This window comes from Paraburkholderia terricola, from assembly GCF_003330825.1.
GTDB classification, from domain to species: Bacteria; Pseudomonadota; Gammaproteobacteria; order Burkholderiales; family Burkholderiaceae; genus Paraburkholderia; species Paraburkholderia terricola.
Map to the genome: position 1 here is coordinate 1,029,566 of NZ_CP024941.1, position 113,882 is coordinate 1,143,447.

At 64.8% G+C, this 113,882-nt stretch carries 104 protein-coding genes and 1 pseudogene (1 of these 105 cut by a window edge); 55 read left to right on the top strand and 50 right to left on the bottom strand.

Annotation, left to right across the window (positions count from 1 at the left end; translation table 11 throughout):
* Positions 1-458: 458 nt before the first annotated feature.
* Positions 459-650 (bottom strand): rubredoxin, encoded by a 192-nt coding sequence (locus tag CUJ90_RS04555; protein ID WP_007175738.1) that lies wholly within the window; start codon positions 648-650, stop codon positions 459-461.
* 317 nt (positions 651-967) lie between these two features.
* On the opposite strand from CUJ90_RS04555, the gene CUJ90_RS04560 reads away from it, so the two are divergent.
* From CUJ90_RS04560 to CUJ90_RS04580, 5 genes are all read left to right on the top strand, one after another.
* Complete coding sequence (locus CUJ90_RS04560) at positions 968-1,369, top strand: DUF4399 domain-containing protein (protein ID WP_073429475.1); 402 nt, start codon at positions 968-970, stop codon at positions 1,367-1,369.
* Positions 1,370-1,574: 205 nt separating this feature from the next.
* A complete protein-coding gene (locus CUJ90_RS04565; RefSeq protein ID WP_073429476.1) occupies positions 1,575-3,497 on the top strand; it encodes an ATP-binding cassette domain-containing protein in 1,923 nt (640 codons plus the stop codon).
* A 325-nt stretch (positions 3,498-3,822) separates the two neighbouring features.
* Positions 3,823-5,808, top strand: coding sequence for a DNA topoisomerase IV subunit B (parE, locus tag CUJ90_RS04570; RefSeq protein ID WP_083085292.1), 1,986 nt, complete (start codon positions 3,823-3,825; stop codon positions 5,806-5,808).
* Between the two features lie 63 nt (positions 5,809-5,871).
* The gene (gene parC / locus CUJ90_RS04575) at positions 5,872-8,196 is read left to right on the top strand and encodes a DNA topoisomerase IV subunit A (RefSeq protein ID WP_114162079.1); all 2,325 of its coding nucleotides are present in this window, start codon (positions 5,872-5,874) and stop codon (positions 8,194-8,196) included.
* A 277-nt stretch (positions 8,197-8,473) separates the two neighbouring features.
* On the top strand, positions 8,474-8,932 hold the full coding sequence (locus tag CUJ90_RS04580; protein ID WP_073429580.1) for a CopD family protein: 459 nt from the start codon (positions 8,474-8,476) through the stop codon (positions 8,930-8,932).
* A 29-nt stretch (positions 8,933-8,961) separates the two neighbouring features.
* Here CUJ90_RS04580 and CUJ90_RS04585 read toward each other — a convergent pair whose 3' ends face one another.
* Entirely contained in the window at positions 8,962-10,170 is a 1,209-nt protein-coding gene (locus tag CUJ90_RS04585; protein WP_083085281.1) for a chromate transporter, read from the bottom strand.
* 120 nt (positions 10,171-10,290) lie between these two features.
* The gene (locus CUJ90_RS04590) at positions 10,291-12,657 is read right to left on the bottom strand and encodes a bifunctional diguanylate cyclase/phosphodiesterase (RefSeq protein ID WP_073429480.1); all 2,367 of its coding nucleotides are present in this window, start codon (positions 12,655-12,657) and stop codon (positions 10,291-10,293) included.
* A gap of 75 nt (positions 12,658-12,732) precedes the next feature.
* Here CUJ90_RS04590 and CUJ90_RS32310 point away from each other — a divergent pair, with 75 nt between their 5' ends.
* Positions 12,733-13,194 (top strand): hypothetical protein, encoded by a 462-nt coding sequence (locus CUJ90_RS32310; RefSeq protein WP_152035330.1) that lies wholly within the window; start codon positions 12,733-12,735, stop codon positions 13,192-13,194.
* Here CUJ90_RS32310 and CUJ90_RS04595 read toward each other — a convergent pair.
* The 4 genes from CUJ90_RS04595 to CUJ90_RS04610 all read right to left on the bottom strand — a co-directional run bounded on the left by CUJ90_RS04595 (position 13,156) and on the right by CUJ90_RS04610 (position 16,741).
* The gene (locus CUJ90_RS04595) at positions 13,156-14,058 is read right to left on the bottom strand and encodes a PhzF family phenazine biosynthesis protein (protein WP_114162080.1); all 903 of its coding nucleotides are present in this window, start codon (positions 14,056-14,058) and stop codon (positions 13,156-13,158) included. The two genes, CUJ90_RS32310 and CUJ90_RS04595, sit on opposite strands and share 39 nt — an antisense overlap.
* 198 nt (positions 14,059-14,256) lie before the next feature.
* Positions 14,257-14,721 (bottom strand): RidA family protein, encoded by a 465-nt coding sequence (locus tag CUJ90_RS04600; RefSeq protein ID WP_114162081.1) that lies wholly within the window; start codon positions 14,719-14,721, stop codon positions 14,257-14,259.
* A 58-nt stretch (positions 14,722-14,779) separates the two neighbouring features.
* Positions 14,780-15,976 carry an aminotransferase-like domain-containing protein gene (locus tag CUJ90_RS04605; RefSeq protein WP_073429483.1) on the bottom strand — a complete coding sequence of 399 codons (1,197 nt, stop codon included), beginning with the start codon at positions 15,974-15,976 and terminating at the stop codon, positions 14,780-14,782.
* A gap of 75 nt (positions 15,977-16,051) precedes the next feature.
* Complete coding sequence (locus CUJ90_RS04610; protein ID WP_114162082.1) at positions 16,052-16,741, bottom strand: VOC family protein; 690 nt, start codon at positions 16,739-16,741, stop codon at positions 16,052-16,054.
* Positions 16,742-17,017: 276 nt separating this feature from the next.
* On the opposite strand from CUJ90_RS04610, the gene CUJ90_RS04615 reads away from it, so the two are divergent.
* Both CUJ90_RS04615 and htpG read left to right on the top strand, forming a co-directional pair.
* Positions 17,018-18,472 (top strand): aminotransferase-like domain-containing protein, encoded by a 1,455-nt coding sequence (locus CUJ90_RS04615; RefSeq protein WP_073429485.1) that lies wholly within the window; start codon positions 17,018-17,020, stop codon positions 18,470-18,472.
* 118 nt (positions 18,473-18,590) lie between these two features.
* Positions 18,591-20,489: a molecular chaperone HtpG gene (gene htpG / locus CUJ90_RS04620; RefSeq protein WP_114162083.1), complete on the top strand. Its 1,899-nt coding sequence runs from the start codon at positions 18,591-18,593 to the stop codon at positions 20,487-20,489.
* 112 nt (positions 20,490-20,601) lie between these two features.
* Here htpG and CUJ90_RS04625 read toward each other — a convergent pair whose 3' ends face one another.
* Positions 20,602-21,108, bottom strand: coding sequence for an OmpA family protein (locus CUJ90_RS04625; protein WP_114163436.1), 507 nt, complete (start codon positions 21,106-21,108; stop codon positions 20,602-20,604).
* 248 nt (positions 21,109-21,356) lie between these two features.
* Between CUJ90_RS04625 and CUJ90_RS04630 the strand changes: the two genes are divergently transcribed.
* The 6 genes from CUJ90_RS04630 to CUJ90_RS04655 all read left to right on the top strand — a co-directional run bounded on the left by CUJ90_RS04630 (position 21,357) and on the right by CUJ90_RS04655 (position 26,939).
* Positions 21,357-22,076 carry a chorismate--pyruvate lyase family protein gene (locus tag CUJ90_RS04630; protein ID WP_114162084.1) on the top strand — a complete coding sequence of 240 codons (720 nt, stop codon included), beginning with the start codon at positions 21,357-21,359 and terminating at the stop codon, positions 22,074-22,076.
* A complete protein-coding gene (locus tag CUJ90_RS04635; RefSeq protein ID WP_114162085.1) occupies positions 22,076-22,549 on the top strand; it encodes a DNA-deoxyinosine glycosylase in 474 nt (157 codons plus the stop codon). The genes CUJ90_RS04630 and CUJ90_RS04635 overlap by 1 nt, the downstream gene beginning before the upstream one ends.
* A complete protein-coding gene (locus tag CUJ90_RS04640) occupies positions 22,546-23,472 on the top strand; it encodes a class I SAM-dependent methyltransferase (protein WP_114162086.1) in 927 nt (308 codons plus the stop codon). The genes CUJ90_RS04635 and CUJ90_RS04640 overlap by 4 nt, the downstream gene beginning before the upstream one ends.
* 427 nt (positions 23,473-23,899) lie before the next feature.
* Positions 23,900-24,139: a DUF3311 domain-containing protein gene (locus CUJ90_RS04645; protein ID WP_073429490.1), complete on the top strand. Its 240-nt coding sequence runs from the start codon at positions 23,900-23,902 to the stop codon at positions 24,137-24,139.
* On the top strand, positions 24,139-25,689 hold the full coding sequence (gene mctP / locus CUJ90_RS04650) for a monocarboxylate uptake permease MctP (protein WP_114162087.1): 1,551 nt from the start codon (positions 24,139-24,141) through the stop codon (positions 25,687-25,689). The genes CUJ90_RS04645 and mctP overlap by 1 nt, the downstream gene beginning before the upstream one ends.
* 125 nt (positions 25,690-25,814) lie before the next feature.
* Positions 25,815-26,939: an FUSC family protein gene (locus CUJ90_RS04655; RefSeq protein WP_114162088.1), complete on the top strand. Its 1,125-nt coding sequence runs from the start codon at positions 25,815-25,817 to the stop codon at positions 26,937-26,939.
* Between the two features lie 25 nt (positions 26,940-26,964).
* Here the strand turns inward: CUJ90_RS04655 and CUJ90_RS04660 are convergent, their stop codons facing one another.
* The 4 genes from CUJ90_RS04660 to CUJ90_RS04675 all read right to left on the bottom strand — a co-directional run bounded on the left by CUJ90_RS04660 (position 26,965) and on the right by CUJ90_RS04675 (position 30,882).
* Complete coding sequence (locus CUJ90_RS04660; RefSeq protein WP_114162089.1) at positions 26,965-27,384, bottom strand: VOC family protein; 420 nt, start codon at positions 27,382-27,384, stop codon at positions 26,965-26,967.
* Positions 27,385-27,612: 228 nt separating this feature from the next.
* Positions 27,613-28,566 (bottom strand): transaldolase, encoded by a 954-nt coding sequence (gene tal / locus CUJ90_RS04665; RefSeq protein ID WP_114162090.1) that lies wholly within the window; start codon positions 28,564-28,566, stop codon positions 27,613-27,615.
* 204 nt (positions 28,567-28,770) lie between these two features.
* Complete coding sequence (locus tag CUJ90_RS04670) at positions 28,771-29,946, bottom strand: vWA domain-containing protein (RefSeq protein ID WP_114162091.1); 1,176 nt, start codon at positions 29,944-29,946, stop codon at positions 28,771-28,773.
* A gap of 93 nt (positions 29,947-30,039) precedes the next feature.
* A complete protein-coding gene (locus CUJ90_RS04675; protein ID WP_073429494.1) occupies positions 30,040-30,882 on the bottom strand; it encodes an AAA family ATPase in 843 nt (280 codons plus the stop codon).
* Between the two features lie 500 nt (positions 30,883-31,382).
* Here CUJ90_RS04675 and CUJ90_RS04680 point away from each other — a divergent pair, with 500 nt between their 5' ends.
* Positions 31,383-31,751: a c-type cytochrome gene (locus tag CUJ90_RS04680; RefSeq protein WP_073429495.1), complete on the top strand. Its 369-nt coding sequence runs from the start codon at positions 31,383-31,385 to the stop codon at positions 31,749-31,751.
* Between the two features lie 59 nt (positions 31,752-31,810).
* The gene (locus tag CUJ90_RS04685) at positions 31,811-32,194 is read left to right on the top strand and encodes a c-type cytochrome (RefSeq protein WP_073429496.1); all 384 of its coding nucleotides are present in this window, start codon (positions 31,811-31,813) and stop codon (positions 32,192-32,194) included.
* Between the two features lie 95 nt (positions 32,195-32,289).
* Here CUJ90_RS04685 and CUJ90_RS04690 read toward each other — a convergent pair whose 3' ends face one another.
* The 3 genes from CUJ90_RS04690 to rsxB form a co-directional block, all read right to left on the bottom strand.
* A complete protein-coding gene (locus tag CUJ90_RS04690) occupies positions 32,290-32,724 on the bottom strand; it encodes a DUF1841 family protein (protein WP_073429497.1) in 435 nt (144 codons plus the stop codon).
* A gap of 140 nt (positions 32,725-32,864) precedes the next feature.
* Positions 32,865-33,509, bottom strand: a complete 645-nt coding sequence (gene nth, locus CUJ90_RS04695; RefSeq protein ID WP_073429498.1) for an endonuclease III — start codon at positions 33,507-33,509, stop codon at positions 32,865-32,867.
* A gap of 29 nt (positions 33,510-33,538) precedes the next feature.
* Positions 33,539-34,372, bottom strand: a complete 834-nt coding sequence (rsxB, locus tag CUJ90_RS04700) for an electron transport complex subunit RsxB (protein ID WP_083085561.1) — start codon at positions 34,370-34,372, stop codon at positions 33,539-33,541.
* A 234-nt stretch (positions 34,373-34,606) separates the two neighbouring features.
* On the opposite strand from rsxB, the gene CUJ90_RS04705 reads away from it, so the two are divergent.
* A complete protein-coding gene (locus CUJ90_RS04705) occupies positions 34,607-35,239 on the top strand; it encodes a TetR/AcrR family transcriptional regulator (protein ID WP_073429585.1) in 633 nt (210 codons plus the stop codon).
* Positions 35,240-35,362: 123 nt separating this feature from the next.
* Here CUJ90_RS04705 and CUJ90_RS04710 read toward each other — a convergent pair whose 3' ends face one another.
* Positions 35,363-36,640, bottom strand: a complete 1,278-nt coding sequence (locus CUJ90_RS04710; protein ID WP_073429499.1) for a polyhydroxyalkanoate depolymerase — start codon at positions 36,638-36,640, stop codon at positions 35,363-35,365.
* 181 nt (positions 36,641-36,821) lie between these two features.
* Positions 36,822-38,702, bottom strand: coding sequence for a glycoside hydrolase family 15 protein (locus CUJ90_RS04715; protein ID WP_114163437.1), 1,881 nt, complete (start codon positions 38,700-38,702; stop codon positions 36,822-36,824).
* A gap of 239 nt (positions 38,703-38,941) precedes the next feature.
* Here CUJ90_RS04715 and CUJ90_RS04720 point away from each other — a divergent pair, with 239 nt between their 5' ends.
* Positions 38,942-39,187: a hypothetical protein gene (locus tag CUJ90_RS04720; RefSeq protein WP_073429500.1), complete on the top strand. Its 246-nt coding sequence runs from the start codon at positions 38,942-38,944 to the stop codon at positions 39,185-39,187.
* 323 nt (positions 39,188-39,510) lie between these two features.
* Here CUJ90_RS04720 and CUJ90_RS04725 read toward each other — a convergent pair whose 3' ends face one another.
* Positions 39,511-39,663 (bottom strand): DUF3096 domain-containing protein, encoded by a 153-nt coding sequence (locus CUJ90_RS04725; protein ID WP_073429502.1) that lies wholly within the window; start codon positions 39,661-39,663, stop codon positions 39,511-39,513.
* A gap of 233 nt (positions 39,664-39,896) precedes the next feature.
* Here CUJ90_RS04725 and CUJ90_RS04730 point away from each other — a divergent pair, with 233 nt between their 5' ends.
* Positions 39,897-41,168, top strand: a complete 1,272-nt coding sequence (locus CUJ90_RS04730; RefSeq protein ID WP_114162092.1) for a lactonase family protein — start codon at positions 39,897-39,899, stop codon at positions 41,166-41,168.
* A gap of 127 nt (positions 41,169-41,295) precedes the next feature.
* On the opposite strand, the gene CUJ90_RS04735 is transcribed toward CUJ90_RS04730, so the two are convergent.
* On the bottom strand, positions 41,296-45,441 hold the full coding sequence (locus tag CUJ90_RS04735; protein WP_114162093.1) for an FtsK/SpoIIIE family DNA translocase: 4,146 nt from the start codon (positions 45,439-45,441) through the stop codon (positions 41,296-41,298).
* Positions 45,442-45,729: 288 nt separating this feature from the next.
* Entirely contained in the window at positions 45,730-46,269 is a 540-nt protein-coding gene (locus CUJ90_RS04740) for an META domain-containing protein (protein WP_114163438.1), read from the bottom strand.
* A 260-nt stretch (positions 46,270-46,529) separates the two neighbouring features.
* Here CUJ90_RS04740 and purT point away from each other — a divergent pair, with 260 nt between their 5' ends.
* From purT to CUJ90_RS04775, 6 genes are all read left to right on the top strand, one after another.
* Positions 46,530-47,744, top strand: coding sequence for a formate-dependent phosphoribosylglycinamide formyltransferase (purT, locus tag CUJ90_RS04745; RefSeq protein ID WP_114162094.1), 1,215 nt, complete (start codon positions 46,530-46,532; stop codon positions 47,742-47,744).
* Positions 47,745-47,829: 85 nt separating this feature from the next.
* Positions 47,830-48,078 carry a DUF6726 family protein gene (locus CUJ90_RS04750; RefSeq protein ID WP_244219973.1) on the top strand — a complete coding sequence of 83 codons (249 nt, stop codon included), beginning with the start codon at positions 47,830-47,832 and terminating at the stop codon, positions 48,076-48,078.
* Between the two features lie 93 nt (positions 48,079-48,171).
* On the top strand, positions 48,172-48,540 hold the full coding sequence (locus tag CUJ90_RS04755) for an MliC family protein (protein ID WP_083085257.1): 369 nt from the start codon (positions 48,172-48,174) through the stop codon (positions 48,538-48,540).
* A 256-nt stretch (positions 48,541-48,796) separates the two neighbouring features.
* Positions 48,797-50,449, top strand: coding sequence for an acetolactate synthase large subunit (locus CUJ90_RS04760; protein WP_114162095.1), 1,653 nt, complete (start codon positions 48,797-48,799; stop codon positions 50,447-50,449).
* Positions 50,450-50,585: 136 nt separating this feature from the next.
* Complete coding sequence (locus CUJ90_RS04765; protein WP_114162096.1) at positions 50,586-52,022, top strand: aldehyde dehydrogenase family protein; 1,437 nt, start codon at positions 50,586-50,588, stop codon at positions 52,020-52,022.
* Between the two features lie 377 nt (positions 52,023-52,399).
* The gene (locus CUJ90_RS04775) at positions 52,400-53,863 is read left to right on the top strand and encodes a DEAD/DEAH box helicase (RefSeq protein WP_114162097.1); all 1,464 of its coding nucleotides are present in this window, start codon (positions 52,400-52,402) and stop codon (positions 53,861-53,863) included.
* Between the two features lie 30 nt (positions 53,864-53,893).
* On the opposite strand, the gene gluQRS is transcribed toward CUJ90_RS04775, so the two are convergent.
* Both gluQRS and CUJ90_RS04785 read right to left on the bottom strand, forming a co-directional pair.
* Positions 53,894-54,790, bottom strand: a complete 897-nt coding sequence (gluQRS, locus tag CUJ90_RS04780; RefSeq protein ID WP_114162098.1) for a tRNA glutamyl-Q(34) synthetase GluQRS — start codon at positions 54,788-54,790, stop codon at positions 53,894-53,896.
* A 250-nt stretch (positions 54,791-55,040) separates the two neighbouring features.
* Positions 55,041-55,904: a sulfurtransferase gene (locus tag CUJ90_RS04785; protein ID WP_114163440.1), complete on the bottom strand. Its 864-nt coding sequence runs from the start codon at positions 55,902-55,904 to the stop codon at positions 55,041-55,043.
* 395 nt (positions 55,905-56,299) lie between these two features.
* Between CUJ90_RS04785 and dnaE the strand changes: the two genes are divergently transcribed.
* Positions 56,300-59,890, top strand: a complete 3,591-nt coding sequence (dnaE, locus tag CUJ90_RS04790) for a DNA polymerase III subunit alpha (protein ID WP_114162099.1) — start codon at positions 56,300-56,302, stop codon at positions 59,888-59,890.
* Positions 59,891-59,930: 40 nt separating this feature from the next.
* Here the strand turns inward: dnaE and CUJ90_RS04795 are convergent, their stop codons facing one another.
* Positions 59,931-60,692, bottom strand: coding sequence for a glycosyltransferase family 2 protein (locus CUJ90_RS04795; RefSeq protein WP_114162100.1), 762 nt, complete (start codon positions 60,690-60,692; stop codon positions 59,931-59,933).
* A gap of 351 nt (positions 60,693-61,043) precedes the next feature.
* Here CUJ90_RS04795 and msbA point away from each other — a divergent pair, with 351 nt between their 5' ends.
* From msbA to CUJ90_RS04820, 5 genes are all read left to right on the top strand, one after another.
* A complete protein-coding gene (gene msbA, locus CUJ90_RS04800) occupies positions 61,044-62,837 on the top strand; it encodes a lipid A export permease/ATP-binding protein MsbA (RefSeq protein ID WP_114162101.1) in 1,794 nt (597 codons plus the stop codon).
* A gap of 127 nt (positions 62,838-62,964) precedes the next feature.
* A complete protein-coding gene (locus tag CUJ90_RS04805) occupies positions 62,965-64,047 on the top strand; it encodes a glycosyltransferase family 4 protein (protein WP_083085554.1) in 1,083 nt (360 codons plus the stop codon).
* A gap of 373 nt (positions 64,048-64,420) precedes the next feature.
* A complete protein-coding gene (locus tag CUJ90_RS04810) occupies positions 64,421-65,548 on the top strand; it encodes a glycosyltransferase family 9 protein (protein WP_114162103.1) in 1,128 nt (375 codons plus the stop codon).
* Entirely contained in the window at positions 65,548-66,852 is a 1,305-nt protein-coding gene (locus CUJ90_RS04815; RefSeq protein WP_114162104.1) for an O-antigen ligase family protein, read from the top strand. Before CUJ90_RS04810 ends, CUJ90_RS04815 begins: the two co-directional genes overlap by 1 nt.
* Positions 66,853-66,915: 63 nt before the next feature.
* Complete coding sequence (locus CUJ90_RS04820) at positions 66,916-68,169, top strand: glycosyltransferase (protein ID WP_114162105.1); 1,254 nt, start codon at positions 66,916-66,918, stop codon at positions 68,167-68,169.
* Between the two features lie 38 nt (positions 68,170-68,207).
* Here the strand turns inward: CUJ90_RS04820 and CUJ90_RS04825 are convergent, their stop codons facing one another.
* Both CUJ90_RS04825 and CUJ90_RS04830 read right to left on the bottom strand, forming a co-directional pair.
* Positions 68,208-68,501 (bottom strand): hypothetical protein, encoded by a 294-nt coding sequence (locus CUJ90_RS04825; protein WP_083085242.1) that lies wholly within the window; start codon positions 68,499-68,501, stop codon positions 68,208-68,210.
* Positions 68,502-68,672: 171 nt separating this feature from the next.
* The gene (locus CUJ90_RS04830) at positions 68,673-69,221 is read right to left on the bottom strand and encodes an ester cyclase (protein ID WP_114162106.1); all 549 of its coding nucleotides are present in this window, start codon (positions 69,219-69,221) and stop codon (positions 68,673-68,675) included.
* Between the two features lie 105 nt (positions 69,222-69,326).
* On the opposite strand from CUJ90_RS04830, the pseudogene CUJ90_RS33145 reads away from it, so the two are divergent.
* From CUJ90_RS33145 to CUJ90_RS04850, 4 genes and pseudogenes are all read left to right on the top strand, one after another.
* Positions 69,327-69,702, top strand: a pseudogene (locus tag CUJ90_RS33145) (MFS transporter); the annotation flags it as partial.
* 129 nt (positions 69,703-69,831) lie between these two features.
* A complete protein-coding gene (locus tag CUJ90_RS04840) occupies positions 69,832-70,755 on the top strand; it encodes a recombination-associated protein RdgC (protein ID WP_114162107.1) in 924 nt (307 codons plus the stop codon).
* A 98-nt stretch (positions 70,756-70,853) separates the two neighbouring features.
* Positions 70,854-72,275: an HdeD family acid-resistance protein gene (locus CUJ90_RS04845; RefSeq protein ID WP_114162108.1), complete on the top strand. Its 1,422-nt coding sequence runs from the start codon at positions 70,854-70,856 to the stop codon at positions 72,273-72,275.
* Positions 72,276-72,534: 259 nt separating this feature from the next.
* Positions 72,535-73,338, top strand: coding sequence for a transglutaminase-like domain-containing protein (locus tag CUJ90_RS04850; protein ID WP_114162109.1), 804 nt, complete (start codon positions 72,535-72,537; stop codon positions 73,336-73,338).
* Positions 73,339-73,397: 59 nt separating this feature from the next.
* Here the strand turns inward: CUJ90_RS04850 and CUJ90_RS04855 are convergent, their stop codons facing one another.
* The 4 genes from CUJ90_RS04855 to CUJ90_RS04870 form a co-directional block, all read right to left on the bottom strand.
* On the bottom strand, positions 73,398-74,606 hold the full coding sequence (locus CUJ90_RS04855) for an MFS transporter (RefSeq protein WP_114162110.1): 1,209 nt from the start codon (positions 74,604-74,606) through the stop codon (positions 73,398-73,400).
* A 121-nt stretch (positions 74,607-74,727) separates the two neighbouring features.
* A complete protein-coding gene (locus CUJ90_RS04860; protein WP_083085233.1) occupies positions 74,728-75,201 on the bottom strand; it encodes a VOC family protein in 474 nt (157 codons plus the stop codon).
* A 34-nt stretch (positions 75,202-75,235) separates the two neighbouring features.
* Complete coding sequence (locus tag CUJ90_RS04865; protein WP_114163441.1) at positions 75,236-75,712, bottom strand: VOC family protein; 477 nt, start codon at positions 75,710-75,712, stop codon at positions 75,236-75,238.
* Between the two features lie 207 nt (positions 75,713-75,919).
* Positions 75,920-77,509, bottom strand: a complete 1,590-nt coding sequence (locus CUJ90_RS04870) for an SH3 domain-containing C40 family peptidase (RefSeq protein WP_114162111.1) — start codon at positions 77,507-77,509, stop codon at positions 75,920-75,922.
* A 251-nt stretch (positions 77,510-77,760) separates the two neighbouring features.
* On the opposite strand from CUJ90_RS04870, the gene CUJ90_RS04875 reads away from it, so the two are divergent.
* Entirely contained in the window at positions 77,761-78,192 is a 432-nt protein-coding gene (locus tag CUJ90_RS04875) for a TOBE domain-containing protein (RefSeq protein ID WP_114162112.1), read from the top strand.
* A 90-nt stretch (positions 78,193-78,282) separates the two neighbouring features.
* Complete coding sequence (locus CUJ90_RS04880; RefSeq protein ID WP_114162113.1) at positions 78,283-78,780, top strand: GAF domain-containing protein; 498 nt, start codon at positions 78,283-78,285, stop codon at positions 78,778-78,780.
* Here CUJ90_RS04880 and CUJ90_RS04885 read toward each other — a convergent pair.
* Both CUJ90_RS04885 and CUJ90_RS04890 read right to left on the bottom strand, forming a co-directional pair.
* Positions 78,752-79,018: a hypothetical protein gene (locus CUJ90_RS04885; protein ID WP_083085227.1), complete on the bottom strand. Its 267-nt coding sequence runs from the start codon at positions 79,016-79,018 to the stop codon at positions 78,752-78,754. The two genes, CUJ90_RS04880 and CUJ90_RS04885, sit on opposite strands and share 29 nt — an antisense overlap.
* A 49-nt stretch (positions 79,019-79,067) precedes the next feature.
* Complete coding sequence (locus CUJ90_RS04890) at positions 79,068-79,283, bottom strand: hypothetical protein (protein WP_083085225.1); 216 nt, start codon at positions 79,281-79,283, stop codon at positions 79,068-79,070.
* A 940-nt stretch (positions 79,284-80,223) separates the two neighbouring features.
* Between CUJ90_RS04890 and CUJ90_RS04895 the strand changes: the two genes are divergently transcribed.
* Positions 80,224-80,499 (top strand): DUF4145 domain-containing protein, encoded by a 276-nt coding sequence (locus tag CUJ90_RS04895; RefSeq protein ID WP_114162114.1) that lies wholly within the window; start codon positions 80,224-80,226, stop codon positions 80,497-80,499.
* On the opposite strand, the gene CUJ90_RS04900 is transcribed toward CUJ90_RS04895, so the two are convergent.
* From CUJ90_RS04900 to CUJ90_RS04985, 17 genes are all read right to left on the bottom strand, one after another.
* Entirely contained in the window at positions 80,434-81,675 is a 1,242-nt protein-coding gene (locus tag CUJ90_RS04900) for a PriCT-2 domain-containing protein (protein ID WP_114162115.1), read from the bottom strand. The two genes, CUJ90_RS04895 and CUJ90_RS04900, sit on opposite strands and share 66 nt — an antisense overlap.
* Positions 81,672-82,007, bottom strand: a complete 336-nt coding sequence (locus tag CUJ90_RS04905) for a hypothetical protein (protein WP_114162116.1) — start codon at positions 82,005-82,007, stop codon at positions 81,672-81,674. Before CUJ90_RS04905 ends, CUJ90_RS04900 begins: the two co-directional genes overlap by 4 nt.
* Complete coding sequence (locus CUJ90_RS32315) at positions 82,004-82,336, bottom strand: hypothetical protein (protein ID WP_152035331.1); 333 nt, start codon at positions 82,334-82,336, stop codon at positions 82,004-82,006. Before CUJ90_RS32315 ends, CUJ90_RS04905 begins: the two co-directional genes overlap by 4 nt.
* The gene (locus CUJ90_RS04915; protein ID WP_114162118.1) at positions 82,333-82,563 is read right to left on the bottom strand and encodes a hypothetical protein; all 231 of its coding nucleotides are present in this window, start codon (positions 82,561-82,563) and stop codon (positions 82,333-82,335) included. Before CUJ90_RS04915 ends, CUJ90_RS32315 begins: the two co-directional genes overlap by 4 nt.
* 162 nt (positions 82,564-82,725) lie before the next feature.
* The gene (locus CUJ90_RS32605; protein ID WP_073427807.1) at positions 82,726-82,992 is read right to left on the bottom strand and encodes a hypothetical protein; all 267 of its coding nucleotides are present in this window, start codon (positions 82,990-82,992) and stop codon (positions 82,726-82,728) included.
* A gap of 171 nt (positions 82,993-83,163) precedes the next feature.
* Positions 83,164-83,481 carry a transcriptional coactivator p15/PC4 family protein gene (locus CUJ90_RS04925; protein WP_114162120.1) on the bottom strand — a complete coding sequence of 106 codons (318 nt, stop codon included), beginning with the start codon at positions 83,479-83,481 and terminating at the stop codon, positions 83,164-83,166.
* The gene (locus CUJ90_RS04930; protein WP_114162121.1) at positions 83,482-83,700 is read right to left on the bottom strand and encodes a helix-turn-helix transcriptional regulator; all 219 of its coding nucleotides are present in this window, start codon (positions 83,698-83,700) and stop codon (positions 83,482-83,484) included. It lies immediately after the preceding gene.
* A 212-nt stretch (positions 83,701-83,912) separates the two neighbouring features.
* Positions 83,913-84,791 carry a DUF6387 family protein gene (locus CUJ90_RS04935; protein WP_114162122.1) on the bottom strand — a complete coding sequence of 293 codons (879 nt, stop codon included), beginning with the start codon at positions 84,789-84,791 and terminating at the stop codon, positions 83,913-83,915.
* A 91-nt stretch (positions 84,792-84,882) separates the two neighbouring features.
* Positions 84,883-86,118: a tyrosine-type recombinase/integrase gene (locus CUJ90_RS04940; RefSeq protein WP_114162123.1), complete on the bottom strand. Its 1,236-nt coding sequence runs from the start codon at positions 86,116-86,118 to the stop codon at positions 84,883-84,885.
* A gap of 169 nt (positions 86,119-86,287) precedes the next feature.
* On the bottom strand, positions 86,288-87,757 hold the full coding sequence (gene rng / locus CUJ90_RS04945) for a ribonuclease G (protein ID WP_073429530.1): 1,470 nt from the start codon (positions 87,755-87,757) through the stop codon (positions 86,288-86,290).
* Between the two features lie 9 nt (positions 87,758-87,766).
* Positions 87,767-88,396: a Maf family protein gene (locus tag CUJ90_RS04950; protein WP_073429531.1), complete on the bottom strand. Its 630-nt coding sequence runs from the start codon at positions 88,394-88,396 to the stop codon at positions 87,767-87,769.
* Between the two features lie 402 nt (positions 88,397-88,798).
* Positions 88,799-89,269, bottom strand: coding sequence for a 23S rRNA (pseudouridine(1915)-N(3))-methyltransferase RlmH (gene rlmH / locus CUJ90_RS04960; protein WP_063495252.1), 471 nt, complete (start codon positions 89,267-89,269; stop codon positions 88,799-88,801).
* A gap of 57 nt (positions 89,270-89,326) precedes the next feature.
* Positions 89,327-89,779 (bottom strand): ribosome silencing factor, encoded by a 453-nt coding sequence (gene rsfS, locus CUJ90_RS04965; RefSeq protein WP_114162124.1) that lies wholly within the window; start codon positions 89,777-89,779, stop codon positions 89,327-89,329.
* 4 nt (positions 89,780-89,783) lie between these two features.
* A complete protein-coding gene (locus tag CUJ90_RS04970) occupies positions 89,784-90,569 on the bottom strand; it encodes a nicotinate-nucleotide adenylyltransferase (protein WP_235004882.1) in 786 nt (261 codons plus the stop codon).
* 28 nt (positions 90,570-90,597) lie between these two features.
* Positions 90,598-91,521 (bottom strand): oxygen-dependent coproporphyrinogen oxidase, encoded by a 924-nt coding sequence (gene hemF, locus CUJ90_RS04975; RefSeq protein WP_073429533.1) that lies wholly within the window; start codon positions 91,519-91,521, stop codon positions 90,598-90,600.
* Between the two features lie 254 nt (positions 91,522-91,775).
* Positions 91,776-93,074, bottom strand: coding sequence for a phosphoribosylamine--glycine ligase (gene purD, locus CUJ90_RS04980; protein ID WP_073429534.1), 1,299 nt, complete (start codon positions 93,072-93,074; stop codon positions 91,776-91,778).
* 256 nt (positions 93,075-93,330) lie between these two features.
* Positions 93,331-94,059, bottom strand: coding sequence for a YebC/PmpR family DNA-binding transcriptional regulator (locus CUJ90_RS04985; protein ID WP_083085213.1), 729 nt, complete (start codon positions 94,057-94,059; stop codon positions 93,331-93,333).
* Between the two features lie 517 nt (positions 94,060-94,576).
* On the opposite strand from CUJ90_RS04985, the gene CUJ90_RS04990 reads away from it, so the two are divergent.
* Together CUJ90_RS04990 and CUJ90_RS04995 are read left to right on the top strand one after the other, a co-directional pair.
* Positions 94,577-94,795, top strand: coding sequence for a type II toxin-antitoxin system HicA family toxin (locus CUJ90_RS04990; RefSeq protein ID WP_340638536.1), 219 nt, complete (start codon positions 94,577-94,579; stop codon positions 94,793-94,795).
* 68 nt (positions 94,796-94,863) lie between these two features.
* Positions 94,864-95,286 (top strand): type II toxin-antitoxin system HicB family antitoxin, encoded by a 423-nt coding sequence (locus tag CUJ90_RS04995; RefSeq protein ID WP_114162125.1) that lies wholly within the window; start codon positions 94,864-94,866, stop codon positions 95,284-95,286.
* A 63-nt stretch (positions 95,287-95,349) separates the two neighbouring features.
* Here the strand turns inward: CUJ90_RS04995 and upp are convergent, their stop codons facing one another.
* Positions 95,350-96,000: a uracil phosphoribosyltransferase gene (gene upp, locus CUJ90_RS05000; RefSeq protein WP_073429538.1), complete on the bottom strand. Its 651-nt coding sequence runs from the start codon at positions 95,998-96,000 to the stop codon at positions 95,350-95,352.
* A gap of 238 nt (positions 96,001-96,238) precedes the next feature.
* On the opposite strand from upp, the gene CUJ90_RS05005 reads away from it, so the two are divergent.
* The 15 genes from CUJ90_RS05005 (at position 96,239) to CUJ90_RS05075 (ending at position 112,308) form a co-directional block, all read left to right on the top strand.
* Positions 96,239-97,018: an SDR family oxidoreductase gene (locus tag CUJ90_RS05005; protein ID WP_114162126.1), complete on the top strand. Its 780-nt coding sequence runs from the start codon at positions 96,239-96,241 to the stop codon at positions 97,016-97,018.
* A gap of 87 nt (positions 97,019-97,105) precedes the next feature.
* Positions 97,106-97,495, top strand: a complete 390-nt coding sequence (locus CUJ90_RS05010; RefSeq protein WP_114162127.1) for a methylglyoxal synthase — start codon at positions 97,106-97,108, stop codon at positions 97,493-97,495.
* A gap of 60 nt (positions 97,496-97,555) precedes the next feature.
* Positions 97,556-98,530 carry a quinone oxidoreductase family protein gene (locus CUJ90_RS05015; RefSeq protein ID WP_114163442.1) on the top strand — a complete coding sequence of 325 codons (975 nt, stop codon included), beginning with the start codon at positions 97,556-97,558 and terminating at the stop codon, positions 98,528-98,530.
* Between the two features lie 164 nt (positions 98,531-98,694).
* Positions 98,695-98,808, top strand: coding sequence for a potassium ABC transporter ATPase (locus CUJ90_RS33150; RefSeq protein ID WP_114162128.1), 114 nt, complete (start codon positions 98,695-98,697; stop codon positions 98,806-98,808).
* On the top strand, positions 98,805-98,897 hold the full coding sequence (gene kdpF / locus CUJ90_RS05025) for a K(+)-transporting ATPase subunit F (RefSeq protein ID WP_073429542.1): 93 nt from the start codon (positions 98,805-98,807) through the stop codon (positions 98,895-98,897). Before CUJ90_RS33150 ends, kdpF begins: the two co-directional genes overlap by 4 nt.
* Complete coding sequence (kdpA, locus tag CUJ90_RS05030) at positions 98,894-100,747, top strand: potassium-transporting ATPase subunit KdpA (RefSeq protein ID WP_073429543.1); 1,854 nt, start codon at positions 98,894-98,896, stop codon at positions 100,745-100,747. The genes kdpF and kdpA overlap by 4 nt, the downstream gene beginning before the upstream one ends.
* A gap of 60 nt (positions 100,748-100,807) precedes the next feature.
* Positions 100,808-102,904 carry a potassium-transporting ATPase subunit KdpB gene (kdpB, locus tag CUJ90_RS05035; protein WP_073429593.1) on the top strand — a complete coding sequence of 699 codons (2,097 nt, stop codon included), beginning with the start codon at positions 100,808-100,810 and terminating at the stop codon, positions 102,902-102,904.
* A 15-nt stretch (positions 102,905-102,919) separates the two neighbouring features.
* Positions 102,920-103,498 carry a potassium-transporting ATPase subunit KdpC gene (gene kdpC, locus CUJ90_RS05040; protein ID WP_114162129.1) on the top strand — a complete coding sequence of 193 codons (579 nt, stop codon included), beginning with the start codon at positions 102,920-102,922 and terminating at the stop codon, positions 103,496-103,498.
* Positions 103,499-103,682: 184 nt separating this feature from the next.
* Positions 103,683-106,610 (top strand): DUF4118 domain-containing protein, encoded by a 2,928-nt coding sequence (locus tag CUJ90_RS05045; protein WP_244219974.1) that lies wholly within the window; start codon positions 103,683-103,685, stop codon positions 106,608-106,610.
* The gene (gene kdpE, locus CUJ90_RS05050; protein WP_073429546.1) at positions 106,603-107,301 is read left to right on the top strand and encodes a two-component system response regulator KdpE; all 699 of its coding nucleotides are present in this window, start codon (positions 106,603-106,605) and stop codon (positions 107,299-107,301) included. The genes CUJ90_RS05045 and kdpE overlap by 8 nt, the downstream gene beginning before the upstream one ends.
* A gap of 117 nt (positions 107,302-107,418) precedes the next feature.
* Positions 107,419-107,739, top strand: a complete 321-nt coding sequence (sugE, locus tag CUJ90_RS05055) for a quaternary ammonium compound efflux SMR transporter SugE (RefSeq protein WP_073429547.1) — start codon at positions 107,419-107,421, stop codon at positions 107,737-107,739.
* 288 nt (positions 107,740-108,027) lie between these two features.
* The gene (locus tag CUJ90_RS05060; RefSeq protein WP_073429548.1) at positions 108,028-108,639 is read left to right on the top strand and encodes a DUF4126 domain-containing protein; all 612 of its coding nucleotides are present in this window, start codon (positions 108,028-108,030) and stop codon (positions 108,637-108,639) included.
* A 107-nt stretch (positions 108,640-108,746) separates the two neighbouring features.
* Positions 108,747-111,236, top strand: coding sequence for an ABC transporter permease (locus CUJ90_RS05065; RefSeq protein ID WP_114163443.1), 2,490 nt, complete (start codon positions 108,747-108,749; stop codon positions 111,234-111,236).
* Positions 111,237-111,260: 24 nt separating this feature from the next.
* Positions 111,261-111,674: a group II truncated hemoglobin gene (locus CUJ90_RS05070; protein ID WP_083085194.1), complete on the top strand. Its 414-nt coding sequence runs from the start codon at positions 111,261-111,263 to the stop codon at positions 111,672-111,674.
* A complete protein-coding gene (locus CUJ90_RS05075; RefSeq protein WP_114162130.1) occupies positions 111,667-112,308 on the top strand; it encodes a DUF924 family protein in 642 nt (213 codons plus the stop codon). The genes CUJ90_RS05070 and CUJ90_RS05075 overlap by 8 nt, the downstream gene beginning before the upstream one ends.
* 13 nt (positions 112,309-112,321) lie before the next feature.
* Here the strand turns inward: CUJ90_RS05075 and CUJ90_RS05080 are convergent, their stop codons facing one another.
* Positions 112,322-113,882 carry the 3' portion of an ArnT family glycosyltransferase gene (locus CUJ90_RS05080; RefSeq protein ID WP_114162131.1) on the bottom strand. 287 nt of this gene lie beyond the right edge of the window, so 1,561 of the gene's 1,848 nt are visible here — the last part of the coding sequence; its start codon lies beyond the right edge, outside the window; it ends in the stop codon at positions 112,322-112,324.

Below are 113,882 nucleotides of genomic sequence, written 5' to 3' on the forward strand. Positions count from 1 at the left end.
TCATGCGACGCTCGAACGTCCGCTTCGGTCCGCCTGTCAATGGCCGTAGATGGCCGATTCTCATCAGACGAGCGCCCAAGCCATGACCGCGGAATAGTCGACCCCGGCACTCGAAAAGGAGGGAGTTTTACGTGCTACAGATTTGATTTGCTACACAGCAGTGGTAGCAATCTCTATCTGACAGGGCCTCGCACCTGTCATTCCACTCCCTGAACTACAGGGAGCAGGACCAAACCAAAACAATCATCGCAATCCGGTTGTCGGACAAGGTCCGCAGTGATCGGCGACTCAAAGTCGCCAGCGAGCGCACAGTATGTCAAACACCCGAGCGCAGGAGGCTGGCTGCGAAGAACGCCAGCTCCGCAAAACAAACGGCCCAGCGGGCATCGCCACCCGGGCCGTGCAAACCACGCCGACGCCTACACAACACAGCGTCCGGCCGCCTCAATCAAGCCGGCTCAGAATTCCACCACCGCGAACTCTGCTTTCCCGACGTCGCACAGCGGGCAGCGCCAATCCTCGGGAATCGCGGCGAAGCGCGTACCCGGCGCGATGCCTTCTTCGGGCAGACCCTCTTCCTCGTTGTAGATCCAGCCGCAAATCAGGCAGACCCAGCTTTTGTATTCCGTCACTTCTATTACTTCGCTCACGACGCACTCTTCTTTGGTTCAATGCAATGATCTGCCAAGTCTGCCCCTTTTTTGGGCATGGCGGCGACCCGCAATATTACCGGAATTCGTCAACCGGGCCGTTGTTTGCCCATGCGGCATTGCGGCAATGCGCCCAAGCCGGCTGAAAGGCCCTGGTCACACACACCGTGTATGCTCTGACTCGCAGCCGAGCTTTCGGCCGGCGCGCGCCGGGCGCCCAGCCTGCACTGCGACGATCGACCTCCGGGCGAGCGGTCCAGCAATCGTCGCCGGCATGGCCCGCGCATGATTTCGTTTGGCAAAAAAGGAGAAAAACGATGTTGAAGAACAAATGGTTGGCCGGTTTCGCGTTGGCCGGGTTGCTTGCCGTATCGGGCGTGGCGCAGGCGGAGGGCGTGTCTTTCGTCCAACCGGCGGACGGCGCGAGCGTCACGAATCCCGTACACGTGGTGTTCGGCGTCGACGGCATGAAGATCGCGCCGGCCGGCACGATGACGGAAGGCACCGGCCATCATCATCTGCTGATCGACGGCAAGGCGCTGCCCAAGGGCGAGGTCATTCCCGCCAACGACAAATCGCTGCACTTCGGCAAGGGCCAAACCGAGACCGACGTGACGCTGCCGCCGGGCGATCACACGCTGACGCTGCAATTCGGCGACGGCGCGCATCGTTCTTACGGCCCCGGCATGAGCAAGACCATCACGGTGCACGTCAAGTAAGCCGCCGCGGGACGCGGCCGGCGCGCGAGCAAGCGCCGTCCGGCCGCGCGTTCCCATCCGCGTCATCGGCATGCAGCCGGTTGCATCGGTCCGCATCCGCCCCGCAAGCCGGCCGTTCGGCCTATCTCTTCCGGCATACAGGCACCAGAGCGTGCGCCCGGTACAATGAGCAGTTCCGACTCATCGCTGTCTTCTCCAATTCTCCATGTCGCTTTACACCATTACCGGGGCCCAACTGGCGTTCGGTCACGTCGCGTTGCTCGATCACGCGGATTTCTCTCTCGAAGCGGGCGAGCGCGTCGGCTTGATCGGCCGCAACGGCGCGGGCAAATCGTCGCTGCTGAAAATCGTCGCCGATCTGATGAAACCCGATGACGGCCTCGTCACGCGCCAGCAGAATCAGACCACGGTCTACGTCCCGCAGGAGCCGGAGTTCGATACGGACGACACGGTGTTCGAAGCGGTCGCCGCCGGTCTCACCCACGCCCGCGCGCTGCTCGACGAATACGACGCGGTCGCCAATCAGCTCGCCGACGAGCCCGAAGGCCCGCAACACGACGCGCTGATGGCGCGCATGAACACGCTGCAATCGTCGCTGGATACGGCGGACGCCTGGAACTGGAGCACGCGCGTGGCCACCACGCTGCAGCAGATCGGTCTGAACGGCGAGGCGCGGGTGGGCGCGCTGTCGGGCGGCATGCAAAAACGCGTCGCGTTGGCGCGTGCGCTGGTGGTGCAGCCGGACGTGCTGCTGCTCGACGAGCCGACCAACCACCTCGACTTCGACGGCATCCGCTGGCTCGAGGATCTGCTGGTCTCGCAGCGCGCGGGCCTGCTTTTCATCACCCACGACCGCGCGTTTCTCGACCGCGTCGCCACGCGCATCGTCGAACTGGATCGCGGGCGGCTGCTGTCGTATCCCGGCAATTTCTCGGCGTACCAGACGCGCAAGGCGCAGCAACTGGAAATCGAGCGCGTCGAAAACGACAAGGCCGACAAGCTGCTCGCGCAGGAAGAAGTGTGGATTCGCAAGGGCGTCGAGGCGCGCCGCACGCGCAGCGTCGGCCGGATCGCGCGGCTCGTGCAGATGCGCAACGAACGCGCCGAGCGCCGCAACGTGCAAGGCAACGTCAAGCTCGACGTGGGCCAGGGCGAGAAATCCGGCAAGATCGTCGCCGAATTGACGGACGTCACCAAGCGCTATGGTTCGCGCACGGTGGTCGACACCTTCACGGCCACGGTGATGCGCGGCGACAAGATCGGCTTCGTCGGTCCGAACGGCGCGGGCAAGACCACGCTGCTCAAGATGATCCTCGGCGAATTGCCGCCGGACGAAGGCACGGTGCGCGTCGGCACCAATCTGCAGGTCGCGTATTTCGACCAGATGCGCGCGCAACTCGACCTGGACAAAAGCCTCGCCGACACCATCAGCCCCGGCAGCGAATGGGTCGAGGTGAACGGCCAGAAAAAGCACGTCATGAGCTATCTCGGCGACTTCCTGTTCGCGCCGGAGCGCGCGCGTTCGCCGGTCAAGTCGCTGTCGGGCGGCGAGCGCAACCGTCTGCTGCTCGCGCGTCTGTTCGCGCGACCGGCCAACGTGCTGGTGCTCGACGAACCGACCAACGACCTCGACATTCCCACGCTCGAACTGCTCGAGGAACTGCTCACCGAGTACGACGGCACGGTGCTGCTGGTCAGCCACGACCGCGCGTTTCTCGACAACGTCGCGACCTCCGTGATTGCGTCCGAAGGCGGCGGCAAGTGGCGCGAATATGTCGGCGGCTTTACGGATTGGCAGATCCAGCGCGACCGCTCGCAGCAACTGGCGGCGCAGGACACGCAGAAGGAAGCCGTCAAGGCGGCGCCGAAAGACAGCGCGGCGGGCCGCAATACGCAGCGCGCCGCCAAGCTGTCGTTCAAGGATCAGCGCGAACTCGACGCGCTGCCGGAAAAAATCGCCGCGCTCGAAGCGGAGCAGAAAACCATCGGCGCGCAGCTCGAAGACGGTTCGGTCTTCGCGAAAGACCCGCAGGAAGGCACCCGTCTGACCGAACGGTATGCCGCGATCGACGAGGAACTGCTGATCGCGCTGGAACGCTGGGACGAGCTGGAAAAGAAGCGCAAGTAACGCGCGGGGGGCGCGCCGCCCCTTGTCCAGACGGCCAATCCCACGTCTGGCGAATTGCCGCCTGTTTCGAAATCAGTAAAATACCCCGCGAACAGGCTTCCCCCGGCGTTCGCACCGGCGTTGACGTTGGCCGGCCGTGAGGCCGGCTATGCGCCGCCGTTGAGCGCGCCAGCCGGAGGCCACGCGACAAAACAGCTTGCCCGCATCGCGGGCACCCCACCTAACCCCGTTGTTTCGTTTCGCTTTTTTAGAAAACTCAACGCATTGTCCACGGACCTGTCCACAGGCGCTGTGGACAACGATGAACCGACGCACCCGAGCAATCATGTCTACGAAAAAGCCAAACGCCGCATATAGCGAAGCGTCGATCAAGGTGTTGAAGGGTCTCGAGCCGGTCAAGCAACGGCCCGGCATGTACACCCGCACCGAAAATCCGCTGCACATCATTCAGGAAGTCATCGACAACGCGTCGGACGAAGCCTTGGGCGGCTACGGCCGGCAAATCACGGTCACGCTGCACGCGGACCATTCGGTCTCGGTCGAGGACGACGGCCGCGGCATTCCGTTCGGCCTGCATCCCGAAGAAGGCGTGCCGGTCGTCGAAATCGTCTACACGCGCCTGCACGCGGGCGGCAAGTTCGATAAAGCCGCCGGCGGCGCGTACACGTTTTCGGGCGGCCTGCACGGCGTCGGCGTGTCGGTCACCAACGCGCTGTCCACGCGCCTCGACGTCACCGTGTGGCGCGACGGCAAGGTCGCCGACCTGAGTTTCGCCAATGGCGACGTCGCCAAGGAACTCACGGTGCGGCCCGCCGCGAAGGGCGAGAAGAAGTCCGGCACGCGCGTCACCGCGTGGGCCAATCCGAAGTACTTCGATTCGCCGAACCTGCCGCTCGGCGAATTGCAACGTCTGCTGCGCTCGAAAGCGGTGCTGCTGCCGGGCGTGGAAGTCACGTTGATCAACGAGAAAACCGGCGAGCAGCAGACGTGGAAATACGAAGACGGTCTGCGCGGCTATCTGCTCGAAGGCATGAACGGCAGCGATCTGCTGATTCCGCTGTTCCAGGGCGAACGCTACGCGGAAAACTCGCGCGCGAACGAAGAGACGTTCGCGGAAGGCGAGGGCGCCGCCTGGGTCGTTGCGTGGAGCGAGGAAGGCACGCTCATGCGCGAGTCCTACGTCAACCTGATTCCGACGCCCGCGGGCGGCACGCACGAAGCGGGCTTGCGCGACGGTCTTTACCAGGCGGTGAAGAGCTTCGTCGAGTTGCACAACCTGCAGCCGAAGGGCGTGAAGCTGCTTGCCGAAGACGTATTCGCGCGCGTGTCGTTCGTGCTGTCCGCGAAGGTGCTTGATCCGCAGTTCCAAGGGCAGATCAAGGAGCGGCTGAATAGCCGCGACGCGGTAAAGCTCGTGTCGTCGTTTGCGCGTCCGGCGCTCGAACTGTGGTTGAACCAGCACGTCGAGCACGGCAAGAAACTCGCGGAGCTCGTCATCAAGCAGGCGCAAGCCCGCACGCGCGCCGGGCAGAAAGTCGAGAAGCGCAAGAGTTCGGGCGTCGCCGTGTTGCCGGGCAAGCTGACCGATTGCGAGTCGACGGAAATCGGCCGCAACGAACTGTTTCTGGTCGAGGGCGACTCGGCGGGCGGCTCCGCGAAGATGGGCCGCGACAAGGAATACCAGGCTATCCTGCCGCTGCGCGGCAAGGTGCTGAACACATGGGAAACCGAGCGTGACCGGCTGTTCGCGAACAACGAGGTGCACGACATTTCGGTGGCGATCGGCGTCGATCCCCATAGCCCGGATGACAAGGTCGATCTGTCGAATCTGCGCTACGGCAAGATCTGCATTCTCTCGGACGCCGACGTCGACGGTTCGCACATTCAGGTGCTCCTGCTCACGCTGTTCTTCAAGCATTTCCCGCAGTTGATCGAGCGCGGGCATGTGTGTGTCGCGCGTCCGCCGCTGTTTCGCGTCGACGCGCCGGCGCGCGGCAAGAAGCCGGCGCAGAAGCTCTACGCGCTCGACGAGGGCGAACTCGAGGCGATCCTCGACAAGCTGCGCAAGGACGGCGTGCGCGATACCCAGTGGTCGATCAGCCGCTTCAAGGGCCTCGGCGAAATGAGCGCGGAACAGTTGTGGGACACCACGATGAACCCCGACACGCGCCGCCTCACGCCGGTGGCGCTCGGCGAGCTCGACTACGACGCCACGGTCGCGCGCATGACCATGCTGATGGGCAAGGGCGAAGCGTCGTCGCGGCGCAGTTGGCTGGAAGAAAAAGGCAACGAAGTGGAAGCGGACATCTGAGCGTTGTCGCAGCGCTCCACCTTCGCACGAAAACTTCACGCCAAACACCGATACGGAATCTAGATGGACGACGACAACACGCTTGATCTTTTCACCGAGCCGCCGCCTCCGGAAGGCGACTTCCTGACGCTCGGCAATTACGCGGAACGCGCGTACCTCGACTACGCGGTGAGCGTGGTCAAGGGCCGCGCGCTGCCGGATGTATGCGACGGCCAGAAGCCGGTGCAGCGCCGCATCCTGTACGCGATGAACGAGATGGGCCTCGGCGACAACGCGAAGCCGGTCAAGTCGGCGCGCGTGGTCGGCGACGTGCTCGGCAAGTATCACCCGCACGGCGACCAGTCGGCATACGACGCGCTGGTGCGTCTCGCCCAAGATTTTTCGATGCGCTATCCGCTGATCGACGGCCAGGGCAACTTCGGTTCGCGCGACGGCGACGGCGCGGCGGCGATGCGCTACACCGAGGCGCGTCTCACGCCGATCGCCAAACTGCTGCTCGACGAGATCGACCAGGGCACGGTCGATTTCATGCCGAACTACGACGGCTCGTCACAGGAACCGAGGCTGTTGCCCGGCCGCCTGCCGTTCGTGTTGCTGAACGGCGCCTCCGGCATTGCGGTGGGACTCGCGACGGAAATCCCCTCGCACAATCTGCGCGAAGTCGCGGCGGCGGCGGTTGCGATGATCCGCAATCCGAAGATCCAGCACGCCGAGTTGATGCAGCACATCGCCGGGCCCGACTTCCCCGGCGGCGGCCAGATCATTTCGAGCGAAGCCGAAATTTCCGCCGCCTATGAAACCGGCCGCGGCAGCCTGAAGGTGCGCGCCCGCTGGAAGATCGAGGAACTCGCGCGCGGGCAGTGGCAACTCGTGATCACCGAACTGCCGCCGAATACGGCCACGCAGAAGGTGCTCGAGGAAATCGAAGAACAGACCAACCCGAAAATCAAGCTCGGCAAGAAGGCGCTCACGCCCGAACAACTTCAGACCAGGCAGACCATGCTCGGCTTGCTCGACGCGGTGCGCGACGAGTCGGGCCGCGATGCGCCGGTGCGCCTGGTCTTCGAGCCGAAGTCGAGCCGCATCGATCAGACGGAGTTCGTCAATTCACTGCTCGCGCATACCAGCCTCGAATCGAATGCGTCGCTCAACATGGTGATGGTGGGCGGCGACGGCCGGCCGCGTCAGAAGGGCTTGAGCGAAGTCCTGCACGAGTGGATCGCGTTCCGCTTCGCGACGGTCACGCGCCGCACGCGTCATCGTTTGCAAAAGGTCGACGACCGGATTCACATCCTCGAAGGCCGGATGATCGTCTTTTTGAACATCGACAAAGTCATCCGCATCATTCGTGAATCCGACGAACCGAAGGTCGCGTTGATGGCCGCGTTCGGCTTGTCCGATCGCCAGGCCGAGGACATTCTCGAAATCCGCTTGCGTCAATTGGCGCGGCTCGAGAAGATCAAGATCGAAAAGGAACTGTCCGAGTTGCGCGACGAGAAGGCCAGGCTCGAGGAACTGCTCGGCAGTGAATCGGCAATGAAGCGCCTGCTCATCAGGGAAATCGAAGCCGACGCGAAGCAATACGGCGACGAGCGCCGCACGCTGATCCAGCAGGAAAAGCGCGCGACGTTCGAAGCGCGCGTGGTCGACGAACCGGTTACCGTGGTGGTGTCGCAGAAGGGTTGGGTGCGCGCGCTGAAGGGCCACGGCCTGGACACGGCCGGCTTCACGTTCAAGGCCGGCGACGGTCTTTATGCGGCGTTCCAATGCCGCACGCCGGATACGCTGGTCGCGTGGGGCAGCAATGGCCGCGTGTATTCGGTGGCGGTGGCGCTGCTGCCGGGCGGCCGGGGCGACGGCGTGCCGGTCACGTCGTTGATCGAACTCGAGTCCGGCAGCCATCTGATGCATTACTACGCGGCTGCCGCGGATCAGGCGCTGCTGCTCGCGTCGAGCAATGGCTTTGGCTTTATCGCCAGGGTCGGCGATATGGTGAGCCGCGTGAAGGCGGGCAAGTCGTTCATGACGATCGACGCCGGCGCCGCGCCGCTCGCACCGATGCCGATGCTGCCGGACGCCACGCACATAGCGTGTCTATCGTCGGGCGGGCGTGTGCTGGTGTTCGGTCTCGACGAAATGAAGACGCTCTCGGGCGGCGGACGCGGCGTCACGCTGATGGGGCTCGACGACAAGGAAACGCTGTCGCAGGCGCTGGCGATCAACCATGCGGGTGTCATGCTGATTGGTACGCGCCGCGGCGGCCGTCTCGACGAAGAGAAGCTGAGCGGGGCGGCGCTCACACCGCATATCGGCAAGCGGGCGCGCAAGGGGCGCACGCCCGAGAGCAAGCTGAAGCTCGAGGGAATGCGTCCGGTGCTGGCCGCGTGACATAAGCGCGTGACGTAACGTAAAACGCAGCGCGAAACGCGGCGTAAAACGCAGCAACGCGGCGCGCGCCACGACACATCGAGCGCGCGCCGTGCGCAGTGGAATTTCGAGGGCAACGCGTCGCCGTATCGCGGCGCGCTGCATTAAAACTAGAAAGAATGTCAGAACGCCATCGGCGCAGGAACTGCACACATAGCGTGCGGTCGAACGCGCTCAGTAGCCGCTGCTAATAGCATTCGGCATAAGCGGTATGGCGTCGTCGGCAGAGGAAAACAACATGAACAAGGCTATCGAACTCGCGCTCTTTCTGCATCTGCTCGCGGTTGCAGTGTGGGTCGGCGGAATGGTGTTCGCACATTTCTGTTTGCGTCCGGCCATTGCCGATCTATCGCCGCAATTGCGCCTGCCTCTGTGGGAATCGGTGTTCGGCCGCTTCTTCAACTGGGTCGCCGCGTCGGTGCTGGTGATTCTCCTCACGGGCGGTTTCCTGCTGATGCAATTCGGCGGCGGTCGCGCAACCTGGCCGCTGCATGCAATGGCCGGCATCGGCATCGTGATGATGCTGATCTTCGGCCACATCCGCTTCGCTGTGTTTCCGCGCATTCGTCGCGCGGTGCAGGCGCAAAAATGGCCGGACGGCGCGCAGGCGGTCGGCACGATCCGGCGCCTCGTGCTGATCAATATCGTGCTGGGCGTGGTGACGATCGGCGTCGCGGTGCTCTCGCGCGGATTCTGAGCGGCGCGGCCGCCGCGGCCGCCGCTGCCTCAGTGCAGCGCGCCGTGGGCAAGCCACAAGCCACACGCCGCGGCCACCGTGCCGTACACCGCGTACACCGGCAGCTTGAGCTTCGCGAAGCAGATGCCGGAGAAGAGCGCGGTCAGCAGATAAACCGGTTCGAGCGGTACACGTACCGCGATGCGCAACACGGCCACCGCGAGGAACGCCGTCGTGACCGCGCGCAAGATCCGCATGCCATGCTCGAAACGCGGATTGGCCTTCAACTGATGCAGATGCCGTTGCGCCACCACCACGAGGCATCCCGACGGCACGAATAGCGCCAGCGTTGCAATCAGGGCGCCCGCCCAGCCGTCCACCAGATAGCCGAAGAACGGCACCACGTTCAGAAGCGGGCCAGGCGAAAGCGGCGACAGCGAAAACGCCAGGGTGAAGTCGTTATCCGATATGCCGATCGCCGGCGTGACGAACAAGGTCTTGAGCACGGGCAACGCCGAAAAGCCGCCGCCGAACAAGGTCATGCCGGCGCCGGCCAGCCGCGGCCACAGCAGCGCCAGTTCATAGCGATGCGGCAGCGGCAGCGCGAACAGCACCAGGAACACGGAGAGCGACGCCAGCACTTGCCAGTCGCCGCGTGCGAGCGACACGACAATGTGGCTATCGCGAACCGGGCTCGCGATCCAGCCCGTACCGAACGCCGCGCCGAGCATCAAGACGTAAGCGGCGGGACTGCGCGCATAGAAAAGCGCCACGCAACCCAGCACCGCCGCGCTCCATTCGAGCTTGCCGCGCACCAGCGCGCGCATCTGTTTGAACCAGGTGATCGCGATCAACGTGGCCAGCACCACGCTGAAGTGATTCAGCAAGATTTGCGACGAGGCGGCGCGCACGAGCGGCGTGCGATAGAAGATCGCGAACAGCGTCATCAGCGTGAAAAAAGGCAGCACGCTCGCGATGCCCGCCACCCACGCGCCGGCGCGTCCGCGCAGCGCGTGCCCGAGCTGCACGGCGACGTTGCAGCCCACCGGCCCCGGCACCATCCAGGCGAGCGCGATCAGGTCGGAGAAGGCGACGCGCGAGAGCCTGCCTTCACGTTCGACATAGTGGTTTTCGAGTTGCGCCATGAGCGCGAGTCCGCCCCATGACAACGCCGACAGGCCGAACACGACCCGAAATAGCGTCCATAGCGGTTCCCGGTTTCCTCGTCTCGCGGCATCTTGGCTCGTTATCGTCTGCATGGTGCCGCGGGGGCCTTGGTCAAGGACCCCCGCCCTGTTGAATCGTTGTTGTATTGATGCGGCCGGCTACGCGCGGTGACGCGCTACGCCGTGCATGTAGCGGTTCTACTGCGTTACGGCTCAGTTGCTGGTGCTCGGCACGCTGCTCGCGCTGTCGGTTGCATGCGCGGGGCGGCGTACCGTCTGGCCGCATACGCCGAAGCGTTCGAGCAGCGCCGCAATGGCGTCCACCGGCACCGGGCGCGAGAACAGGAAGCCCTGCGCCTCGATATGGCCGAGCGCGGCGAGCCATGCAATCTGCTCTTCGGTCTCCGTGCCTTCGACCACCACCGTCAGCCCGAGCGAGCGCGCCAGATTGACGATCGCGGTCACCATCACGCAGACGCTGCGGTCGCCCGGAATGGCCTGGATAAACGAGCGGTCCACTTTCAGCGTGTCCACGGAGAAGCGGTTCAGGTACGAGAGCGACGAATAGCCGGTGCCGAAGTCGTCGAGCGCGATTCGCACGCCGAGGCGCTTCAACGCGAAGATTTTCTCGGAGACGAGTTCGGGGTATTCCATCATCGCCGTTTCGGTGATCTCGAGTTCGAGGCGGCGCGCGGAGATGCCGCTTTCCTCGATGGCATGCGAGATGGTCTCGTACAGATCGCCGCGCCAGAATTGCACCGCCGAAATGTTCACCGCGAGCGACAGCGTGTCGTAGCCCTGTTGCTGCCACTGCGCGAGTTGACGGCACGCGGTCTCGATCACGAAGTCGCCGATCGGCACGATCAGGCCGGTCGATTCGGCAACCGGAATGAATTCGTTCGCCGGAATCAAACCATGCTGCGGATGATTCCAGCGCACCAGCGCCTCGAAGCCGGTAATGCAGCGGCGCGTGAGATCGATCTTCGGCTGATAGGCGAGAAACAGTTGCCCTTCGGCGAGCGCGACGCGCAGTTGCTGTTCCCACTTCATCAGATGGTCCGCGCGGTGTGACAGTTGCGGCGAATAGAACTGGTAGCAGTTCTTGCCCGCGTCCTTCGCGCTGTACATCGCGAGGTCGGCCTTTTTCAGCAGGTCGATCTCGCTTTCATTGGCGACCGAATAAAGCGCGATGCCGATGCTCGCATGCAGCACGAACGAACTGCCGCGCACCTCGAACGGCTTGGCGAACGCTTCGGCGGCGGCCTCGGCGAGCGCCACCGCGCGCTTCTCGACATCGTCGCCCTTGATCACGACGACGAACTCGTCGCCGCCGATACGGCTCAACGCGCCGCCCGAAGCGCCGCCGTCGCCGACCGCGGTGGCGAGTCGCGAGGCCGTCATTTGCAGCACGATGTCGCCGGCGTTGTGGCCGAGCGTGTCGTTGACGGTCTTGAAGTTGTCGAGGTCGATGAAGAGAATCGCGAGGCGGCCGAGATTGGCGGGCTGCGCCACGTCGTGCCGCAGCGTTTGCAGCGTGGCATAGCGGTTGCGCAGGCCGGTCAGCAGATCGTATTCGACCAGATGCGTCATCTCGCGCTCGCGGCCGAGCAGCTTGCCGATCAGACCCGTGGCCACCGCGAAGAAGCTCAGCATGGCGAGCGAGATGAAGCCCGCCATCAACAGATAGACGTTGCGCGTGTGGTTGTAGTCGGCGAATTCCTCGGCTTGCGAAAGGCCGACCAGCACGCCGAGCGGATAGCCGTCGATATGCCGGTACGACACGATGCGCGTGACGTTGTCGATCGAGTCGACGTAGGTGCCCGACACATGTTCCGAGGTCGGATACGAGCCGCTCGCCGAGAACGCGCCGTTGGCGGAGACGACGCTGCCGGTGCGCCGCGCGAGCACCGCGCCGTTGTCCGAGATCACGGCGATCACGCCTTCGCGTCCAATGGCCGCGTTGTTGTAGAAGTCGCTGGTGAAATAGCTCGGGTCCTCCGACACCACCACCACGCCCGCGAACGAGCCATCCGGATGATTCAGACGCCGGGTCATCTGCAAGGTCCAATGGCCGGACACGCGGCCGAGCACCGGTTTGCTGATGAACAACTGGTCGTCGTTTTCGTGTTCGTGGACCTTGAAGTGTTCGCGGTCCGACAGGTCGATGCGCTTGGGGTTGAGCTCGGCCGTGTTTGCAATCAACGTGCCGTGTTCATCGATCAGCGACACCTGCACCAGGGTCTCGCTTTGCACCACGCCTTTTTCGACCGTGCTCGCGAGATCGAAGCTATGTGGGGTTTTCTCGAACTCGTATTTGACGAAGCGGGTGATCTGATCGACCTGGTGAATCGCCTTCACGGTGTGCTGTTCGAGCGCCGCCGAGAGAATCGCGGCGGAGGCCATCGCCTCACGATACGTGGCTTCTTTTTCGACCGACAGGCGCGCGAAGATCACGGTCCACAGCAAAATCAGCACCAGCACGCCTAGCGCGGGAATGGCGAGCAGCGCGCGGCGGCGCGACACCGCGGGGTCGCGCCGAGGTTTGGTTTCGGTGTGGTCGGAGAAGCGGGATTTGCTCATTGCGCGGCCCGTGCAAGGCTGCCGGCCGTTTGCGAACGCGCGGACATCGACTGCGCTGATTTCATGGTTGGCTGCATGGTCACCAAGGCGCCGGGACTGCTGCGCAGGAAGAAGGGGCGTGGCGTCGTGCCTGACCATCCGCAGGTCGTCGGGAACGTTTCGATATTACTTAATGCCACTGGATTAAGGAAGCTTCCTCGCATCGGGTATACGCGCGCCGGGCAGGTCGTTTTCCCCGGCTGGACGCCTGGCCGGCTTGCTCGGCTCAAGGGCAGCCGCCCAGCGGTCATGTTCGGGCATTTCATCGGATCGGGTGTTCCGGCGTTTCAGATATTCAGGGTATTGGCACGCATCTGGCAAGCCTTTCATGATGCGAAGCGCATTAGTCGTGCAAACGATGTGGCGTTTGTGGTCAGGGCGCGGCGGCGGCGCGCCGAACCTGGATGCTCGAAGCCTCGCGCCTTGCGCACAGTCCACGAGCGTCGCGGCCCGCGCCGTTCATCCCAGGCGGCACGTGCCATCGACGATCGTGGCTGAGGAGCCGCCGATCCATGTCTTGCCGTTTGCGTCGTCGTAGTGCACCGACACCTTGCCCGCGCGGCCCAGCACGGTGCCCTGGCGAGCGGTATAGCGCGTGCCAGGGCGCAACTGCTGGGCGCTCAGCAAGCCGGCGAGCGCGGCATTGGCGCTGCCTGTCACCGGATCCTCGCCGACGCCGAAGCTGCCGCCCGCCATCAGGCAGCGCACCTCGAAGGTGGCCGGATCGCCTACCTCGTGCGGGCCGTAGACGGCGACGCCGTGGGTATCGACCGAATGCACGATCTCGGCGAGCGCGGCGGCGTCGGGTTCGAGCGCGAGGCAATCGCGCGCCGATTTGAGGCGCACCACGAGCCACGGCGCACCATTGTCGACCGCGCAGGGCGGTGCGCTGAAGTCGATCGCATTGCTACGCAAGGCCGCGGACAACGCGGCGTAGCGCGCCTCGGCAAGCGGCGTGACGCGCGCGGGCGGCGCGGCAAAGGCCCAGGCGCTGTTGTCCTCGCCGGCCGATCCGGCTAGCGCCTTCAATTCGACGAGCCCCACGCCGCATTGCTGCACCAGCTTGCCGGCCTGCTTCGGCTGATAGCCGCTTTCGAGCAGCGCATGCGCGGAGCCGAGCGTCGGATGGCCGGCGAACGGCAGTTCGCCCTGCGTGGTGAAGATCCGCACGCGATAGTCGGCGGCCGGGTCTGTCGGTTTCAACAGGAAGGTCGTTTCGGAGAGATTGGTCCAGTGCGCGATGGCTTGCATCTGGTCCGCGTCGAGCGCATCGGCATCGAACACGACGGCGAGCGGATTGCCTTTGAACGGCACCGACGTGAACACGTCGACCTGTTTGAAGCGAACGGTGTTGAGGAGCATCGGGCGCGATCCGGCGAAGCCGGCAGATGGCTATGGTTCGCGGATTCTATCCGTTGATGAAGGAACGATCCACCTCGCCACAAATGCGGAACGCGCCGCGGGTGGCCACCACCTCGCGACGCGTTTTTTTACAGCTTGTCCGATGGGCCGGCTACCGGTCCGAGCCGGTTTTCTTATGCCGTCCGGCCGGTCGAGCGTTTACTCCACTTCGGCGATCATCTCGATCTCGACGCATGCGCCAAGCGGAATCTGCGCCACGCCGAATGCCGAGCGCGCATGCTTGCCGCGCTCGCCGAACACGTCGGCGATCAATTCAGACGCGCCGTTGGTGACGAGATGCTGCTCGGTGAATTCCAGCGTCGAGTTGACGAGGCTCATCAGCTTGACGATGCGCGTGACGCGATTCAGATCGCCGACGTGCGCGTGCAGGGTGGCGAGCAGGTCGACGGCGATCGAGCGTGCCGCGGCCTTGCCTTCCTCGGTGCTGAGCGTGGCGCCGAGCTTGCCGGCCCATACCTTGCCGTCTTTCTTCGCGATGTGCCCGGACAGGTACACCGTGTTGCCGCTTTGCGCGCTCATCACATAGGCCGCTGCCGGCGCGCCCGCGCTCGGCAATTCAATGCCCAGTTCCTTGAGCTTGTCGTACACATTCGTTTGAGCCATGTCGTGTCCTTGTTCGGTAGTGGAATCGGGTAACGCGGGAGGCGCGGCCTCCGGTTGTTTAGATCTTCGCGCGGATCAGCGCGGCGAGACGCGACACGCCTTCGTCGATTCGTGCCGGCGGCACCGTGACGAAGGACAGACGCAGCGTATTGTGCTGCGCCTCGTTTGCAAAGAACGGACCACCCGGCACGAACGCGACGTTCTGCGCGACGGCTTCCGCCAGCAGCTTCATGCTGTCGATTTGCGCGGGCAGATTCACCCAGATGAACATGCCGCCTTCCGGACGGTTCCAGCTCACGCCCTCGGGCATATAGCGTTCGAGCGACGCGAGCATGGCCGCGCATTGAGCGCGATACAGCTCGCGAATGGTGGGCACATGCGTGTCGAGGAAGCCGTCCTTGATCACTTCGTACACGATGCGCTGCGTGAAGCTCGGCGTGTGAAGATCGGTGGCCTGCTTGGCCTGCACGAGTTTGAAGATCAACTCTTCGGGCGCGATGATGTAGCCGACCCGCAGACCCGGCGCCAGCACCTTCGAGAACGAACCGAGGTGGACGATATGGTCCGGCGCCATCGACAGCATGGTGGGCAGCGGCTCGCCCGCGTAGTCGAGCGCGCCGTAGGGATCGTCTTCGATCACCGGGAACGGCGCGGTCTTCGCGAACTCGGCGAGCGCGCGGCGGCGTTCCACCGGCAGGCGGCGGCCCGTCGGATTCTGGAAGTTCGGCTGCGCGTACAACAGGCGCGCTCCGGCGGTCAGTTCGGGCGTGAGCGTTTCGGGGATCAGGCCTTGTTCGTCGGTCGGCACCTGCACGTAGCGCGGCTCGTACATCGAGAACGATTGCAGCGCGCCGAGGTAGGTCGGCGTTTCGACCAGCACCGGGCTGTCCGGGCACACCAGCACCTTGCCGAGCAGATCCAGCGCTTGCTGCGAGCCGGTCGTGATCAGCACCTGCGTGGGACGAATCTGCGCGCCGTTCACCGAATAGCGCCGCGCGACCCATTCACGCAACGGCAGATAGCCCTCCGTCGCGCTGTATTGCAGCGCCGCGGCGGGCGCGTCGCGCAGAATGCGGTCGGACGCTTCGCGCATGCGTTCGGCCGGGAAGGTGGCCGGCGAGGGCAGGCCGCCCGCGAACGAAATGACTTCGGGCCGTTCCGTGACCTTCAGGATCTCGCGGATCGCCGAGCTCGTGAGCTTGCGTGCGCGCTCGGACAGTTGCCACGTGGGGGCTTTCAAGTCGCTTTGGTCCATGGTTTCCTCTGCTGGTGTCTCTGGAACCGTTCAAAACTTCGATTATCGCGCGAGTCGACGACCCGCGCGCGCTGCTTATGCAAGGGTCCGCGGACCGTCGGGCGTGTCGAACTCCGCGCTCAACGCCGGCGCGCCGTCGGTCGGCCGCAGTTCGATCAGATGCGCCGCGCCCAGCCAACGCAACTGCGCCGCCACCGTGTCGGCCTGGGGATGCGCGGCTTTCAGGGCCTTCAACGCAATGCCGGTTTCCGGCAAGACCGCCGACGGATGCCGCGGCGTATCCCATTGGATCAGCGAGGGCAGCACGCCGTCGCCCGCGCTTTGCCAGCCGGGGAACGCGCCGTCGTCGGGCACGGACAGGCCCCATGTGAAATCGCCGCGCGTCATCGGCACGATCGGCGGAATGCGCTGCGGATACTGCGCTTGCCACGTCGAAAGGCGTTTCGGCCGATCGACCCGAGCGACCCAGTGCGACAGGTACGGCCCTTTTTCGAGCCGCGCGTGGGTCGCCGGGTCGTCGAGGGCGAACAGGCGGGCGCGCGGCGCGGCGCCGTCGGCGGGTTCGGCGGCCTGCGGATCGGCTGCGATCACCTCCAGGTACACGCCGCCCCACAGGTTCAACAGGCGGTTGTGCGTGCGCATCAGCGGATGCGCGCCGCCGCCGGACGGTGCGATGCCGAGCGTGTCGGCGACGTACTGCGTGCCCTCGTCGAGGGTACGGGCGGAAATCACGAGATGGTCGAGCTGGAGCGGATGAGCAGTCATGACGGATCGAGCAACGGTTTTCTGCGGTGAGCCGGAGCGGGCCGGGTGTGGCGGTGGCGCTGCCGGGGTCGTAAGCATAACCGTTTGCCGGATCGGCGGGCCATGCGGATGGGGTTCGGAGCCGCCTGGACCTGATCGGCCCGCGAGCGGTGGTGTGCCGCGAAGTGTCGTTGCAGCCGCTCCGGTCATCCTTCTTTCATCTCGAATGTAGCGGCGCTGACCTGCACAGTAACGGTACAATCGCTTCGATACTATTCGGTACAGTTGGAGCTCGTCATGTCCGTCCCGCTTGCCCAGATTCCCGCCCCGCACGACACCGCCTCGCTGACGCTGGTCGAGCAGCTCGTGCAGTGGGCCCGCCGCCGCATCGAGGAGCGCGTGTTCCGCCCCGGCATGCGCATGCCGTCGATCCGCAAGCTCGCGCTCGACAAAGGCGTGTCGCGCTTCACCGTGGTGGAGGCCTACGAGCGGCTGGTGGCGCAAGGGTTTCTGGAGTCGCGGCGCGGTTCCGGCTTCTACGTGCGCGAGCGGCTCGCCGGCGCGGCATCCGCCGAGATTCACCGGATCGCCGAAGCCGCGCCCGCGCCGGCCACGATCGACGTCGTCTGGCTGCTGCGCAATATGCTGCATACCGGCGCGCGCCCCGAGCGCAGTCCGGGGCTGGGCTATCTGCCGGCACGCTGGCTCGACGGCGACCTGATCACCAACGCGCTGCGCACGTTGGGCCGGCAGAGCGGCGCGCAGATGCTCGGCATCGGCACGCCGCAGGGGTTTTTGCCGTTGCGCCAGCAGTTGCAGACGCGGCTGGAGGAGCTGGAGATCGGCGCGTCGCCCGACCAGATCGTGATGGTGTCCGGCATCACGCAGGCGATCGACCTGATTTCGCGCATCTACGTGAAGGCGGGCGATGCGGTGATCGTCGGCGATCCGGCCTGGTTCCAGATGTTCGGGCGCTTCGCGTCGCAGGGCGCGCGGCTCGTCGGCATGCCGTATACGCCGGACGGCCCCGACCTCGACGCGCTCGAATCGCTGGTGCAAACCTGGCGGCCGAAGATGCTGGTGATCAATTCGGTGCTGCAGAACCCGACCGGCACGTCGCTCACGGCGGCGCAGGCGTTTCGCATCCTGCGCCTCGCCGAAGCCTATGACTTCATCGTCGTCGAGGACGATATTTACGGCGATCTCTGCCCGCCGAGTTATCCCGGCACGCGCCTCGCGAGCCTCGATCAGCTCAAGCGCGTGATCTATCTCGGCAGCTTTTCGAAGACGCTCGCGCCGAATCTGCGCGTCGGTTTCATCGCGTGCGCGCCGGAGGTGGCGCGGGCGGTCAGCGATCAGAAGATGCTGGTCGGCATGACGAGCCCCGAGCTGAACGAGCGCGTGCTCTACAAGATCCTCACCGAAGGCCATTACCGGCGGCATGTGGAGCGCTTGCGCGCGCGGCTCGACGGGGTGCGAGAAAAGTCGGTGCGGATGCTGGAGAAGACCGGCCTGAAGCTATTCCTCACGCCCACCGCGGGCATGTTTTTGTGGGCCGACACCGGCGTGGACGCCGGCGCGCTGGCCGCCGCCGGCCACGAAGCCGGTTTTCTGCTGACGCCGGGGAGCCTTTTTTCGCCGCAGCAGTCGCCCACGACGTGGATGCGCTTCAATATCGCCAACTGCGGCGATCCCGAACTGGCGACCTTTCTGTGCCGCTATCTCGACGGCGTCGCGCGCCGCGCCTCTTGAAACCGCGCCGGGTCGCCCCCAGCTAGACGGACGATCCGGCGGCCGGCGCCCCCAGGCGTTGCTGGTTTCGCGCCACGCCCGACCCGAACCCCATTCGCAACAGAGAGGAAGTCCGACCATGGCACAAGAAACCATGAGCTTTCAGGCAGAAGTGAAACAGCTTCTGCACCTGATGATCCATTCGCTGTACAGCAACAAGGAGATCTTTCTGCGCGAGCTGATTTCGAACGCGTCCGACGCGGCCGACAAGCTGCGCTTCGAAGCGATCGAAAACAACGCGCTGTACGAGAGCGATCCGAATCTGCGCATTCGCGTCTCGTACGACAAGGCCGCGCGCACCGTCACGATCGACGACAACGGCATCGGCATGAGCCGCGACGAAGCGATCGCGCACCTCGGCACGATCGCGCGCTCGGGCACCAAGGAATTCTTCGGCAAGCTCTCCGGCGACCAGCAGAAAGACGCGGCGCTGATCGGCCAGTTCGGCGTGGGCTTCTATTCGGGCTTCATCGTCGCGGACAAGATCACGGTGGAAACGCGCCGCGCCGGTTTGCCGGCCGCCGAGGGCGTGCGCTGGCAAAGCGCGGGCGAGGGCGATTTCGCCGTCGAGCAGATCGAACGCGCCGCGCGCGGCACGACCATCACGCTGCATCTGCGTGCCGATGAAGACGAACTGCTGTCGTCGCCTCGTCTGAAGTCGATCATTCAGCGGTATTCGGATCACGTCGCGCTGCCGATCCTGATGAAGAAGGAAGAATGGGACGCGGAAAAGAGCGAGATGGTCACGAAGGACGAGGACGAGACCGTCAATCAGGCGAGCGCGCTCTGGACCCGTTCGAAGAACGACATCACCGACGAGCAGTACAAGCTGTTCTATCAGCACCTCTCGCACGATCATCAGGATCCGCTCACGTGGACGCATAACCGCGTCGAGGGCCGCAGCGAGTACACGCAATTGCTGTACGTGCCGAGCCACGCGCCATTCGACATGTGGAACCGCGATCATCGCGGCGGTCTGAAGCTGTACGTGAAGCGCGTGTTCATCATGGACGACGCGGAGCAACTGCTGCCCGCCTATCTGCGGTTCGTGAAGGGCGTGGTCGATTCGAGCGATCTGCCGCTCAACGTGTCGCGCGAAATCCTGCAGGAAAGCCGCGACGTGAAGGCGATCCGCGAGGGCGTGACCAAGCGCGCGCTGTCGATGCTCGAGGATCTGGCCCATTCGGATAACGACGCCGATAAGGAAAAATACGCCGGCTTCTGGAAGGAATTCGGCCAGGTGCTGAAGGAAGGCGTCGGCGAGGACTTCGCCAACCGCGAGCGCGTTGCGAAGCTCCTGCGCTTCGCGTCGACGCATACCGAGTCGCCGGAGCAGACCGTGTCGCTCGCCGATTACGTCGCGCGCATGAAGCCCGAGCAAACCAAGATCTACTACGTGACCGCCGACACCTGGCAGGCCGCGACCCATAGCCCGCATCTCGAAGTGTTCCGCAAGAAGGGCGTGGAAGTCTTGCTGCTGACCGATCGCGTGGACGAGTGGATGCTGTCGTTCCTCAACGAATTCGACGGCAAGCCGCTGCAAAGCGTCGCGCGCGGCGATCTCGATCTGGGCGCGTTGAACGACGAGGAAAAGCAGGCGCAGGAGAAGGTCGGCGAGGAGTTCAAGCCGCTCGTCGAGAAGATGAAGGAAGCGCTCAAGGACAAGGCCAAGGACGTGCGCCTGACGTTCCGCCTGACCGATTCGCCCTCATGCCTCGTCGCCGACGACGGCGAAATGAGCGGCTACCTGCAACGCATGCTGAAGGCCGCGGGGCAGCAAGCGCCGTCGTTCCATCCGATTCTCGAAGTGAATCCCGAGCATGCGCTGGTGAAGGGCTTGCAGGCGGACGGCGCGAATTTCGACGACTGGTGTCATCTGCTGTTCGACCAGGCCTTGCTGGCCGAAGGCGGTGCGCTGGAAGATCCGGCGAGCTTCGTGAAGCGCACCAATGCGTTGTTGCTGGCGCGCGCGAGTTGAGGGTGCGCCGGGGGCGTCGTATTTGACGCTTCGTGGTTGAAAATGGGTTGAAGAAATGCGCTGCCGCGGCAGCGCATTTTTTTTGGCCGCGATTGTTGGCTGCGACCGCGATTTACTTCTTGCCCATCAACGTATCCATCGTCTCGCCCCGCACGACGATCTCCGTGCGACGGTTCAGCGCGCGTCCTTCGGCCGTATCGTTGCTCGCCACCGGATCGTTGTAGGCGTTGCCCTTGGTACGGATGCGGTCGATCGGCACGCCGCGGTCCACCAGTTCGTGACCCACGGCGGTCGCCCGCGCTTCGGAAAGCTGCTGGTTGTATTCGAGGGTGCCGACGTTATCGGTGTATCCCTCGACGATGATCGGCTTCTTGCTGCGCTTGAGCAGAACAGCCGAGCGATCGACGACCGCCTGGGCATCGCCGCGCACTTCCGACTTGCCGAACTCGAACAGCGCGGTTTCGGGCAGCTTGACCGCGACGCCGCTCGCGACCGGCGCCACCTCGATGCCGACCGCCTTGTTCAGCGAGGTTTCGTGATCGCGGTCCAACCGGGATGCGCAACCCGTTACGAGCAGAACCGACATCGCGCAAGCCGTTGCGCTCAGGAATGGTTTCATCTTTTTCATCTCATCTCCTCTTCATGATCCGGTCACATGGCGTGCCCTTCGATCTCGGGCGAACCGCCGAGCTTGTCAAGCACGACGGTTTTATCGCGCGTCGTTGCTGACCGAGAATCGGAACTGTCCGAAACCGACGATCTCGTCGAGGCGCGTCACCGCACGCGTAGTCGTCGATGAAACTTGCTGCAGGAAGATCGGCGAGGCCAAGCCATCCCCGTACAGTCGCGCCGCTATAATCCGACACCATGTCCATCCGTTTCGATGCCGCCGACGCCCACTGGCGCGTCGCTCCTTTAGCCGGCCTGAGTGCCGATCAGAAAGACTGGCTGACCCGTGGCGGTTCACTGACCGCGCATCTGCGCGCGCTCGGCGCGGTCGCGGTGCGCGTCACACGCGAAGGCGTCGCCTTGCCGTGGGCCGACGAGCATGCCGCGCTCGGTCTCGCGCCGCGCGCGCCGGTGTGGGTGCGGGAAGTGGTGCTGTCGGTCGACGGCGTGCCGTTCGTCGCGGCGCATAGCGTCGCGCCGCTCGCCGCGAGCGTCGGCGTGTGGCAGGCGACGCGGCGCTTGCGTACGCGGCCGCTCGCGGAGTTGCTCTACAGCGATAGCAGCGTCGCGCGTTCGTCGCTGGTGAGCCGCAGATTGACCGCGCGTCATCCGTTGTACCGGTTGGCGGTGCGTGAAGTTGCAGGCCGCCCGCCGCATGCGCTGGTCGCGCGCCGCTCGGTGTTCGAGCGTCAGGGCGCGCCGCTGATGGTGACCGAATGCATGTTGCCCGCGCTGTGGGCGCATCTGGCCGCGTTGGCCGCGTCGTCTGCGTGGTCCGATTCTGCCGAGGCGGGCGAGCGGTCCGCAGCCGTTCCGCGCGCGGCGCATCCGCGCGTGCGCGAACATGGCCGTTCGCTCGAACACACCGCTTCGCTCGCGCATCCGGCGGCGCGCGCGTCCGACGAACGGAGCCGCTGATGCTGCAAGGCTTTCCTCCCGTCGTCGCAGCGGACACGCATACGCTGATTCTCGGCAGCTTTCCCGGCGAAGCGTCGCTCGCGGCGACGCAGTATTACGCGCATCCGCGCAATCAGTTCTGGCGGCTGCTGGGCACCGTACTCGAAGAACCGCTCGCCGAACTCGCCTACGAAGAGCGGCTGCGACGCGTGCTCGCCCACGGCATCGGCGTGTGGGACGTGCTGGCCGCGTGCCATCGCGAGGGCAGTCTGGATGCGGCGATTCGCAACGCGCAACCGAACGACTTCGCTTCGCTGCGCGAGCACGCGCCGCTGTTGAAGAAGGTGTGCTTCAACGGCAAGACGGCGGGCCGCTTTGCGCCGGTGATCGGCGCGGCGGGTTACACGACGCTCGTCCTGCCTTCGTCGAGTCCGGCGAATGCTATGCTCTCGTTCGACCAAAAATTGCGTCTTTGGCGCGACATCCTTACATGACGAAATTGATCAAGCGCGCTTCCGCTGAAGCGCGTGCCTTCCGCAATCGGGACGCGGACGCCGCCGGCGATAAACACCATCAACACCACGCACTGCGCAACAACAGAAAACGCGCGTCACGCGACGACGACCTGCGCGACGCGCCGCAAATCGAAGCGCCGCGCAAGCCGCGTTTCGCGCCGGTCACGTTCTCGGAAGAAGGCGGCGTGCGCTTCCTGCATTTCGGCACGGAATGGGTGCAAGGCGCGATGCGTCTGCGCAAGCCGGATCACATCGAACTCGAATACGCGCAGCAGATGATGGCCTGGCTGCTGTTCATCGAAACGCCGAAGCGCATCGTCCAGCTCGGGCTCGGCGCCGCGGCGCTGACCAAGTTCGCGTACCGCTTTCTGAAGCGCGCGAAGGTCGAGGCAGTCGAATTGAACCCCGCTGTGGTGGTGGCCGCGCGCACGATGTTCGAGTTGCCGCACGACGATGCGCGCCTCACCGTGCACGAAGCGGACGCGTGGGACTTCGTCAACGACGGCGCCAATCACGGCACGATCGGCGCGTTGCAAATCGACGTCTACGATGCGACCGCGCGGGGTCCGGTGCTGGATAGCGTCGGCTTCTATCGTGCGGTGCGCGCGTGTCTGACCGAGGCCGGCGTGGTGACGGTGAACCTGTTCGGCGACCACCCGAGCTTCGTGCGCAACATGAAGCGCCTGAACGAAGCCTTCGACGGCCGCGTGGTCGCGCTGCCGGAAGTGCATGACGGCAATCGCATCGCGATCGCGTTTTCGGGCCCGGCGCTGGAGGTGCCGTTCGCGGCGCTGCAGGCGCGCGCGAGACTGATCGAAGCGGAACTCGGTTTGCCGGCGCGCAAGTGGATCAAGGGTCTACAGGAATCGTCCGGGCAGACAGGCGCCTCGTTCTCTATCTGATCGGCAGGCGCAGCGGCAGCGGCGAATCGCAATCCGCCCGTTGCGCCCGCGCGACGGTCGCCGCCATCCGGTGGCGCGCATCGAGCAACCGGCGTGCCGCACGGCGGGTCGTCGGCGGCGCTCGCTGTCGGGCCTATCGGGGCCATCGCGGCCCTCGCTGCACCCGCGGTCCTCGTTACGGCGGTCGCCTGAGACGGCCGCCCTGCACGCATCAACCGTCTGCGCCCTCGGCGCATCAACGCTTTTCACCCTCGCCGAAACCCCGATCCCGCCTCGGGTCGCCCCTGCTTGACCACACCTTTGCGGCTCCTATACTCTTTCGAGGCTTTCGGGGTGCCCGTGGCCATCCGCGGGGCGACCCTCCGCGGGAGAGCCGCCACCCGTCAAACACGGACCAACATTTCAATAATAGGGAAGAGGAGACGTCATGGCTCACGACGCCGACGCGAACAAGGCCAGCAAGCACTGGCTCTGGTTGCTGCTGTTGCCCTGGATCGCGATGATCTGGGTGCCGTCATACAACAAGGTCGAACCGCAACTGTTCGAGTTTCCGTTCTTCTACTGGTATCAGCTCCTGTGGGTGCTGATCAGCGCGGTCATCACGGCGCTCGTGTACTTCAAGACCAAGACCCGTTCGACGGGCGGCTCGCAAGGAGGCGCACGCTAATGAACGCGATCGCAACTTTCGTCTTCGTGCTGTTTTTCATCGGCGTCACGATCCTCGGTTTTGTCGCGGCTCACTGGCGGCGCGGCGATCTCGCCCATCTGGAAGAGTGGGGCCTCGGCGGGCGGCGCTTCGGCACCATCGTCACGTGGTTTCTGCTGGGTGGCGACCTGTACACGGCCTACACCTTCATCGCGGTGCCGGCACTGGTGTTCGGCGCGGGCGCGACCGGCTTCTTCGCGCTGCCCTACACGATCCTGATCTATCCGTTCGCGTTCGTCGTGTTCCCGAAACTGTGGAGCATCGCCAAGCGCCAGGGCTATGTGACATCGGCGGACTTCGTCTCGGCGCGCTACGGCAGCCGCATGCTCGCGCTGGCGGTCGCGGTCACGGGCATTCTCGCGACCATGCCGTACATCGCGCTGCAACTGGTCGGTATCGAAGTGGTGATCGGCGCGCTCGGCTTCGACACGCAGGGCTTCGTCGGCGATCTGCCGCTCATCATCGCGTTCGCGATCCTCGCGGCGTACACGTACACCTCGGGCTTGCGCGCGCCGGCCATGATCGCGGTGGTCAAGGACATCCTGATCTACGTCACGATCTTTGCCGCGGTCATCGTGATTCCGCCGCAACTGGGCGGCTTCGGCCATATCTTCAGCACGGTGCCGCCGGCCAAGCTGCTGCTGACGGCGCCGGACGTATCGAGCCTGAACGGCTACAGCGCCTACGCGACGCTCGCGGTGGGCTCGGCGCTCGCGCTGTTCCTGTATCCGCACTCGATCACCGCGGTGCTGTCGTCGAATTCGGGCAACACGATCCGCCGCAACATGGCGATGCTGCCGGCCTACTCGCTGGTGCTCGGCCTGCTCGCGCTGCTCGGCTTCATGGCGCTCGCCTCGGGCGTGAAGGACATGCCGGAATTCGCGCCGTACTTCAAGGCGTTCGGCCCGAACTTTGCGGTGCCGGCGTTGTTCCTGCACTTCTTTCCGTCGTGGTTCGTCGGCGTGGCGTTCGCGGCGATCGGCATCGGCGCGCTGGTGCCGGCGGCGATCATGTCGATCGCGGCAGCCAACCTGTACACGCGCAACATCCATAAGGAGTTCGTCAACCGCAACATGACGCACGACCAGGAGACCAATGTCGCGAAGCTGGTCTCGCTGATCGTCAAGGTCGGCGCGGTGGCGTTCATTCTCGGCCTGCCGCTCACCTACGCGATCCAGTTGCAACTGCTGGGCGGCATCTGGATCATCCAGACGCTGCCGGCGATCGTGCTGGGTCTGTACACGCGCGTGCTCGACTATCGCGGCCTGCTGGCCGGTTGGGCGGCCGGCATCGCAACCGGTACGTGGATGGCGATTTCGCTGAAGCTGGCGAGTTCGATCTTCACGATCCACCTGTTCGGCATGGCGATTCCGGGTTATGCGGCGGTGTGGTCGCTGGTCGTGAACCTGGTGGTGTCGGTGCTGGTGAGCCTGCTGGTGCGCGCATTGGGCATGCAGCGCGCCGAAGATCGCACGCGTCCCGAGGATTATCTGGACGTGGTGGAAAACTAAGCCGCGCGCCTGTTCGGCAAGTGGAAGGCGCAACGCCCGCAGACGAAAGTTTGCGGGCGTTTGTCTTCCGGGCGCACTCCAGGGCACGATAGCGGGACCGTCCTTCAACACACTCCGCCGGGCTCATGGCTTCTGCCGATTCCCCTACCGCGATTCGACGCCGCTCGGCTATCAGCCGCGCGCTGCGCGCGATCACGTCCCCGTACTACCGCTATCGCCATGCCAAGGTGCTGCACAGTCTGCGCGTCGGCCTCGCGATGATCGTGTCGATTCTCGCCACCACGGGGATCGATATACCGCACGGCATCTGGGCGTCGGTGACGCTGCTGGTGGTGATCGGCGGCTTGCAGCATCACGGCAACATCCGCAAGAAGGCGGCCGAGCGGGCCGCGGGGACGTTGCTCGGAGCGTCGATCGGGCTCCTGCTGATCGTGCAGCAGAATTTGCTCGGCTCGCTGCCGCTCACGTACCTGTTGATGTCGGTCTTCGCGGCGATCTGCGCGTGGTTCGCGATCGGGTCGTCCGGCTATATCGGGCTATTGACGGCGATCACGATGTGCATCGTCGCGGGCCACGGCGACAACCAGATCGACGTCGGGCTGTGGCGCACGCTGAACGTGCTGATCGGCATCGTGATCGCATTGGCGTTTTCGTTCGCGCTGCCGCTGTATGCGACGTATTCGTGGCGTTACGGGATCGCCACCAATCTGCGCGAATGCGCGCGCATCTACACGCGTTTGCTTGAAGGCGCGCCGATCGGCGAGGAGGAGCAGGTCAAGCGCTTTCTGCAAATCAATCGGCGGCTCGTGCAGTTGCGCTCGTTGATGCCTTCGGTGGCGAAGGAGGTCGACGTGCCGCAGGCGCGGCTCGAAGAAATTCAGCGGCTGCACCGCTCGGTGCTCAGTTCGCTGGAGTTGCTCGCGACCGGTCCGCTGATGCACGCCGATGCGGTGGCGCGTGCCGCGTATGCCGGGCAATCCGGCGCGGAGGTGCGCGCCGTGCGGACGATTCTGCTGGCAATGGCGCGCGGCTTGCGCTTTGGCCGCGCGACGCGCCCCGGCATTCCGGCCGCGCCGCCGCTCGCGCAGACGCGCGGCGGCGCGGCGCTCGGGTTGCCGCCCGATTTGCAGGGGCCCTACTGGCTCGGGCAGCGGCTCGCCGAGCAGGTGGACCGGTTGCGCGCGCTATTGCTGGAAACCGAGCCGAACTGGAATATCGAGCGGCAACCGCGGGCGTTGCTGAACGCTTGACTTGCCGGGGTAACCGGCACGGCGCTCAAACCTGCGGCGGCAGCGTCACCATCCACGTCAGACCGAAGCGGTCCACCGTCATCCCGAAGCCCTTGCTCCAGAACGTCGCGCCCCAGGGCATCAGCACCTGGCCGCTGTCGGCGAGCGCATTGAAATATTGCTGGGCGGATGCCGGGTCCTCCACGGTCAGCGACAGGCTGAAGCCGCTCATGCGTGGCGCATCGGGATCGCAATGACCGTCCGACGCCATCCACTGGCTCGCGCCGAGCTTGACGTTGGCGTGCATGATCTTGTCTTCGAGACCAGCGCGCGGCGGATTCTGCGGGTCGGGCGGCGCGTCCTTGAAGCGCATCATGAACGTCACTTCCGCGCCGAGATGCTTGCCGTAATAGGTGAGCGCTTCCTCGCAGCGGCCGTTGAAAAACACATAGGGCTGAACTTGCATGATCGTCTCCGTGAACGTGAAATGAGCGGCGCCGCGTTCCCCGCCGAGGAGCGGCGAGCGAGCGGGCGTGCAGACGATTGTAGTCGCCCGTTGCGGGGGCAGTTGTGACTTTAAGTCGCAGGAAGCGGGGTTCCCCGGCGTGTGCGAAAAGTCGTTCGTAAACGGCATGCGGCCCTGAACCGCGAGGCTCAGGGCCGCATGCTTCGGGCGACCTTAACGCAGTGATTTTTAACGCAGCGCTTCGATCAGTTTTTCCAGTTTCACGGCGTCCGCCGCGAATGCGCGGATGCCTTCGGCGAGCTTTTCGGTCGCCATCGCTTCGTCGTTGACGAGGAAACGGAACGACGATTCGTCGACCGGCACGCGTTCGATGTCCGTGTCCCTGGCGATGTCCGCCGACAGCTTGCGCTCCACCTTGTCGGTGCTTTCGTGCAGCTTTTGCAGCAGGTCCGGGCTGATGGTCAGCAGATCGCAGCCGGCCAGTTCCAGAATCTGGCTGGTGGTGCGGAAGCTCGCGCCCATCACCTCGGTCTTGTAGCCGAACTTCTTGTAGTACGCGTAGATGCGCTGCACCGACTTCACGCCCGGATCGTTCGCGCCGCCGTCTTTCGCTTCGTCCCACGCGCTGCCGGCGTTCTTCTTGTACCAGTCGTAAATGCGGCCGACGAACGGCGAGATCAGTTGCGCGCCGGCTTCGGCACAGGCCGCGGCCTGCGCGAGCGAGAACAGCAGCGTCATGTTGCAGCGGATGCCTTCCTTCTGCAGCACTTCGGCCGCGCGGATGCCTTCCCACGTGGAAGCCAGTTTGATCAGCACGCGTTCGCGTTCGACGCCGTGGTCCTTGTACAGCGCGATGAGTTCACGGCCCTTGGCGATCGAGCCTTCGACGTCGAACGACAGGCGCGCGTCCACTTCGGTCGAGACGCGGCCCGGAATGATCTTGAGGATTTCGGTGCCGAACGCGATCAGCAACTGGTCGATGATCGCGCCGACCGGCTTCGACGCGTGATCTTTCACGGTCTTTTCGAGCAGCGGCCGGTAGTCGTCTTTCTGCACCGCCTTCAGAATCAGCGACGGATTGGTGGTCGCATCTTGCGGCTTGTACTGGGCAAGCTGCTGGAAGTCGCCCGTATCGGCGACGACGGTGGTGTATTGCTTGAGTTGGTCGAGTGCGGTTGTCATGTTCGGGCCTTCAGGGCGCAGGCGCGCCGTGGTTCAGGAGAAATGAGGTCGCCACCGGATCAAAACGAACGGGTTCCGGTGGCCGCGAGTCACGCTGCGGCGTTCGCCCCATGTTGCCGGGAAACGCCGCCGGATGCTTCTATTTTATGGCGGATCGGCTGATGCAGTGTTGACACTTGCCACGGACGATCCGTTCAGCGTCTGCTATTTGCTCAACATCCGCATCGCGGTTTCGAGGCCGGCGAGCGTGAGCGGATACATGCGGTGACCGAGCACTTCGCGAATCGCGCTGACGGACTGCCGGTACGCCCACAAGCCTTCCGGCTCGGGGTTGAGCCACGCGTGCTGCGGGAAATGGTCCGCGAGGCGGCGCAGCCACACCGCGCCGGCTTCGGCGTTGTTGTACTCCACCGAGCCGCCTGGTTGCAGCACTTCGTACGGGCTCATGGTCGCGTCGCCGACGAAGATCAGTTTGTAGTCGGGCGTGAACTTGTGCAGCACGTCCCACGTCGGCATGCGCTCGGCGTGGCGGCGGCGGTTGTTCTTCCACAGGAAGTCGTACACGCAGTTATGGAAGTAATAGAACTCGAGGTGCTTGAACTCGGCCTTGGCGGCGGAGAAAAGCTCTTCCGTGCGCTTGATGTGATCGTCCATCGAGCCGCCCACGTCGAGCAGCATCAGCACCTTCACCTTGTTGTGCCGCTCGGGCACCATCTTCAGGTCGAGCCAGCCGGCGTTCGCGGCCGTGCTGCGGATCGTGTCGGGCAGATCGAGTTCGTCGGCGGCGCCTTCGCGGGCGAACCGGCGCAAGCGGCGCAGCGCGATCTTGATGTTGCGCGTGCCGATTTCGACCTGGTCGTCGTAATCGCGATAGGCGCGCGCTTCCCACACCTTGACGGCCGTGCGGTTGCCCGCCGCGTCGCCGCCGATGCGCACGCCTTCGGGGTTGTAGCCGCCATTGCCGAACGGCGACGTGCCGCCGGTGCCGATCCATTTGCTGCCGCCTTCATGGCGATCTTTCTGTTCGTCGAACAGTTGCTTGAGACGCTCCATCAGCTTGTCGAGGCCGCCCATTGCCTCGATCTGCGCCTTTTCCTCCGGCGACAGATCGCGTTGCAGCTTCTTCTTCAGCCAGTCGAGCGGAATGTCGAAGGCGAGTTCGGAGGCCAGCGCGACGCCGTTGAAATACGCGCCGAACGCCTGGTCGAACTTGTCGAAATACTGTTCGTCCTTGACCAGCGTGATGCGCGCGAGATAGTAGAACTCGTCGAGCGACGGCGCGATCACGTTGGCTTTGAGCGCCTCGAGCAGCGTCAGATATTCCTTCACCGACACCGGCAGTTTGGCGGCGCGCAGCGAGTAGAAAAAGTCGATCAGCATGCTGGATCCTGTGCGGCGGCGGTTGCTGCGTGTGTATGGCGCGATGCGCTCTTCGACGCGGCGCTGACGCCCGATCAACGGTTCAACGGTGGTTCAACGATTGTTGCGGTTCATGAAAATCAGCCGCTCGAACAGGCTCACGTCCTGCTCGTTCTTCAGCAGCGCGCCGTGCAGCGGCGGGATGATCTGCTTCTGGTCGGACGAGCGCAGCGCTTCGGGCGGAATGTCTTCCGCGAGCAGCAGTTTCAGCCAGTCGAGCAGTTCCGACGTGGACGGCTTTTTCTTCAGCCCCGAGACGTTGCGTAACTCGAAGAAGCTCTGCATCGCGGCGGCAAGCAGTTCCTGCTTGATGCCGGGGTAATGCACCTCGACGATCTGCTGCATCGTGGCCGGATCGGGGAACTTGATGTAGTGGAAAAAGCAGCGGCGCAAAAACGCGTCGGGCAGCTCTTTCTCGTTGTTGGACGTGATGATTACGAGCGGGCGCTGCTTCGCGCGGATCAGCTCGCGCGTCTCGTACACGTAGAACTCCATGCGGTCGAGCTCGCGCAGCAGGTCGTTCGGGAATTCGATGTCGGCCTTGTCGACTTCGTCGATCAGCAGCACGGTTTGCTGCTCCGACTCGAACGCCTGCCACAGCACGCCCTTGACGATGTAGTTGGCGATGTCCTTGACGCGCTCGTCGCCCAGTTGCGAGTCACGCAGGCGCGACACCGCATCGTATTCGTACAGACCTTGCTGGGCCTTGGTGGTGGACTTGATGTGCCATTGCAGGAGCGGCATGCCGAGCGCGGCGGCGACCTCCTCGGCGAGCATGGTTTTGCCGGTGCCGGGTTCGCCCTTGATCAGCAACGGACGCTTGAGCGTCATCGCGGCGTTGACCGCGAGCTTGAGATCGTCGGTGGCGACGTACTGCGATGAGCCTTCGAAACGCATGGCGAGATGCTCTTTTCGGGGAAAAAACCCAGTATAAGTCAGAAGGCCTGTTGGCTTGGACGCGGCTCGCGTAGGGTGGCAGCCGCGATGTCGTACGCGTTGTTGTACGCGATGCGGGCGTCCGGGCGGCGTTGCCGGGCGGACGGAGGCGTGTCCGTGGCGCCGATGGGCGGGTGTTCCGGGCTTGCGAGCACGAGCGGCGGCAGCCGATGGCGGGCGCGAAGTCATGCAAGGCCGATGCAACGCCAATACGATGCCGACGGGCGCCGCGCGCGAGCCAGGCACGAGCCCGGTGCAAGCCCGGCGTGGCGCGGCAAAACGGCGCTAGCCGTGGCTTTGCGGCAGCCGGACCCGCCGCGGCCCCGCGCGGTGGACGTTCGGCGCGGCGTCGCGGTACAATTAGTCCGATTTTTTTGGCCTGCGTGGCTACCCTACAAGAAGAACGGCGCGGGCCGTTGCCTTTTTGGGCGCCCGTTTCCCCTCAAGCCAGGTTACATGCTATGAATAAATTCGTCGGCAAACACGTCGTGATCGCAGCGCTGTCGGTGCTCGCGGGCTATGCGGCCAGTGCGCAGGCAGCGGATGTCGTCGGCAACGCGAAGGCGGGCCAAGGCAAGGTCGCGATGTGTATTGGCTGCCACGGCATCCCTGAATACCGCACGGCTTACCCTGAGGTCTACCGCGTGCCCATGCTCGGCGGCCAGAATCAGGCGTACCTCGCGAACGCGCTGCACGGCTACAAGAAGGGCGATCGCCATTTCGAAACGATGCGCGCGATCACCGCGTCGCTATCGGATCAGGACATCGCCGACATCGCCGCCTACTACGCGGCGCAAAATTCCTCTTCGAAGAACAATCCCGACAAGTGATCGGCGTCGGTCGTCCGTCCAGTCACTCGGTTATTTATATTCGCGGGATAGGAGAATTCATGAATAAGCCCCAACAGGCACTCCACACGGTGTTCAAGGCTGCATGCGCGTCGGCGGCAGTGATCGGTCTGATTGCAGCGAACGTCGCCCACGCCGCTGATGCCGGCAACGGCAAGGTGCTGTCCGACAGCCACAACTGCGCGGCTTGCCATGGCGTCAACCTGAACAAGCCGGTGAGCCCGGAGTATCCGAAGCTCGCCGGTCAGCACGCCGACTACGTCTACTGGGCGCTGCGTCAATACCAGATGGGCAACGGCAACCCGCATCTCGGCCGCAATAACGCGATCATGCAGGCCCAGGTGCAAAGCCTCTCGTTGAGCGACATGAAGGACATCGCCGCGTATGTCGAATCGCTGGACGGCGATCTGGTGCAGAAGAAGTAACGGCGTGCGCGCTGCTCGCGCGTTGTTTCCAGATTGAACGACACCCCGCTTTTGCGGGGTGTCGTGCTTTGGGGCTCGTGATTCGCGCGCCGGCCTCAGTCGCGCGTGGCGCGCTGCTCGATGCGCTGCAAATACGCGTCGGTGTCCGGCGGCGTGCCGGTGCGCTGCGCTTCCCAGATGGTTTCGCCGAGGCAATCCATGATCGCGTGCTGCGCCTCGTGCGTCGAACCGAGGCGTGCGGCGAGCCGTTCGTGCGCCGCGCGGATGCCGGGCGGCTGGTCGATCGACAACTGCTCCGTGATCGCCAGGTGCATCGACAGATGCAGGAACGGATTGGTCTGGCCGCGTTCGGGCGAGTAGTCCTGGGCCTGTGCGGCTTCGCCGTCGGTCAGATCGGCGTGGTATTCGGGATGTTCGACGATCCAGTCGGCGGCGATCGCTTCGAGCGGCGTCAGGATCTCGCCTTGACGCTGTTTGCGCCAGGTGTCGGTGAAAAAGAGGCGGACTTCGTCACGGCTGGGATTGAACATCGTGGGACCGGTGCGGTTGGTTTGACGCGTGCACGGCGCGAGAAGCTTGCGACGTGCATGAAGCGCGAGTGCAGGGCGCCATTTTACGCCGGGGCCAGGCGGCCTGCTGGCGGTGCCTGGCGCCGAGGCATTCCCGCCGCTCAGAGATCCGGCGGCGGCGTCTTCGGCCGGAATTCGCACAGCGGCTCGATCACGCAATGCCAGCACTCGGGCCGGCGCGCCTTGCAGACGTAGCGGCCATGCAGGATCAACCAGTGGTGCGCATCCTGCTTGAATTCCGCGGGCGTGAATTTCTCCAGCGCCGTTTCCACCGCGCGCACGTCCTTGCCGGGCGCGAGCCCGGTTCGATTGGCAACCCGAAAGATGTGCGTGTCGACCGCCATGGTCGGATGGCCGAACGCCGTGTTCAGGATCACGTTGGCCGTCTTCCGGCCAACCCCCGGCAGGCTTTCGAGCGCTTCGCGATTCTCCGGCACCTCGCCGCCGTACCGGTCGAGGAGAATGCGGCAGGTCGCAATGACGTTCTTGGCCTTGGTCCGATAAAGACCGATGGTCTTGATGTAGTCGGCCACGCCTTCCTCGCCGAGATCGAGAATCTTTTGCGGCGTATTCGCGACCGGGAACATCTTGCGCATTGCCTTGTTGACCGAGACATCGGTGGCCTGCGCCGACAGCAGCACCGCAATCAGCAATTCGAACGGCGTGGTGTACTCGAGTTCGGTCGTGGGATGCGGATTGAGACTCTGAAACGTCTCGTAGATGGCGCGGCGTTTGTTCGCGTTCATGCGGTGCGGGCAGGTGCGTGGAGGTGAGGTTAGCGCTTCGTGGACGGCGTGTCGCTGTCGCCCGCGGCGAGTCCTAGACGGCGGCGGCGTGCTTCGGCGGCGTCGATCTGCGCCTGCACGTCGGCGCTGACGCGTTCGGTGTTCTGCGGGCCCTGGCCCTTGGCGGCCAGTTCTTCCTTCTTCTTGCGCGCGCGTTCGAGCGCGGCCTGGATGATCGCGCGTTTTTTCGCTTCGGCGTCGTCCGCCGCGGGTGTGGCGGGCGCGGTGGATGCTTGCTCGGCGCCGGCTTGCGGCGCTTGGGCGCTGGCGCCGCTGCCGGCACGCCGCGCCGCCGCACGTGCTTCGGCCGCTTCGCGTTCGTGCGCAAGGCGGGCTTCGCGCCGGGTGTGGCGCTCGCGCGCGGCGTCGGCCTGAGCCTGGCTCCATGCGTCCCAGCCGGTTGCCTCAGCGGTGACCGGCAGCATCGAAATGCAATCGACCGGGCAGGGCGGCACACACAGGTCGCAACCGGTGCAGAGTTCCGCGATCACCGTATGCATCTGCTTCGGTGCGCCAACTATCGCGTCCACCGGACAGGCCTGCATGCACAGCGTGCAGCCGATGCAAACCTGTTCGTCGATAACCGCCAGCGGACGCGGCCGTTCGACGCCATTGGCGGAATTGAGCGGGATCACCGGTTTGCCGAGCAGTGCGGCGAGGCGCGCGACGCCCTCGGCGCCGCCGGGAGGACACTGGTTGTAATTGGCCTCGCCGCTCGCAACGGCTTCGGCATAAGGACGGCACGCGGGGTAGCCGCACTTCGTGCATTGCGTTTGGGGCAGCAGATCTTCGATGCGATCTGCGAGTGTTTTGATCTCTGTCACGGTCACGACGTTGGGGCTTGCCTTGCGGCCGCACAGCTTGAACTAAATAGCACATTATCGCCGATTTCCCCAATTGCCATCCGCAATCGATGTGCCATAATCGAAGCGCTTTTTCGAAAGACCGCACGAGGGTGACCCCCAACCATGGCGCGCCCGTTCAACGCTGTCGGTGCAAGGCCCGAGAGAGGCCGGCGGCGCGATCCGGATAACGCGGCTCACGAAGACGATGCCACCATGAATCAGCCGAAAATCAAAAGAGATCCTGAAGGCACGCGGCGCCGCATTCTGCTTGCGGCGGCCGAAGAGTTTGCAAATGGTGGGTTGTTCGGCGCACGCGTCGATCAGATCGCCCGCCGGGCGGAAACGAATGAACGCATGCTGTACTACTACTTCGGTAGCAAGGAGCAGCTATTCACCGCGGTACTGGAGCACGCGTTCAGCGCGCTCAATGAAGCCGAACGAACGCTCGAACTGAACGGCGTGGCGCCGGTCGAGGCCATCACGCGTCTCGCGCATTTCGTTTGGGATTACTACCGTGACCATCCCGAGTTGCTGCGTCTCGTGAACAACGAGAATTTGCATGAGGCGCGGTATATGCAGAAGTCCACGCGCATCCGCGAAATGATCTCGCCGATCGTCGCCACGCTCGGCGCGATTCTGGAACGGGGCCAGCGCGCGGGGCTGTTTCGCAGCAACGTCGACCCGCTGCGCTTTTACGTGACGCTCTCGGGCATGGGCTACTACATCGTGTCGAACCGCTTCACGCTCGAGGCAACGCTCGGCCGCGATTTCAGCAGCGCGAGCGAACGCAGCGAAGTCGTGCAGATGAACACCGAGTTGCTGCTCGCGTATCTGTTGCGGAAATAGGCCGCCGGTTACCCGCGGACCGCGCAAGAACGTCAGGGACCAAGCTGTCGAGCCCAGCCCCAGCGTCAGAAACAACAACGGCCCCGTGAGAGGGGCCGTTGTTCTGCATCATGCCTGCGGTGCTCAGGCTTCGACTTTTTCCTTCGCTACGTTCGGCGCCTTGTTGTGCTCGAGAATGAAGTCGCGCAACTGCGGATAGATGATGGTGCGCCAGCGGCGGCCCGAGAAAATGCCGTAGTGTCCGCACTTTTCCGCGGTGAAGTGCTGCTTGTTCTTCTCCGGAATGCCGGTGCACAGATGGTGCGCGGCATAGGTTTGACCGTCGCCGGAAATATCGTCCAGCTCGCCTTCGATCGTGAAGAGCGCGGTCCTGGTAATGTCTTGCGGGCGCACCCGTTGCCCGGCCACGTCCCACGTGCCCTCGGCAAGACGGAACTCCTGGAACACCACGCGGATCGTGTCGAGGTAATAGTTCGCGTCCATGTCGAGCACGGCGTTGTATTCGTCGTAGAAGCGGCGATGCGCTTCCGCGTCGTCCTCGTCGCCGCGCAAGAGGCTCTGATAGAAGTCCCAATGCGAGGCCGCGTGACGTTCCGGATTCATCGCGACGAAGCCGGTGTGCTGCAGGAAGCCTGGGTAGACCTTGCGCCCCACGCCCGGATAGTTCGGCGGCACCGTGAAGATCACGTTGTTCTCGAACCATTCATACGAGTGCTGGGTGGCGAGCGAGTTGACCGAGGTCGGACTCTTGCGCGCGTCGATCGGGCCACCCATCATCGTCATGGTGCGCGGCGTGTCCTCACCGCGGCTCGCGAGCAGCGAAATGGCGGCGAGCACCGGCACGGTAGGCTGACACACCGAGATGACGTGCAGGTTCTTCGCGCCGATGTGGCGGATGAACTCCTGAATATAGGCGACGTAGTCGTCCAGATGAAACTCGCCGGCTTCGAGCGGCACCATGCGGGCGTCGATCCAGTCGGTCAGGTAGACCTTGTGGTCTTGCAGCAACGTGCGCACGGTGTCGCGCAGCAACGTGGCGTGGTGCCCCGACAGTGGCGCGCAGACCAGCACGACCGGCTCGTCCTTCAACTGGGTGACGGCGTCGCTGTCGTCCGCGAAACGCTTGAAGCGCATCAGCCGGCAAAACGGCTTCTCGATGATCGTCTGTTCGATGATCGGGATGTTATGCCCGTCCTTGACGATCTGATGGAGGTTGAACTCGGGCTTCTCGTAGTCCTTGCCGAGCCGGTAGAGCAGTTCGTAACCGGCCGAGAGGCGCGTGGCGCCAGGCACATAGGCCAATGGACTGGCCGGATTCGCGAACGATTTCGACGCAGCCTGAGCCCAGGCGGTAAGGGGGCTCAACATCGCCCGCTGGAATTCGTGAAATTGGTAGAGCATGGGTGCTCCGGTTTCTAAGCGGTTCGCATGGGGGCTTCGCAAACACGCGTGTGGCGTTGCAGCGGGCCATTAGGTTGAAGGCACTTTGTTTTTTGGCCGACAGTCTGTTTGATCATATCGAACAAAGCGTGCTTGTGCAAAGCAGCAATTTACGTGCGGCGACCCGCAAATTGCCATTAAATCATGCTACTGGCGATGTTGCCGCGCCGCTATCGGGGCTTGCCGCAGCCTTAAGCTGCTCCCCACCTGTGCCGTTATGGGACGGTTGCCCGGTGGCCCGCGCCATCTCCTGTTCGTGCTTCGTCAGGTTCAGGCCGGTATGCACCAGCGCCACGTGGGAAAACGCCTGCGGGAAGTTGCCCACCAGCCGCCCAGCGATCGGATCATACTCTTCCGCCAGCAAGCCGACGTCGTTGCACAGCCCGAGCAGTCTTTCGTACATCGCGACCGCTTCAGTCATGCGGCCTTGCAACGCGAGATTGTCCACCATCCAGAACGAGCAAGCGAGAAACGTGCCTTCGCCGGGCGGCAGGCCGTCGTCGTATTCGGTGGTGCGGTAGCGCATCACGAAGCCGTCGCGCATCAGGTCCCGCTCGATCGCCGCCACCGTCCCCTTGACGCGCGGGTCGTGCGGCGGCAGGAAGCCGAGCAGCGGCAGCAGCAGCACGCTCGCATCGAGCTGATCGCTGCCGTAGTACTGGGAAAACGCGTTGAGCGCGGGATTCCACGCCTTTTCGCAAACTTGCGCGTGGATTTTGGCGCGGGTGGCGCGCCATTCGTCGAGCGGGCCGTCGAGCTTGAACATTTCAGCCGACTGGATCGCGCGGTCGAAAGCGACCCACGCCATCACCTTCGAGAAAGTGAAATGCTGACGGCCGCCGCGCGTTTCCCAGATACCCTCGTCCGGCTCTTCCCAGATGGTCTCCAGGTGGCGCAGCAACGCGCGCTGCACGTTCCACGCGGTGTCGTCCGCCTGCAGGCCGCCAACGCGCGCCAGGTGCAGCGCGTTCATCACTTCGCCGTAGACGTCGAGCTGGCGCTGGCCGACCGCGTTGTTGCCGATCCGCACCGGCTTCGCACCCTGATAGCCGGGGAGCCAGTCGATCTCGAACTCGGGCAGGCGCCGTTCGCCGGCGAGCCCGTACATGATCTGCAACTGGTCCGGCGCGCCCGCCATCACGCGGCCGAGCCAGCTGCGCCACGCGCGTGCTTCGTCGTAATAGCCGCCGCGCATCATGGCGAGCAGCGTGATGGTCGCGTCGCGCAGCCAGCAATAGCGGTAGTCCCAGTTGCGCGTGCCGCCGAGCTGTTCCGGCAGCGAGGTCGTGGGCGCCGCGACGATGCCGCCGGTCGGCTCGTATGCCAACGCCTTCAGCGTGATCAGCGAACGGCGGATCGGCTCGGCCCATCGGCCTTCGATGGTGCAGCGCGCCGACCATTCGAGCCAGTGATTCTCGGTGCGCGCGAGCGACGAATGCGGATCGCGGGCCGGCGGAATCCGCAGATGCGACGCCGCATAGGCCAGCGAAAACGGCACGCGCTCGCCTTCGCTCACCGTGAATTCGGCGAGCGTTTTCATGTTCTCGCCGCGCAGGTCCGCCGACGTGCGCAGCACGGCGGTATCGGGACCGACGATCGCCTTGATGCCGTTGTCGCATTTCAGGCGGTCGACCCACGGAATCGAAAAGCCGTAGTCGAAGCGCAGCACCAGTTCCATCTTCATACGGACCGTGCCGCGTTTGCCGACCACGATGCGCACCATTTCCGACCAGCCGTTGCCGGGCGGCATGAAGTCGATCAGCGTGACCGCGCCCTCGGGCGTTTCGAAATCCGTCTCGAGAACCAGGGTCTCGCCGCGATAGCGGCGCGTGACCGTGAACGGCGTGTCGGAAGCGGGGCAGATCTGCCAGCGGCCGTTGTCGGGCGTGCCGAGCAGGGCGGCGAAGCAGGCGCCCGAATCGAAGCGCGGCCAGCAGAGCCAGTCGACGGAACCTTCGCGGGAGACGAGCGCGGCGGTATGGCCGTCGCCGATGAGCGCATAGTCTTCGATGGGTGCGGGCATGGAGGGCGTGTCCGTAATGCGCGCGCGATGGGCGCGGCGCTTGGGTTCGTTGTCAGTCATTGTGGTGTCGGACCCGCGTCATGCGCGTTGGGTTCAGCACGCAATGCGGCAAAACGCGGCTTGGTAAACTGTCAAATCCCTGCCTACAATCTGATTTCAAACCGGTGCGCGGGAGCTTGTCAAAGCGCTCGTCGTCCTGGCTCATGGAGCGTGCAACACTGTTTCCGGGGACCAAAGCTATGCTGAATCCGTCGAAATCCGATTGCATCACAATTCTCTCGGCCGCCAGCGAACTTGCCGACGATTCCATGTTGCCGCTCGATCCCAGCCGTCTCGGTTTGAGCCGCAACGGCATGCTGACCGCCGCCGCCTTTCTGACCGAGCGGGCGTGCTTCCGGCGCTATCAGGAAGGTGACGGTCATTATGCCGTCGGCGCGCTGTCGTTGCAGGGTCGCTTGCGGCTCGAACAACTGTGCAACGGCTAAGTATCGGTTGAGATCGGGCTGAACCCGTGCTGGCTCACCCGATGAGCGGGCGGCGCTCAGCGCACGCTCGCGGCGGGCGAGACGCGCCGGACCGGCCGCACCCGCCGCCACGCCGCCTCGCCTTGTTGCCCGGTTTCCTCTTCAGCTTTGCCGTTCTCGTCCGCTTTCACCAACTCGCGCCAAGCCTCGCCGCCGCGCGTGCGCGTGCGCTTGCGTGCTCAGCCATGCCACTCGGACGCTAAACCGGCCGGCGCCGCCGCCCGGTTTAGCGCCTCTTGCCGCGTTGCCTTGAACAACTGAACGCGGTGACCGTCCGCCGCCGCTCAGAAGTGCGACGCCCCCACGCCGAAGATTCCAATGATCCCGATGATGATCAGATAAAGCGCGACGATGTAGTTCAAGAGCCGCGGCATGACGAGAATCAAAATACCGGCGATCAGCGAAACGAGCGGGCCGAGGCTGAGTGTGACGTTCATGAAGACTCCCTGGTGTGAACGCGTGAAAGGCGATTGGAAAAAACACCCCGCGAGGCGGGACAATTGCTGCACATGCAACCAAGTACCGCGCAGCCGCCTGGCGATAGCCGGATTCGCTGCATGATCCGGCGCAACGCTTTTATACTTGCCTCGATAAAAACAACGCTCGACTGTACGCGCGGCAGGCCATGGACACCATTACAACCGAATAACCCATGTTGAGGAGGTCTCATATGCTTCGTCGTCACCGGGCCGCGGCGCCCGCCGTCGCCGGTCCCCGTCCGCCTCGTGCTGCTGAATCCGCGCCTCGCCTGTCCGCCCGCTCGATCATAAAAGGTTTCGTGCTCATGGTCTCGATCGCCGCTTCGCATGCGTTTGCACAAGAGTCCGGCGCGGCTCCCGCGGACGGCGTCTACAACATGCTGATAGGCACCTATACCGGCGGCAAGAGCGAAGGCTTGTACGTCTACCGCTTCGACACGAAGACGGGCGAGGCGACCCGCGTGTCGGTCGCGCAGACGGTCAACCCCTCTTACCTGGTGGTGAGCCGCGATCGCCGCTTCGTCTACGCGGTCAACGAATTGCCCGGCGACAACGGCCCCGCCACGCAGCGCGGCGGCATCAGCGCGTTTCGCTTCGACGCCGCGAGCGGTCAGCTCACGTTCCTCAACAAGGTCTCGGCGGACGGCAACGACCCGTGTTATCTGAGCCTGTCGCCGGACGGCAAGTACCTGCTGAGCGCGAACTACTCGGTAGCGGCCGACCCCGGCGGCAGTTTCGCGGTGTTCCCTGTACAGGCCGACGGCCAGGTTGGCGCGTCGGTGCTCACGGTGCACCACGAGGGCAGCGGTCCGGTGAAGGGACGCCAGGACAACTCGCATGTGCACTCCACCGTGTTCTCGCCGGACGGCCGCTATCTGCTTGCTCAGGACCTGGGCGCGGACAAGCTCTACTCGTACCGCTACACGCCCGACGGCAGCCGCGGCCTGCTCGGCCCGACCGACTGGCGCTACACCCAGGCGAAGGCGGGCACGGGTCCGCGTCACCTCGTGTTCGGCGCGGACGGCAAGCAGGCGTATCTGACGAGCGAACTGAACGCCACGGTCAGCGTCTTCAATCATGACGACGGCAAGCTCACGCAAGTGCAGACGCTTTCGCTGACCGAGCCGGGCTTCAAGGGCGCGATGGGCGCCGCGGCGATCCACCTCTCGCCGGACGGGCGCTTTCTGTACGCCACGAATCGCGGCGATGCGAACGAGATCGTGATCTTCTCGGTCGATCCCGCCAACGGTCATCTGAAGAAGGTCGGACATCAATCGAGTCTCGGCAAGTCGCCGCGCGAGTTCGCGATCGACCCGACCGGCAAGTGGCTGATTGTCGGCAATCAGAACAGCGACACCGTGTACGTGTTCAAGCGCGATCAGCAGAGCGGTTTGCTCGAAGCGAATCCGAAGCGCTTCGACGTCGGCTCGCCGGTGGACTTCAAGCTGGTTTCGCCGTCGTGAGTGTTGATGACGCGTGTGTCTGGAACACGCGTCGAATGAACAACGGGTCGCTTTGCGAGCGGCCCGTTGTTCTAGCGGCGAAGGTGACGGCTAACCGTTGCCGGTCACGATCGCCCGCCTCGCGGGATCATTCCGCCGGCCCCGGCGCGAGCACCTCGCGGCTGCCATTGATACCCATCGCCGACACCAGCCCCGCGGTTTCCATCTGCTCGACGAGGCGCGCCGCTCGGTTATAGCCGATGCGCAACTGCCGCTGCACCGACGAGATCGACGCGCGCCGCGTGCGCACCACGAAAGCGACGGCTTCGTCGTAGAGCGGATCGGCTTCCGCATCCGGCGAATCGCCGAACAGGTCCTGCGCCGCGCCGCCTTCGGTGGCCGGGCCGTCGAGAATGCCTTCCTCGTATTGCGGCTCGCCGAACTGCTTCAGATACTCGACGATCCGATGCACTTCCTCGTCGGCGACGAACGCGCCATGCACGCGCTGCGGGTAGCCGGTGCCCGGCGGCAGGAACAGCATGTCGCCCTGGCCGAGCAGCGATTCGGCGCCCATCTGATCGAGAATCGTGCGCGAGTCGATCTTCGACGACACCTGGAACGCCACGCGCGTCGGAATGTTCGCCTTGATGAGCCCGGTGATCACATCCACCGAGGGCCGCTGCGTCGCCAGAATCAGGTGGATGCCGGCGGCGCGCGCCTTCTGCGCGAGCCGCGCGATCAGCTCTTCGATCTTCTTGCCGGCGACCATCATCAGGTCGGCCAGTTCGTCGATCACCACCACGATGAGCGGCAGCGGCGCGAGCGGCTCGGGCGCTTCCGGCGTCAGCGAGAACGGGTTGCCCAGCTTCTTGCCTTTCGCTTCCGTATCGCGGATTTTCTGATTGAAACCGGGCAGATTGCGCACGCCGACCGCCGACATCAACCGGTAGCGCTTTTCCATTTCGCCGACACACCAGTTCAGCGCGTTGGCCGCGAGCTTCATATCAGTGACGACCGGCGCGAGCAGATGCGGAATGCCTTCATACACCGAGAGTTCGAGCATCTTCGGATCGATCATGATGAGGCGCACTTCCTCGGGCGTCGCCTTGTAGAGCAGCGAGCAGATCATCGCGTTGATCGCCACCGACTTGCCCGAACCCGTGGTGCCCGCGACGAGCATGTGCGGCGCCTTCGCCAGATCGGCGACCACCGGATGGCCGGTGATGTCCTTGCCCATCGCCAGCGTCAACTGCGAATGCGAGTTCTGATAGACGCTGGCTTCGAGAATTTCCGACAGGCGGATCGTTTGACGCTTGGCGTTCGGCAGTTCGAGGCCCATGCAGGTCTTGCCGGGAATCGTCTCGACCACGCGGATCGAGGTGAGGCCGAGGCCGCGCGACAGGTCCTTCATGAGCCCGACGATCTGGCTGCCGCGCACGCCGAGCGCCGGTTCGACCTCGAAGCGCGTGATGACCGGACCGGCCGAATGGCCGACCACGGTGACCGGCACCTTGAATTCCTGTAGCCGCTGCTCGATCAGCAGGCCGGTTTCGATGAGCTTTTCCTCGGAGACGGGTTCGACGTCGGTGTCCGCGCGCGCGAGCAGATCGAGCGTCGGCAACTCGACCATCGACGCCGAGGGCGCGCGGAATTCGAAGCCGTTGGCCGGGACGTGGCCGCGCAGTGGAACGCGCGGGATGGTGACCTCGGCGGGTTCCGCGGGTTCGGCCGTTTCCGTGGAGGGCTCGGCTGCGAGGTGGGCTCGTGATGGCGGGGTCGGGGTTACTGGTGCTTCATGCTGGGCAGGCGTTTCAAGCACGCTAAATGCACTCGAAGCGGCCAATGCTGCCGGCGCCGCCGCGACAGCCGGAATTGCCGAAGCGGCCAGCGCGTCAACCGGCTCAACGGCGGGTTCGTCTTCCATTGTCGCGGACGCCGATGGCTCCGCCCGAACAGCGAAGCCGGGAAAGCGAACCACGTTCGACGGCTGCGACGCGACGCTCTCCGGCTGGCGCGCGGCGGCAAGAATCGCTCCGTTGCGGGCTGCTCCATCGGGGAGGGCAGGAGAGTCGGCTGGTTGCGTCCCGGCCGTGGCGGTTCCTGCCGAATCGTCGGCGGCGAGAGCATCTGGCGTCGAAGTCTGCGAAAGGGCTGAGGATGGACCGAACGGCCGTGTCGCGTCGACTGCGACTTGCGGTGTTGAGGCGTCCAAAGGCACAGCCGGCGCATCGAATCGCCGCGCGCCTTCCCTGTGCAATTCGCTGAGGTTCTCTTCATCCGCCGTCGCCGTGGCGGCGGCAGCAAGCTTCGGCGCTGTGACTTGCGAAGGGTTTGCCGGTTGGTCGACGGGCTGCGCCGGTTCGGCGTGCGGATTCGAATGGCTGTCGGCGGTAGCGGCAACTGGCGTCGAGTCGTTCTCGAATGTTGCGGCGTCGGTTGACGCGCCGCTCGCGTGCGACTGCGCTGCGAAGACCTGGAACGGCGTAGGCGTGCTGGTTCGCGCCGCGTGCTGCGATGTTTGCGCCGGTGCGTGCGCGGCGATGGGTTCGCTCGACAGCGGCGGTCGAATCGCCGGCGCTTCGATCGGCCATTGCACGACCGGCTCGTGGCTCGTCGCGGACGACGCCTCGGCCCCGGCTTCCGTTCGCGGCGTGGCGGCCGGCTCTGGCATCGACAGATAGTCCGCGGCGGTGTCGTCGGCCAGGTTCAGCGAAGTTGCGTGCGCGCCGGGCGCCGATGCCGGACTTGTGGCGACCTCACCGTCAAGCGGCGAGCCCACGCTCGATTGCCCGGCTTCTTCAATAGACGGCACGGCGTTCGCCGAAGCCGTCGCAGCCTTCGCGCTGTCGGCACCGCTGCTGCGCGCGAGGCTCACGCCGGCGATGTCCGTCCAGCGCGCGGCGTTTTCCGCGATGCTGCGCAGCGTTTCCTGGACGCTGGCGGGCGGCGTGACCTTCTGCGCTGTCGGCATCGGCCGCGTGTAGCTGGGCGCCGTCGAGGCCGGGCGATGCGTGGCCGGCGTCGACGCGCTGTCGTTTGCGCGCGCGCCAGGCGGGAACGGTTGCCTGGAGATAGTCGAGCGGTTTGTTGGAACGTCGGCGCTTGTGGCGCCCTGCGTCGCCGACTGATGGCCAACGCGGGTCGCGGAATGGGCGATCGAATTCCCGGCCAGGTTCGCAGCCGTGCCCGTTGCCGCCTGCGCCGTCTTAGCCTGCGCGGCGGCAGTGACTGATGAACCCGCCAAGCCCGCTGCCACACCGGCTAGTCCCGTGCCCGCACCCGGCGATCCCGCTGGCCGTTGCTCGTCGGCCAGGCGGCGGCCAGGCTGTGATGCGCTGTCGCGAGCCGCCGAGCCAGCCGAGCCAGCCGAGCCAGCCGAGCCAGCCGAGCCAGCCGAGCCAGCCGAGCTAAGCGAGCCAGCCGACCCATTGACGCCAAGTGAGCTAGTTGGGCCAACCGACCCAACTCCCCCCACCGCAGCCCCGACCGCGCGCGACGTCTGCTCGCGCAACCAGCCAGCCGGCGCGACAGGTTCCGTCGGCATCCATGCAGCCTTGTCCGCGTTCAGCGGTTGCGCCTGCGCCTGCGCCGGCACATGCCGCGGCGGCGTGGCGGTGCCCGTGCGCAAGACCGGCTCGGCTTGTCTACCTGCGCGCGTGCTCGTGCTCGCACCAGCGCGCCAATTCGCGCCGGCGCCACGCGTCGCCGCATCCTTGCCCGCCGCCGAGCCGGGCGATGCGATCGCGCCAGCCGAGCCAGGCCCCGCGCCGCGTCCGCTCGCCGGCGGCCGCCACACCGTCGGGCGCGCATAACGTCCATTGCTTTTGGGCGCCATCGTGTTGGTGGTCGGCGAGGCATGCGACGGCAAACCATCGTCGACGACGCTGCGATGCCGGCGCGCCTCCTCGTCGCGTTTGGCGAGGCCGCGCGACAGGCCGAGGCCGAATGCGCCGTCGGCCCACACCGCCACGTCGCGCCAGCGGAAATCGATCAGCCAGGGCAGGCTGATCGCGAGCAGCGCAAGCGCCGCGAGCGGCGTGCCGATCTGCCCGAGCAGACGGCCGATGCCCGCCGCCAGCGCATGGCCGAAGCCATTCATGCCGGTCGCGGCGATCAGCGAGGCCTCCAGCGTGCAGCTCGCCACCATCACGCAGACGAAGCCGAGCCACAGGCGGATCGTGCCGGGGCCGCGCAAACCCGCGCCGCCCGGCAGCATCGACTTCACGAGCCGCCACAAAAGAGGAATGAACCAGACGGCCGACCCGCCGAACCAGCCGAAAACTACCGTGTGCATGCTAGACATCAACGAATGACGGACGCGCGAAAACGCAATCCGTCGAGTTTAAACCGGCGAAGCACGATGCTTCGAAGGCAGACGCAACTATGTTTGCGTCCAGTGGAAAAGCGGGCCGCCGCGCGGCCCGCCGTCGGTGAATAACAACGGCTGCCGCGGCAGCCCGCGCGACTTTGGCGGACCGCTGCGATTGCAGTCTTGCCGGCGCGGTCCCATCCGCTTAACAGTTTGACCATCGAGCCACCCTGGCAGTCATCTGCCGGACCACCGCGCTTCGCGCGCGGCCGGTCATTTGGCGGCGCGCTCGAACGTCAGCGTGTCGCCGTTGTCGAGCACGAGTTGCATCTGCTGCGGCGCGCGCATTTGCACGCCAGTGCGCTCGATGTGCGTGAGCGCGTTCAGATACGCGCTTTCGATCTGGCCGCCCGGCGTCGCGCATGCCATGCGCGTGCCGCCCAGCGTGCCGAAGCTCAGCTTGCCGTCCTTCAGCGCATACGAGCCCATGTAGCGGTTGCAGCCGGAAAAGCCGCTGACGTGGCGCTGACCGGTGGCGGTCGAGAGCGTGAGCGTGATCGGCCCGCCCCGATCCGCGGACGGCACCGCGCGCGCCGTGCCGTCGGCCTGTTTCCAGCCGGCGAGCACCCAGCTCGTGTCGTCGAGTAGCTGCGTGGCGGCGGGGTTGAACGGATCGGGCGCCGGCGCTTCCGAGTCGGGGTGTTTCGGGATCGCACAGGCGCTCAATAGCGCGGCGACGCTCAACGCGGCGATGGCGGTGCGCGCATACGGCGCGAAGCGCGCGGCACGTCGCGCGGAGGAGCTTTGGAGCATGGCGTCGTTCCTCTTCAAACTGGCGAAGGCGTAAGGGTAACGCACTCGGCTCGCCGCGCGCGAGCGCGCCGGCGTGCGCAATGCTGATCGAGCGCATCCGATGCGTTTGCTCGACCCCTGCGCGAACGAACGCGCGGGCGAGCCGCGTGTGTTCGGGCGTTCGGGGCGGGGTCGCGCATGGGGGTGTGCATCGGGGTGCGCATGTTAACATCGTGGTCTCCCCATTCCCACCCTCATCCGACTTTTTATCTGGAGACCCCATGCAGATCGGCCAACGGATCGGCACGCCCCTTTCTGGTTCCGCCACGCGCGTGATGCTGCTCGGCGCCGGCGAGCTCGGCAAGGAAGTGATCATCGCGCTGCAACGGCTGGGCGTCGAGGTGATCGCCGTCGACCGTTATCCGAATGCGCCGGGTCACCAGGTCGCGCACCGCTCGCACGTGATCGACATGACCGACCGCGCCGCGCTGCGCGCGCTGGTCGAGCAGGAGCGCCCGCACCTGATCGTCCCCGAGATCGAGGCGATCGCCACCGACGCGCTCGCCGCGATCGAAGCCGACGGTCTCGCCGAAGTGATCCCGACCGCGCGCGCCACGCAGCTCACGATGAACCGCGAAGGCATCCGCCGTCTCGCGGCCGAGGAACTCGGCCTGCCGACCTCGCCCTACGCATTCGCCGATTCGCTCGACGAACTGCGCGCGGGCATCGCCAAGGTCGGCTATCCGTGCGTGGTAAAGCCGGTGATGTCGTCGTCGGGCAAGGGGCAGTCGGTGCTGAGAAGCGACGCCGACGTCGAACCCGCATGGCAATACGCGCTGGCGGGCGGCCGCGTGAATCATGGCCGCGTGATCGTCGAGGGCTTCATCGACTTCGACTATGAAATCACGCAACTCACTGTGCGCGCGATCGATCCGGCGAGCGGCGAAGTCAGCACGTATTTCTGCGACCCGATCGGCCACGTGCAGGTCGCGGGCGATTACGTCGAATCGTGGCAGCCGCAGCCGATGAGCGCGCTCGCGCTCGAACGTTCGCGCGAAGTGGCGCACGAGGTGACGGCCGCGTTGGGCGGGCGGGGCCTGTTCGGCGTGGAACTTTTCGTGCGCGGCGACGACGTATGGTTCTCGGAAGTGAGCCCGCGTCCGCACGACACGGGGCTCGTCACGCTGTGCTCGCAGCGCTTCTCGGAGTTCGAGCTGCACGCGCGCGCGATCCTCGGTTTGCCGGTGGATACGTCGCTGCGGGCGCCGGGTGCGTCGGCGGTGATTTACGGCGGTCTCGACGAAGCGGGCATCGCGTTCGAAGGCGTCGGCGCGGCGTTGGCCGTGCCGAACGCCGATCTGCGGCTCTTCGGCAAGCCGGAGAGCTTCGTCAAGCGCCGCATGGGCGTGGCGCTCGCCACCGGCGAGAACACGGACGAAGCGCGCTCGCGCGCGAAGCAGGCCGCGGCGGCGGTGCGGCCGGTGTCGGCGAAGTAGGCCGCGGCAGGCATGCCGTCATGGCCGGCTCGCCGCGCAACCTGAATCATTGCAGCCCAGCGCAGTTCATGGAGCAGAGGCAAGTATGACCCCGGAATCCCGCATTCCCCGCATTCCCCGCATTCCCCGCAGTCCCGGTAACGACGCGCAACGCGGCAGCGTCGGCCGGATCGGCGCATTCGGCGTGCTGGTCGCGTTGTCCTTCGGCATGACGGGGTGCGGTCTCGCGGCTGCGCCGTGCCGCGTCGCATCGGCCGGCTTGAAGATCGTGCCGCTCGTCGGGCATGTCGCCGCGGTGCCGACCGACGCGTGCGCCGAGGTGATTGATCCATAAGCGGTTCATTGGCAATCGTCAGGCCCGCGCCTCGCGCCGCGACAGACGGCATGCCGCCTGGCACGATAAGCAAAAAACCAATCGAGGTACCCAATGAAGAAATGGCTGGTTGCGGTAAGCACGGCAGCGGTTCTCGCGGCGCTGTGCGGCAATGCATGGGCGGCGCCGTTGGCTCTCGCCGAGACTCGGACCAAGAACCGTCAGACGCATAAATACACCTGCGCCACCGGCAAGATTCTGCAAGTCACATACTGGAACACGGCGAACGGCCAGAGTTTCGCGCTGGTCCCCGTGAAGGGCCAGCAACTGCTTTTCGTCAACACGTTATCGGCTTCCGGCGCGAAGTATCAGGCCGGCAGCTACACCTGGTGGACCAAGGGTCCGCGCGCGGACCTGTACGACGCGATGGACGGCGAGAACGCGCCGCCCATGATCTCCGACTGCATCACCATCAATCGCTGACCCGATGCGGCGGCCGCGCTCGAACCGCACCGCCGCCCGCCTTGCCTGCCCCTGCCTTGCGGCGCTGCCAGTCGGCGCACATCATTTCCCATCGAGTAGTAAGCTGTCCGGCATGGCGTTAGCCGTTGCGTCGTGCCATGCCGCGCGCCGCCCGCGTGAGCGTCGTCGTGTTCCCGCGCGCTCCTTGCGCCTCTGCTTCACGTCCCTTGGCGGCCGGGCTGACGGCCCGCCTCCGTTTCATCAAACGAGACCCTCCATGAAAGCATCCGACCTGTTCGTCAAATCGCTGGAAGCTGAAGGCGTCGAGTATGTGTTCGGCATTCCCGGCGAGGAAAATCTCGATCTGCTCGAATCGCTGCGCCGCTCGAAAATCCGTCTGATCCTCACGCGCCACGAGCAGGCGGCCGGCTTCATGGCCGCCACTTACGGGCGTCTCACCGGCCGCACCGGCGTGTGTCTCGCCACGCTCGGCCCCGGCGCGACCAACTTCGTGACCGCCGCCGCCTACGCGCAACTGGGCGGCATGCCGATGCTGATGGTCACCGGGCAAAAGCCGATCAAATCGAGCAAGCAGGGGCATTTCCAGATCGTCGACGTGGTGCGGATGATGGAGCCGCTCACCAAGTACACGCGGCAGATCGTGTCGATCGGCAATATTCCGGCGGCGGTGCGCGAGGCGGTTCGTCAGGCGGAAGAAGAACGGCCCGGCGCCACGCACCTCGAATTGCCCGAGGACGTCGCGCACGAAGAGGGCGACGGCAAGCCGATCCCGAAGAGCTACAGCCGCCGTCCGGTGGCCGAGGAAAAGGCGGTGGCGCACGCGGTCGAGGCGATCACGAACGCGAAGCATCCGTTGCTGATGATCGGCGCGGGCGGCAACCGCAAGACCACGACCAGGATGCTGCGCGAATTGGTCGACCAGATCGGCATTCCGTTTTTCACGACGCAGATGGGCAAGGGCGTGATCGACGAATCGCACCCGATGTGGCTCGGCAACGCCACGCTCTCGGACGGCGACTTCGTGCACCGCGCCATCGAGCACGCGGACTGCATCATCAACGTCGGCCACGACGTGATCGAGAAGCCGCCGTTCTTCATGCGCAGCGGCGAGGCGGGCGAGAAGACGGTGATTCACGTGAACTTCCTCGGCGCGGAGGTCGATACCGTGTACTTCCCGCAGATCGAGGTGGTCGGCGACATCGCCAACGCGGTGTGGCAGTTGAAGGAAAGCCTCAAGGCGCGCAAGGAGCATTGGGACTTCACGCGCTTCAAGGAGATCAAGCAGCACTTCGAGGAGCATCTCGTGAAAGGCCAGCACGACGACCGCTTCCCGATGTACCCGGTGCGGATCGTCAACGACGTCTACGAGACCACGCCCGTGGACGGCATCGTGTGTCTGGACAACGGCATGTACAAGATCTGGTTCGCGCGCTACTACCGCGCGCACGAACCGAATTCGCTGCTGCTCGACAACGCGCTGGCCTCGATGGGCGCGGGCTTGCCTTCCGCGATAGCGACCAAGATCGTGCATCCCGACCGCAAGGTGATGGCCGTGTGCGGCGACGGCGGCTTCATGATGAACTCGCAGGAACTGGAAACGGCGGTGCGTCTGAAGCTCGATCTGGTGATCCTGATCTTGCGCGACGACGCGTTCGGCATGATCCGCTGGAAGCAGGAGAACATGAATTTCCCCGACTACGGCATGACGCTGCGCAACCCGGATTTCGTCGCGTATGCCCAGAGCTATGGCGCGCAGGGGCATCGGATCGAATCGGCGGCGGAGTTCGCGCCCCTGCTGCGCGAATGTTTCGCGACGCCCGGCGTGCATGTGATCGACCTGCCGATCGACTATTCCGACAACGAGCGCGTGTTGAATCGCGAGATCAAGCGGCTCTCCGCGCAACTGTGAGCGGTTGGGCGAACCGCTGGCCGGTTTCGCATCGGGTGTGAAACGAGCGTGAATTGAGCGCGGCTGAATGGCGGCAGGGCATGAACGTTTGGCTTCGTTGCTCCTGTTAGCCGGATGCCGCAAAGGAGAACGCGTCATGTTGCAGAAAACTTACCCCTACTACCTCGCCAACGAAGCGGTTGCCGCGAACACCGATCTCGACGTCACCGATAAATTCAGCGGCGAAGTGGCGACCCGCGTGGCGATGGCCGACGCCGCCGCGATCGACAAGGCGATCGGCCACGCCGTCGACGCCATGCCCGCGCTGCGCGCCTTTGCGCCGTTCAAGCGCCAGGCGGTGCTCGAACATTGCGTGAAGCGGTTTCGCGAGCGCTACGACGAACTGGCGCTCGCGCTGTGCATCGAAGCCGGCAAGCCGATCAACGACTCGAAGGGCGAAGTCACGCGCCTGATCGACACGTTCAAGGTGGCCGCCGAGGAGGCGGTGCGCATCGACGGGGAAATCGTCAATCTGCAGATTTCGCCGCGCGCAAAGGGCTATCACGGTTACGTGAAGCGCGTGCCGATCGGTCCGTGCTCGTTCATTTCGCCGTTCAATTTTCCGTTGAATCTGACCGCGCACAAGGTCGCGCCGGCGATCGCCGCGGGCGTGCCGTTCGTGCTGAAGCCGGCGAGCCGCACGCCGGTCGGTGCGCTGATCATGGGCGAGATTCTGGCGGAAACCGACTTGCCGAAAGGCGCGTTCTCGATTTTGCCCGCGCATCGCGACGGCGCCGATCTGTTCACCACGGACGAACGTTTCAAGCTGCTGTCGTTCACCGGCTCGCCGGCGGTGGGTTGGGAACTGAAGAAAAAGGCCGGCAAGAAGAAGGTGATTCTGGAACTCGGCGGCAACGCCGCCGCGATCGTCGACGGCGATCAGGGCGGGAAACTCGACTACGTGGTCGAGCGGCTCGCGTTCGGCGCGTTCTATCAGTCGGGGCAGAGCTGCATCGGCGTGCAGCGGATTCTGGTGCACGCGAAACTTTATGAGGCGCTGCGCGAGAAGCTGATCGCCAAAACGAAATCGCTGGTAATGGGTGATCCGAAGGACGAAAAGACCTTCGTCGGGCCGATGATCTCGGAATCGGAGTCCAAACGCCTCGCCGGCTGGATGGAGAGCGCGGTGCTGGCGGGCGCGACAATCGTCGCGGGCGGCAAGGTGGAGGGTGCGATGTTCGAGGCCACGCTGCTTGAAGGCGTTGGGCGCGACACCGATCTGTATCGCAAGGAAGCTTTCGGGCCGGTGGCGATTCTGGAGCGGTTCGACGATTTCGACTCGGCGCTCGCCACCGTCAACGACAGCGACTTCGGCCTGCAAGCCGGCGTGTTCACCGATTCGCTCGCTCACGCGCATCGCGCGTGGGACCTGCTCGAAGTGGGCGGCGTGGTGATCAACGACGTGCCGTCGTTCCGCGTCGACAACATGCCCTATGGCGGCGTGAAGGATTCGGGACTCGGCCGTGAAGGCGTGCGTTACGCGATCGAGGATATGACCGAGCTGCGCCTGATGGTGATGCGTGAAACGTGGTGAACCGCGATGCCGGCACGCACGGCGAAATCGGCTGTCACGCCACTGTCGCCTGCGCGAACTACGCTCGCCAGCGAGGGGTGCCGCCATCCGGCAGGGCGCCGCGCCAGGCGCGTACGAGCAGACCGGCGGCTGGGCCGTCCGCCGGCTTTTGCCCCGTAAGCAGAAAGCCGCCCCATGCGCCATGAGTGTTTTTGCTGGAGTGCTACAATACCGGCCTTTCCGGCGGGTGTTTCCGCCGGCCGGAGCCGGCCGCTCTTTTCCCGCAATATCGACGGGTCCCGTGCGGAACGCCGTGGCTCCGCCTTCATCCTGATGCCCTCTGCGGTTCCGACCGCTGCCGCGCGCACGCGCCAAGCGCATTTTTAGCGAAAGCCACCATGTCCGACACAGCCGTCACGCCCAGCACTGCGACTTTTGATCAATTCGGCCTCGCGCCCGACATCCTGAAAGCCGTCAAGGAATCGGGCTACACCATTCCCACGCCGATTCAGGCGCAGGCGATTCCCGTCGTGCTGGCCGGCCGCGACGTAATGGGCGCCGCGCAGACCGGCACCGGCAAGACCGCGAGCTTCTCGCTGCCGATCATCCAGCGTCTGTTGCCGCAGGCCAGCACGAGCGCATCGCCCGCCCGCCATCCGGTGCGCGCGCTGATCCTCACGCCGACCCGCGAACTGGCCGACCAGGTCGCCGCGAACGTGCAGTCCTACGCGAAGCACACCGCGCTGCGCAGCGCCGTGGTGTTCGGCGGGGTCGATATGAATCCCCAGTCGGAGCAACTGCGCCGCGGCGTGGAAATTCTGATCGCCACGCCGGGCCGTCTGCTCGATCACGTGCAGCAGAAAACCGCCAACCTGGGCCAGGTGCAGATCCTCGTGCTCGACGAAGCCGACCGCATGCTCGACATGGGCTTCCTGCCGGATTTGCAGCGCATCCTGAACCTGCTGCCGAAAGAACGTCAAACGCTGCTGTTTTCGGCCACGTTCTCGGGCGAGATCAAGAAGCTCGCGGCAACCTATCTGCGCGATCCGCAGACGATCGAAGTCGCGCGCAGCAACTCGACCGCGACCAACGTCACGCAAATCGTGTTCGAGGTTCCCGAGGGCGACAAGACCGGCGCGGTCGTTCAATTGATTCGCGAGCGCAGCCTGAAGCAGGTGATCGTGTTCTGCAACAGCAAGATCGGCGCGAGCCGTCTCGCGCGCAGCCTCGAACGCGACGGCGTGATCGCGACCGCGATTCACGGCGACCGCTCGCAAAACGAGCGCATGCAGGCGCTGGACGCGTTCAAGCGCGGCGAAATTGAAGCGTTGGTCGCCACCGACGTGGCGGCGCGCGGTCTCGACATCGCGGAACTGCCCGCGGTGATCAATTTCGATTTGCCGTTCAATGCGGAAGACTATGTGCATCGGATCGGCCGTACCGGCCGGGCCGGCGCTTCCGGCGACGCGTTGTCGCTGTGCAGCCCGAACGAGCGCAAGCAGCTTGCCGATATCGAGAAGCTCATCAAGCGGCCGCTGGAAGTGCAACGCCTGACCGTGGATACGCCGGTGCGGCATCACCACGAAGAGCGCGCGCCGCGCCGTGAGCGCAGCGAGGTTCGTGACGAGCGCGGCGGCCGCCGGCGTTCGGGCGCTCCGTCGGGCTCGTTCGATCGGCCGCATCACCATCGCGTGCAGCCTGTGGACGATTTCTTCCTCAAGCCGTATGAGCCGTCGCCCGCTTCGGTTCGCAAGATCGAGGAGGCCGATGCGGCTTCCGCCGCTCCGCAGAAGACGTCTGCGAAGCAGCCGCTGGCTGCGTTGCTGGGCGGCTTCGGCATGCCCAGGAAGTCGTCGTCCTGAGCGGCTGCGGCTTCGAAACCCGCATCGCGTTTACTTGCTTACGCTCATTCGCACGCGCATGCGTGCTGCCCATGCCGCCGTTGCCGCGGTATAAAACCCCTCCAGTGTCCCAGGGGCCTGGCCGCTCAGGTCGAGTCCCAGATGGCGAGCCGCCGCGATCAGCGCTTCGAGCGGTTTGCCGGCATCCAGCGCCTGCGCCCCGTTTTGCTTGCTGAGTTTTTCGCCCTGGTCGTTCGTCACGACCGGCACGTGCAGATACTCGGGCGTCGGCGCGCCAAGACAGCGCTGTAAATAAATCTGCCGCGCGGTTGAATCCATCAGGTCCGCGCCTCGCACGATGTGGGTGATGCCCGCGTCCGCGTCGTCGACTACCACCGCCAGTTGATAGGCCCATTGGTCGTCCGCGCGTTTCAGGACGAAATCGCCGACCTCGGTAGCGAGGTTCTGCGTCTGCGTGCGCTGCCAGCGATCTTCGAACGTGATCACGGCGGCCTCGCCGTCGGGCACGCGCAGGCGCCACGCGCGCGCCGGTTTGCCATGCAGACCGTCGCGGCAGGTGCCGGGGTAGGCGAGCGTCGTGTTGCGCGCGTGCGCGTGCAACAACGAGTCGGCGATTTCCTTGCGCGTGCAGCCGCAGGGATAAACCAGGCCGCGGGCTTTGAGTTGCTTCAGCGCCTGCTCGTAGCGCGCGATGCGTGTGCTTTGCCAGATCGGCGGCTCGTCGGCGTGCATGCCGAAGCGTTCGAGGGTCGCGAGGATGTCCCTGGCGGCGCCTGGAACCGTGCGTGGGCGATCGATGTCCTCGACGCGAACGAGCCATGCGCCGCCATGCGCGCGCGCGTCCAGCCAACTCGCGAGCGCGCTGACCAGCGAGCCGAAATGCAGCGGCCCGGTGGGCGACGGTGCGAAGCGTCCGCGATAGGTCATGGCTCGGATCGGTGGTTACGGTGAAAGCGCGGAACGACGTATTGCGTTGCCAGTGTGCGCCGGAAATGGCGGCAAGTTCGCATGGCGCGGACGGGTTTGAGATCAATGGGCACGCTGAAGGCGCCGCCGCAGCCTGAGCACAATGAGCCGCGCTTTCCACGATCGTAGGGTTGGAGCCGCCGCGTGACGTGCTGTCCAAGGCCGGCATTCGTCGCGCCTCGCGACGATGGCGCGGGGCGCGACGCAGCCGTCATGCGGCGCGCGCCGCCTTGCTGTCAGGATGACATGCCGGGCAGGTCTTGCCCGCGACGTACATTGGCGACGCCTGCGCCTCGGGCGGCACCACGGCGCGGCAGCCGAAGCATTGCACGGTGGCGGTGGGTCCGAGTTGCGGATTCAGCGCGGTGCGGTAGTCGAACACGAAGCAGTCGCCGTGATAGTGAGCGCCGCCCACTTCCTCGAAATACTTCAGGATGCCGCCTTCCAGCTGATACACGTTCTCGATGCCGACTTCCTTCATGTGGATCGCCGCCTTCTCGCAGCGAATCCCGCCGGTGCAGAACGACACGACCGTTTTGCCCTCGAGATCGGCGCGGTTCTGCTCGATCACTTCAGGAAACTCGCTGAATTTCGTGATGCGGTAGTCGAGCGCGTTGTCGAACGTGCCGACGTCGACTTCGAACGCGTTGCGCGTGTCGAGCATCACGACCGGACGGCCCTGATCGTCGTGGCCGCGATCCAGCCAGCTTTTCAGCGTGGGCGCGTCGACGAACGGCGCGCGGCCGAGCTCCGGACGGATCGCCGGTTTTTTCATCGTGATGATCTCGCGCTTGAGCTTGACCAGCATGCGGCGAAACGGCTGCTTGTCCGAGAGGCTTTCCTTGAATTGCAGATTCGCGAACTTGCCTTCGAACAGCGCGTCGTGACGGATGTAGTCGATGAACGCGTCCGCGGCTTCGCGGCTGCCGGCGACGAACAGGTTGATGCCTTCCGGCGCCAGCAGAATCGTGCCGCGCAGGCCGAGCGCGTTGCAGCGCTCGGTGACGAACGGGCGCCATGCGGCGGTGTCTTCGATGGTCGCGAAGTGATACGCGGCGAGATTGACGATGCTCATGTGTGTCCAGCGGTAATCAGTGGCCGGCGCCGTGGAAAACGGGGCGCATGAAGGCGCCGGCATCTGAATGCCATGCGGCGCGGCCATGTCGAATGGGGAAACTCGTATTATCCCTCAAGCCGGGGCTGGGCTCGACTCTGCCGAATGGCCAGGCGGTTGCGATAGCGCAAGGCGCGCGCGAACTTGCAGCGGTTTGCCCGCTCCGCTGAGGGACGCATTGCGGTTTTGCCGCAGCTTGTCCGTGACGAGCGAGCGGGCCGCGCCGCTTCCGTGTAGGCGCCGAAACCGGTCAGCGGCCCGCAGAACACCCGCGCAGGCCGTTCCCGAATTCGCGCCCTAAGCCGAACGGCTAACGCGCGCTTTTGGCCTGAAAACTCCGGAATGGTGGAGTTACAATGTCGCCCATGTCAGATCCCCGCTTCGTTCATCTCCGCGTCCACTCCGAATTCTCGATTGCCGACGGCATCGTGCGTCTTGACGACATCGTCAAGGCGGCTGCCAAAGACGGTCAGGGTGCGCTCGCTCTCACCGATCTCGGCAACGCGTTCGGCCTCGTCCGTTTCTATAAGGAAGCCCGCGGCAAAGGGGTCAAACCCATTGCCGGCTGCGACGTCTGGATCACCAATCCCGACGACCGCGACAAGCCTTCCCGTTTGCTGCTGCTGGTGAAAGACCGGCGCGGCTACCTGAATCTGTGTGAGCTGCTCAGCAAGGCGTCGCTCACGAATCAGTATCGCGGCCGCGCCGAAATCGAGGCCGGCTGGCTCGAATCCGGCCTGGGCGAAGGCTTGCTCGCCTTGTCCGGCGCCCAGCAAGGGGATATCGGTCTCGCGCTCGCTGCGGGTAACGAGGAAGCGGCGAAGCGCAACGCGTTGCATTGGGCGAAGGTGTTTCCGGGCGGCTTCTATATCGAGTTGCAGCGTTGCGCCCAGCCGGGCGGCGAGCAGTATGTGCGGCAGGCCGTCACGCTCGCCGCGGCGCTGAAGTTGCCGGTGGTCGCCACGCATCCCATGCAGTTCATGACGCCGGACGACTTCACCGCGCACGAAGCGCGCGTGTGTATTTCCGAAGGCGACATCCTTGCTAATCCGCGCCGCCAGAAGCGCTTCACGCCGGAACAGTATTTCCGCACCCAGCAAGAAATGGCCGCGCTGTTCGCGGACATTCCGTCGGCGCTCGCCAATACCGTTGAAATCGCCAAGCGCTGCAACCTCACGCTGGAACTCGGCAAGCCCAAACTGCCGCTGTTTCCCACGCCCGACGGCATGTCGCTCGACGACTACCTCGTGCATCTGTCGAAAGAGGGCCTTGAAAAGCGCCTCGAGCAGTTGTACCCGGACCCCGCGGAGCGCGAAGCGCAGCGCGAAACGTATTACCAGCGCCTCGAATTCGAGTGCGGCACGATCATCAAGATGGGCTTTCCGGGCTACTTCCTGATCGTCGCGGACTTCATCAACTGGGCGAAGAACAACGGCGTGCCGGTCGGGCCGGGCCGGGGCTCCGGCGCGGGCTCGCTGGTCGCCTACGCGCTCGGCGTGACCGACCTCGATCCGCTGCGCTACAACCTGCTGTTCGAACGTTTCCTGAATCCTGAACGGGTGTCGATGCCCGACTTCGACATCGACTTCTGCCAGCACGGCCGCGACCGCGTGATCCAGTACGTGAAGGAAAAGTACGGCGCGGACGCGGTGTCGCAGATCGCCACCTTCGGCACGATGGCGGCGAAGGCGGCGGTGCGCGACATCGGCCGGGTGCTCGATCTGGGCTACATGTTCACCGACGGCATCGCCAAGCTGATCCCGTTCAAGCCGGGCAAGCACGTCACCATCGCCGACGCGATGAAGGAAGAGCCGCTGTTGCAGGAGCGCTTCGACAACGAAGACGAAGTGCATCAGCTGCTCGAACTCGCGCAGCGCGTGGAAGGCTTGACGCGTAACGTCGGCATGCACGCGGGCGGCGTGCTGATCGCGCCCGGCAAGCTCACCGATTTCTGCCCGCTCTATACGCAGGGCGACGAAAGCGGCGTGGTCAGCCAGTACGACAAGGACGACGTCGAAGCGGTCGGCCTGGTGAAGTTCGACTTTTTGGGTCTCACCACGCTGACCATTCTCGACTGGGCCGAGCGCTATATCCGCCGTCTCGATCCGTCGAAGGAAGACTGGTCGCTCGCGCAGGTGCCGCTCGACGACCCCGCGTCGTTCTCGATCCTGAAGAAAGCGAATACGGTCGCCGTGTTCCAGTTGGAAAGCCGCGGCATGCAAGGCATGCTGAAAGACGCGCAGCCCGACCGCTTCGAAGACATCATCGCGCTCGTCGCGTTGTACCGTCCGGGCCCGATGGACCTGATCCCGAGCTTCTGCGCCCGCAAGCACGGCCGCGAAGTGGTGGAGTATCCCGATCCGCGCGTGGAACCTGTTCTGAAAGAGACCTACGGCATCATGGTCTACCAGGAGCAGGTGATGCAGATGGCGCAGATCATCGGCGGCTACTCGCTGGGCGGCGCCGACCTGCTGCGTCGCGCGATGGGCAAGAAGAAGGCCGAGGAAATGGCCGAGCACCGCGCGCTGTTCCGCGAAGGCGCCGCGAAGAATGGCCTGACCGGCGAGAAAGCCGACGAAATCTTCGACTTGATGGAGAAGTTCGCGGGTTACGGCTTCAACAAGTCGCACGCGGCCGCGTATGCGCTGCTGGCGTACTACACCGCGTGGCTCAAGGCGCATCATCCGGCGGAATTCATGGCGGCCAATATGTCGCTCGCCATGGACGACACGGAGAAGGTCAAGATCCTGTTCGAGGACTGTCTCGCGAACAAGATGGCGGTGCTGCCGCCGGACGTGAATCTGTCGGCGTATCGCTTCGAGCCGGTCGCGGAACCGGACGGCAAACGCTCGAAAACCATCCGCTACGGTCTGGGCGCGATCAAGGGCAGCGGCCAGAATGCGATCGAGGAAATCCTGCGTGCGCGCGAAGATGGTCCGTTCATCGACATCTTCGATTTCTGCAACCGTGTCGACCGCCGCATCGTCAATCGCCGCACGATGGAAGCATTGATTCGCGCCGGCGCGTTCGACACCTTGCATGCGAATCGCGCGCAACTGATCGCATCCGTTTCGCTCGCAATGGAAGCGGCCGAGCAGGCGAGCGCCAATGCGATGCAGGCGGGTCTGTTCGACATGGGCGACGCGCCGTCGCAAGGTCACGAACTGGTCGATGAACCGGAATGGCCGGAAAAGAAGAAGCTGCAGGAAGAGAAGGCCGCGCTCGGCTTCTACCTGTCGGGCCATCTGTTCGACGCGTACAAGAACGAGGTGCGCCGCTTCGTGCGCCAGAAGATCGGCGAATTGAAAGAAGGTCGCGACAAGCTGGTCGCGGGTGTGATCGCGTCGCTGCGCACGCAGATGACCCAGCGCGGCAAGATGCTGATCGCCGTGCTCGACGACGGCACCGGCCAATGCGAAGTGACGGTATTCAACGAGATCTTCGAAGCGCACAAGCAGTTGTTCAGGGAAGACGAACTGCTGGTCGTGCAAGGCCAGGCGCGCAACGACGCATTCACCGGCGGCATCCGCTTCACCGTCGATACGGTGATGGATCTCGGCCGCGCGCGCTGCCGTTACGCCGAGGCCGTCAAGGTGCAGATGAACGGCAACGCGGACGCGCTGGCGCTGCGGCGCGTGCTCGAAGCGCATAGCGCGGACAAGGACGAGCCGCAAGCGGCCGCGGCCCCGGCGGCTTCATCGCGAAGCGGCGGCGGCAATGGCAACGGCGGCGGCCGTAACGGTGGCGGATATGGCGGCGGCGACAATGGCCGTCAGCGGCAGGCGGTGCAGATTCCGAACGGGCTTGCCGTGCAGGTGGTGTATCGCAGCCAGAACGCCGAAGGCGCCATGCGGTTGGGCGACGCCTGGCGCGTGAAGCCGACCGACGAATTGCTCGCTGCGTTGCGCGGCGAGTTCGCGGGAAGCTCGATCGAGATCGTTTATTGACGTGGCTTGCCCGCGCGGCTTAGCGGGCCAAGCCGGTCTTTCACAAGGGCTTGTCGTTTCCCAGGCGCGCCAGCTTCAAAAACCGGTAGTACACCGTTTCCGCATTGAACACCGCGATCATGAAGCCGGCGCGGCCGTCCAGAAAGCCGCGCCGTAGCACATAGGTCCGCACGAACGCCCAGGCGCCGCGCCCGAGCGCCTTGCCGAAACTGCCGCGCTTGCCCGCCGCATGGCGTTGTTGCGCGCCGGCTGTCGAATAGGCGTCGAGTTTGCGCAGCACGCCTTCGAAGTCCTCGTAGGAGTAGTGCATCAGCTTGCCGGTGAGGCGCTGCGCCGGCGTGTCGAATACGAGGCGCTCATGCACGAGGTCGTCGGAGAAACGCGCGGCGCCCCGTTTGAACAGACGCGGAATCCAGTCGGGATACCAGCCGCTGTGATGAATCCAATGACCGCAAAAGCTCGACAGGCGATCGACCGCATAGACGTCGGCGGTGGGCGCGGCGAGCGCCGCGCGGATTGCCGAGGCCAGCTCCGCCGAGACGATTTCGTCGGCGTCGATCGAGAGAATCCAACGGGTGGTGAGCGCGTCCACGGCGCGGTTCTTTTGCGGGCCGAAGCCCGGCCAGTCGGTTTGTTGGAGTACACGGGCGCCGTGCGCGCGGGCGATGTCGGCGGTGCCGTCGGTGCTGCCGCCGTCGATCACGACGATCTGATCGGCGAAGGCCACGGCTTGCAGGCATTCGGCCAGCCGCGCCGCCGCGTTTTTGGTGATGATGGCGACGCCGAGGGTGGTTTCTTGCATACCTGGAATGCGTGGAGAGGGGCGAACGTTGGAGCGAGTCGGACAAGCGTGGCGCAAGTATACACAGCGCGACACAGCACGATACATAGCGCGGCGCCCGCGGGCACGGGCCTGGGGGCTCGCGGCCCGACACCACGTCACGCTTCGCGCCAGCCCCCATCCAGGGCCAAAGCTCACCCGGCGCGAAGCTTCACCACTGAAGCCAAGCCTCACCCCCCGATCCGCGCAATCGGGCCGATCCCTATCGGTGGCCGTCATCCTCAAGCGTTTACAATGCTTCTTTTTTGATATTCCGCGCGGCAGGCGTTCGGCCCAGCGCGCGGTTGCCGTTCCGCATTCCCAGAGGATTCCTTGAGCGCGAAGCCTACGTTGAGCAAACCCATCGGTTCAGGTGAGGCATCGTCGCCTGCCGTCGTCTTGCGGCGTTTGTGGCCGTATATCAAGCCGCTCATCTGGGTGCTGACCGGCGCGGTGGTCGCGATGGCCGTCAGCGCGGGCACCGACGCCGCGATTCCCGCGCTCCTCAAGCCGCTGCTGGACAAGGGCTTCGGCGCGCACGCCAACGACAACGCCAAGTGGCTCGTGCCGATCGCGGTGGTCGGCCTCGCGCTGATACGCGGCCTGTCCCAATACGCATCCGGCTATCTGCTCGCCTACGTGTCGAACAAGATCCTGCTCGAACTGCGCCTGAAGATGTTCGACCGGATGATTCACACGGGCGTCTCGTTCTTCCAGCGCGAAACCGCGAGCACGGTCATCAATGCGATCGTCTTCGAGGTCAATCAGATCCTCAACGTGCTGCTGAGCGTGCTCGTCACGCTGGTGCGCGATTCGCTGACGGTGCTGTTCCTGCTCGGCTATCTGTTCTATCTGAACTGGCGTCTGACGCTGATCGTCGCGGTGCTGCTGCCGGGCATCGGCTGGCTGGTGAGCAAGATCAACCGCCGCTTGCGGCGCCTGAACCGCGAGCATCAAATGCTCACCAACGAGCTGTCGTACATCGTCGAGGAGACGGTGGGCGGCTATAAGGTCGTCAAGGTGCACAACGGCGAGCAGTACGAGATCGACCGCTTCACGTCGATGAGCAAGCGCCTGCGCGGCTACGCGATGCGCATGACGGTCTCGGGCGGCCTCGCGCAACCGTTGACGCAGTTCCTCGCGTCGATCGCGCTTGCCGTCGTGATCACGATCGCGGTGGTGCAGTCGTCGTCGGACCAGACCACGGTCGGCGGCTTTGTCGCGTTCGTCACGTCGATGCTGCTGATCATCTCGCCGCTGAAGCATCTGATGGACGTGAACCAGCCGCTGCAACGCGGCATGACGGCGTGCGAGCTGATCTTCGGTCTGATCGACGAACCCTCCGAACCGGCGGGCGGCGGCAAGACGCTCGAACGCGCGCGCGGCGAGGTCGAATTCCGCGAGGTGTCGTTCAGCTACGGCAGCAATGCCACGCACAAGCGCCACACGCTCGACAAGGTGTCGTTCAAGGTCGCGCCGGGCGAGATGGTGGCGCTCGCGGGCCCGTCCGGCAGCGGCAAGACGACGCTGGTCAATCTGCTGCCGCGCTTTTTCGATCCGACCGGCGGCGAGATTCTGGTCGACGGCGTGGCGCTGCCGGAATACGGCCTGCACGCGCTGCGCAGCCAGATCGCGATGGTGAGCCAGGACGTCGTGCTGTTCAACGACACCGTCGCCAACAACGTCGCGTATGGCCAGGCAGCCGATTCGTCAAAGGTCGAGGCGGCGTTGCGCGCGGCCAACCTGTGGGACACCGTCGAGGCGATGCCCAGCGGTATCGAGACGCTGGTCGGCGACAACGGCATGATGCTCTCGGGCGGTCAGCGGCAGCGCCTGGCGATCGCGCGCGCGATCTACAAGGACGCGCCGATCCTGATCCTCGACGAAGCCACCTCGGCGCTGGATTCCGAGTCCGAACGCCACGTGCAGGCGGCGCTGGAAACGCTGATGAAAGGGCGCACGACGCTCGTCATCGCGCACCGCTTGTCGACCATCGAGCGCGCCAACCGCATTCTGGTGATGGAGGCGGGGCGCATCGTCGAGAGCGGCAGTCATCGTGAACTGCTGGCAAAAGACGGGCTCTATGCGCATCTGCACCGCATCCAGTTCCAGCAGAACGCGGCGTGAGCGTGTCGGGCCACTATCGACCCGCGCGGCCGACATGCGGCGTGTCGCGGGATAAAGCCAGCCTCGCTTCGGGCTCGCGGCATTCAATCCACATTTCCCCGGCGCTCCTCGCGCGTTTCTTTGCATGATGAAAATCGGAGTGTCCAGTAATGCGCTGAAACACAGCGGCGGCCTCGAGCGGTATGCAATGGACCTGGTGCGGGGCTTTGCCGCTGCCGGCATCGAACTGGCGTTCTTTGCGCGCCGCTTCGACATGTCGTTGCCGGAGGCGCGCATGGTCGAGCCGCATCGTATCCGCGTGTCGTTTCTGCCGGGCAAGCTGCGCGAGCGCTGGTTTTCGTGGCGGCTGCGCCGGGCGCGCCGCGCGGCCGGCGTCGACGTGCTGATCGGCTGCAACCGCGTCGACTCGTCCGAGATTGCGATTTGCGGCGGCACGCACCTCGGCTTTCTGCGCGCCACCGGACGTGCGCCAAAGCGCTCGGACCGCTGGCAGATCGCGCTGGAGCGGCGCCAGTACGAACGGGCGAGCGTGATCGTCGCGCACTCCCAGTTGATGCACGACGAGTTGCGCGAGCTGTATGGCGTGGATGAGCAGAAAATCCGCGTGCTGTACCCGCCGGTCGACGGCGCGCGCTTCGCCCCGATCGACGCGGCCCAACGCATGGCGCTGCGCCGCAGGTTCGGATTCGCCGACCATGAGATCGTGCTGCTCTTTCCGTCCAGCAGTCATGAGCGCAAGGGCTTGCCGCTGATCGAAGCCGCCTTGCGCGACACCGCCTTGCCGGTGGTGCTCGCGGTCGCGGGACGGCCGCCCGAGCACACCTCCGCGCGGGTGCGCTACATCGGCTACGTGAAAGATATCGAGGACGGCTACCGCGCCGCCGATTTCACGATTCTCGCGTCGAAATACGAGCCGTTCGGGCTGGTCGGTGTGGAGTCGGCCATGTGCGGGACGCCGGTGATTCTGCCGGCGAGCGTCGGGTGCTGCGATGCGATCGCGCCGCACGCCAAGTTCGTGTTCGCTGCGGGCGATGTCGCCGACTTGCGCGCGACGCTCGAGCGCGCGGTGCGAGGGCGGCTCACGATTCAGCAATCCCAACCGCGATGGCAGTCGGAACTGGCTCGCGACGCCGTGCTTTACGACACGAGCGTCGCCGGCCACGCCGACGCCTTGCTTGCTCTGGCAACGCATATCCGCGGCGCAAATTGACAGCGCATGCGCGCGGCGGCGCGGGCTTGGCGCGCACCCGTCATGGTCGCGCCAAGCCGCGCCGGTTCTACGTTCCAGCCATCGTGCATGATATAGTTTCGGGTTATAAAAGCATGGGTCTCAGCCCTGACCGACTACTCAATTGTCTTCACTGCGCTTCCAATGTCGGGGTGATTCGGCGGGTGCCGCAAGGCGCGCAGCGTCTGACTGCTCCGGTGGTGCCGTGTGCGGTTCGAAGGCATGGGAGCGGAAGTCAACGACAAGAATACCGTTGGAGATTCTTCATGGGGAACACGACCTCGAGTCGGCCGGCGCATAGCCCGTTTGCGGTCGGAACAAACGGAATAAACGGAATAAACGCGCCGGTCACGCGATGAGCCGACTATCCGGGCGTATTCGCATCTTCGGGCGTGCGCTTCCGCGCTTCGCGCTGAAACCGTGGCGTCGCAAGCCGGTTTCCGTGCAGCGTATTCTCGTTGCGCACCATCTCCTGCTCGGCGATACGTTGCTGCTAACACCGCTGCTTGCCAAGCTGCGCGTCCGCTATCCGAATGCCGAACTCGTTCTCGCCTGTCCGAAGGCGATCGTGCCGCTTTATGCGGGGCGCCCTTTCGGTGTGATCGCTTTGCCGTTCGACCCGCGCGACGTCGCGACGGTCAAGGGGATGCTCGATTCAGGACCGTACGACCTCGGCTTCGTGCTGGGGGACAATCGGCACAGCTGGCTTGCCATGGGCGCCGGTTGCCGCTGGATCGTCGCTCACGCCGGCGACGTGCCCGCGTGGAAAAACTGGCCGGTCGATGAGCCGGTCGCGTATCCGGCAACGCCGGCCGCGTGGGCCGATCTCGCGGCCGAACTGGTGGACGGGCCGCCGCCGGCGCGTTATCGGCCGTCCGATTGGCCCGCGCCCCGGCACGCGGCATTGCCCGATGCCGATCTGCTTACGCGGCCTTACGTCGTCCTGCATCCGGGCGCGAGCACCGCGGTGAAGCGCTGGCCCGACGCGCGCTGGCGCGAGCTTGCTGAGCGCATCGCGGCGCTCGGCTGCGTGCCGGTCTGGAGCGGCGGTCCCGGCGAGGCTGAATTGATCCGCGACATCGACCCCGATCCCGGTCATCCCAATCTCGCGGGACGGCTCGGCCTCGGCGAACTCTGGCATCTGTTCGCCGGGGCGAAAGCGGTCGTGTGTCCCGACACCGGCGTCGCGCATCTAGGCCGCCTGGTCGGCGTGCCGACGGTTGCGTTGTTCGGTCCCGGCAACGCACGGATTCACGGCGCGGGCGATTACTGGAGCGAAGTGCCGTTCCAGCCGGTTACGATTGCGGAGATGCCATGCCGCGATCAGCCGTTTATCTTTCGGCGCGAGATTGCATGGGTTCGGCGGTGCGACCGCGATTCGACCACCTGCGTCGCATGGAACGGCGACCACGCGGACTGCATGGGCCGCATTTCGGTGGAATCGGTGTACCGCGCATTACACAATGTTTTGATGGGAGCTTAATGACTAACACGTTCGCGCGCGTCGAGCGCGTTTTGTGGATTGCGTGTCCGGTCATCCTGTTCGCGGTGATGTTCGGCCATATGACGGCTATCGTGTTCAACGCACTCGCCCTGCTGGCGCTCGGTACGCTCGCGGCGGCGTGCTCGTCCGAGCGTCCGCCCATGTGGCGTTGGCCGCTGTTCCTGCCGATCGCCGGCTGGGCGTTGTGGGGGCTTGCGTCCGTCGCGTGGTCCGCTTATCCGGCGGTCAGCATCCACGCATGGTGCGATGAAGTGCTCTATCCGCTGGTGTCGTTCTGGGGTTTCTGGCTACTCGGCACGAAGACCCCGCACGTCAACCGCTTCGTCCTGATCAACTGGATCGCATGCGTGCTGCTCGTCGGGATCAGCGCGGTCTACTGGGGGCATTTGCAGCCGCCCACGCCGAGTACGTTTCCGCTGCATTTTTATAATCGCGTCGGTCACACCAGCACGCTCGCGGTGTTCGCGATCGCCTTGTTCTGCGGTGTCCTGTTGCGTCCGCGGTGGTGGCCCGTGGGCGTGGCCGGTCTCGTGTTTTGCCTGTTCATCGGACTCGCCACGCTCAATCGCTTCTTCTGGCCGGCCGCGGCGGCCACGCTGCTGGTGGCGCTGTTTCCGCTGTATCGGCGGCATATCGTGCTTGCGCTGCTTGCGTTCGTGGTGGTCGGGGTGGCGACCGTCGGCACGCTCGAGTACAGCGCGCGGCTGCGTTTGAGCGACGCGCAGGGCGCGGCGGCCACACGCGATATCGCCATCGAGGGCCATCAGGTTCCGCTTCCCCAGGCGTTTTCGAGTATCGGCGACACGGTGTCTGCCGATACGCGCCCGAAGCTGTGGGCGTTCTACACCTCGGAAGCGAAGCGTCACAAGTGGATCGGCGTCGGCTTCGGCAAACCGTTGCCGGGCATGGTGTACCGCAACGAGATGCCGCAGAACCTGCTGGCGATCGAACCGCAGGCCCTCACGCATGCCCATAACCTGTTCATGAACACCTGGCTGCAGACGGGCGTGGTGGGCGTCGTCCTCGAGACGGTGTTGCTGTTGTGGCTCGTGGGCGCGTTCTGGCGCACGCGAGGCGGCGACCCCTGGTTGTGCGCGGCCGGCATCGCGCTGGTGGCCGGCATGATCGCCAAGAACACGACCGACGACTTCATGTGGCAAACCACCATGCTGGCGTTCTGGTCGTTCGCCGGTCTGTTGCTGGGCAGCGCGCAGCGGCGCGGCGGCCAGGGCACCGCGGCGGGGCCCGCGTCGCGCGACGTATTTCGCGGGGCGTCCCGATAGCGGCCGGGCGCGCGACCCGGTTCATCACCGTTGAATTCATCCGGTCAGGATGCGGGGCACAGCATGAAATACGAGAGTGAAGACGATGGCCCGGATCAGATCGATCCGCCGCGCCGCATCCTGTTTCACATCAACGACTTCGGCAAGGGCGGCACGGAGACATCCTTGCTCGCCTGGCTCAAGGTGCTCGACCGGCGGCTCTTTGCGCTGAGCCTTTCGGTCACTTATCCGACCGAGGAACTGGCGTTCTGGCGCGCGCAGGGCATTCCCGACGACGTGCCTGTTCACGTGCTGGCGTCGTCGCGGTGGATGTACGCGTTGCACGGCGCACAGCGCCAACGGAAACTGAATGTGCCGCTCAAGCTGTTGCACAAGGCGCTGACCTACTGTCTGATCCGGCCGCTCGCCGCGAACCGCTTTCGCCGCCTGGCGGGCGGCCATGAGATGGTCTGCGACTTCGACTTTTCGTTGCGGCATCTTGCGGGCAAGTACGGCGTGCCGTGGTTCGGCGTCAGTCATTTCAGTCTTGCCACGCGCCTTGGCGGCAAGAGCAGGCGCTATGTCGCTCGCCGTGTCAGACACTATGCGCGCTACGACGCGATTGCGGTTCTCACGCCCGACATGTTGCGCGAGGCGCGCGACCTGTTTGCCGGCCAGCCTTCGCATGTGGCGGAACTCCCCAATGTGATCGACGTGGAATCGCTGCGGCTGAAGGCGCGTCCGTCGATCGAGCGGCCGGCGGAGTCGTTCATCGTCTCGGTGGCCCGGCTCGACGAAGGGCAAAAAGACCACAAGACCCTGCTGCGCGCGTTCGCGCAGCATCGCGCCAAGCGACTGCGGCCGGTCGACCTCGTGCTGATCGGCGAGGGCCGCGACCGCGCCGCGCTGGAGGAACTCGCGCGAGAACTCGGCATACGCGAGTCGGTGCACTTTTTGGGTTTCCGCGCGAATCCGTTTCCCTATATCCGCGCGGCGGAAATGCTGATCCTGAGCAGCCGCTACGAGGGCTTCGGCATGGTGCTGGGCGAGGCGATGGCGCTCGGCACGCCGGTGATTTCGACCGATTGCCCGACCGGTCCGCGCGACCTGCTCGAAGGGGGCAAGGCCGGCTTGCTGGTGCCGCCGGGCGACGTGGACGCACTGGCTCGCGCGATCGAGCGCCTGCAAACGGATACCGAATTGCGTCAAACGCTGGTGCGTCGTGCACACAGGAAAGTGGCGACCTTCGCGCCTGAGAGCGCGAACCAGCGCATGCTGACGCTGGCGCGGCGGATTTCCCCTCGCAGCCGGCCACCCGTGCCGGCTGCCGCCGACTGAACGCCTTCCGGTTCCGCGACGGGCGGCGCGTTCGCCCGCTACACGCCGCCGGTCACCAGCGAGAGCACCGACAGGTCCGGGTGCGTGCCGTCGACGATGCTGCGCCCCGCATGCACGGCTTCGTAGCACGCGTCCTCGATGCTGGCGAACGACTCTTCGCCGTCGGCATGAAACGGCACCGCGTGACCCGGAATCGCCGGGTCCGCGCCGGGGTGGCACACATAGCCGATGTAGGTGAAGCGGCCGTCATCGGGTTGCTTCGGCCGGGGCGATACGTGGATTTCGAATCCTTCGTACTCGACCATCTGCCAGGTGGCTGTGTTATCGGACATGGCTTATCTCCGTGCGAGCCGTGCGGATGACGTGTGCGCTGCTAGCGCGTTGCCGATGGACATCATCGTCGGTCCGTCACGGTGCTGGCGATTGATTTCCGCGGCACGCCTGTCAAAAAGTCTAGGCGATTTCAGCGCGAAGCGCGCCCCAGGTCCGATACGGCGAAACCACTATGGCTTGATCGCGCCCAGTTGCTTTAGCAGCGTCAGGTTGTCCTCGAGGTGCCAGTTCTCGACGATGCGGCCGTCTTTCACGCGATAGAGGTCGAAAGCCTGGAAGTCGATGGTTTCGCCGTGGCCTTCGAGGTTCTGGAACCGGCCGGTGAAGTGTCCGCGAAAATGCAGATGAACCGACGCGCGGTCGCCGGCCACCACGAGGTCGTCGATGTCGGCGCGCAGGTCGGGCACGGCCGCACGAAATCCCTTCGACGCCTGCAACGGGCCTTCGGGACCTTGCGGCCGTCCGTCAGGCAAGGTGCGGTCGATGAACGCGGGCGACAGCGCGAGCTTCGCATAGGCCTCGTCGCCGGTGTTCCAGAACGCGGCGTAGCGGCGCGCGGCCAGCGCGACCGCGGCGCTCTTTTCCGAAGCGGCATTCATCGCGAGATGGCGTGGGGCGGGCAGTGCGTTGTCGCTCGCGGCGTGGGCGTTCATCGCGCCGGCGAGGCTTGCACCGATCAGCGCGAGATAGGCGAACCGGATGGAGAGGAGAGGGGGCATGACGTGTTCCAGAGAAGTGGGTTGGGACGACGCGCATTCTCTGGTGAACGGAAAGGTTTGATAATCGGGCTGGTGTTTGAAGGATTTTCGGATTTGGTTTGAAAATGGCTCGCGTTGCTCGGCATGTGCCTCGCCACGATCCCGCACGCGATGTTCTACGGCGCGATCGCCGGCATCCTCGCGCGTGTTTCCCGCCAACGTGCGCTATACCGGGCTGTCGCTCGCCTATCAGATGTGCTCGCTGCTGGTCGGCGGCGCAACGCCGCTGTTCGCGCAATGGCTGCTGAACACGACCGGTAGCATCGTCGGCGTGGCCGTGTCGTCCGCGCTGTATGCGGCCGTTTCGCTGGTGGCCACGCTGATGCTGCTCAACCGCACGGGATTCAGGGCCGACGAACCGTCGACGGCCGAGCGCGCGGATGCCGGCGAGAGGGGGGCAACGGCGATGCCAACGCGGGACCGCGGGACGCGGCTGCAACCACGACGCGAACGGCAACCTGAAGCGCACCCACGACGACGGCCAGCCGACTCATCGCCCACCACACCCCATCGACGCCGTCCCGCCCGCCGTCATATAAAATGGCCCGCCTTGCCCATAAACAACCCCGCCATGTGGTTCAAAAACCTTCAGTTGCACCGTCTTCCCGCTCCGTGGTCCGTCACCCCCGCACAAATGGAGAAATGGCTCGCGCCGCACGCGTTCGCGCCCGGCAACAGCGTCGAAATGCAAAGCCACGGCTGGGCCTCGCCGCGCGATAACGAATCGCTGGTGTACTCGCTCAATGGCCAGATGCTGCTGACGTTTCGCACCGAAAAGAAACTGCTGCCTGCTTCGGTCGTCACGCAGGTGACCAAGGCGCGCGCCGCCGATCTCGAAGAGCAGCAGGGCTTCAAACCCGGCCGCAAGCAGATGCGCGAACTCAAGGAGCAGGTCACGGACGAACTGCTGCCGCGCGCCTTCAGCATTCGCCGCGACACGCGCGTGTGGATCGACACGAAAAACGGCTGGCTCGTGATCGACGCGGCCTCGCAAGCCGTCGCCGACGAAGTGCGCGGCCTGCTCGTCAAATCGATCGATCAGTTGCCGCTCGGCACGGTGCGCGTCACGCAATCGCCGGTCGCGGCGATGACCGGGTGGCTCCGCGCCGGCGAAGGTCCCGCGGGCTTCACGCTCGACCAGGACACCGAGTTGCGTTCGCCCGCCGAGGGCAACGCGACCGTGCGTTACGTGGGACACGCTCTCGACGCCGAGGATATGCGCCGTCATATCGAAGCCGGCAAGCAATGCATGCGGCTCGCGATGACGTGGAACGACCGCGTGTCGTTCGTGCTGACGCCGTCGCTCACGATCAAGCGCATCGCGCCGCTCGACGTGTTGAAGGAAGCGGGCGACCCCACCGCGCAGAACGACGACGAGCGCTTCGATTCCGACCTCACGCTGATGACCGCCGAACTCGACCGCATGCTCGGTGATCTGCTCGACGCGTTGGGCGGCGAACAGGGCGAGGCGATGCCGCAAGCCGCGGCGGCCTGAGCCGCGACTGTCCTCGACGCACCCGCGTATTGAGCGACGTTATCGTGAATGTGTGAAGATTGCGGTCGGGACAACGCGTTGGCCGAGGAGGCTTTGCGATGGTTCGTCTGGTCATGATTCTGCTCGGCGTCGATTATCTGCGCACGCGCTGGCGCTCGTTGCAGCGCATCGGCTGCATGAGCCTGCTGCTCGGCATGGTGGTGTTCATCGACGCGCTCGACGGCGCGCTCTATTTCCCCATCATGCCGTTTGCATTTTTACTGCTGCTCGAAGGGCTCGCCACGCTGGCGGTCGCCTGGACGGGCATGGGCGGGCAACGCACGCTGCGCTACGTGAAGGGACTCGCGTTCTGCTTCGCGGCGGCGCTGATACTCGCCGGCCATCATCACGGCCACTTCATTCTGTCGATGATCTTCGGCACGCTGTTTCTCGCCGACGGACTGCTGCAAATCGTCTCCGCGAGAGTGGTGCGTTACCGCACGTGGAAGCTCGCGGTGATCGGCGGCGTCGTCGAAATCGCGCTGGCGATTTTCTTCTATCAGCCGTATCCGACTCACTATGTCGGCACCGTGCCGTACTGCCTCGGGCTCGGCCTGATGTTCGGCGGCTGGAATCTGATCTTGCTGAGCACGCGCGTGCGGCGTCTCGCGTCGAACCCGGCGGTGGCGTCCGGTGATGCCGAAGCCGATGCCGCGAGTTCCGCGGCAGGCGCGGCGGCTCCCGGCCGGCTGGCCGCAGTCGAATGGGACGGTCCGCCCGCCGCCGACGAAGCCGCGCTGACCGTGCACGTATGGACGCCGGTGGGTTCGGCGAAAGGCGAGGCGCGGCGGCAGCCGATCGTCGATCGCTATATCGCGGCCGTGGATCGCAACGGCGTGATTTCGACCGGACACGCGGCGCTCGAATCGCCCGAGGGTATCTATATCAGCCTGTATCCGGGCGTCGAAATCGATCGTTCGCCCGACGACTTCGCGCGGCTGTTGCGCGCCACGCGCGAGAACGACGTGCCCGGCGTATTCCAGCCCGATTACCCGACCGAAGCGAAGGCGTGGTGTCCGTCGACGGTTCAGGTGCGCATCCGCAATTACGATCCCGCGCGCCTGCGCCGCTTCTGGGACAGCTATCGGCAGGACACGACCTACAACCTCACGTATCGCAATTGTTCGAGCAGCGTGTCGCGTGCGCTCGAGGCGGCGATCGAGGGCGCGTCGGCGCGCGTGTGGGGTGGCCTCGGCGGCTGGCGGCCGTTTTTGCGCGTGATCACGACGCCGGAATTGTGGGTGGCCGCGCAACTGCGCAAACGCGCCGCGACGATGGCATGGACGCCCGGCCTCACGCTGGACTACGCCCGCGCGCTCAGCATGCTCGCGGACCCGCGGCCATCGGGCTGGACCAGAATGGCGCGCCTCGCGGTGCGCAGAATGGTTCGCTCGCGCCAGCAATGGCGCGCGGAAGCCCGCCATGCCCAGGCGGGCCAGCAAGGCGCGGACGATGCCGCGGCAGGCGCGCTGCGCGAATGACGCACGCTGGCGCCTTCCGGCGTTCCTGGCAGCACGCGTGACGTGCCCAACTTCGGCGTCACTGTAAAAACGGCAATCGCATCAACAGGTTGCGGATTTTGTCGGACAGTTATGCACAGATTTGTTCCCAGTTTCTGTTGATAACTTCCGCACGCGCGACGTCACCGCCAAATGAATGATCTGAGCCAATATGGCGGGTGTATGCTGAAAGCGGAAGCCTCTCGTTGAGAGCACGTTTCAACTGGAAGAGGACGCCGCAATGAAATTGCACGTTGGCTACGAGCTGGTCTATGGTTGCGAGCAACCCACGCCGATGATGTTGATGTTGAACACGCACTACTCGCATGCGCACGAGGTGCTGAGCCCGGACGTGCTGACGGTCCATCCTCCCGTGCCGATCACGCAGTATCGGGACGGCTTCGGCAATCTATGCAGCCGGCTGGTGGCGCCGCCGGGCACGATAGCGCTCTCCACGAGCGCGGTGCTCGAAGTCTCGTCGGTGCCCGAGACGCGGCCGCCATTTACGCATCAGCATCCGGTCGAAGCACTCCCTGACGATACGCTGGTGTTTCTGCTGGGCAGCCGCTACTGCGAGACCGACCTGTTGTCCGAATTCGCATGGCAGACGTTCGGCAAGTTGCCGCTCGGCCGTGAGCGCGTGGATGCGATCTGCGATTACACGCACAACCATATCGTGTTCGGCTACGACTTCGCGCGGCCCACCAAGACAGCATGGCAGGCCTGGCAGGAAAGAAAGGGCGTGTGTCGCGACTTCGCGCATCTGGCGGTCACGCTATGCCGGGCGATGAACATACCGGCGCGGTATTGCACCGGCTATATCAGCGATGTCAACCTGCCGCCGCCTTATGCGCCGATGGATTTCGCCGCGTGGTTCGAGGCGTATATCGGCGGATGCTGGCAGACGTTCGACCCGCGCAACAACGCACCACGCACGGGGCGGGTCTTGATGGCGCGCGGGCGCGACGCCGCCGACGTCGCCATTAGCAATGCGTTCGGGCCGACGCAACTGATGAAGTTTGCCGTCGTCTGCGAGGCGATCTAGCTGCGTTGCGAGCGAGTAGGGAAGTGAAGCGCCCGGCTTTCGAATAAACCGGATGCGCGCTATTCGCCGAGCACCAACGCGCGTTTGCGCCGAAGCAACGCCGAGCCGACCGAGACCGCCGCGCCGATGCCGCCCATCGCCACCGCGAGCGCCACGATCAGCGGACCGGTTTGCGTGCGCGCCGAGAACACGCCCACCAGCAGACCGGCAAGCGGCTGCGTCATGTTGTTCAGCAGGATGATCACGCCGGTGGTCTTGCCGTAGTCCTGCGGCGGAATGATTTTCTGCCGCGCGCTGCGAATGTAGACGTTGAACATCTTGTCGAAGCCGACGATCAGCAAGAAGCCGAGCGCATAGCCCCACGGCGCCGCGCTCGCGCCGGCGATCACGCCGCCCGCGCAGATCGAGACGAACGCGACCCGGCCCAACATCTCGGCCCGCCACGCGTTGCGCGCGATCGCCAGGAGAATCACCACGGTGGCGACGGCGCCGGCCGTTTGCAGCCCGGCATAGTAGCGGTCCGATTGCGCGTGAAAGCCGGTGACCATCGCCGCCGAGGTGGCGAGCGTGACGCCGATCACCAGATTTTCGGCGGCGGCGAGCAGCACGATTTTTTTCAGGCCGGGCAGGACCAGCACGTGGCGCAGCGCGATGCGTAGCGGCAGCGTCCAGTGGCCCGGCGCGGCGGAAGGCGGGGCGTCGGCGCGAAAGCCGCTCATGTGTTGCCACAGTAGCAGCGCGCCGTCGGCGAGCAGGAACAGCACGCCCGTTGCGGCGACCACCCATTCCCAGCGCCACAGACCGAGCAGCAGCGCGGCCAGCATTGGGCCGAGTACGAAACCCAATTGATCGGCCAACTGCGAGTAGGCGAGCACACGCTGAAACTGCTGCGTGCTGAAGATCCGCGGCAACATCACTTCGCGCGCGACGAGGCCCTGGCTCGTCAACACGCCGCATAAAGCCGATAGCGCGATCAGCCAGCCGATGCCGCCAAACAGCGCATAGGCCAGCACGCCGCCGAAACACACCAGCGCTCGTATGGTCTGACTGACCCGCATCAGCCTGAGCGGCGAGATGCGGTCGCATAAAGCGCCGAAGAAGGGAAACACCAGGTAGCGCGGCAGCGTTTCGATAAAGAACGCGAGGCCCGACCACGAGACCTGGTGCGTCGTTTGAAATACGACGAGCGGCACGAGAAACAGCAGGATCTGATCGGCGAGGCGCGCGACGAACAGCGAGTAGAAGAAAGCCTGATGGTTGACGCGCACCGTTCATATCCCGCCGTTCATGGGTCGAGACCGATCGTATCAAACATCGCGGTCTCGTGGCCGGCCGCCCTGATGGCGTTTCATGGCGGTCCGGCCTTCACGGCCGCTTAGCAACGGCGCATCAGCCTCCGCGATAAGCCTCTTCGAGCGTCGCGATGTCCAGCTTGATCATTGTCATCATGGCCTGCATCACGCGATTCGCTTTCGCCCTGTCTGGATCTTGCAGCATGCGGAGGAGGGCGTCGGGCGCGATCTGCCACGAGACGCCGAACTTGTCCCGAAGCCAGCCGCATTGCCAGGGCGCGCCGCCCTCGCCGAGTTTCGCCCAGTAGTGGTCGATCTCCTGTTGCGAGCCGCAGTGCACGAACAGCGAAATGGCCGGCGTGAACGGGTAATCCGGGCCGCCGTTCATCGCCATGAACTCCTGGCCGTCGATCTCGAACGTCACGGCCAGCACGCCGCCCTCCGGGCCGGGGCCGGCTTCCGTGTAGTGCAGGGTGGTGGCGATGCGGGAATTGGAAAACACCGAGGTATAGAAGCGCGCGACTTCTTCCGCATTGCCGTCGCACCACAGGCACGGCGCAATCTTTTGCATGACGAGTCTCCTGTTTATGGATGGCGCGTGCGGTTCACGGCTGACCGCACTGCATGTCGCGCATGCCGGCCTGAATCTCTTCCATGCTCAGATCGCGCTTGTGCGTGGCCAGCGACCAGCTATGGCCGAACGGGTCTTTCAACTGGCCGTAGCGGTCGCCCCAGAACATGTCGGTCACGGGCAGGGTCACCGTGGCGCCGGCTTCGACCGCCTGCCTGAAACTGGCGTCGACATCCTGCACATAGTGATGAATCGTGACCGGCGTGCCTTTCAGTGAATTCGGACCGAACGTTTGATGCTCCGGCCATTCGTCGGTCAGCATCAGCATGGAGTCGCCGATCTTCAGGCACGCGTGCATGACCCGGCCGTCCGGCGCGGGCAGGCGGAACTGTTCGACGGCGTTGAAGGCTTTCGCGTAGAACGCGATGGCGTCCGCGGCATTCGCGCAGACCAGATAGGGCGTGAGCGAATGCATGCCTTCGGGGATCGGTTTGACAGCGGGGCTGGACATGACGGCGACTCCTTGAAGTAACAGGTTCGTGAGGTGAAAGACCGGCTGCGCGAGCCAGGTCTTCAACGTTACGACGAGCACCGCGCCGTTGAATCGACACTCCGGGAAAAATATTTTTGAGTACGGGTGTGCGGTTCCGTGTGTTTCCGCCTGCCGCGGACGCAGCGCCTGGCTGGCCGCATGCATGGTCCAGGACCGGCGAGGCGTTCAGCCGGCAGGATTGTCGTCGTCAGGCGGCGTTGCCACGCCGCCGTCCGGCGCACCGAGGATGCTGATCTGGAAAATCGGCGTCGCCGCGAGCGATTGCAGCGCGGCGTCCTCGGGGATGTGTTCCAGCAGCGGCAGGATCACCGAGCCGCCGATCACCGCGCGCCGGCTGTTGTCGGCGGGCCGCAGCCCCCACACGTCCTGATAGACCACCGGCACCGCGACGCCGTTGCGGGTCGTGTTGCCGAGATAAAGCATCACGTGGCCGCCGATGTAGATCAGCGTGCGCATCGGTTCGCCGTGCCCGGCCAGATAATCGAGCCGCTGCGCGGGCGTGGACGCCGATAGATCGGTCATGCGCCCGGCGCTCATCTGCGTCGACGAATGGCGCGGCAGCCATACGCCGAAGGCCGCGAAGATGCTTTGCAATTCCGACGAGCAGTCGTTGTAGAGCCCGCTGTTGCCCCAGCCGTAAGGCCGGCCGATCAGCGCTTTGAGCAGCGTCGCCAGATGACGCGGGGTGGCGGCGAGCGGCATCGGAGCGATTTGCGCGCCGCTGAGTTCGGCGCTGCGAATGAGCGCGTGGCCGTCCGCATCGCGGGCAGGCACGAGGACTTTGCGGGCGATGGGGGCGTCGGGGCTGGTTGCCTTGCCCGCTCGCGGATCGGCGGGCGCGATTGGTGCGAGCGGCAGCAGCGTGCCCGCCGGCGCATCGAAGCGGAATACGCCGCGGCTGTCACGCATCGGCGCCGAGGCCACCATCACCGCGCCCAGCGACTTTGCCGCGGCGGCGCGCCAGCTGTCGACGAAGCGCTCGTCGGCCATGCCGAGCCCGTCGCTGCGCACCCAGCCTTGCACGTCGGGCGTTTGCACGTAGCGCCATGCGCCGTCGGCGCTGCCGCCCAATACGTACAGCGGCGTGCCCGGCCGCACGGCCGAGATTTGCAGATTGTCGAACGGATAGCCTTCGCCGGCCAGACGGTGGTCGTAGAACGAGGGGTCCGTCGTCGGCAGTTCGCGCACCATCAGGTTGCTCGTGGCGATCGCGCGGCGCTCCGGCTGGTAGACGGGTTCCTGCGTGAACTGCCCGACGTCCATGTTTTGCGCGATGGTGTCGATCCACGCCTTGTCGTGCGGCCGGAAATTTTCGCCGTAGCCGACGGCCGCGCCGCGCTTGCCGGTGTTGTCGAACTTGGCGATGCGGCGCTCTTGCAACGCGGCGATGTCCGCCCCTTGCTGGCGGTAGACGCGCATCGTCACGTAAGCGGAATTCCACGGCGAGGGCGCGCTCGTGCCGGTGCCGAAGTAGCGCGCGTGGAGCGCCTTGAAGTGCGCCCGCTGTTCGGCGGGGCTCAGGAACGGCTGGTCGTAGCTCGGGCTATCCGGCTCCAGCCAGTGGTCGACGTTCTGGTCGTAATTGGCGATCGGGTAGAGCGCGACGGTGTCGAGCGGCACATGCGCGTCGCGCGGCGACGAGGGGTTGCTGCAGGCGGCGATCGTCGCCAGAGCGGCGAAGGCGGTGCACAGCGCGGCGGCGCGGCAGGCGCTCGGCAACGCGGCGGCAAGGCGGGAAAAAACGGCGACAGGCATAGGGTTCGGCGTGGAAGGTCCAGGGCACGATGATACGGTGTCGCGCGGCGGGGCGGGGTGGTCGATGCGGATCGAAACGGGCCGGGGCTGACCGGAGCGGATGGAGTTACTGAGGCGATAGCGCGCCTCGCACGATCCCGCCACGCGCGGCGAGTGGTCCGCTACACTCGCCTTGCTTGTTCGACCCCTTGCCTCGAAACGCATTTTGCGAGGCTGCTTCAACCAGGTATCCACGAAACCAGGAGAACGATATGCAAACCAGCGCCCGCAATCAATTCGCCGGTGAAGTGACCGCAGTCAAACGCGGCGCGGTGAACGACGAAGTCACGCTGCGCACCGACGACGGTCTCGAGATCGTCTCGATCGTCACACACGGTAGCGCCACGTCGCTTGAGCTTGCGCCAGGAAAGAAGGCGTTCGCGCTGGTCAAGGCATCGTCGGTGATCGTGATGGTCGACGTGGAGAAGCACCAGGTGTCGGCGCGCAATTGCATCGCCGGCACGGTGTCCGCGGTGACGAAGGGCGCGGTGAATTCCGAAGTGACGATCAGCGCGGGCGGGACGAGCGGCGCAAGCATCGCGGCGATCATTACCAACGAAAGCGTGGAACGCCTGGGTCTCGCGAGCGGCCAGTCGGCAACGGCGATTTTCAAGGCATCGAGCGTGATTCTCGGTGTCGAATGAGGATCGGCACCCGTGCTGAACGAAATGGCCGCTTGATTTAAACTGCACGGCCTTGCTGTTCCTCTTTTCGCTTTCATCACGGACGTCGCCATGTTCGAAGTCTCCTCCACCACGCATCTGCCCAAGGCCGCGCAATACGAAGAACTGATCGGGCAGGCACGCGCACTGCTCGCCGGCGAAACCGACTGGATCGCCAACGCCGCGAATTTTTCCGCGTTCGTGTTCCATTCGCTGAGCGATCTGAACTGGGCCGGCTTCTACTTTCACGACGGCCGGGAACTGGTGGTCGGCCCGTTCCAGGGCAAGCCGGCCTGCGTGCGCATCGCGCTCGGCAAGGGCGTCTGCGGCACGGCCGCGCAAACCCGGCAGACGCAAGTGGTGCGCGACGTGCACGCGTTTCCGGGGCACATTGCGTGCGATTCGGCATCGCAGTCGGAAATCGTCGTGCCGCTCGTCGCGCCCGACGGCACGCTGATCGGCGTATGGGATGTGGATAGTCCGGTCGTCGCGCGTTTCGACGAAGAAGACGCGAAGGGGATGGAGGCGTTGTGCGCGGTGTTTATCGAGGCGGCGTTGCCGCGGGGGTAGCGGCTTGTTGGCCTTCGCGTCCCGGCACGGGCCGACGACGTCCATCGATACGGGCTTTCGCGTACTCGATAGCGAACTGACAGGCCGCCTTCTCGGACGCAAAGTACCCCAGAATGCCGAACGTCTCCCGCTTGCCGTTTCGATGCGTCACCACGGCCATCGCCGCATAGCCCGGTATCGAAATGGGCGCCAGCGGCATGATGGTCGATGTCTTGTATTGAACTCGATCGGCGTGCATGGCACATCCCTCCTCGTCGTTGCCTGGCAATCGGTTTGAGCGAACCGATCTAATACGGACTGTCGTCGGTGAGTTCGTCGAGTTCCAATAGGAGGCCGTCCACTGCGCGAAGCTGCGCTTGCGTGAGGTGGTCGTAATCGAGGAGCGCGTTGAGCCGCTGTCGCCAGTAATGAGTTGAGAGATGAGGATCACCCAGCTCACCATACGACGACAGCCGCATCACGCGACCGATATGCGCAATATCCTGGTCGATAAGGATATTCATATATCTCCCGTGTCATTCCTCGTGTTCGGCCGAAGGCTCTATTTATTTGCGTCTAACGAATAGACTAGGTTAATTTTCCGCGAACTGCCAACGTCAAATTGCCGATTGATCATCGCCTAAAATGTAAGCATGGTCGCAACCTGATAAGGAGGCCGCCATGTCGGATTCAATGTTGGCGATTTTGTTGGGGATTGTCGTCGTTGCATGTGGCGCTGCGATTTGGGCCGCATCCAGCAATGAGGAGCGGCTAAGCCAGTGGTTCAGGGAGCATCATCTTCGTGATTTGATGAAACATCGACACTGATCCGGTTCGCAGAACAATTAAGCCCCGCTGAGCGGGGCTTAAAAAGCGGCGCGCGGACGGTTGGCCGCGACCTTTTATGCCAAATTGTTAGGCGTTTGTTGCGCCCTGTTGTCAATCGCCAGGGCGACCCGAATGCCAATTGCATGCGCTTTCGAACGGAATAAAAGGACTGCGGCAATTACATCGCCGATCGAGAATCCGGTGGCCACCCTTGGCGCATTCCAGGCCGGTCGATCATGCATGGCGGTTCACATCAACACGATGTCGTACTGTCTTGATGAGGATGTGTCGAGCCTTTATGAATAACGATTTTGAGGATTCATAGGGCGGGAAAAACCATCTAGCTACCCATCTAGCTACCCATCTTGGCTGAGCAACGACGAAGCTTGCGATGAGGACAAGTTTACGAGACATTGCCTCCGACAAAATCAATCGGGGATTCAAATGAAGTGTCCGCATTGCGCAGTCGAAATTCACCCAGCATATGTTCAAAGTTATCTATCCAGCAGCGAGGGTAACGGTGGACGCACGGGCGGTTTTTGGTGGCGAACATCAAGCATGGAGTGTCCGTCGTGCAAGCAGGCCATCATCTACCTGTATGGAAATAATCAGAGTGGTGAATCGATCATCAAACCGATGCTGGTATTTCCGCGCGGGGCAACGCGACCCAAACCCGCCAACGAAGTCCCTGCGCATATAGCAGGGGACTTCCAAGAAGCATGTCTTGTCGTCAATGACAGCCCCAAGGCATCAGCCGCTTTGAGTCGCCGATGCCTTCAAACGGTCTTGCGCGAGAACGGGTTTCCGCAGAAAGATTTAGCGCCTGCCATTCAAGCAGCGCTAGATTCAGGCAAGTTGCCTAGCGCGATCGCGGACAACGTCGATGCGATGCCGTCGTGCGTGACGCTCTGAACAAAATGCTTTGCTTTCTTTCCGCGGCCTGCCTGCCACCCGATTGTGGTCACCTTGGCCGGCCTTCGACCCACGTTGGTGACTGTTACCACGGCGTAGGGTGGCAGTCGTTTGGCTCGAGACTTGATCGCCCGGCCCAAGTGTCCCTATCCTCAAGCATGTTGAAAAAAACCTCAGTTTACGAGACCGTACGGACCGCGCGAACGCGGGTCGATGCAGAGGCGTATCGACCGGCCGCACCTTATTAGGTCCAACGAGAACGATATGGCAAAGAAAATAGACGAAAATTTGGCGGATCTCGGGGAGTCCGATGACGAGGAGGACTTCGTTTTTCCTCCAGCCGAGCGACGAGTAATAACTCAGCCTGTTGATTTGTCCGTGCAAACCCTCGTTGAGCAGTGGAAAAGCGGTCTGCTTCATCTTCCAGATATTCAGCGTGAATAGCGTTGTCGCCACGCCCTCCGCGATGAGGTATCGGGCGGCGGTCTTACCCGGCCTCGACGCGATCCACGCGCCGCCGGCTTTCTCGCCGCCCGCCAACGCCGACTTGCGGCCCGTCTCGTCGATCATTTCAACCGTGGTAACGGCTGCGCCGATGGTTACCGGCGCGATAAGAATCCGGCCGGTCAGAGCATCGCCGCCGGACTGCGGCTTGTATCCGATCAAAGCCTGAAGGCGGTCGACGTCGATCTCGCGCAATGTGGAGATCGCGGCGAGCCCCTTGCGCATCAGATACGGATGATCATCGCGAGCCGGCTTGGTCTTTTTCAGAATGACCGCGGCTAGCGTCGCCGCCTGCTTGTGCTGTTTTACGCGCGCTTCTGCGTCGCGCTTTGCGCGAGCGGCGCGCTCGGTACGGCGGCGCTCCATCTCTGCCGGGTCGATCACCATCGCTTTATGCGAGCGAGGGTCAAAGCCGTATTCCTTCGCTATCGCGAACAGCGTGGCCCCGGTAATACCCCGGCCGGCCTGAATCGAGCGCCATGTGTCGTGCGTATCTGCCTCGATGTAGGCGGGGTCGCCCCGGCTCCAGGTATCGAATAGCTCGAAGCCGTCGGCTCCCATTTCGTGCTTGATCGCAGCGCCGACGCGAAACCACTGTTCGCGTTCGATGGTCGGAGGGATGAACGAAAGCGCATCCCTGATTCGCTGGTGGTCGTCAATGATCGCGTTCACTCAACGCCCTCCATCCGAATTCCAGCGCGCCGCAAGGCAGACATGAACGCCTCCGTATCGCCAATTGCTTCCGTCGCCTCAACGGCGAGCGTCCATACGCGCTGCGACTTCTCGCACCTCGACATCAGCGTTTCGAGGATCTCTCCTTTCATGAAGCCGCCAGCCTTTGCCGACTCGAAAATCTCGTCGAGGATGTTGCGCGCTGCGAGGCGGACATCGCTGCCGGCTTTCTTGGCCTCGTACACCAGAAATGCGGACATCAGCAGGAACTTCGCTGGGCTCGCGTATTCGCCGTCGCCCACCGGTACGCCCAAGTCATGGTGATGGGTCATGCAAACTCCCGTGCGGAGTGCTCAGCGCTGCAGATGCACGTACGTCCAACTGAGCCCGCGTTTGTAGCGTCGATGATTTTGCGGCTGTGATGGTTGTACGTTTCCTTCGCGCCTTCGAAAGATTCGCGATATTCATCCGCCGTTCGAACACCGAGGGCGGCAAGTCGATGCGCCAGTTCGTGGCCCTTGGTCGCTGCGACGATCGCTTCAAAGAGTGCGCACAGGTCAATAAGTACTTCTTCGGCAACTGCCAATTCACCGGCTGCGTTGTCAATTAAGCGGTGCAAGGCGGTTATGCTGAGAATGGAGTTTTCGCTGGACGTGTTCACCGTGCCGCTCCTTCAAAGAACTCTGCTTCGCCTGCGGCGCGTTCTGCGTACGTGCCGGCAAGGTCGGCGCCGATCTCCGCGAGGGAACTAGTGTCGACCCGGTTCAAATCGCCTGCCGATATGAGGTAACGGAGTGCGTCGAAAAGGGCGTTCGCGTGGCGAAGGGCCTGCGCCGCTGCCGACAGCTCTGTATCGGCACGCATAGCGATTTGCTTGCTATCAGCCATGCGACACCTCCGCACGAGCAATTTCGGCCAGGCGGACGAGTGCAGCGCCGAGAACGTCGATAGCGCCGTTCGGCGTCGGCTCAAGCGCAGCCGCGTGCAGAGCGCAATTGATGATCTGGGTGAGGTTTTGCGGGAGGTATGCGGGCGAGTGGCCCGCGGTGATTACTGCATCTCGATCATTGCACCGATCGACTGAGCCGCGTCGAATACCTGCTGGATGTTCGTTACCGGGCCGGCCATCAAGGCCAACTGCATGGCGCCGTACATCAGCACGTGAAATCCCATCTCGCGCTTGTCCTCGTCCGACAGGTACTTGTGAAACTGCCTTCCGGTTGATACCCCGAACAGGTCCGCCATCTGTCCGTTGGTGTACCCAAGGCGCTCCTTCAATTGGCGCAGCGTTTCTCTGCTGGGTGGCTGATATTTCATTCGAATTTGTCTCGTATGGGCGTGCGGAAACGCGAAGCTTCGGCTTCATGGAGGGCTCCTTGCGGAATGTTGGGCACAGCGGAATGCATAGCCCTGTGCTTCGAACAATATCACCCCTAGGGTGATTCATCAAGCCATCATTTCCAGCGTGGCGCAGTGCGATGGGCAACATTAGGCAGCCTCCTTCGGATCGAAGGATTGCGCCGCCAGGGCGATGCCGCGCAGTAGCTCAGGCGCGAGTGTTGGCTTGATCATTACGCCCTTGCTCGAGGGGCGATACTCGCCGTCGGCCGTCACATACCAGATCCGGACATCGATGTAGGTCTTGCCGCGGTATGTCTTCACGTCGACGCGCACGCGCTCACTGGCGTTCTTCACTGCATCCAGGAAGCGCACCAGGCGGTCGGCCTCGGTGTTAGCATTGGATCCGCAATTGAGGTTTTCTTCGTTCCGGCTGGCCTTCGGGTTGGCCTTTTTTTTGTCCGTCATTTATGCGGCCTTCGGCATCAGGGCGCCGCGGATCTCGCCGACATTCCAGCGAGTGCTCGAGCCGAATTTGCGCGGCGCCGGAATCTGCTTGGCGCGCGCGCGGCGGTAGATGGTGGGAACGGAACAACCGAAGAGGGCGGCGACAGTGCGCACGTCGATGTGCGCGTCGTCTGGCAACACGCCGAAATTGGCGAGCGCCTTGGGAAGGCTGGCAGTCATGTGTCACTCCGTGGAGCGCGGCGCGACACTGCCCGTCTAGTGTTGCGCCGCGCTGATTCAAAATGAGCGGGCAACACGGATTAAATAGATCAAAAGTCGTTGGTGCGAGCCACGATAACGGCTGTTATGTTGTGCCGTCGCACGAGCAACCCCGCTTTTATGCCGTCACGAATAGAGGGGATTTTTGTGACGGCAAAGAAAACACATGGTTTTTATGCCGAAGACCATACTTGGCGATTGAGCGTCGCGATAACCTCTAAGCTAATAAGAGCACGAGCGCGGGGCCCAGTCGTTCGCCGAACCATTGGCTCTACGTCTCGCATCTTCGAGCCACGCAGAGCCTCGTCGGGAAATAGCGCGTATCCGAGCGCAGCGAGACTGAAGGAACCACCGTGCAATCTCGCCCACAACGTTAAGTCCAGATACGGCAGTAGGCGCTTCTCATGCCAATCGGCGAAATGTGAGGCGTCGAATGCTTTCGGTATCTGTGGGATTTCTGCCTCCTTGCGGATGCGCTTGAGCCATGCCTTAAACTCACCCACCAGATCATCATCGGACGCGCCGAGTTGGACCTGAATGCAAAAACGGTCTGCCGGTTCGCACGCTTCACGATGTAGCGCCCACGCGGGAATCTCTTCAAGCTGCGAGAATGCTTCGTGGCCGTCCGCCTCATCATCGATTTCCTCGAACGGCATAACGCCGGCACGATGACACGCGCGACGTGCGAGAGCGGCGTGAGTCTCGTACCACATGCTGTTCAGTTTGAATAACCCGTCGTAGTAGTCTGCGCCAGTAACATCCCTAATCGGACAATTCATGCCGTAGGCCGGGAATGGGCGCTTCTCACCCTCTACAGCTGGTAGCGGCTTCTCAAGGAAAGCGAGGGCGTTCCCTTGAAGAATGTCGAGCATGTCGGGGTTGTCCTCGTCCTCAGCCAGCTCTTCCGGAGTAAGGTAAGAGAAACCGTGAATCGGGTATCGATGGGCGAGTGCATGCCACCATTCTGGTGCGCCCCAACCGGCGCACGTATCGTATCGGTTCAGCCGGAAGCTATCCGGCAAATCGGACGTTCCGAATTCGATCTTCTGCATTGCTTGCCCTGTAGCAAGACCCTATTTGGGAGCCGCGCCGACCGGATAGGGCATCCGGTATTCGCCCCGTCGGGCTAGGCGCGGCGCACCGTTACGCCGTCTGTTTGAACGGTACTACATTCCATTTCTCGCCCGCCTGGCATGTCGCGATGAAGCGGGCCCAAAGCTCGAGCGCATGGCGCCGCTCGTCGTAGTAGGTATGCTGGTCGTAGATGCCTTCCACCCCGGCGAGTTTGTGGTTCAGGCACATTTCGCTGATCTCGCGCGGCACGCCAAGCTTGCGCATGTGACTTTTCATCGTGCTGCGCAGATCGTGAGGGGTGAAGCGCCGGATCTTCGGCCCGTGATTGTCGATCCAAAAATCGATCGCCTCGCGCAGCGCGTCTTTCGACACGTGGGCGTCGCCGTCGAAACGTTCAAATCGCGTACGAAGCCGGGCTGGCAGAATGTACACCGACTCACCGGCGATCCCGTCTAGCTGGCGAAACCAGTCGACCACGCTTGGCGCCAGTGGGATGTCCATCTCGGGTCCGGTTTTGCTCTTGGGTATATGCCAGCGCGCCTCGTTGAGATAGACGTGCTCGCGCAGCGCCGTGAACAACTCGGATATGCGCACGCCAGTAGCTAACAACACACGAACAGACAGCAGGTTTTCGGTGTTCATCTTCGCGTTCATCAGCACGCCAATCTCGGCATCGGTCAGCATCAGACGCTTGCGGACTTCTGGCCGCTTGCCAATGATTGCCTCGAGCTGTATGCCGGCGCATGGACTAGCGACGATCACCTTCTTGCCGGCCGCGTGTTTGAATATGCCGCGCAGCACGCACCACAACGTGAACGCCTCAACCCATCCGATGTCGTGCCGCTCGATTTCCGCGACGATGTCAGCGGGGCCGACCGACTGGACCGACATTCCGCCCATGCCGTTCTCAACCCGCGTGAGGTTTCGGCCGTAGCTGCGCTGTGTGCTATCGGCGAGAGTGACCAGGACCTTCTCGCGATAGTCTTTGATGAGTTGTCGCACAGTCCAATCTTTGCGCGCCTTTACCTTGCGGACCTCATCTGCCGGGTTGACGCCATCGGCGATGGCGACGCGACGCTTAGCGGCCGCAGCGCGTGCCGCGGAAAGAGTCATGTCCGGATAGCGACCAAGCGTTACCTCCTGTCGCCGGCCACCGTGCCGAAAGCGAAGCACCCAGGTTGCCGCGCCGGCGGCTGACAGCGTGAAAGTCAGGCCGCCGCCATCCGACTTCGCGACGGGCACGGCCGCGCGCACCCACTTGCGCAGTTGCAAGTCACTCAGCAGGTTGGATTCAATCTTTGCCATCAGCGGCCGCACTCCGGAGTAATAGCGTTTCTAGCTACCCATCTAGCTACCCATCAAGGGCGCGCTTGGATGATCCGAAATGATACGGGAAAATTCATCGAAAAAGGGAAGCCTTGTCGGATATGGCTTTGATGGGTGTTTGGTGATCTGGGATGATAAAGGGTAAACCCTACATCAACACAATGTCGTACTGCTCCTGGCTCAAATTCGACTCCACCTGCAACGACACCGTCTTGCCGATGAAATCCATCAGCATCGCCAGATGCTGCGACTCTTCCTCGAGAAACAGATCGATCACCTGCTGCGACGCCACCACGCGAAACTCGCGCGGATTGAACTGCCGCGATTCGCGCAGGATCTCGCGCAGCACGTCATAGCACACGGTGCGCGGCGTCTTGACTTGCCCCTTGCCCTGGCACACGGGGCAAGGCTCGCACAGCACATGCGCGAGCGATTCGCGCGTTCGCTTGCGCGTCATCTCCACCAGCCCGAGCTGCGAAAAACCATTCACGGTCACGCGCGTGCGATCGCGCGACAACGCCTTCTTCAATTCGCCCAGCACCTGGTCGCGATGCTCGACGTTTTCCATATCGATGAAGTCGATGATGATCACGCCGCCGAGGTTACGCAGCCGCAATTGCCGCGCGATGGTGTGCGCGGCTTCGAGATTGGTCTTGAAGATCGTGTCGTCGAAGTTGCGCGCGCCGACGTAGCCGCCGGTGTTCACGTCGATGGTGGTCATCGCTTCGGTCTGGTCGATCACGAGATAGCCGCCCGACTTCAGCTCCACCCGGCGCGACAGCGCGCGCTGAATTTCCGCCTCGATGTTGTACAGATCGAAGAGCGGCCGCTCGCCGGTGTAGTGATGCAGCTTCGACGACACCGCCGGCGTGAATTCCGCGGCGAAGTCGGCGAGCATTTGATACGTCTCGCGCGAGTCGACCTGAATGCGCGACGTTTCGTCGTTGACGAAATCGCGCAGCACGCGTTGCGCGAGATTCAGATCCTGATACAGCAGGCTGGTGGGCGGCATGCGCTGGCCTTGCGAAATGATCGTCGCCCACGTCTTGCGCAGATACGCGACGTCGCCGGCGAGTTCCTCGCTGCTTGCATCTTCGGCGATCGTGCGTACGATGTAGCCGCCTTTTTCATCGGCGGGCAGCACTGCGGTCAAGCGCGCGCGCACCGCTTCGCGTTCGGCCTCGCTTTCGATCTTCTGCGAGATGCCGATGTGCGGTTCCTGCGGCAGATACACCAGCGTGCGCCCGGCAATGCTCACTTGCGTGGAGAGCCGCGCACCCTTGGTGCCGATCGGGTCCTTGACGACCTGCACCATCAGCGTTTGCCCTTCGAACACGATCTTCTCGATCGGCTGATGCGGCGCCTGATGCTGCGGTTCGCCGGCAATGCGCGGATGCCAGATATCGGCTACGTGCAAAAACGCGGCGCGTTCGAGACCGATGTCGATGAAAGCCGATTGCATGCCCGGCAACACGCGCACGACCTTGCCCAGATAGACGTTGCCGACGCGCCCGCGCGACAGCGTTCGCTCGACGTGAAGTTCCTGGACGGCGCCTTGCTGAACGAGCGCGACGCGCGTTTCCTGCGGCGTGACATTGATCAGGATTTCTTCATTCATGGTGTTGTTTTAGAAGTCGATGCGCGCTGCGCGCAGGAGCGCAGCGGTTTCAAAAAGCGGCAAACCCATGATACCTGAATAGGACCCGTCGATATGCTCGATGAACTCGGCGGCGCGTCCCTGCACGCCGTAGGCGCCCGCCTTGCCGAGCGGCTCGCCGCTCGCCGCATAGCGACGGATCGCGTCTGCGTGCATTGCAGCAAAACGCACCTTCGACACCGATAGCGCGGCGGGCAGCAGCGCGCCTTGCGCGTCCACCACGGCAACGGCCGTCAGCACTTCGTGAGCGCGTCCGGCGAGGCGCGCGAGCATCGTGACGGCGTCGTCCGCGTCGACCGGCTTGCCGAGAATCGCGTCGTCGATCGTGACGGTTGTATCCGCAACCAGGATCGGCCGTGCGGCATGTCCTCCCGCTACGAGGCGCGCCCGGGCCGCGTGCGCCTTGGCGACGCACACGCGCTGCACGTAGTCGCGCGCGTGCTCGCCGGGCAGTTCCACTTCAAGCGCCTCGGCATCTTCATCGGGACGCGGCAGCAGCAGTTCGAAGCGCACGCCGAGTTGTTGCAGCAACTCCTGGCGGCGCGGACTTTGGGAGGCGAGATAAACGAACGGATGCAGCGAGTCGGCGGGCATGGGCATGAACAGGTCTCGATGAAACGGATGGCGTCAAGCTGCGAGTGAGCGCGTTGCTCGCGGCGTCGCGCGAGCCTTGCTCGCAGTCCGACGCGCGGGCGCATGCGCGCTCAGCGAGGCGTGCGCGCTTGCCTGCTTACCCGCGTGCGTAATCGCACGGCTTGATGCAGGGATAAGCATTTGCACAGATGCGCGGCAACGCAAGTCAACGAGGCAACGAGGCAACGAGGCAACGAGGCAACGAGGCAACGAGGCAACGAGGCAACGAGGCAACGAGGCAACGAGGCAACGAGGCAACGAGGCAACGAGGCAACGAGGCAACGAGGCAACGAGGCAACGAGGCAACGAGGCAACGAGGCAACGAGGCAACGAGCCGATCGCCCTGCCGCGCGGCGCCAGCCGTTTCGCTCACGCGCGATGATAGGGGTGATTTTGCGTGATGGTCCACGCACGGTAAAGCTGCTCGGCGAGCAGCACGCGGACCATCGCGTGCGGCAAGGTGAGGCTCGACACGCGCAGCAGCATATCGGCGCGCGCCTTCAGATCGGGATCGAGCCCGTCGGCGCCGCCGATCAGAAACGCCACGTCGCGGCCGTCCTGCTGCCAGCCGGGCAGGGCGCCCGCAAGCTGCATGGTGGTCCAGTCCTTGCCGCGTTCGTCGAGCGCGACGATGCGCGCGTTCTTCGGCAACGCGGCTTCGATCTTCTGCCGCTCGGCGGCCATCACGCTTTCCGCCGGCCGTCCCGACGAACGCTGCTCGGGCTTGATCTCGCGCAGCTCGATGCGCAGCTCGGGCGGCATGCGCTTCGCGTATTCGTCGAAGCCGGTGGCGATCCAGTCCGGCATCTTGTGGCCGACGGCGAGGATATGCAGTTTCATCACGAATGCGGTCGCGAACTTGTCTTGCGGACGACGCGGCGGGCCGGCAACGCGCGCTTACTTGCGGCGCGCCGTCGCCTTGCGCGCGGGCTTCGCGGCGGGCGCTTCGTCTTCCTCGTCCTCGTCCTCGGGCTCGCTCGAGCGCGCGCCGCCGAACGGATCGGGCGTCGACAGCTTGATGCGCACCGGCTTGTCGCCCCAGATTTCCTCGAGGTTGTAGTACTGGCGCAGCGCCGGTTGCAGGATGTGCACGACCGCGTCGCCGCAATCGACCAGCACCCATTCGCCGATGTCCTCGCCCTCGGTGCTGATGATGTCGCCGCCGGCTTCCTTCACGCCTTCCCGCACGCTCGAAGCGAGCGCCTTGGTCTGTCGGTTGGAGGTGCCGCTCGCGACGATCACGCGATCGAACAGCGCGGTCAGGTGGCTGGTGTTGAACACCTTGATGTCTTGCGCCTTGACGTCTTCGAGAGCGTCGACGATCACGCGTTGCAGTTTGCGAATATCCATGAGATTACCGGTGGTACAGATGATGTTGAAGAATATAGTCCCACACCGCGGTGGGGACATGGCTCACGGCCTTGGCCTGGTCCTGGCTTGCTTGCGCGCGCTCGCGCTGTTTCTGGTCTTGCGGTTCGCCGCTCGCGTGCTGGGCGAGCCGCCGGCTCACCTGTTCGCGCAGATGCGCGCGAATGTCGGTGGCCGAGACGTTGAACGCCAGCGTCGTATCGATCAGCAAGTGGCCGCTGGGCGTGGCTTGCAGCACCTCGGCGCGGGCGCGGCGCGCGTCGATTTCCCGCGCCAGCGCCGCTGGAATCGACGCGAGGTCGAAGCCCGGCCGCGTGGCCGCGCAAATGTGCGCGTAGTCGAACAGGCGCCGCCAGTCGCGCCATGTGTCGAGGTGCACGAGTTGATCCGCGCCGATCAGCAGCGCGATCGACGCTTGCCCGCCTTCGCGTTCGCGCCAGCGTTGCAGCGTGTCGACCGTATAGGTGGGGCCGTCGTGTTCGATTTCGTCGGTCGCGACCCGCACGGCCACGCCGGGCAGCACCAGTTCGCTTGCCGCGGCGCGTGTCATCGCGAGTCGATGCACGGCCGGCGACACGTCCGACTTCTGCCACGGCTGACCGGCCGGCAGCAGCACCAGTTCGGTCAGGCGCAGCACCTCGGCGAAACGCCGCGCGAGCGCGAGGTGGCCGTCGTGAATCGGATCGAACGTGCCGCCGAGCAGTCCGATCCGGCGAGGCAGGGCGACAGGATGAGCGTTCGGCTTCAGGTGAGGATCCTTTGTCGTGTCCACGTGAAGGGGCGTGCGGGCCGGCCCGGCCTCACACCCATTCGCGCGGCACGAGAAAATCGCTGTAAAGGCGCGCTTCCGGCGTGCCCGGCTCGGGCTGCCAGTTGTAGCGCCAGTTCACCACAGGCGGCATCGACATCAGAATCGATTCGGTGCGTCCGCCGCTTTGCAGCCCAAACAGTGTGCCACGGTCGAACACCAGATTGAACTCGACGTAGCGCCCGCGCCGGTAAGCCTGGAAATCGCGCTCGGCCTGGCCATATGGAATGTTGCGGCGCTTTTCGATGATCGGCAGATACGCCTCGAGGAATCCCTCGCCGACGCTCTTCACCATCGCGAACGATTGAGCGAAGCCCGGCGCGGAGAAATCGTCGAAGAAAATCCCGCCGATGCCGCGCGGTTCGTTGCGGTGCTTGAGGAAGAAATACTCGTCGCACCAGCGCTTGAAACTCGGGTAAAGCTCCGCGCCATAAGGCTGCAGCGCGTCGCGGCAGACGCGGTGAAAATGCCGTGCGTCTTCCTCGTAGCCATAGTAGGGCGTGAGATCCATGCCGCCGCCGAACCAGAACACCGGCTCCTCGCCGGCCTTGGTGGCGACCAGCAAGCGCACGTTCATATGCACGGTCGGGCAATGCGGATTGTGCGGATGCAGCACGAGCGACACGCCCATCGCCTCGAAGCCGCGCCCGGCCAACTGCGGGCGCGCCGCGCTCGCCGAACCGGGCAACGCGTCGCCCGCGACGTCGGAGAAGCCGATGCCGGCGCGCTCGAAGAAGTTGCCGCCTTCCAGGATCCGCGTGCAGCCGCCGCCGCGCAGCTTCTCGCCGGGGGCGCGCTGCCATGCGTCGGTTGCGAACGGCGTGCCGTCGAACGCGCCCAGCGTGTCCGCGATCTGCGTTTGCAGGCCTTGCAGCCAGCTGCGCACGGCCTGTGCGTCGAAGCTCGAATCGTTCATGAATGCAGGTGCTGAGGGCGGCACGCTCGTCGTGCCGCGGGTTCTACGTGAAGGGCGACGGCCGGGCCATCGGCAGGATGAACCTGCGAAGGCGCGGCGGTACGGTGATTCGCGCCGGGCAGTCGGGCTATTGGCCCGCATGAGCCGATATCGGCATCGCCTGATGCAATGAGCACGGAAACGGCCGCGAAACCGGTCGCGAAAACCCGCAGTGTAGCGCCGTTGGCGCCGCACGCGGGCGAGTGGGGCATGGCCTACTGCTTGCCTTCGGTCCTGGCGTCGTGCTTGCGGTTCAGCGCCCGGTAGCCGATGTCGCGCCGATACTGCATGCCGTCGAACGAAATCTGGTTGATCGTTTCATACGCGACCGACTGGGCGCTGCGCACCGAGTCCGCCAGGCCCACCACGCACAGCACGCGGCCGCCCGAGGTGGTGAGCTTGCCGTCCGCGAGCGTGGTGCCGGCGTGGAACGTGACCGAATCCGAGGTTTCAGCGGGAATGTCGCTGATACGGTCGCCCTTGCGCGGCGTGTCAGGATAGTTGTACGCGGCGAGCACGACGCCCAGCGCGGTACGGCGGTCCCATTCCAGTTCGACCGTATCGAGCGTGCCGGCGATTGCCTGCTCGACCACCTTCGAATAGTCGCCCTTCAGACGCGCCATGATCGGCTGCGTTTCGGGGTCGCCCATGCGGCAGTTGAATTCGAGCGTCTTCGGATTGCCTTGCGCGTCGATCATCAAACCGGCGTACAGGAAGCCCGTATAGCGGATGCCTTCCCTCTCCATGCCGCGCACGGTCGGCAGAATGATTTCGCGCATCACGCGCGCATGCAGTTGCGGCGTGACGATCGGCGCGGGCGAATACGCGCCCATGCCGCCGGTGTTCGGGCCCTGGTCGCCGTCGAGCAGGCGCTTGTGGTCCTGGCTCGACGCGAGCGGCAGCACGTGTTTGCCGTCCACCATCACGATGAAGCTCGCTTCCTCGCCCGTGAGGAATTCCTCGATCACGACACGCGCGCCGGCGTCGCCGAGCTTGTTGTCCGACAGCATCATGTCGACCGCCGCGTGCGCTTCTTCCAGCGTTTGCGCGACCACCACGCCCTTGCCGGCGGCGAGGCCGTCGGCCTTGATGACGATCGGCGCGCCCCTGGCGTCCAGATACGCGTGCGCGGCGGCGACGTCGGCGAAGGTTTCGTATTCTGCGGTCGGGATCGCGTGACGCTTCATGAACGCCTTGGCGAAATCCTTCGAGCTTTCGAGTTGAGCGGCCTCCTTGGTCGGCCCGAAAATCTTCAGACCGCGCGAGCGGAACAGATTCACGATGCCGGCGGCGAGCGGCGCTTCCGGCCCGACCAGCGTGAAGGCGATCTGCTCTTTCTCGGCGAAATCGGCGAGCGCGGCGGGCTCGCTCATGTCGATGTTGCGCAGACGCTCGTCCTGGGCGGTGCCGCCGTTGCCTGGCGCCACGTAGACGAGCTGGACCCGCGGCGATTGCGCGAGCTTCCATGCGAGCGCATGTTCGCGACCGCCGGAACCGACGACGAGTAACTTCATGAGAATCCCCGAGACTTAAAAACCATGAACGGCCGACGCAGCGCGCGCTCAGCCGTGGATATCAGCAAGATTCGCACAGCGCTCGCAGCCGGGAAGTGGCGCAGGGCACATAAGCGAACCGGAGTAACCGTGGCGGGCAGCGGGCGCGAGGACCCGCTAGCGTCCGCCAACGCCCGTTCAGCAACGACGCGAGGGCCGGCCGGCGGCGTGGCGCGGTGTTCGGTGCGAACCCGCGCCGCGCGCCGCGGGGGCGCGCTCATTCGTCGGCGATGGCGGCGTTTGTATAGACTTCCTGCACGTCGTCCAGATTCTCCAGCGCGTCGAGCAGCTTCTGCATTTTCACTGCGTCGTCGCCAGTGAATTCGACTTCCGTTTGAGGTTTCATCGTGACCTCGGCCAGCTCGGCCTTGAAGCCCGCGCTTTCGAGCGCGGTCTTCACCTTCGGGAAATCGTTCGGCGGGCACAGCACTTCGATACTGCCGTCGTCGTTCGTGACGACGTCGTCGGCGCCGGCTTCGAGCGCGGCTTCCATCAGCTTGTCTTCAGCCGTGCCGGGCGCGAACAGGAACTGGCCGACGTGATCGAACATGAACGACACCGAGCCGTCCGTGCCCATGTTGCCGCCGTTCTTCGAGAACGCGTGACGCACTTCGGCCACCGTGCGCGTGCGGTTGTCGGTCATCGTATCGACGATCACCGCCGCGCCGCCGATGCCGTAGCCTTCGTAGCGGATTTCCTCGTAGCTTGCGCCGTCCACGCCGCCCACGCCGCGCTGGATCGCGCGGTTGACGTTGTCTTTGGGCATGTTGGCGTCGTACGCCTTTTCGACGGCGAGCCGCAGACGCGGGTTCGAGTCGATGTCGCCGCCGCCCATGCGCGCCGCGACCTGAATTTCCTTGATGAGCCGCGTCCAGACCTTGCCGCGCTTGGCATCGGCCGCTGCTTTTTTATGCTTGATGTTGGCCCACTTCGAATGACCCGCCATACCTTTCTCCGTCGCGCGCGCCAGCGGGGCGCACGCATTGTGCAATTGTCGTTGCGATGCCGGCCGCTTGCGCGTGCGAATCGCGGTCTTGCGCCTCGAGGTCGGACCCGCCCCATGCCGGACCGCCTGGCTGCCCGATGTCAGTCTGGTTTTAGACCTGTCAGCTTGATCACGCCCGGCCGGCCCCGGCTCACGGGACAGAAAGTCGGCAGCGCGGTTGGGGTTGGGACGAGGCGTGCGGCCAGCGCACGGCTGAGTGCCGCTCCAACCGCGCCGGTTACCACAGGCTCCGCGTAAAGGCGCGACGCGCGAGGCGCGGGTGCCGATGGTGCAAGCGGGCGGTGCAAGTTGAGCCGCTCCTTGAGCGGATTCGAATTTTATCACGCCGATGGGGCGTGGCAGAGGGGCGCGTGGCGGGAAAGTGCGCGGAAAGCAGGCGGCAGCGGCTCGTCGGCGCACATGGACCTGGCCAAGCGGGTTTTTCAGGCGGCCGCAGGCGCTTCGTTTGTAAACATTTATGCTTATAATTGGCGCTGTGTTCACGGACACAGGAGGGCCGGTGAAGCAAAGCGAGTTCAGACGTTGGCTCGCTGACCAGGGAGCGACTTTCCAGCAAGGCAGCAAGCATTTGAAGGTGTATCTGAACGGTCGGCAGACCACGCTGCCGAGGCATCCCGCTCATGAGATCTCGGAGCCGCTTCGTCAAGCAATTCTCAAACAACTGAAATGCAAATAGAGGCAAGCCCCGCGAGGGGCTTCGTCACCGCCCGAGCCTTTCCCTTACGCACCACCGGAGATTGACCTATGTTTCGCTATCCCGCACGCATCGAACCGGATGAAGGCGGTTTTACCGTGTCCTTTCGTGACATTCCCGAGGCGCTGACCAGCGGCGGCACACTCGAGGAAGCGCGTGAAATGGCGGCCGACGCGCTGGCGACCGCGATGGATTTCTACTTCGAAGACAAGCGCCCGGTGCCGTTGCCGTCAAAGGTGCGGCGCGGCGAAACGCTGATCGAATTGCCTGCCAGCCTGGCCGCAAAGGTGCTGCTGCTCAACGAGATGCTGGCGCAAAAAGTGTCGCCTGCCGAACTCGCCAGGCGCCTTCACACGCGTTCGCAGGACATCCAGCGTGTGATCGACCTCGGTCACGCGACCAAGATCGACACGATCGCGGCGGCGCTCGCCGCACTGGGAAAGCGACTCGAGTTGTCGATCGTTCCGGCCTGACACGCACATGCCCGGCGGCAACGGCGATTGCCGCCCGCCGCCGCCCCTTCTTTCAACCCGCCTTCAGTTCTTCGTCCCGAACAGCCGGTCCCCCGCGTCACCGAGACCCGGCACGATATACGCGTGCTCGTTCAGATGCGAATCGAGCGAAGCCACATACAGCTTCACGTCCGGGTGCGCGTTCTGGAACACCTGCACGCCTTCGGGCGCGGCCACCAGCGCGAGGAACAGAATGTTCTCGCCGGCCACGTTGCGGCGCTTGAGCACGTCCACCGCGTGCACGGCCGAGTAGCCGGTCGCGACCATCGGATCGCACAGAATGAACACGCGGTCTTCGAGATCCGGCAGGCGCACCAGATATTCGACCGGCCGGTGATCCGCGGCGCGATATACGCCGATGTGCCCCACGCGCGCCGACGGCACCAGTTCCAGCAAGCCGTCCGACATGCCGATGCCGGCCCGCAGCACCGGCACGATCGCCAGTTTCTTGCCGGCGATCACCGGCGCGTCGATCTCGACGAGCGGCGTGGTCAGGCGCCGCGTGGTCATCGGCAGGTTGCGGGTGATCTCGTAGCCCATCAACAGCGTGATCTCGCGCAGCAGCTCGCGAAACGTGCGGGTGGAGGTGTCCCGGTCGCGCATGTGTGACAGCTTGTGCTGGATCAGCGGGTGATCGAGGATGAAAAGATTGGGGAAACGGCTGTCCTGAGTCATGGCGGGGGCGCGAAGCGGCGGCTAGAGGGATCGGTTCGGCGCGCCAGCACGGCCGGAAACCGGCGAGATGCGCGCGCCACGGCGCAAGTTTACCGAAAGAGTGCCGCCCGAAGATACCGGAGATTGCAGCGGCCCGGCGCAATCGGGCACCGATTCTTCTAGAATCGGGGGAGACTTCGCCGCGCCAGGCTCGCGCAGCCCCGCCATCGCGCCAGAACATCGCCACAAGGAAACACACATGGACATGGGAATCGCAGGACGCACCGCGCTGGTTTGCGCGGCCAGCAAGGGACTCGGGCGCGGCTGCGCGGAAGCGCTCGCCGCCGAGGGCGTCAAGCTGACGATCGTCGCGCGCACCGCCGAGACGCTGGAGGCGACCGCCGCCGAGATTCGCCGGCAAAGCGGCGTGGAAGTGAAAACGGTGGCGTGCGACATCACCACGCCCGAAGGCCGCGCCGCGGCGCTCGCCGTCTGCCCGCAACCGGACATCCTCGTCAACAACGCGGGCGGGCCGCCGCCGGGCGACTTCCGCGACTTCTCGCACGACGACTGGATCCGCGCGCTGGAGAGCAACATGCTCACGCCGATCGAACTGATCCGCGCGACCATCGACTCGATGAGCGCGCGCGGTTATGGGCGCATCGTCAACATCACGAGTTCGGCGGTGAAGGCGCCGATCGACGTGCTGGGTTTGTCGAACGGCGCGCGCTCGGGGCTGACCGGCTTCGTCGCCGGACTCGCGCGCAAGGTGGCGCCCACCGGCGTCACGATCAACAACCTGCTGCCCGGTCTGTTCGACACCGACCGCATCGCCGTCACGTTCGATGCGCAAGCCAGGGCGCAAAACATCTCCGTCGAGGAAGCGCGCCGGCAGCGCATGAAAACGATCCCCGCCGGCCGTTTCGGCAATCGCGATGAATTCGGCCGCGCCTGCGCGTTCCTGTGCAGCGTGCATGCGGGCTACATCACCGGGCAAAACTGGCTGATCGACGGCGGCGCGTATCCGGGCACGTTCTAACCGGCGCGTTCCGCGGCGGCGGCCTTACGCTCACCCTCACGCTCACTACAACAACGACAACCACCACGGTTTCTGGAGTCTTACGTCATGACCACCCGCATTGCGCTGATCGCGCACGATCACAAAAAGGACGACATCGTCAAGCTGGCCGGCGAATACGTCGATACGCTCGCGCGCTGCGACATCATCGCGACCGGCACGACCGGCTCGCGCATCGCCGAGGCGCACGGCCTGACGGTCGAGCGCATGTTGTCGGGCCCGAATGGCGGCGATCTGCAGATCGGCGCGCAACTCGCGGAAGGGCGCGTGAACATGGTGATCTTTCTGCGCGATCCGATGACGCCGCAACCGCACGAGCCCGACATCAACGCGCTGGTGCGCGCGTGCGACGTGCACAACATTCCCTGCGCGACCAATATTTCGACCGCGCGCATGATTCTCGACGTGCTGACCTTGCGCCTGACGCAGCAGGTATGAGAACGCGCGCTTGCGCAATGCCGATTCAGGCCGAACCAGACCACACATCCAGGAGACATGATGAGCAAAGCAATCCGATTCGATAAAACCGGCGGCCCCGAGGTGATGAAATGGGTCGACGTGGAAGTGGGCGAGCCGGGCGCGGGCGAGATCCGCATCAGGCAGACGGCGGTCGGGCTGAACTACATCGACGTGTATTTCCGCACGGGTCTGTATCCGTTGCCGCTGCCCGGCGGTCTCGGCATGGAGGCGGCCGGTGAAGTGACCGCGGTCGGCTCGGGCGTGAGCGGTCTGAAAGCGGGCGATCGCGTCGCCTACGTCGCGCGGCCGCCCGGCGCCTACGCGCAGGAGCGCGTGCTGTCGGCGGCGCAGGTGATCAAGCTGCCCGACGCATTGAGCGACGAGCAGGCGGCCTCGGTGATGCTGCAAGGCTTGACCGCGCAATATCTGCTGCGCCGGACCTACCCGGTGAAAGCCGGCGACACGATCCTGATCCAGGCCGCGGCGGGCGGCGTCGGCCTGCTGGTTTGCCAGTGGGCGAAGGCGCTCGGCGCGACGGTGATCGGCACCGTGGGCTCCGATGAAAAAGCCGGGATCGCGAAGGCGCACGGCTGCGATCACGCGATCGTCTACACGCGCGAGAACTTCACGAAGCGGGTGCGCGAGATCACCAACGGCGCGGGCGTGCCGGTGGTGTACGACTCCATCGGCAAGGACACGTTTACGGCTTCGCTCGACTGCCTCGCGCCGCTCGGCATGTTCGTGAGCTTCGGCAATGCCTCGGGACCGTTGCCGCCGATCGATTCATCGGAATTCGCCGGACGCGGCTCGCTGTTCTTCACGCGCCCGACGCTCTTTTCCTATATCGCGAAGCGCAGCGATTACGAGGCGATGTCGGCCGAGCTGTTCGACGTGCTGGTGTCGGGCAAGGTCAAGACGAGCATCAATCAGCGTTACGCGCTGACGGACGTCGGCCGCGCGCACGCCGATCTCGAAGGGCGCCGCACCACGGGTTCGACTATTCTGCTGCCGTAACACGCGCCAAACCAACCCCAGCGTTTGAAAGGCCGTTCCATCCACGATGGAACGGCCTTTTCCGTTTACGCGATTTTTATACGCGCCACGCCATCTTTGACCGGCCCTTTACGCGCTTCGGCATAACGTTGCGTCCATCCGAAGTCCGTGAATGGGGAATAAAAATGGATGTGCTGTATGTCGGGGGCCTGGCGCTGTTCGCCACGCTGACCTTTGCATTGATCGGGGGCTGCGAGAAGTTGATGCAGTTCCGTCGTGGACAGGGAGCGCGGTCATGAACTGGATGCTCTGGTTGTCGGGCGCGGCCACCGCGCTGCTGTTTATTTACCTGGTCTATGCGCTTCTGCGCGCGGAGGACATTGAATGAACTCGAACAATGTCCTGCAGGCCGGGTTTTTCATCGTCGTGCTGCTGGCGGCCGCGGTGCCGATGTCGCGCTATCTGAGCGCCGTGATGAACGCGAACCCGAACGCGAACCCGGACGGCAATTCCAACGGCAAGCCCAACGGCATCTCGCGTGTGCTTCGCATCGGCGCGCCGATCGAGCGCCTGCTGTATCGCCTCGCGGGCGTCGATCCGTCGACGGAAATGAGCTGGAAGCACTACGCGATCGCCACGATCGCGTTCAACGTGCTCGGCGTCGCGTTCCTGTACGCGCTGCTGCGCGTGCCAGCCTGGCTGCCGGGCAACCCGCAGCAGTTCGGCCCGATGACGGTCGACGGCGCGTTCAACACCGCGATCAGCTTCGTCACCAACACGAACTGGCAGGACTACACGCCGGAACAAACCGTCGGCTATCTGACGCAGATGCTCGGCCTGACCGTGCAGAACTTTTTCTCCGCGGCCACCGGCATCGTGGTGGTGATCGCGCTGATTCGCGGCTTCGCGCGTCACAGCGCGCAAACCATCGGCAACTTCTGGGTCGACCTGACACGCGTGACGCTTTACGTGTTGCTGCCGATGTCGCTGATCCTCGCGACGCTGCTGATGAGCCAGGGCGTGATCCAGAACTTCAAGGCCTACGAGGACGTGCCGACGCTGCAAACCACGAGCTACGCCGCGCCCCGCCTCGACGCCCAGGGCAACCCGATGAAGGACGCGAAGGGCAACCCGCTCACCGTCGATACGCCGGTCAAGACGCAGACCATCGCGATGGGTCCGGTCGCCTCGCAGGAAGCGATCAAGATGATCGGCACCAACGGCGGCGGCTTCTTCAACGGCAACTCCGCGCATCCGTTCGAAAACCCCACGCCGTTCTCGAACTTCCTGCAGATCTTCTCGATCCTGATCATCCCCGCCGGCCTGGCGCTGCTGTTCGGCCGCATGATCGGCGACCGCAGACAGGGTGTGGCCGTGCTCGCGGCGATGGCGATCGGTTTCGGCGTCTGCGTGTTCGGCGAGATCGGCGCGGAGCAGAGCGGCAATCCGGCGCTCGCCGCGTTGCACGTCGATCAGTCGGCGAGCGCGTTGCAGTCGGGCGGTAACGCCGAAGGCAAGGAAACGCGTTTCGGCATCGCGCAATCGGGCATCTTCACGGTGGCGACGACCGCGGCTTCGTGCGGCGCGGTCGCCAATACACACGACTCGCTGACGCCGATCGGCGGCCTCTATCCGATGCTGCTGATGCAACTCGGCGAAGTGATCTTCGGCGGCGTGGGTTCCGGCATGTACGGGATGCTCGTGTTCGCGCTGCTGGCGGTGTTCGTGGCGGGCCTGATGATCGGCCGCACGCCCGAATACGTCGGCAAGAAGATCGAGGCCTACGAGATGAAGATGGTGTCGATCGTCGTGCTGCTCACGCCGCTGCTGGTGCTCGTCGGCACCTCGATCGCGGTGCTGAGCGACGCGGGCAAGGCGGGCATTCTGAACCCCGGCGCGCATGGTTTCTCCGAGATCCTCTACGCGTTCAGCTCGGCCGCCAACAACAACGGCAGCGCGTTCGCGGGCCTCACCGTGGGCACGCCGTTCTACAACTGGCTCACCGCCATCGCGATGTGGTTCGGCCGCTTCGGCACGATCGTGCCGGTGCTGGCGATCGCCGGCTCGCTCGCCGCGAAGAAGCGCATCGGCGTGACGGGCGGCACCTTGCCCACGCATGGTCCGCTCTTCGTCGTGCTGTTGCTCGGCACGGTGCTGCTGGTCGGCGCGCTGACCTATGTGCCCGCGCTCGCGCTCGGACCTGGCGTCGAACATCTGATGATGATGGGCGCGCATTGAGCCCGGTAATGACGACAAGTGATCGAAAAGCGACGCGCCAACGGGAAATTCGAGGATTCAATGACTGAACATAACTCAACGCGGTCCATGTTCGACCCGGCGCTGTTGCGCCCGGCGATCGTGGACTCCTTCAGGAAGCTCACGCCGCGCACGCAGTTCCGCAATCCGGTGATGTTCTGCGTGTACGTCGGCAGCATTCTGACGACCATTCTGTGGCTCGCCGCGCTCGGCGGCCAGGCCGAGGCGCCCGCGGGCTTCATTCTCGCGGTCACGTTGTGGCTGTGGTTCACGGTGCTGTTCGCCAACTTCGCGGAGGCGCTCGCCGAAGGCCGTTCGAAGGCCCAGGCCGCGTCGCTGCGCAGCGCGAAGAAAGACGTGATGGCGAAGAAGCTCAACGAGCCGCATCCGAAGTCGCCGATCCGCATCGTGACCGCCTCCGATCTGCGCAAGGGCGACGTCGTGCTGGTCGAAACCGGCGACGTGATTCCGGCCGACGGCGAAGTGGTGGACGGCGTCGCGTCGGTGGACGAATCGGCGATCACCGGCGAATCCGCGCCGGTGATCCGCGAGTCGGGCGGCGATTTTTCGTCGGTGACGGGCGGCACGCGCGTGCTGTCGGACTGGATCGTGGTGCGCGTCACCGCGAATCCGGGCGAGGCGTTCCTCGACCGCATGATCGCGATGGTCGAGGGCGCGAAGCGTCAGAAGACGCCGAACGAAATCGCGCTGACCATCCTGCTGGTCGCGCTGACGATCGTGATGCTGCTCGCCACCGCCACGCTGCTGCCGTTCTCGATGTTCTCCGTCGAGGCCGCGCATCTGGGCAATTCCTCGGGTCACGTGGTGACGATCACGGCGCTCGTCGCGCTGCTCGTGTGTCTGATTCCGACCACCATCGGCGGGCTGTTGTCGGCCATCGGCGTGGCCGGCATGAGCCGGATGATGCAGGCGAACGTGATCGCCACCTCGGGCCGCGCGGTGGAAGCGGCCGGCGACGTCGACGTGCTGCTGCTCGACAAGACCGGCACGATCACGCTCGGTAATCGCCAGGCCTCGCAGTTCGTGCCCGCGCCCGGTTTCACCGAGGAAGCGCTCGCGGACGCCGCGCAGCTTTCGTCGCTCGCGGATGAAACGCCGGAGGGCCGCAGCATCGTCGTGTTGGCGAAGCAGCGTTTCAACATCCGCCAACGCGACATGGCTTCGCTGCACGCGGTGTTTCTCGCGTTCACCGCGCAAACGCGGATGAGCGGCGTCGATCTCGTTGACCGCGAAATCCGCAAGGGCGCGGCCGATGCCGTGAAGCTCTACGTGGAGGCGAACGGCGGCCGTTTCCCGAACGAAGTCGGCAACGCGGTGGCCGACGTCGCGCGCCGCGGCAGCACGCCGCTCGTGGTCGCCGAGAAAGGCGAGCAGGGCGCGCGCGTGCTCGGCGTGATCGAACTGAAGGACGTGGTGAAGGGCGGCATCAAGGAGCGCTTCGCCGAACTGCGCAAGATGGGCATCAAGACCATCATGGTGACGGGCGACAACCGCCTGACCGCGGCGGCGATCGCCGCCGAAGCGGGCGTCGACGATTTCCTCGCCGAAGCCACGCCGGAAGCGAAGCTCGCGACGATCCGCGGGCACCAGGCCGAAGGGCGCCTCGTGGCGATGACCGGCGACGGCACCAACGACGCCCCGGCGCTCGCGCAAGCCGACGTCGCGGTGGCGATGAACACCGGCACGCAGGCCGCGAAGGAAGCCGGCAACATGGTCGACCTCGATTCGAATCCGACCAAGCTGATCGAGATCGTGGAGATCGGCAAGCAGATGCTGATGACGCGCGGGTCGCTCACCACGTTCTCGATCGCCAACGACATCGCCAAGTACTTCGCCATCATTCCGGCCGCGTTCGCCACGACCTATCCGGCGCTCAACGCGCTGAACGTGATGCATCTGGCGACGCCCGCCTCGGCGATCATGTCGGCGGTGATTTTCAACGCGCTGATCATCGTGCTGCTGATTCCGCTGGCGCTCAAGGGCGTGCGTTACCGCGCGCTCGGCGCGGCGATCCTGCTGCGCCGCAATCTGCTGATTTATGGCCTGGGCGGGATCATCGTGCCGTTCATCGGCATCAAGCTGATCGATATGGTGCTGGCCGCGTTCGGCTGGGTTTAAGAGGAATTGCCAATCATGAAAAATCTGTTCCGTCCGCTGATCGTGATCTTCGCGGTGCTCGCCGCGCTCACCGGACTCGCTTATCCCGCGTTGATCACCGCCGTCGGTCAGACGTTCTTCCACGCTCAGGCCAACGGCAGCCTGCTCGAACAGGACGGCAAGGTGGTCGGCTCGAAGCTGATGGGCCAGCAGTTCGATGCGCCGCAATACTTCTGGGGCCGGCTCTCGGCCACCAGCCCGATGCCTTACAACGCGCAAGGCTCGGGCGGCTCCAACCTCGGGCCGACCAACCCGGCGCTGATCGATGAAGTGAAAGGCCGCATCGACGCGTTGCAGGCCGCCGGCACCGATCTGTCCAGGCCGGTGCCGGTCGATCTGGTGACGTCCTCGGGCAGCGGTCTCGATCCCGAGATCAGCCCGGCTGCGGCGGCTTACCAGATCGAGCGCGTGGCGAAGGCGCGCAAGCTCGCGGCGAACGACGTGCAGGCGCTAGTGGATCGTTATACGAGCGGTCGTCAGTTCGGCATTTTTGGCGAGCCGCGCGTGAACGTGCTGCAACTGAACCTGGCGTTGGACGAGATGAAGCGCGGTTGAACGCAAGCGATGCCCGAAGGCGGCGGCTCACGCGCCCGCCTTTGTTTTTTGCATCGCCCGCATCGCGACGTTGTCATGCCGCCGGGTGTCGCCGTGTATCGCCGTGTATCGCCATTTGCGGCCGGCTCGCCGCCGTGCCACCATGCACACACCGCCGCTCGCCCAACTATGAAAACCATTGAGCATGAACCGCCCCGATCCTGACGAACTGCTCGACAAGCTGCAACGCGACGAAGAAAAACGTCAGCGCGGCAAGCTGAAGATTTTTTTCGGCGCGTCGGCGGGCGTCGGCAAGACCTATGCGATGTTGCAGGCCGCGCGCCGCCGTCACGATGAAGGCGCGGACGTGGTGGTGGGCATCGCCGAAACGCATGGCCGTGGCGAAACCGCCGCGCTGCTCGCGGGGCTCGACGTGCTGCCGCTCGCGCAGATCGACTATCGCGGCCGCACGCTCGGCGAGTTCGATCTCGACGCCGCGCTTGCGCGCAAGCCGCAACTGATACTCGTCGACGAACTCGCGCATTCGAACGTGCGGGGCGCGCGGCATCTGAAGCGTTGGCAGGACGTGTACGAACTGCTCGATGCGGGCATCGACGTCTACACGACGGTCAACGTGCAGCACCTCGAAAGCCTGAACGACGTGATCGGCCAGATCACCGGCATCCGTGTCTGGGAGACGGTGCCCGACCGCGTGTTCGATCGCGCCGACGAAGTCACGCTGGTCGACTTGCCCGCCGAGGAACTGCTCGACCGCATGCGCGACGGCAAGGTGTATTTGCCGCAGCAGGCCGAGCGCGCGGTGCGCAACTTCTTTCGCAAGGGCAATCTGATCGCGCTGCGCGAGCTGGCGCTGCGCCGCACCGCGGATCGCGTGGACGCGCAGATGCGGGAATATCGCGCCGACCGGTCGATCGAGCGCATCTGGCAGGCGCGCGAGCGCTTGCTGGTTTGCGTCGGGCCGGGCCCCGAAGCGCCGATGCTGGTGCGGGCGGCGGCGCGCCTCGCCGCCAGTCTCAAGGCCGACTGGATCGCGGTCTATGTGGAAACGCCCGCGCTGCAGCGCCTGCCCGACGCGCGCCGCGAACGCACGCTCAACGCGCTCAAGCTCGCGGCCGAACTCGGCGCCGAAACCGCGACGCTCGCGGCCGCCGACGCGGCCACCGCGCTGATCGGCTATGCGCAGGCTCGCAACGTGTCGAAGCTGGTGGCGGGCGCGTCGGTCCGCGCGGGCTGGCTGCGCCGATTGCGCCGGCCGTTCGGCGAGCGCATCGCCGAGCACGCGGGCGAACTCGATCTCACGCTGATCCGCGCGTCGTCCGAACGCGACGGCGGCGAGCAGCGCCGCCTGCTCACCACCACCGCGAACGCGTGGCGCGATGCGTTGAGCGCGGCGCGCGAACGCCGCTCGCCGCCGCGCGCCTATGGTTTCGCGCTGGCGATCTGCGCGGCCATCACGCTCCTGTCGAGCCAGTTGAGCGGCCATATCGATCTGACGAACCTCGTCATGCTGTACCTGCTCGGCGTGATCTTCACGGCGGTGAAGCTCGGACGCGGGCCGGGCGTGATGCAGTCGTTCATGAGCGTGGCCGCGTTCGATTTCTTCTTCGTGCCGCCGCGCATGTCGCTGTCGGTTTCCGATACGCAGTATCTGCTGACGTTCTTCGGCATGCTGCTCACGTCGCTCGTCATCAGCCATCTCACGTCGAGCCTGCGCCGCGAGGCGAGCGTCGCGCGCCGCCGCGAGCAGCGCACCGGCGCGATGTACGCGATGGCGCGCGAACTGGCCGCGGCGCTCACCACTGAGCAGATCGTCGAGATCGGCAGCCGGCATGTGAGCGAGGTGTTCGGCGCGCGCGTCGCGATGCTGTTGCCGGACAGCGCCGATAAAGTGAAGCAGAAGATCGAGGACCCCGACGCGGCGATGCTGCTCGACGGCGAGATGCTCGATAGCGACGTCGGCCAGTGGGTCTACGATCAGCAGAAGCCGGCCGGGCATGGCACCGACACGCTGCCGGCCGCCGCCGCGCTGTACCTGCCGCTGAAGGCGCCGATGCGCACGCGCGGCGTGCTCGCCGTCGCGTTGCGCGACGAGCGCGAGCTGAACGTGCCCGAGCAGCAGCGCATGCTCGACGCGTTCGCCGCGCAGATCGCGCTGGCGCTGGAACGCGTGCATTACGTGGATATCGCGCGCGACGCGCTCGTCAACATGGAATCGGAGCGCTTGCGCAATTCGCTGCTGTCGGCGATCTCGCACGATCTGCGCACGCCGTTGACGACCATCGTCGGGTTCTCGTCGATGCTCGCGCAATCGCGCGACACGCGTGCTGACGCCCACGCCGACACCGGCGCCGACACCAGGGCCGGCGCCCGGCCCGACGACGATCTCGTCGAAGCGATCCACGAGGAAGCGCTGCGCATGACCGGCATCGTCACGAATCTGCTCGACATGGCCCGCTTGCAGGCCGGCAGCCTGCAATTGAATCAGCAGTGGACGCTGCTCGAGGAAACCGTGGGCGCCGCGCTGCGGGCGTGCAAACGCGTGCTGGCCGAACATCCCGTGCAGGTCAAACTGGCCGCGGATTTGCCGCTGCTGCATCTCGACGCCGTGCTGATGGAGCGGCTGTTCTCGAACCTGTTCGAGAACGCGGCGAAATACACCCCGCCGCACACGCCGTTGACGATCGGCGCGCAGCGTCTCGACGCGGACGGCCAATCGTTCGTGCGCGTCACCGTCGACGATAACGGACCGGGCCTGCCCGCCGGCATGGAAGCGCGCGTGTTCGAGAAGTTTACGCGCGGCGAGAAGGAGTCGGCCAAGCCGGGCATCGGCCTCGGCCTCGCGATCTGCCGCGCGATCGTCGAAGCGCACGGCGGTACAATCGGCGCGCTCAACCGGATGTCGGCGGAGGGCCGCGTGGAAGGCGCGCGCTTCTGGTTCACGCTGCCGGTGGAAACGCCGCCCGACGCGCCCGACGCGCTGGACGTGCTGGACGATGAGGGCGCCGATCCGCTGAATGACGAAAGAGCCGATCGCTTCGCCGGTCCTCTCGCCGATCCGCTTGGCCACGACGACCCGACACTTCACCCGCATTCCAAACCTACCCATGAGTGACCCCGGCATCACCGTCGTCCTGATCGAAGACGAAAAGCAGATTCGCCGTTTCGTGCGCAGCGCGCTGGAGGGCGAGGGCATCGTCGTGCACGACGCCGAAACCGGCAAGCAGGGTCTCGTGGAGGCCGCGACGCGCAAGCCCGATCTGGTGATCGTCGATCTCGGCCTGCCCGACACGGACGGCCTCGACGTGATCCGCGAACTGCGCGGCTGGAGCGAACTGCCGGTGATCGTGCTGTCGGCGCGCACCCAGGAGAGCGAAAAAGTCGCCGCGCTCGACGCCGGCGCGGACGACTATCTCACCAAGCCGTTCGGCGTGTCCGAATTGCTCGCGCGGATTCGGGCGCAGATGCGGCGGCGCAATCACGGCGGCGCGAACGAGTCGCCGCTGGTGCGCTTCGGCGCGGTCACCGTCGATCTGGCCTTGCGGCAAGTGAGCCGCGACGGCGTCGCCGTTCATCTCACGCCGATCGAATACCGCCTGCTCGCGACGCTGGTGCGCCACGCCGGCCGCGTGCTCACGCACCGGCAACTGTTGCGCGACGTGTGGGGGCCGTCGCATGTGGAGAGCCATCACTATTTGCGCATCTACATGGCGCATCTGCGCGGCAAGCTGGAGCGCGACCCGGCGCAGCCGGAGCATATCGTCACGGAAACGGGGGTTGGCTACCGGCTGGTCGGCACGGTCTGACCGACGGACGCGGGTCGCGACGGCATCGCGCCCCGTTTGCTAGAATTACGGACCGTAAGGACGACCTTACGCACATTCACAAACGGGGACGGCCCCATCTGACCAACGAGCTGTCTCATGTCCTGGATTCTTCTGTTGATCGCCGGTTTGCTCGAAGTCGCCTGGGCGGCCGGCCTCAAGAGTTCCGAAGGTTTCACCCGCCTCTGGCCGTCCGTGTTCACGATCGTGACCGCGCTCGGCAGCTTCGTGCTGCTCGCCCTGGCAATGCGCCAGTTGCCGCTCGGCACGGCCTACGCCGTCTGGACGGGCATCGGCGCGGTCGGCGCATTCATCTTCGGCATCGTGATGATGGGCGAGGCGTTGAGCGTCGCGCGCGTGGCCAGCGCGGCGCTGATCGTGGTCGGACTGATCGGGTTGAAGCTCTCGTCAGGGCATTGAGCCTCATTGGCCGCTCATTGGCCGCTTCGCTTCATTGCCGCTTCATTCCCCGATTCGTGCGGCGCACCCGTGCCCGCGCCGCCTGTGTCCCGCCGGATTGCGCCATTTGTTCGCCGCTCTGCGTTCTGCGAATTAACGTGGCTATAATGAGACTGAATCCAAACTGAATGTTGCCCGCGGCCTACGGGGCGCGGCCGGCTTGGCGCGGGTCTGACGACTTCGGCGCGGCGGCTCGTTCCGCCATGCTCGCCGAAGCGCCCGGCACGCACAGCGCGCCCGGAGGCGGCCATGCTTGAATCACTTTCGCTTGCGGCGGGCCTCTCGTGGGGCAGCGGCCTGCGCCTCTATCTGACGGTCCTGCTGGCCGGCGTGTTCGCCCGCCTCGGCCTCATCCATCTACCCGATACGCTGTCCGCGCTGTCCTCGCCGTGGGTGATCGGCGTGGCCGGGGTGCTGACGCTCACCGAATTTCTCGCCGACAAGATTCCCGCGTTCGATTCGTTGTGGGACGCGATCCATACGTTTATCCGCATTCCGGCCGGCGCCATGCTGGCGGCCGGCGCGCTCGGTCATGCCGATCCTGCGCTGCTGACGGTCGCCGCGCTCGCTGGCGGCACGCTGGCCGGCAGCGCGCATCTGGCGAAAGCGGGCACGCGCGCGCTGATCAATCTGTCGCCGGAACCGGTGTCGAATATCGTGACCTCCACCGCTGAAGACGGGCTCGTGTTCGGCGGCATGCTGCTCGCGCTGTTCGTGCCGCTCGTGTTTCTGGTGTTGATGGTGGGCTTCATCATCCTGGCCGGCTGGGCGTTGCCGCGGCTTTGGCGCGGCGTGCAGGGCGGTTTTCGCGGCATGGCGACGCATATGGTGTCGCGTTTGGCGAGGAGCAGGCACGATTGAGCGATACGGTAAGGACCGCGGCGGCGCGCGCCGCGTCTGCAGCGACGGGGACCGCGGGCACGGCGCGCCGCTTCGGCGGTATGGATCTGTTGCGCCAGGCCATCCGCATGACGGCGCGCGACTGGCGCGCGGGCGAACTGACGATGCTGCTGCTGGCGCTGGTGCTGGCCGTCGCGGCTCTATCGAGTGTCGGCTTTCTGGCTGACCGTCTGCATCAGGGACTCGAGCGCGACGCGCGGCGCATGATCGCCGCCGATTTCATCGTGCGCGCCGATCATCCGGTCGATCCGCAATTCGCCGAAAAAGCCAGGGCGCTCGGCCTGAACACCGCCACCACGGCGATCTTTCCCAGCATGATCAATTCGACCGGCGCGCAGCCGGCCTCGCGGCTCGCCGCCGTCAAGGCGGTGTCGCCGGGTTATCCGCTGCGCGGCGCATTGCGGATCGCCTCGGCGCCGGGTGCGGCTGACCATCCGGCGCAATCGATTCCGCCGCCGGGCACCGTGTGGGTCGATCAGGCGCTGCTCGATGCGCTCAAGCTGCGGGTCGGCGACACGGTGAAGGTCGGCAAGCGCGGCTTCACGATCGGCGCGCTGATCACCCGCGAACTCGACCGCGGCTTTTCGTTCGTCAACTTCTCGCCGCGCTTGATGCTGCGCGCCGACGAACTTCAATCGACGGGACTCATCGCCTTCGGCAGCCGCGTGACGCACAGACTGCTGGTGGCGGGCGCGGACGATGCGGTCGCGCGTTTCGCGCAGTTCGCGCATGGCCGCGTGGACGGCGGCAAGATGCGCGGCGTCGCGCTGGAATCGTTGCAGGACGGCCAGCCGCAAGTGCGTCAGACGCTCGACCGCGCGGGCCACTTCCTCACGCTCGTGTCGCTGCTCACCGCGTTGCTCGCGGCGGTGGCGATCGCGATGGCCGCGCATCGGTACATGCGCCGGCATCTGGACGGCTGCGCGGCGATGCGCTGCCTCGGCGCGAGCCAGGCCACGCTGCGCGCGCTCTTCACGCTCGAATTCGTCGGCATCGGCCTGATCGGCGGCGCGCTCGGCGTGGCGCTCGGCTACCTCGGGCATCTCGCGCTGCTGACATGGCTCGGCAGTCTGATCGACGTCGCCTTGCCTTATCCGACTGCGTGGCCCGCGCTGCAAGGCATCGCCACCGGCCTCGTGCTGCTGCTCGGCTTCGCGCTGCCGCCGCTGTTGCCGCTCACGCGCGTGCCGCCGGTGCGCGTGTTGCGCCGCGAATGGGGCGAGGCGGGCCGCACCGCATGGGCCGCCTACGCGCTCGGCATCGTGCTGTTCGCCGCGTTGCTGATCGTCGCGGCGGGCGAATTGAAACTCGGCGGGATCGTCGCGGGCGGCTTCGCGGGCGGTCTGCTGGTGTTCGCGTGCATCGCGCGAGTCGCGCTGTGGGGCGCCGCGCGCGTCGTGCGCAGCGAGCGCGTGAATGCGGGGATCGGCTGGCGCTATGCGCTGGCGTCGCTGGAGCGGCGCAGCGGCGCGAGCGCGCTGCAGATCACGGCGCTCGGCATCGGCCTGATGTGCCTGTTGCTGATTGCGATGACGCGCGACGATCTGGTGGCCGGCTGGCGCAAATCGACGCCGCCCGATGCGCCGAACGAATTCATCATCGACATCCAGCCCGATCAGCGCGAAGCCGTCACGCAATACCTGGACACGCATGGCCTGCCCGGCACGGTGCTCTCGCCGATGGTGCGCGGGCGGCTGATCGCGATCAACGGCAAGCCGGTGAATCCCGATTCGTTCAAGACCGAGGATGCGAGGCGCCTGGTCGATCGCGAGTTCAATCTGTCGTACACGACCGAATTGCCCGACGACAACCGGCTCGCGGCGGGCACGTGGTATGGCGACAGCACAACCCCACAGATCTCGATCGAGCAGGGGCTCGCGAAGGTGATCGACGTGAAGCCCGGCGACGTGCTGCGCTTCGACGTGACGGGCTTGCAGATCGATGCGCCGGTGACGAGCGTGCGCAAGCTCGACTGGGGTTCGTTCAAGGTCAACTTCTTCGTATTGATGCCGCCCGTCGCCTTGCAGGATTTCCCCGCGACGTTCATTACGAGCTTCCATCTGCCGCGTGACAAACAGTCGACCATCGACGGCCTGATCGCCGCCTATCCGAACCTCACGGCGATCGACACCGCGCCGATTCTCGCGCAGGTGCAGCGCGTGTTGCAGCAGGTGATCGGCGCGGTGCAGTTCCTGTTCGCGTTCACCCTCGCGGCGGGCGTGCTGGTGCTCTACGCCGCGCTCGCCGGCACGCGCGATGAGCGCATGCGAGAATCCGCGCTGCTGCGCGCGCTGGGAGCGTCGCATCGCCAGGTGCGCGCGGTGCAGGTCGCGGAATTCGTCGCGGTGGGGACGCTTGCCGGGTTGATGGCGGCGCTCGGCGCACAGGCCATCGGCTGGGTGTTGGCGACCCGCGTGTTCGAGTTTTATCTGAGCTTCAATCCGTGGCTGCTGCCGGCGGGCATCGTGGCCGGCGTCGCGTGCGCGGGTCTCGGCGGCTGGCTGAGCTTGCGGCATGTGCTGGCGCGGCCCGCGTTGCAATCGCTGCGGGACGCGTGATTTTTCTTTTTGATGTGAGCAGGTATGAGCGATCTGGATGACGAAGTGTCCGCGGCGCAGCCGACGGCCTTCGAGTTGGTCGGCGGCGAAGCGCGCGTGCGCGAACTGGTCGACCGGTTTTACGACTTGATGGATCTCGAAGCGGAGTTCGCCGGGATTCGGGCCTTGCATCCCGAGTCGCTCGACGGCTCGCGCGACAAGCTGTTCTGGTTTTTGTGCGGCTGGATGGGTGGGCCTGATCATTACATCAGCCGCTTCGGTCATCCGCGTTTGCGCGCGCGGCACTTGCCGTTCGCGATTGCTTCGAGCGAGCGCGATCAATGGTTGCGGTGCATGGCGTGGGCGATGGAAGACGTCGGGCTCTCCGAGCCGCTGCGGGAGCGTCTGCTTGCGTCGTTCTTCGAGACCGCTGACTGGATGCGCAATCGCAATGGCTAACCGGTTGGATTTGAACCCGCCGCCCTACACGGCTTCGGCGGACTACGCCGCGCTGACTCCCGAGGCGCGCGCCGTGCTCGATTGCTGGTTCGGTACGCCGGATGCGCCGGATTTCGGGGTGGCGCGCAAGCTCTGGTTCTCACGCGACAAGGCCTTCGACGCGATGCTGCTGGAACGCTTCGGCACGCTCATCGACGCGGCGCGCGAAGGTTCGCTCGACCACTGGAAGGAAACGCCGCTCGGTGCGTTGGCGCTCATCGTCGTGCTCGATCAGTTCTCGCGCAATTGCCACCGCAACACCCCGCGCGCATTCGCCGCCGATCAAAAGGCCTTGCACACGGCGCAGCAGATGATCGCAAGCGGAGCCGATCGGTTATTGCCTACCGCGCATCATCGGGCGTTCGCTTATCTGCCGTTCGAACACGACGAAACACTCGCCAGCCAGCAGGAATCGCTGCGTCTGTTCAAGGCGCTGGAAGCGGAGCCGGGCGGCGCGTCCTACTACTCGTTCGCGGTGCGGCACGCGAAGGTCATCGAGCGTTTCGGGCGCTTTCCGCATCGCAACGGATTGCTGGGGCGTGCTTCGACGGATGAAGAAAACGCCTTTCTGCGCGAACCCGGCTCGTCGTTCTAGACGCCGCGACGCTTTATTCGCTGCGCGCGTTTGCGGCGCCGGCCGGCGCCCGCACGAACACCCGCAATGATTCATCCGTGTCGCCCGGACGCGCGCCCGACCAGAACAGGCGCCACTCGCCCGCTGGCGCGCGCGTGCGGTCACGGCGGCTCTGGTCGATCAGCCAGGTGCACTCGGTGGTTGCGGCGTTCGCGGTCGGTTGATGCTCGATGCCCGTGTAGTAGTACAGCATCGGCGCCTCCGATTCGCCCAGCCCCGTGCTGGCCATGCAGTCGCCATCGTTCCATTCGACCTTGATCTTCGCGCCGAGGCTTTCGAACACCGAGCGATAGCTCTTCGCGTAGTCCAGCCACGGCAGCAGCAGCGTGCTCACCAGCCCCCACGCGAGCATTGCGCCCGCGCACCAACTCAGCACGCCGCGCCATTTGCCGGTGTACTTGAAAACCGGCAGCAGCCACAGCCAGCCGAACGTCATCAGCAACGCGGCCGCGATCAACCCCGCTTTGACTGGCAGCACCCAATCGAGCGGCAACCAGCGGCCAAGCCGATGTAGCGACGCATGCGTGCTCGCCGGGTTGCTCATGATCGACCAGATGATCCAAGCCAGCGCGGCCGTGCTGCCGAACAGTACGCGGCTTGCCATATCCCAGCTTGCATGCAGACGGCGCGGAAGCCGTTCGACGCCCTGCATCGCCAGCAGCGCGAGCGGCGCGATGAACGGCAGAATGTACAGCTCGCGGACCGTCGCCGAGCTTTGCAGCACCGCGAAGCCGGAGCCCGCGAAGATCATCGGCAGCGCCACGCGTGGATCGCGCCAGCGCCGCCACGCGCCGCCGGCAAGCGCGGCGAGCGCAAGCGGCACCACGGGAAAGCCGACGCTCAGCACGGTGCGCAGCACGAACAGACGGCTTTCGTTTTCGGAGCCGAGTTCGGCGACCGAAAAGCCGAAGAAGCGGCCGATGTTGTTGTCCCACAGCCAGAGCTTGAAGAGCGTGTCGGAGCGCAGGTAGAAGCAGATCGGCCAGATCAGCGCGAACGGCGCGCAGACTAACGCGGCGAGTCCGAGCGCCCCTGCGAAGCCGCGCGTGCGGCACGCCGGATACAAGGCCAGTACCGCGAGGATGGTCGCCCCGAACACGAGCGGCACGAACAGACCTTTGGCCAGAAAAGAGACGCCTACACCCGCGCCGAACATCGCGGCGCCGCTGAGTATCGCGTGGCGCCGGCGGCTTGGGTCGAGCGGCGGCGCACGCGCATCGTCGCGCAAATAGACGAGCACCAGTTCGAATAGTCCGCAAAAGCCGAGCGCGGCGCCGGCCATCAACGCGACGTCGGTCATCATGTCGTGCACGTGCTTGACGACGACGAGCGTGCCCGCGAACAGCGCGAGCGTGCCGATCACGCGCACGTCGAGCCAACTCGATGCGGCCACCGCGCGGCGGGCGACGCGCGCCGTGTAGTAGACGGTCAGTCCGGCGAACAGCGCGCTCGCGAGGCGCGCCGCATCGTGCAAGGGCAGGTAGCGGCCAAACATCCACGCAAGCCCGGCGGCGACCCAATCGTAGATCGGCGGC

Coding starts and splice junctions, on each gene's coding strand:
- CUJ90_RS04560 (WP_073429475.1), top strand. CDS start 968: ATGTTGAAGAACAAATGGTTGGCCGGTTTCGCGTTGGCCGGGTTGCTT.
- CUJ90_RS04565 (WP_073429476.1), top strand. CDS start 1,575: ATGTCGCTTTACACCATTACCGGGGCCCAACTGGCGTTCGGTCACGTC.
- parE (WP_083085292.1), top strand. CDS start 3,823: ATGTCTACGAAAAAGCCAAACGCCGCATATAGCGAAGCGTCGATCAAG.
- parC (WP_114162079.1), top strand. CDS start 5,872: ATGGACGACGACAACACGCTTGATCTTTTCACCGAGCCGCCGCCTCCG.
- CUJ90_RS04580 (WP_073429580.1), top strand. CDS start 8,474: ATGAACAAGGCTATCGAACTCGCGCTCTTTCTGCATCTGCTCGCGGTT.
- CUJ90_RS04585 (WP_083085281.1), bottom strand. CDS start 10,170: ATGCAGACGATAACGAGCCAAGATGCCGCGAGACGAGGAAACCGGGAA.
- CUJ90_RS04590 (WP_073429480.1), bottom strand. CDS start 12,657: ATGAGCAAATCCCGCTTCTCCGACCACACCGAAACCAAACCTCGGCGC.
- CUJ90_RS32310 (WP_152035330.1), top strand. CDS start 12,733: ATGGTCACCAAGGCGCCGGGACTGCTGCGCAGGAAGAAGGGGCGTGGC.
- CUJ90_RS04595 (WP_114162080.1), bottom strand. CDS start 14,058: ATGCTCCTCAACACCGTTCGCTTCAAACAGGTCGACGTGTTCACGTCG.
- CUJ90_RS04600 (WP_114162081.1), bottom strand. CDS start 14,721: ATGGCTCAAACGAATGTGTACGACAAGCTCAAGGAACTGGGCATTGAA.
- CUJ90_RS04605 (WP_073429483.1), bottom strand. CDS start 15,976: ATGGACCAAAGCGACTTGAAAGCCCCCACGTGGCAACTGTCCGAGCGC.
- CUJ90_RS04610 (WP_114162082.1), bottom strand. CDS start 16,741: ATGACTGCTCATCCGCTCCAGCTCGACCATCTCGTGATTTCCGCCCGT.
- CUJ90_RS04615 (WP_073429485.1), top strand. CDS start 17,018: ATGTCCGTCCCGCTTGCCCAGATTCCCGCCCCGCACGACACCGCCTCG.
- htpG (WP_114162083.1), top strand. CDS start 18,591: ATGGCACAAGAAACCATGAGCTTTCAGGCAGAAGTGAAACAGCTTCTG.
- CUJ90_RS04625 (WP_114163436.1), bottom strand. CDS start 21,108: ATGAAACCATTCCTGAGCGCAACGGCTTGCGCGATGTCGGTTCTGCTC.
- CUJ90_RS04630 (WP_114162084.1), top strand. CDS start 21,357: ATGTCCATCCGTTTCGATGCCGCCGACGCCCACTGGCGCGTCGCTCCT.
- CUJ90_RS04635 (WP_114162085.1), top strand. CDS start 22,076: ATGCTGCAAGGCTTTCCTCCCGTCGTCGCAGCGGACACGCATACGCTG.
- CUJ90_RS04640 (WP_114162086.1), top strand. CDS start 22,546: ATGACGAAATTGATCAAGCGCGCTTCCGCTGAAGCGCGTGCCTTCCGC.
- CUJ90_RS04645 (WP_073429490.1), top strand. CDS start 23,900: ATGGCTCACGACGCCGACGCGAACAAGGCCAGCAAGCACTGGCTCTGG.
- mctP (WP_114162087.1), top strand. CDS start 24,139: ATGAACGCGATCGCAACTTTCGTCTTCGTGCTGTTTTTCATCGGCGTC.
- CUJ90_RS04655 (WP_114162088.1), top strand. CDS start 25,815: ATGGCTTCTGCCGATTCCCCTACCGCGATTCGACGCCGCTCGGCTATC.
- CUJ90_RS04660 (WP_114162089.1), bottom strand. CDS start 27,384: ATGCAAGTTCAGCCCTATGTGTTTTTCAACGGCCGCTGCGAGGAAGCG.
- tal (WP_114162090.1), bottom strand. CDS start 28,566: ATGACAACCGCACTCGACCAACTCAAGCAATACACCACCGTCGTCGCC.
- CUJ90_RS04670 (WP_114162091.1), bottom strand. CDS start 29,946: ATGCTGATCGACTTTTTCTACTCGCTGCGCGCCGCCAAACTGCCGGTG.
- CUJ90_RS04675 (WP_073429494.1), bottom strand. CDS start 30,882: ATGCGTTTCGAAGGCTCATCGCAGTACGTCGCCACCGACGATCTCAAG.
- CUJ90_RS04680 (WP_073429495.1), top strand. CDS start 31,383: ATGAATAAATTCGTCGGCAAACACGTCGTGATCGCAGCGCTGTCGGTG.
- CUJ90_RS04685 (WP_073429496.1), top strand. CDS start 31,811: ATGAATAAGCCCCAACAGGCACTCCACACGGTGTTCAAGGCTGCATGC.
- CUJ90_RS04690 (WP_073429497.1), bottom strand. CDS start 32,724: ATGTTCAATCCCAGCCGTGACGAAGTCCGCCTCTTTTTCACCGACACC.
- nth (WP_073429498.1), bottom strand. CDS start 33,509: ATGAACGCGAACAAACGCCGCGCCATCTACGAGACGTTTCAGAGTCTC.
- CUJ90_RS04705 (WP_073429585.1), top strand. CDS start 34,607: ATGAATCAGCCGAAAATCAAAAGAGATCCTGAAGGCACGCGGCGCCGC.
- CUJ90_RS04710 (WP_073429499.1), bottom strand. CDS start 36,640: ATGCTCTACCAATTTCACGAATTCCAGCGGGCGATGTTGAGCCCCCTT.
- CUJ90_RS04715 (WP_114163437.1), bottom strand. CDS start 38,702: ATGCCCGCACCCATCGAAGACTATGCGCTCATCGGCGACGGCCATACC.
- CUJ90_RS04720 (WP_073429500.1), top strand. CDS start 38,942: ATGCTGAATCCGTCGAAATCCGATTGCATCACAATTCTCTCGGCCGCC.
- CUJ90_RS04725 (WP_073429502.1), bottom strand. CDS start 39,663: ATGAACGTCACACTCAGCCTCGGCCCGCTCGTTTCGCTGATCGCCGGT.
- CUJ90_RS04730 (WP_114162092.1), top strand. CDS start 39,897: ATGCTTCGTCGTCACCGGGCCGCGGCGCCCGCCGTCGCCGGTCCCCGT.
- CUJ90_RS04735 (WP_114162093.1), bottom strand. CDS start 45,441: ATGCACACGGTAGTTTTCGGCTGGTTCGGCGGGTCGGCCGTCTGGTTC.
- CUJ90_RS04740 (WP_114163438.1), bottom strand. CDS start 46,269: ATGCTCCAAAGCTCCTCCGCGCGACGTGCCGCGCGCTTCGCGCCGTAT.
- purT (WP_114162094.1), top strand. CDS start 46,530: ATGCAGATCGGCCAACGGATCGGCACGCCCCTTTCTGGTTCCGCCACG.
- CUJ90_RS04750 (WP_244219973.1), top strand. CDS start 47,830: ATGACCCCGGAATCCCGCATTCCCCGCATTCCCCGCATTCCCCGCAGT.
- CUJ90_RS04755 (WP_083085257.1), top strand. CDS start 48,172: ATGAAGAAATGGCTGGTTGCGGTAAGCACGGCAGCGGTTCTCGCGGCG.
- CUJ90_RS04760 (WP_114162095.1), top strand. CDS start 48,797: ATGAAAGCATCCGACCTGTTCGTCAAATCGCTGGAAGCTGAAGGCGTC.
- CUJ90_RS04765 (WP_114162096.1), top strand. CDS start 50,586: ATGTTGCAGAAAACTTACCCCTACTACCTCGCCAACGAAGCGGTTGCC.
- CUJ90_RS04775 (WP_114162097.1), top strand. CDS start 52,400: ATGTCCGACACAGCCGTCACGCCCAGCACTGCGACTTTTGATCAATTC.
- gluQRS (WP_114162098.1), bottom strand. CDS start 54,790: ATGACCTATCGCGGACGCTTCGCACCGTCGCCCACCGGGCCGCTGCAT.
- CUJ90_RS04785 (WP_114163440.1), bottom strand. CDS start 55,904: ATGAGCATCGTCAATCTCGCCGCGTATCACTTCGCGACCATCGAAGAC.
- dnaE (WP_114162099.1), top strand. CDS start 56,300: ATGTCGCCCATGTCAGATCCCCGCTTCGTTCATCTCCGCGTCCACTCC.
- CUJ90_RS04795 (WP_114162100.1), bottom strand. CDS start 60,692: ATGCAAGAAACCACCCTCGGCGTCGCCATCATCACCAAAAACGCGGCG.
- CUJ90_RS04805 (WP_083085554.1), top strand. CDS start 62,965: ATGAAAATCGGAGTGTCCAGTAATGCGCTGAAACACAGCGGCGGCCTC.
- CUJ90_RS04810 (WP_114162103.1), top strand. CDS start 64,421: ATGAGCCGACTATCCGGGCGTATTCGCATCTTCGGGCGTGCGCTTCCG.
- CUJ90_RS04815 (WP_114162104.1), top strand. CDS start 65,548: ATGACTAACACGTTCGCGCGCGTCGAGCGCGTTTTGTGGATTGCGTGT.
- CUJ90_RS04820 (WP_114162105.1), top strand. CDS start 66,916: ATGAAATACGAGAGTGAAGACGATGGCCCGGATCAGATCGATCCGCCG.
- CUJ90_RS04825 (WP_083085242.1), bottom strand. CDS start 68,501: ATGTCCGATAACACAGCCACCTGGCAGATGGTCGAGTACGAAGGATTC.
- CUJ90_RS04830 (WP_114162106.1), bottom strand. CDS start 69,221: ATGCCCCCTCTCCTCTCCATCCGGTTCGCCTATCTCGCGCTGATCGGT.
- CUJ90_RS04840 (WP_114162107.1), top strand. CDS start 69,832: ATGTGGTTCAAAAACCTTCAGTTGCACCGTCTTCCCGCTCCGTGGTCC.
- CUJ90_RS04845 (WP_114162108.1), top strand. CDS start 70,854: ATGGTTCGTCTGGTCATGATTCTGCTCGGCGTCGATTATCTGCGCACG.
- CUJ90_RS04850 (WP_114162109.1), top strand. CDS start 72,535: ATGAAATTGCACGTTGGCTACGAGCTGGTCTATGGTTGCGAGCAACCC.
- CUJ90_RS04860 (WP_083085233.1), bottom strand. CDS start 75,201: ATGCAAAAGATTGCGCCGTGCCTGTGGTGCGACGGCAATGCGGAAGAA.
- CUJ90_RS04865 (WP_114163441.1), bottom strand. CDS start 75,712: ATGTCCAGCCCCGCTGTCAAACCGATCCCCGAAGGCATGCATTCGCTC.
- CUJ90_RS04870 (WP_114162111.1), bottom strand. CDS start 77,509: ATGCCTGTCGCCGTTTTTTCCCGCCTTGCCGCCGCGTTGCCGAGCGCC.
- CUJ90_RS04875 (WP_114162112.1), top strand. CDS start 77,761: ATGCAAACCAGCGCCCGCAATCAATTCGCCGGTGAAGTGACCGCAGTC.
- CUJ90_RS04880 (WP_114162113.1), top strand. CDS start 78,283: ATGTTCGAAGTCTCCTCCACCACGCATCTGCCCAAGGCCGCGCAATAC.
- CUJ90_RS04885 (WP_083085227.1), bottom strand. CDS start 79,018: ATGCACGCCGATCGAGTTCAATACAAGACATCGACCATCATGCCGCTG.
- CUJ90_RS04890 (WP_083085225.1), bottom strand. CDS start 79,283: ATGAATATCCTTATCGACCAGGATATTGCGCATATCGGTCGCGTGATG.
- CUJ90_RS04895 (WP_114162114.1), top strand. CDS start 80,224: ATGCTGGTATTTCCGCGCGGGGCAACGCGACCCAAACCCGCCAACGAA.
- CUJ90_RS04905 (WP_114162116.1), bottom strand. CDS start 82,007: ATGACCCATCACCATGACTTGGGCGTACCGGTGGGCGACGGCGAATAC.
- CUJ90_RS04915 (WP_114162118.1), bottom strand. CDS start 82,563: ATGGCTGATAGCAAGCAAATCGCTATGCGTGCCGATACAGAGCTGTCG.
- CUJ90_RS32605 (WP_073427807.1), bottom strand. CDS start 82,992: ATGAAATATCAGCCACCCAGCAGAGAAACGCTGCGCCAATTGAAGGAG.
- CUJ90_RS04925 (WP_114162120.1), bottom strand. CDS start 83,481: ATGACGGACAAAAAAAAGGCCAACCCGAAGGCCAGCCGGAACGAAGAA.
- CUJ90_RS04930 (WP_114162121.1), bottom strand. CDS start 83,700: ATGACTGCCAGCCTTCCCAAGGCGCTCGCCAATTTCGGCGTGTTGCCA.
- CUJ90_RS04935 (WP_114162122.1), bottom strand. CDS start 84,791: ATGCAGAAGATCGAATTCGGAACGTCCGATTTGCCGGATAGCTTCCGG.
- CUJ90_RS04940 (WP_114162123.1), bottom strand. CDS start 86,118: ATGGCAAAGATTGAATCCAACCTGCTGAGTGACTTGCAACTGCGCAAG.
- rng (WP_073429530.1), bottom strand. CDS start 87,757: ATGAATGAAGAAATCCTGATCAATGTCACGCCGCAGGAAACGCGCGTC.
- CUJ90_RS04950 (WP_073429531.1), bottom strand. CDS start 88,396: ATGCCCATGCCCGCCGACTCGCTGCATCCGTTCGTTTATCTCGCCTCC.
- rlmH (WP_063495252.1), bottom strand. CDS start 89,269: ATGAAACTGCATATCCTCGCCGTCGGCCACAAGATGCCGGACTGGATC.
- rsfS (WP_114162124.1), bottom strand. CDS start 89,779: ATGGATATTCGCAAACTGCAACGCGTGATCGTCGACGCTCTCGAAGAC.
- hemF (WP_073429533.1), bottom strand. CDS start 91,521: ATGAACGATTCGAGCTTCGACGCACAGGCCGTGCGCAGCTGGCTGCAA.
- purD (WP_073429534.1), bottom strand. CDS start 93,074: ATGAAGTTACTCGTCGTCGGTTCCGGCGGTCGCGAACATGCGCTCGCA.
- CUJ90_RS04985 (WP_083085213.1), bottom strand. CDS start 94,059: ATGGCGGGTCATTCGAAGTGGGCCAACATCAAGCATAAAAAAGCAGCG.
- CUJ90_RS04990 (WP_340638536.1), top strand. CDS start 94,577: ATGCTTATAATTGGCGCTGTGTTCACGGACACAGGAGGGCCGGTGAAG.
- CUJ90_RS04995 (WP_114162125.1), top strand. CDS start 94,864: ATGTTTCGCTATCCCGCACGCATCGAACCGGATGAAGGCGGTTTTACC.
- upp (WP_073429538.1), bottom strand. CDS start 96,000: ATGACTCAGGACAGCCGTTTCCCCAATCTTTTCATCCTCGATCACCCG.
- CUJ90_RS05005 (WP_114162126.1), top strand. CDS start 96,239: ATGGACATGGGAATCGCAGGACGCACCGCGCTGGTTTGCGCGGCCAGC.
- CUJ90_RS05010 (WP_114162127.1), top strand. CDS start 97,106: ATGACCACCCGCATTGCGCTGATCGCGCACGATCACAAAAAGGACGAC.
- CUJ90_RS05015 (WP_114163442.1), top strand. CDS start 97,556: ATGAGCAAAGCAATCCGATTCGATAAAACCGGCGGCCCCGAGGTGATG.
- CUJ90_RS33150 (WP_114162128.1), top strand. CDS start 98,695: ATGGATGTGCTGTATGTCGGGGGCCTGGCGCTGTTCGCCACGCTGACC.
- kdpF (WP_073429542.1), top strand. CDS start 98,805: ATGAACTGGATGCTCTGGTTGTCGGGCGCGGCCACCGCGCTGCTGTTT.
- kdpA (WP_073429543.1), top strand. CDS start 98,894: ATGAACTCGAACAATGTCCTGCAGGCCGGGTTTTTCATCGTCGTGCTG.
- kdpB (WP_073429593.1), top strand. CDS start 100,808: ATGACTGAACATAACTCAACGCGGTCCATGTTCGACCCGGCGCTGTTG.
- kdpC (WP_114162129.1), top strand. CDS start 102,920: ATGAAAAATCTGTTCCGTCCGCTGATCGTGATCTTCGCGGTGCTCGCC.
- CUJ90_RS05045 (WP_244219974.1), top strand. CDS start 103,683: ATGAACCGCCCCGATCCTGACGAACTGCTCGACAAGCTGCAACGCGAC.
- kdpE (WP_073429546.1), top strand. CDS start 106,603: ATGAGTGACCCCGGCATCACCGTCGTCCTGATCGAAGACGAAAAGCAG.
- sugE (WP_073429547.1), top strand. CDS start 107,419: ATGTCCTGGATTCTTCTGTTGATCGCCGGTTTGCTCGAAGTCGCCTGG.
- CUJ90_RS05060 (WP_073429548.1), top strand. CDS start 108,028: ATGCTTGAATCACTTTCGCTTGCGGCGGGCCTCTCGTGGGGCAGCGGC.
- CUJ90_RS05065 (WP_114163443.1), top strand. CDS start 108,747: ATGACGGCGCGCGACTGGCGCGCGGGCGAACTGACGATGCTGCTGCTG.
- CUJ90_RS05070 (WP_083085194.1), top strand. CDS start 111,261: ATGAGCGATCTGGATGACGAAGTGTCCGCGGCGCAGCCGACGGCCTTC.
- CUJ90_RS05075 (WP_114162130.1), top strand. CDS start 111,667: ATGGCTAACCGGTTGGATTTGAACCCGCCGCCCTACACGGCTTCGGCG.